The 115,343-nt window shown below is 58.9% G+C and carries 97 protein-coding genes, 2 pseudogenes and 1 CRISPR repeat array; of the genes and pseudogenes, 32 read left to right on the top strand and 67 right to left on the bottom strand.

The genetic code is table 11. The features are described from left to right. Positions 1–86 precede the first annotated feature (86 nt). Genes U9R61_RS13090 through U9R61_RS13075 form a run of 4 tightly spaced genes read right to left on the bottom strand, consistent with a single transcriptional unit; the run spans position 87 to position 3,042 of the window. Complete coding sequence (locus U9R61_RS13090) at positions 87–263, bottom strand: hypothetical protein (RefSeq protein ID WP_322489264.1); 177 nt, start codon at positions 261–263, stop codon at positions 87–89. Between the two features lie 41 nt (positions 264–304). Further along, positions 305–469, bottom strand: coding sequence for a hypothetical protein (locus U9R61_RS13085; RefSeq protein WP_322489263.1), 165 nt, complete (start codon positions 467–469; stop codon positions 305–307). Positions 470–503: 34 nt separating this feature from the next. After that, positions 504–1,328 carry an alpha/beta hydrolase gene (locus tag U9R61_RS13080; RefSeq protein ID WP_322489262.1) on the bottom strand — a complete coding sequence of 275 codons (825 nt, stop codon included), beginning with the start codon at positions 1,326–1,328 and terminating at the stop codon, positions 504–506. Next, entirely contained in the window at positions 1,282–3,042 is a 1,761-nt protein-coding gene (locus U9R61_RS13075) for a PQQ-binding-like beta-propeller repeat protein (protein ID WP_322489261.1), read from the bottom strand. Before U9R61_RS13075 ends, U9R61_RS13080 begins: the two co-directional genes overlap by 47 nt. A 342-nt stretch (positions 3,043–3,384) precedes the next feature. On the opposite strand from U9R61_RS13075, the gene U9R61_RS13070 reads away from it, so the two are divergent. Then, on the top strand, positions 3,385–4,425 hold the full coding sequence (locus U9R61_RS13070; RefSeq protein WP_322489260.1) for a hypothetical protein: 1,041 nt from the start codon (positions 3,385–3,387) through the stop codon (positions 4,423–4,425). A 46-nt stretch (positions 4,426–4,471) separates the two neighbouring features. Continuing rightward, positions 4,472–4,891 carry a hypothetical protein gene (locus U9R61_RS13065; RefSeq protein ID WP_322489259.1) on the top strand — a complete coding sequence of 140 codons (420 nt, stop codon included), beginning with the start codon at positions 4,472–4,474 and terminating at the stop codon, positions 4,889–4,891. A 7-nt stretch (positions 4,892–4,898) separates the two neighbouring features. Here the strand turns inward: U9R61_RS13065 and U9R61_RS13060 are convergent, their stop codons facing one another. The 16 genes from U9R61_RS13060 to gmhB form a co-directional block, all read right to left on the bottom strand. Continuing rightward, complete coding sequence (locus tag U9R61_RS13060; RefSeq protein ID WP_322489258.1) at positions 4,899–6,566, bottom strand: hypothetical protein; 1,668 nt, start codon at positions 6,564–6,566, stop codon at positions 4,899–4,901. Between the two features lie 21 nt (positions 6,567–6,587). Continuing rightward, positions 6,588–8,237 carry a sialidase family protein gene (locus U9R61_RS13055; RefSeq protein WP_322489257.1) on the bottom strand — a complete coding sequence of 550 codons (1,650 nt, stop codon included), beginning with the start codon at positions 8,235–8,237 and terminating at the stop codon, positions 6,588–6,590. 5 nt (positions 8,238–8,242) lie between these two features. Next, positions 8,243–9,646 carry an O-antigen ligase family protein gene (locus U9R61_RS13050; RefSeq protein ID WP_322489256.1) on the bottom strand — a complete coding sequence of 468 codons (1,404 nt, stop codon included), beginning with the start codon at positions 9,644–9,646 and terminating at the stop codon, positions 8,243–8,245. Positions 9,647–9,892: 246 nt separating this feature from the next. Beyond that, positions 9,893–10,834: a glycosyltransferase family 2 protein gene (locus tag U9R61_RS13045; protein WP_322489255.1), complete on the bottom strand. Its 942-nt coding sequence runs from the start codon at positions 10,832–10,834 to the stop codon at positions 9,893–9,895. Continuing rightward, complete coding sequence (locus tag U9R61_RS13040) at positions 10,815–12,032, bottom strand: glycosyltransferase family 4 protein (RefSeq protein WP_322489254.1); 1,218 nt, start codon at positions 12,030–12,032, stop codon at positions 10,815–10,817. Before U9R61_RS13040 ends, U9R61_RS13045 begins: the two co-directional genes overlap by 20 nt. A 16-nt stretch (positions 12,033–12,048) precedes the next feature. Next, a complete protein-coding gene (locus tag U9R61_RS13035; protein ID WP_322489253.1) occupies positions 12,049–13,236 on the bottom strand; it encodes a glycosyltransferase family 1 protein in 1,188 nt (395 codons plus the stop codon). A 52-nt stretch (positions 13,237–13,288) separates the two neighbouring features. Then, entirely contained in the window at positions 13,289–14,206 is a 918-nt protein-coding gene (locus tag U9R61_RS13030; protein ID WP_322489252.1) for a glycosyltransferase family 2 protein, read from the bottom strand. Further along, on the bottom strand, positions 14,206–15,528 hold the full coding sequence (locus U9R61_RS13025; protein WP_322489251.1) for a glycosyltransferase family 4 protein: 1,323 nt from the start codon (positions 15,526–15,528) through the stop codon (positions 14,206–14,208). Before U9R61_RS13025 ends, U9R61_RS13030 begins: the two co-directional genes overlap by 1 nt. A gap of 12 nt (positions 15,529–15,540) precedes the next feature. Beyond that, entirely contained in the window at positions 15,541–16,986 is a 1,446-nt protein-coding gene (locus U9R61_RS13020; protein WP_322489250.1) for a flippase, read from the bottom strand. Between the two features lie 6 nt (positions 16,987–16,992). Further along, positions 16,993–18,093, bottom strand: a complete 1,101-nt coding sequence (locus tag U9R61_RS13015; RefSeq protein ID WP_322489249.1) for a glycosyltransferase family 4 protein — start codon at positions 18,091–18,093, stop codon at positions 16,993–16,995. A gap of 225 nt (positions 18,094–18,318) precedes the next feature. Continuing rightward, a complete protein-coding gene (locus U9R61_RS13010; RefSeq protein WP_322489248.1) occupies positions 18,319–19,485 on the bottom strand; it encodes a DUF1624 domain-containing protein in 1,167 nt (388 codons plus the stop codon). 145 nt (positions 19,486–19,630) lie between these two features. Continuing rightward, on the bottom strand, positions 19,631–22,114 hold the full coding sequence (locus U9R61_RS13005) for a hypothetical protein (RefSeq protein WP_322489247.1): 2,484 nt from the start codon (positions 22,112–22,114) through the stop codon (positions 19,631–19,633). Positions 22,115–22,142: 28 nt separating this feature from the next. Then, positions 22,143–24,095 (bottom strand): hypothetical protein, encoded by a 1,953-nt coding sequence (locus tag U9R61_RS13000; protein WP_322489246.1) that lies wholly within the window; start codon positions 24,093–24,095, stop codon positions 22,143–22,145. Positions 24,096–24,101: 6 nt separating this feature from the next. Then, positions 24,102–26,078 carry a lipopolysaccharide biosynthesis protein gene (locus U9R61_RS12995; RefSeq protein WP_322489245.1) on the bottom strand — a complete coding sequence of 659 codons (1,977 nt, stop codon included), beginning with the start codon at positions 26,076–26,078 and terminating at the stop codon, positions 24,102–24,104. A 14-nt stretch (positions 26,079–26,092) separates the two neighbouring features. Then, positions 26,093–27,661, bottom strand: coding sequence for an efflux RND transporter periplasmic adaptor subunit (locus U9R61_RS12990; protein ID WP_322489244.1), 1,569 nt, complete (start codon positions 27,659–27,661; stop codon positions 26,093–26,095). Between the two features lie 13 nt (positions 27,662–27,674). Then, positions 27,675–28,277 carry a D-glycero-beta-D-manno-heptose 1,7-bisphosphate 7-phosphatase gene (gene gmhB, locus U9R61_RS12985; protein WP_322489243.1) on the bottom strand — a complete coding sequence of 201 codons (603 nt, stop codon included), beginning with the start codon at positions 28,275–28,277 and terminating at the stop codon, positions 27,675–27,677. Between the two features lie 359 nt (positions 28,278–28,636). On the opposite strand from gmhB, the gene U9R61_RS12980 reads away from it, so the two are divergent. The 4 genes from U9R61_RS12980 (at position 28,637) to U9R61_RS12965 (ending at position 32,199) form a co-directional block, all read left to right on the top strand. Beyond that, positions 28,637–29,059 carry a hypothetical protein gene (locus tag U9R61_RS12980; RefSeq protein ID WP_322489242.1) on the top strand — a complete coding sequence of 141 codons (423 nt, stop codon included), beginning with the start codon at positions 28,637–28,639 and terminating at the stop codon, positions 29,057–29,059. Beyond that, on the top strand, positions 29,060–29,680 hold the full coding sequence (locus U9R61_RS12975) for a hypothetical protein (RefSeq protein ID WP_322489241.1): 621 nt from the start codon (positions 29,060–29,062) through the stop codon (positions 29,678–29,680). Continuing rightward, entirely contained in the window at positions 29,677–30,675 is a 999-nt protein-coding gene (locus U9R61_RS12970) for a GHMP kinase (protein ID WP_322489240.1), read from the top strand. The genes U9R61_RS12975 and U9R61_RS12970 overlap by 4 nt, the downstream gene beginning before the upstream one ends. 90 nt (positions 30,676–30,765) lie before the next feature. After that, positions 30,766–32,199, top strand: coding sequence for a DNRLRE domain-containing protein (locus tag U9R61_RS12965; protein ID WP_322489239.1), 1,434 nt, complete (start codon positions 30,766–30,768; stop codon positions 32,197–32,199). Between the two features lie 8 nt (positions 32,200–32,207). On the opposite strand, the gene U9R61_RS12960 is transcribed toward U9R61_RS12965, so the two are convergent. From U9R61_RS12960 to U9R61_RS19945, 4 genes and pseudogenes are all read right to left on the bottom strand, one after another. Further along, entirely contained in the window at positions 32,208–32,351 is a 144-nt protein-coding gene (locus tag U9R61_RS12960) for a hypothetical protein (protein WP_322489238.1), read from the bottom strand. A 23-nt stretch (positions 32,352–32,374) separates the two neighbouring features. Further along, positions 32,375–33,520: pseudogene (locus U9R61_RS12955) on the bottom strand (penicillin acylase family protein). A gap of 38 nt (positions 33,521–33,558) precedes the next feature. Next, the gene (locus tag U9R61_RS12950; RefSeq protein WP_322489237.1) at positions 33,559–34,617 is read right to left on the bottom strand and encodes a penicillin acylase family protein; all 1,059 of its coding nucleotides are present in this window, start codon (positions 34,615–34,617) and stop codon (positions 33,559–33,561) included. A gap of 17 nt (positions 34,618–34,634) precedes the next feature. After that, positions 34,635–35,102, bottom strand: a complete 468-nt coding sequence (locus U9R61_RS19945; RefSeq protein WP_416208851.1) for an HNH endonuclease — start codon at positions 35,100–35,102, stop codon at positions 34,635–34,637. 98 nt (positions 35,103–35,200) lie between these two features. Here U9R61_RS19945 and U9R61_RS12945 point away from each other — a divergent pair, with 98 nt between their 5' ends. Next, complete coding sequence (locus U9R61_RS12945; protein WP_322489236.1) at positions 35,201–36,304, top strand: sensor domain-containing diguanylate cyclase; 1,104 nt, start codon at positions 35,201–35,203, stop codon at positions 36,302–36,304. A 54-nt stretch (positions 36,305–36,358) separates the two neighbouring features. Here the strand turns inward: U9R61_RS12945 and trhA are convergent, their stop codons facing one another. Both trhA and U9R61_RS12935 read right to left on the bottom strand, forming a co-directional pair. Further along, positions 36,359–37,006: a PAQR family membrane homeostasis protein TrhA gene (gene trhA, locus U9R61_RS12940; RefSeq protein WP_322489235.1), complete on the bottom strand. Its 648-nt coding sequence runs from the start codon at positions 37,004–37,006 to the stop codon at positions 36,359–36,361. A 417-nt stretch (positions 37,007–37,423) separates the two neighbouring features. Further along, positions 37,424–39,217, bottom strand: a complete 1,794-nt coding sequence (locus U9R61_RS12935) for a S8 family peptidase (protein ID WP_322489234.1) — start codon at positions 39,215–39,217, stop codon at positions 37,424–37,426. Between the two features lie 141 nt (positions 39,218–39,358). On the opposite strand from U9R61_RS12935, the gene U9R61_RS12930 reads away from it, so the two are divergent. From U9R61_RS12930 to U9R61_RS12910, 5 genes are all read left to right on the top strand, one after another. Then, positions 39,359–40,378 (top strand): lysylphosphatidylglycerol synthase transmembrane domain-containing protein, encoded by a 1,020-nt coding sequence (locus U9R61_RS12930; RefSeq protein WP_322489233.1) that lies wholly within the window; start codon positions 39,359–39,361, stop codon positions 40,376–40,378. Then, positions 40,375–40,782, top strand: a complete 408-nt coding sequence (locus tag U9R61_RS12925) for an HIT family protein (protein ID WP_322489232.1) — start codon at positions 40,375–40,377, stop codon at positions 40,780–40,782. The genes U9R61_RS12930 and U9R61_RS12925 overlap by 4 nt, the downstream gene beginning before the upstream one ends. Before the next feature lie 9 nt (positions 40,783–40,791). After that, the gene (locus U9R61_RS12920) at positions 40,792–41,655 is read left to right on the top strand and encodes a hypothetical protein (protein WP_322489231.1); all 864 of its coding nucleotides are present in this window, start codon (positions 40,792–40,794) and stop codon (positions 41,653–41,655) included. 111 nt (positions 41,656–41,766) lie between these two features. Beyond that, entirely contained in the window at positions 41,767–42,228 is a 462-nt protein-coding gene (locus U9R61_RS12915; RefSeq protein WP_322489230.1) for a hypothetical protein, read from the top strand. 29 nt (positions 42,229–42,257) lie between these two features. Next, on the top strand, positions 42,258–43,256 hold the full coding sequence (locus tag U9R61_RS12910; RefSeq protein WP_322489229.1) for a ribose-phosphate pyrophosphokinase: 999 nt from the start codon (positions 42,258–42,260) through the stop codon (positions 43,254–43,256). A gap of 102 nt (positions 43,257–43,358) precedes the next feature. Here the strand turns inward: U9R61_RS12910 and radC are convergent, their stop codons facing one another. The 3 genes from radC to U9R61_RS12895 form a co-directional block, all read right to left on the bottom strand. After that, positions 43,359–44,048 carry a RadC family protein gene (gene radC, locus U9R61_RS12905; RefSeq protein WP_322489228.1) on the bottom strand — a complete coding sequence of 230 codons (690 nt, stop codon included), beginning with the start codon at positions 44,046–44,048 and terminating at the stop codon, positions 43,359–43,361. A gap of 309 nt (positions 44,049–44,357) precedes the next feature. Then, a complete protein-coding gene (locus U9R61_RS12900) occupies positions 44,358–46,070 on the bottom strand; it encodes a universal stress protein (protein ID WP_322489227.1) in 1,713 nt (570 codons plus the stop codon). Positions 46,071–46,310: 240 nt separating this feature from the next. Further along, positions 46,311–47,912 (bottom strand): NADH-quinone oxidoreductase subunit M, encoded by a 1,602-nt coding sequence (locus U9R61_RS12895; protein ID WP_322489226.1) that lies wholly within the window; start codon positions 47,910–47,912, stop codon positions 46,311–46,313. Positions 47,913–48,576: 664 nt separating this feature from the next. Here U9R61_RS12895 and U9R61_RS12890 point away from each other — a divergent pair. Beyond that, positions 48,577–49,377, top strand: coding sequence for a TatD family hydrolase (locus U9R61_RS12890; protein ID WP_416208850.1), 801 nt, complete (start codon positions 48,577–48,579; stop codon positions 49,375–49,377). A gap of 317 nt (positions 49,378–49,694) precedes the next feature. After that, complete coding sequence (locus U9R61_RS12885) at positions 49,695–52,064, top strand: transglutaminase domain-containing protein (RefSeq protein WP_322489224.1); 2,370 nt, start codon at positions 49,695–49,697, stop codon at positions 52,062–52,064. Between the two features lie 319 nt (positions 52,065–52,383). Here the strand turns inward: U9R61_RS12885 and U9R61_RS12880 are convergent, their stop codons facing one another. The 3 genes from U9R61_RS12880 to U9R61_RS12870 all read right to left on the bottom strand — a co-directional run bounded on the left by U9R61_RS12880 (position 52,384) and on the right by U9R61_RS12870 (position 54,363). Continuing rightward, a complete protein-coding gene (locus U9R61_RS12880; protein ID WP_322489223.1) occupies positions 52,384–52,878 on the bottom strand; it encodes a cyclic nucleotide-binding domain-containing protein in 495 nt (164 codons plus the stop codon). A 32-nt stretch (positions 52,879–52,910) separates the two neighbouring features. After that, on the bottom strand, positions 52,911–53,957 hold the full coding sequence (locus U9R61_RS12875) for a lysylphosphatidylglycerol synthase transmembrane domain-containing protein (RefSeq protein WP_322489222.1): 1,047 nt from the start codon (positions 53,955–53,957) through the stop codon (positions 52,911–52,913). A gap of 127 nt (positions 53,958–54,084) precedes the next feature. Continuing rightward, positions 54,085–54,363 (bottom strand): acylphosphatase, encoded by a 279-nt coding sequence (locus tag U9R61_RS12870; RefSeq protein ID WP_322489221.1) that lies wholly within the window; start codon positions 54,361–54,363, stop codon positions 54,085–54,087. A 251-nt stretch (positions 54,364–54,614) separates the two neighbouring features. On the opposite strand from U9R61_RS12870, the gene U9R61_RS12865 reads away from it, so the two are divergent. Together U9R61_RS12865 and U9R61_RS12860 are read left to right on the top strand one after the other, a co-directional pair. Beyond that, positions 54,615–55,853 carry an MFS transporter gene (locus U9R61_RS12865; RefSeq protein ID WP_322489220.1) on the top strand — a complete coding sequence of 413 codons (1,239 nt, stop codon included), beginning with the start codon at positions 54,615–54,617 and terminating at the stop codon, positions 55,851–55,853. Between the two features lie 10 nt (positions 55,854–55,863). After that, positions 55,864–56,412, top strand: coding sequence for a shikimate kinase (locus U9R61_RS12860; RefSeq protein WP_322489219.1), 549 nt, complete (start codon positions 55,864–55,866; stop codon positions 56,410–56,412). Here the strand turns inward: U9R61_RS12860 and U9R61_RS12855 are convergent. From U9R61_RS12855 to clpB, 3 genes are all read right to left on the bottom strand, one after another. Beyond that, positions 56,409–56,666, bottom strand: coding sequence for a type II toxin-antitoxin system VapC family toxin (locus U9R61_RS12855; RefSeq protein WP_322489218.1), 258 nt, complete (start codon positions 56,664–56,666; stop codon positions 56,409–56,411). The genes U9R61_RS12860 and U9R61_RS12855 overlap by 4 nt on opposite strands. A 144-nt stretch (positions 56,667–56,810) precedes the next feature. Beyond that, positions 56,811–57,044, bottom strand: coding sequence for a hypothetical protein (locus U9R61_RS12850; protein WP_322489217.1), 234 nt, complete (start codon positions 57,042–57,044; stop codon positions 56,811–56,813). Between the two features lie 226 nt (positions 57,045–57,270). Then, complete coding sequence (gene clpB, locus U9R61_RS12845; protein ID WP_322489216.1) at positions 57,271–59,856, bottom strand: ATP-dependent chaperone ClpB; 2,586 nt, start codon at positions 59,854–59,856, stop codon at positions 57,271–57,273. A gap of 169 nt (positions 59,857–60,025) precedes the next feature. On the opposite strand from clpB, the gene U9R61_RS12840 reads away from it, so the two are divergent. From U9R61_RS12840 to solA, 10 genes are all read left to right on the top strand, one after another. Continuing rightward, positions 60,026–60,622, top strand: a complete 597-nt coding sequence (locus tag U9R61_RS12840) for a ComEA family DNA-binding protein (RefSeq protein ID WP_322489215.1) — start codon at positions 60,026–60,028, stop codon at positions 60,620–60,622. 370 nt (positions 60,623–60,992) lie between these two features. Further along, a complete protein-coding gene (gene pyk / locus U9R61_RS12835) occupies positions 60,993–62,417 on the top strand; it encodes a pyruvate kinase (RefSeq protein WP_322489214.1) in 1,425 nt (474 codons plus the stop codon). Positions 62,418–62,486: 69 nt separating this feature from the next. After that, positions 62,487–63,398 carry a cobalamin-binding protein gene (locus tag U9R61_RS12830; protein WP_322489213.1) on the top strand — a complete coding sequence of 304 codons (912 nt, stop codon included), beginning with the start codon at positions 62,487–62,489 and terminating at the stop codon, positions 63,396–63,398. 48 nt (positions 63,399–63,446) lie between these two features. After that, positions 63,447–65,231 carry a hypothetical protein gene (locus tag U9R61_RS12825; protein WP_322489212.1) on the top strand — a complete coding sequence of 595 codons (1,785 nt, stop codon included), beginning with the start codon at positions 63,447–63,449 and terminating at the stop codon, positions 65,229–65,231. A gap of 536 nt (positions 65,232–65,767) precedes the next feature. After that, complete coding sequence (locus U9R61_RS12820; RefSeq protein WP_322489211.1) at positions 65,768–67,525, top strand: M61 family metallopeptidase; 1,758 nt, start codon at positions 65,768–65,770, stop codon at positions 67,523–67,525. A 76-nt stretch (positions 67,526–67,601) separates the two neighbouring features. Next, positions 67,602–68,291, top strand: a complete 690-nt coding sequence (gene rpiA, locus U9R61_RS12815; protein ID WP_322489210.1) for a ribose-5-phosphate isomerase RpiA — start codon at positions 67,602–67,604, stop codon at positions 68,289–68,291. 256 nt (positions 68,292–68,547) lie between these two features. Next, the gene (gene rpe / locus U9R61_RS12810; protein WP_322489209.1) at positions 68,548–69,219 is read left to right on the top strand and encodes a ribulose-phosphate 3-epimerase; all 672 of its coding nucleotides are present in this window, start codon (positions 68,548–68,550) and stop codon (positions 69,217–69,219) included. A 59-nt stretch (positions 69,220–69,278) separates the two neighbouring features. Beyond that, positions 69,279–70,259, top strand: coding sequence for a glucokinase (gene glk, locus U9R61_RS12805; protein WP_322489208.1), 981 nt, complete (start codon positions 69,279–69,281; stop codon positions 70,257–70,259). Between the two features lie 60 nt (positions 70,260–70,319). After that, positions 70,320–71,039, top strand: coding sequence for an NUDIX hydrolase (locus tag U9R61_RS12800; protein WP_066782821.1), 720 nt, complete (start codon positions 70,320–70,322; stop codon positions 71,037–71,039). Positions 71,040–71,122: 83 nt separating this feature from the next. Continuing rightward, entirely contained in the window at positions 71,123–72,280 is a 1,158-nt protein-coding gene (solA, locus tag U9R61_RS12795) for an N-methyl-L-tryptophan oxidase (RefSeq protein ID WP_322489207.1), read from the top strand. Between the two features lie 386 nt (positions 72,281–72,666). Here the strand turns inward: solA and U9R61_RS12790 are convergent, their stop codons facing one another. From U9R61_RS12790 to U9R61_RS12765, 6 genes are all read right to left on the bottom strand, one after another. Beyond that, positions 72,667–73,047, bottom strand: coding sequence for a DUF393 domain-containing protein (locus tag U9R61_RS12790; RefSeq protein ID WP_322489206.1), 381 nt, complete (start codon positions 73,045–73,047; stop codon positions 72,667–72,669). Between the two features lie 224 nt (positions 73,048–73,271). Then, positions 73,272–74,318: a serine hydrolase domain-containing protein gene (locus U9R61_RS12785; RefSeq protein WP_322489205.1), complete on the bottom strand. Its 1,047-nt coding sequence runs from the start codon at positions 74,316–74,318 to the stop codon at positions 73,272–73,274. A 15-nt stretch (positions 74,319–74,333) separates the two neighbouring features. Beyond that, positions 74,334–76,862, bottom strand: coding sequence for a VWA domain-containing protein (locus U9R61_RS12780; RefSeq protein ID WP_322489204.1), 2,529 nt, complete (start codon positions 76,860–76,862; stop codon positions 74,334–74,336). Then, complete coding sequence (locus tag U9R61_RS12775; RefSeq protein WP_322489203.1) at positions 76,859–78,706, bottom strand: VWA domain-containing protein; 1,848 nt, start codon at positions 78,704–78,706, stop codon at positions 76,859–76,861. Before U9R61_RS12775 ends, U9R61_RS12780 begins: the two co-directional genes overlap by 4 nt. A 174-nt stretch (positions 78,707–78,880) precedes the next feature. Further along, a complete protein-coding gene (locus U9R61_RS12770; protein ID WP_322489202.1) occupies positions 78,881–79,801 on the bottom strand; it encodes a DUF58 domain-containing protein in 921 nt (306 codons plus the stop codon). Further along, on the bottom strand, positions 79,773–80,984 hold the full coding sequence (locus U9R61_RS12765) for a hypothetical protein (protein ID WP_322489201.1): 1,212 nt from the start codon (positions 80,982–80,984) through the stop codon (positions 79,773–79,775). The genes U9R61_RS12770 and U9R61_RS12765 overlap by 29 nt, the downstream gene beginning before the upstream one ends. A 150-nt stretch (positions 80,985–81,134) precedes the next feature. Here U9R61_RS12765 and U9R61_RS12760 point away from each other — a divergent pair, with 150 nt between their 5' ends. Beyond that, positions 81,135–82,490: an NAD(P)H-dependent oxidoreductase gene (locus tag U9R61_RS12760; RefSeq protein ID WP_322489200.1), complete on the top strand. Its 1,356-nt coding sequence runs from the start codon at positions 81,135–81,137 to the stop codon at positions 82,488–82,490. Continuing rightward, the gene (locus U9R61_RS12755) at positions 82,487–83,338 is read left to right on the top strand and encodes an NAD(P)-dependent oxidoreductase (protein WP_322489199.1); all 852 of its coding nucleotides are present in this window, start codon (positions 82,487–82,489) and stop codon (positions 83,336–83,338) included. Before U9R61_RS12760 ends, U9R61_RS12755 begins: the two co-directional genes overlap by 4 nt. A 138-nt stretch (positions 83,339–83,476) precedes the next feature. On the opposite strand, the gene U9R61_RS12750 is transcribed toward U9R61_RS12755, so the two are convergent. The 11 genes from U9R61_RS12750 to U9R61_RS12700 form a co-directional block, all read right to left on the bottom strand. After that, entirely contained in the window at positions 83,477–83,893 is a 417-nt protein-coding gene (locus tag U9R61_RS12750) for a hypothetical protein (protein WP_322489198.1), read from the bottom strand. A 140-nt stretch (positions 83,894–84,033) separates the two neighbouring features. Continuing rightward, a complete protein-coding gene (locus tag U9R61_RS12745) occupies positions 84,034–84,228 on the bottom strand; it encodes a hypothetical protein (protein ID WP_322489197.1) in 195 nt (64 codons plus the stop codon). A 383-nt stretch (positions 84,229–84,611) separates the two neighbouring features. After that, positions 84,612–85,310, bottom strand: a complete 699-nt coding sequence (locus U9R61_RS12740; RefSeq protein ID WP_322489196.1) for a response regulator transcription factor — start codon at positions 85,308–85,310, stop codon at positions 84,612–84,614. Beyond that, positions 85,307–85,504 (bottom strand): HAMP domain-containing sensor histidine kinase, encoded by a 198-nt coding sequence (locus U9R61_RS12735; protein WP_322489195.1) that lies wholly within the window; start codon positions 85,502–85,504, stop codon positions 85,307–85,309. The genes U9R61_RS12740 and U9R61_RS12735 overlap by 4 nt, the downstream gene beginning before the upstream one ends. Positions 85,505–86,222: 718 nt before the next feature. Then, on the bottom strand, positions 86,223–86,834 hold the full coding sequence (locus U9R61_RS12730; protein ID WP_322489194.1) for a biotin transporter BioY: 612 nt from the start codon (positions 86,832–86,834) through the stop codon (positions 86,223–86,225). Positions 86,835–86,962: 128 nt separating this feature from the next. After that, positions 86,963–88,144: an MBL fold metallo-hydrolase gene (locus U9R61_RS12725; RefSeq protein ID WP_322489193.1), complete on the bottom strand. Its 1,182-nt coding sequence runs from the start codon at positions 88,142–88,144 to the stop codon at positions 86,963–86,965. A gap of 172 nt (positions 88,145–88,316) precedes the next feature. Then, complete coding sequence (locus U9R61_RS12720) at positions 88,317–89,195, bottom strand: hypothetical protein (protein WP_322489192.1); 879 nt, start codon at positions 89,193–89,195, stop codon at positions 88,317–88,319. Positions 89,196–89,208: 13 nt separating this feature from the next. Next, complete coding sequence (locus U9R61_RS12715; RefSeq protein ID WP_322489191.1) at positions 89,209–90,150, bottom strand: FAD:protein FMN transferase; 942 nt, start codon at positions 90,148–90,150, stop codon at positions 89,209–89,211. Positions 90,151–90,164: 14 nt separating this feature from the next. Then, complete coding sequence (locus U9R61_RS12710) at positions 90,165–90,581, bottom strand: hypothetical protein (protein WP_322489190.1); 417 nt, start codon at positions 90,579–90,581, stop codon at positions 90,165–90,167. A 103-nt stretch (positions 90,582–90,684) separates the two neighbouring features. Further along, complete coding sequence (locus tag U9R61_RS12705) at positions 90,685–91,563, bottom strand: PepSY domain-containing protein (protein WP_322489189.1); 879 nt, start codon at positions 91,561–91,563, stop codon at positions 90,685–90,687. Positions 91,564–91,603: 40 nt separating this feature from the next. Continuing rightward, positions 91,604–92,074 (bottom strand): heme-binding domain-containing protein, encoded by a 471-nt coding sequence (locus U9R61_RS12700; protein WP_322489188.1) that lies wholly within the window; start codon positions 92,072–92,074, stop codon positions 91,604–91,606. A 250-nt stretch (positions 92,075–92,324) separates the two neighbouring features. Between U9R61_RS12700 and U9R61_RS12695 the strand changes: the two genes are divergently transcribed. Continuing rightward, positions 92,325–93,005: a response regulator transcription factor gene (locus U9R61_RS12695; RefSeq protein WP_322489187.1), complete on the top strand. Its 681-nt coding sequence runs from the start codon at positions 92,325–92,327 to the stop codon at positions 93,003–93,005. A gap of 67 nt (positions 93,006–93,072) precedes the next feature. Then, positions 93,073–94,581, top strand: coding sequence for an ATP-binding protein (locus U9R61_RS12690; protein WP_322489186.1), 1,509 nt, complete (start codon positions 93,073–93,075; stop codon positions 94,579–94,581). Positions 94,582–94,613: 32 nt separating this feature from the next. On the opposite strand, the gene U9R61_RS12685 is transcribed toward U9R61_RS12690, so the two are convergent. From U9R61_RS12685 to U9R61_RS12645, 9 genes and pseudogenes are all read right to left on the bottom strand, one after another. After that, positions 94,614–95,633 carry a 3-oxoacyl-ACP synthase III gene (locus U9R61_RS12685; protein ID WP_322489185.1) on the bottom strand — a complete coding sequence of 340 codons (1,020 nt, stop codon included), beginning with the start codon at positions 95,631–95,633 and terminating at the stop codon, positions 94,614–94,616. A gap of 103 nt (positions 95,634–95,736) precedes the next feature. Then, entirely contained in the window at positions 95,737–96,726 is a 990-nt protein-coding gene (locus tag U9R61_RS12680; RefSeq protein WP_322489184.1) for an NAD-dependent epimerase/dehydratase family protein, read from the bottom strand. A gap of 160 nt (positions 96,727–96,886) precedes the next feature. Continuing rightward, a complete protein-coding gene (locus U9R61_RS12675; RefSeq protein ID WP_322489183.1) occupies positions 96,887–98,581 on the bottom strand; it encodes a fatty acid CoA ligase family protein in 1,695 nt (564 codons plus the stop codon). Between the two features lie 144 nt (positions 98,582–98,725). Next, positions 98,726–100,762, bottom strand: a complete 2,037-nt coding sequence (locus U9R61_RS12670; RefSeq protein WP_322489182.1) for a S9 family peptidase — start codon at positions 100,760–100,762, stop codon at positions 98,726–98,728. Further along, positions 100,752–101,648: an alpha/beta fold hydrolase gene (locus U9R61_RS12665; protein ID WP_322489181.1), complete on the bottom strand. Its 897-nt coding sequence runs from the start codon at positions 101,646–101,648 to the stop codon at positions 100,752–100,754. The genes U9R61_RS12670 and U9R61_RS12665 overlap by 11 nt, the downstream gene beginning before the upstream one ends. A gap of 68 nt (positions 101,649–101,716) precedes the next feature. Then, positions 101,717–102,199 (bottom strand): annotated as a pseudogene (locus U9R61_RS12660) (EAL domain-containing protein). A gap of 115 nt (positions 102,200–102,314) precedes the next feature. Next, positions 102,315–102,416, bottom strand: coding sequence for a hypothetical protein (locus U9R61_RS12655; protein ID WP_322489180.1), 102 nt, complete (start codon positions 102,414–102,416; stop codon positions 102,315–102,317). Between the two features lie 90 nt (positions 102,417–102,506). Further along, positions 102,507–102,977, bottom strand: a complete 471-nt coding sequence (locus U9R61_RS12650; RefSeq protein WP_322489179.1) for a response regulator — start codon at positions 102,975–102,977, stop codon at positions 102,507–102,509. A gap of 21 nt (positions 102,978–102,998) precedes the next feature. Further along, positions 102,999–105,086, bottom strand: a complete 2,088-nt coding sequence (locus U9R61_RS12645; RefSeq protein ID WP_322489178.1) for an ATP-binding protein — start codon at positions 105,084–105,086, stop codon at positions 102,999–103,001. A gap of 282 nt (positions 105,087–105,368) precedes the next feature. Between U9R61_RS12645 and U9R61_RS12640 the strand changes: the two genes are divergently transcribed. Together U9R61_RS12640 and U9R61_RS12635 are read left to right on the top strand one after the other, a co-directional pair. Further along, positions 105,369–106,511, top strand: a complete 1,143-nt coding sequence (locus U9R61_RS12640; RefSeq protein WP_322489177.1) for a hypothetical protein — start codon at positions 105,369–105,371, stop codon at positions 106,509–106,511. Positions 106,512–106,548: 37 nt separating this feature from the next. Continuing rightward, the gene (locus U9R61_RS12635; protein WP_322489176.1) at positions 106,549–107,466 is read left to right on the top strand and encodes a M48 family metalloprotease; all 918 of its coding nucleotides are present in this window, start codon (positions 106,549–106,551) and stop codon (positions 107,464–107,466) included. Here U9R61_RS12635 and U9R61_RS12630 read toward each other — a convergent pair. The 6 genes from U9R61_RS12630 to U9R61_RS12605 form a co-directional block, all read right to left on the bottom strand. Next, complete coding sequence (locus U9R61_RS12630; protein WP_322489175.1) at positions 107,434–108,915, bottom strand: nuclease domain-containing protein; 1,482 nt, start codon at positions 108,913–108,915, stop codon at positions 107,434–107,436. The genes U9R61_RS12635 and U9R61_RS12630 overlap by 33 nt on opposite strands. Further along, positions 108,906–109,871, bottom strand: coding sequence for a magnesium/cobalt transporter CorA (gene corA / locus U9R61_RS12625; RefSeq protein ID WP_322489174.1), 966 nt, complete (start codon positions 109,869–109,871; stop codon positions 108,906–108,908). The genes U9R61_RS12630 and corA overlap by 10 nt, the downstream gene beginning before the upstream one ends. Positions 109,872–109,875: 4 nt before the next feature. Next, on the bottom strand, positions 109,876–110,481 hold the full coding sequence (locus U9R61_RS12620) for a GNAT family N-acetyltransferase (RefSeq protein ID WP_322489173.1): 606 nt from the start codon (positions 110,479–110,481) through the stop codon (positions 109,876–109,878). Between the two features lie 65 nt (positions 110,482–110,546). Beyond that, entirely contained in the window at positions 110,547–111,890 is a 1,344-nt protein-coding gene (locus U9R61_RS12615) for an aspartate aminotransferase family protein (protein WP_322489172.1), read from the bottom strand. A gap of 116 nt (positions 111,891–112,006) precedes the next feature. Then, positions 112,007–112,780 (bottom strand): inositol monophosphatase family protein, encoded by a 774-nt coding sequence (locus U9R61_RS12610; RefSeq protein ID WP_322489171.1) that lies wholly within the window; start codon positions 112,778–112,780, stop codon positions 112,007–112,009. Between the two features lie 123 nt (positions 112,781–112,903). Continuing rightward, positions 112,904–114,103 carry an MFS transporter gene (locus U9R61_RS12605; RefSeq protein WP_322489170.1) on the bottom strand — a complete coding sequence of 400 codons (1,200 nt, stop codon included), beginning with the start codon at positions 114,101–114,103 and terminating at the stop codon, positions 112,904–112,906. Between the two features lie 397 nt (positions 114,104–114,500). Continuing rightward, positions 114,501–115,273: a CRISPR direct-repeat array (repeat unit 37 nt; unit sequence GTTTCAGTGCTCTACCGTGAGCCGAAATTGTTGAAAG). Positions 115,274–115,343: the final 70 nt, after the last annotated feature.

The following is a 115,343-nucleotide window of genomic DNA, read 5'->3' as shown; positions in this document are numbered from 1 at the left end:
CCCGGTTCCAGCAGATAGGTGTCCTCTGGCGCTTGATGCGCTTCCGGGCAATAGCGCAGCACACTGTTACGAGTTGGGCAGCGCCCTTAGGCAAGGGTATTGGTCATTAACAGGTATTCAGTGGTGGGAATTGGATTGGCAAACGTAGCGCCGCCGATCGTGCGATACCATGGTGATCGCGCTTTGCTCATCGGGGGCAGCCGGATCATCCCTTCATCCTTGTGGTCTTGCACGTAGCAGATAATGCCGATTGTGAGATCCATACTCGCCGAAGGTCGTATTCCAGCCACTTGCGCGCGTAGGGCTACATAATGATCGGGATGTTGACGACGATAGGGGTCGGGGTTGAGGCAACGGTGATCGAAGGCGTTGGTGAAGAGGGAACCAACGCAGCCGGCGCGGTGACTCCGAGACCGCAAGCGCTGCTGAGCACGGCCAATGCGATCAGGATGCTCAAAATGCGCCCCATATGTACCCTCCTTGCTGGCATCTCATGGCTGAAATCAGCATGGAGTCCGATCCAGCCACTCCAACAAACTCGCCATTGCACCCCGATGATAGCGCTGCACCCAATTCGGATTGCTCCAGTCGATCGGGCCCTCACGAATATCAAACAGGGTATGCTCGGCGCCTGCAGCAATATAGAGTCTCGCGCTGTCAGGCCAGCGCGCGTTGTGCGCAGCGACGGCATCGGGGCCAATCCGTTGCAGATCAGGCTCGCTATCGGCGACAATGACGTCGACAGGAGCGGTAATTGCGACAATTTCATCCGGGCCGAGCAAATTTGAGAGCAGCGCCACCCCGCACGGCGGCGTCGCAGCAACATACTCAGCAAATGAGGCTGCGACATAGCGCGTGCCAATACTCTGTGCCACAATAAACACCCGCCGCTGATCGATGCCGGGTTGGGCCACAGCCGCGCGATAGGCAGCCAGCGCATCTGCCGCTTCACAACAGCCATACGCGCCGCCGCTTGCCCCTGTGCCGCGTTTATCGAACCGAAAGACGGCATAGCCGCGCGCGACCAGCAGCTCGGCCAGATAGCCGTAAGCGTCGCGATCAACCGGCCCGGAATGGTGGATGATCACTGCTAAGGGTGGTAGAGCGGGTTGGCGCGGCAGCGTCAACTCGCCGGCAAGGATTACGCCATCATCGGTGGTAAACGACATCGCGCGCCGCTCGGCGCTGATCGGGTCGAGGTTAGGGGTAGGCCGCGCCTCCGGGAGGTTGGTGGGGGCGCAGCCGGCAACGATCAGTAGTGCGATCAGCCACCACGCGACGCTACGGAATCGTTGCGCTCTGCGGGGCCAACGCGATAATCGCGCCATCAACGCTCTTCCAATAGACAATGCCATTCTCATCGATGGCCGGACCGAAGACGGGCGGAGTGAAAAAGCGATCGTAAACATTTTGACTGGTATAATAGATATAGAATCCCGGCCCAAGTTGATAACCGTCGTCATTAGCGAAGTGGCTGGTTGGGCAATAGTGTTGGGCGCTAGTACGTTGATCGCACGTTCCCGGACGGATGGTATTGGAGACAGCGACCAATTTACTGGTGAGAATCGGATTGCTTACACTGCTGCCGCGGCTAGGTGACCGATCGGTGATTTTTACCGCAGCCATCCCCATCCAGTGCGAGTAGAAGAGAGCATCGCTGGCCATGATCATCGAGCCAAGCTCATCGACTGGCATACGCCATTGCCAGCCGTTTTTATTGACGTCGATGAAGCGAATATCGCCATTACTCAGGTTCATCTCGCCGACCGCGCCTTCTTCGCGGTTATCGCAATTGCTTGGCGAGAGACAAGATTGGCTGTTGCGCCACGTGACATACGCAACCTCACTCCCGTCGCTCAAGCGCCGGATGACCGCTTGCGGCGGGGTTGAATAGTAGTCGCCGCCATTGCCGATGCCACCCCCTAAGACTGGCGCAACGTAACGTGGTTGGCCGTTGGCAAGATCGAGCACGAAGAACGACTGGTGGGTAGGGTTTTGGGTAAGGAACTGGCGAATTTCGGCCAGCGTATCGGTTTGGCTGATTGGCGGCGCCCATGTCAGATTCCACATAAAGTAGGAACGGATAATCGCAACGCCATTCACCTCTGATATGGCCGGATAGGTATCAGGGAAAGCAACGCACTTACGCCGTGGATCACGTCCTGCGTTAACCGTCCTGCTCCAGACGAGTGAACCGTTGCTCACGCGCAGCGCGCGCACCGTTTTATCTTCGGCTGTGATGATAACCATGCCGCCATTAGCGGCAGTGTACGCCGGCGAGGCAAGGATGCCGGCGCCGGGGTTGTATTGCCAGCGCAGCGTCAGATCGGCTGCATTGAGCGCAACGAACTGGCCGCTCGTTGCGCGATAGTTGGTGCAATCTTGGTTGGTATTGGTGATCGATCCGACATACACGACATCATCTACCAATAACGGTGACATCTCGATTGAGCCGCCAACGTCATACGAACCAATGATCGTTCCGTCAGTGGCATTCAGGCTATAGATGCGCCCGTTGGTTGAGCCAACAAACACGCGCCGCAGGCCGGGATGATACGCGACAGTACCGAGCACCTGCCCGCCAACCGAACGGCTCCACGCTAGCGTGCCGTTGCTAGTGCGTAGTGCATGCACAATCCCATCGCTATGGCCAACAAAGACTAGACCATTGCCAATCACTGGCTGTACACCTTTTGGTAACGGCAGATGGTCGCTTGGCGGGCCGGCATCACCACCGCCAGCCGGCCCGTTCCAGATCCAGCTAAACCGGTAAGGGCCTTGGACAACGACCGGGGTGTAACTGGTACGTTGGGGATTGCCGGCGAGTTGGTACCAGCCTATTGATGATGGCGGCGGTGGGCCAATGATGAGGGGGATAAAGACGCGTGGTATGGTTTGCGTAAGGGTACTGCCAGTGGTCGTAGGGGTCGGTAACGGTTCATGGTTAGTTGGCGAAATAACCGCAACGCTTGGCGTGTATGCGCATGCGGCTAATATGCTGATGAGGCATAGACCAGCAACAAGGCGAAGCAAGGCTTGCATTGGCGTCCCCTTGTATGAAGTGGCTGCTAGATCGTATGAAGTTTGTTGGGTGGAGATGCGGGCTGGAAATACCTTTATTGTAATTCAATGACAGGATAATTGATTTAGTACTATAGTACCTGTTTGATCTTGAAGTTATTATTTTCTTGTATAATCTCTAATATTCTTTTTGTTTATATAATGCTTGACATTTAATCTTTTTGCGCGATGATCATGAAGAGTGATTGATAGGTATAATTCAAAATATGTATAAAAATAGTTATTTTTGTTTGGAATAGTGTTTGATGAAATAGTTTTTTGATTGCAACATATACTAGAGTGCAGAGTTCAGCAAGGGGGGGTATGAACGACGTACCTAGTACTCGTAAGCGGTTCTCCATTCAGCTTCTCGTGCTGTTTATATTAGTGCTATTTCTTGCCTTCCACAATCTAGCCGGTTATCCAGCTTTTACGGCTCTTGATGAAGGAATTCGGCTCTATTTTATCAGAGACGTGGTTCAACACGGACGCTGGGCAATATTGACCCAAGAAGGTTTTCAGGCATACTGGCGTGATTCTACCGGCCCAGTGGTCTTATTGCCGATTATGGCGCTGTTTCGGGTATTTGGCCCTTCTCTGCTGCTGGCCCGTTCATTCATGGCGGCATTGTTGATCTTAAGCGCCGGAGCTGCCTATCTCTATACTACCTATTGGTATGGCCATCGCGTTGCTTTGTTAGCTACGCTGCTGTTTCTGATTGGTGGTCCAGAGTGGTTAAACAGTGTCACGATGGGACGGTGGGTGTATGGTGAAGTGCCTGCCCTTGGTCTCTTTCTTTTGGGATGTTGGCAATGGTCACAGGCATTGGCCGGAAGACGGGGAGCGTTAGTGCTTGCCAGCGGTGCATTTGCGTTAGCTGTGCTGGCAAAAGATTTGATTGCGCCAATGATCATCATTGCACTGCTTGTACTCTATGGTGCAAGCGCTGTTCGCGCTGTTGATCGGCTCTCATTTCGCGAAATATTGTGGCCATCGCTGGCGTGCCTCATTGCATTCATTGCTTGGAGTTTGTTTCAAGCGTATGCAAGCTCTGTTCATGCGGTTATCAGCGGGCAGCAGAGCGATCTAGCGCAACTGTCGCTGAGCCGGATTGTGGTGTTATCACTGCATAACTGTGTGCAGAATCTCAAATTGCTGCGGGATAACGATGTCTTGTTGTTGCTTCCAGTTGTCGTGTATGGAGCATTTCTTCGCCAACATGGCGATAAACCTGGGCGATTAATCGTGCCAGTGTTTGTGCTGGTGTGGTCGTTCTGGTATGTCTTTTTCTCGATTGGCTGGCCTCGGTATGCGTATCCCATTTGGGCCTTGAGCAGCATGCTGCTGGCTGTTGCTGTGGATTAAGCGTTTGATGGAGTCGCAACATTTCGTATATCAGGTTGCCAGTATCATGTTTATCGCGCTCCTCTTTGGGTTCATGATTATGTGGCCATTTCAGAACACCATCCATCGTTTGTTTGAGCCGGCTGATGACTCGGCCCGTATCATTGCTTTATACATTGATACTTATATTCCACCCAATGATCGGATTGTTTCCGGGCAATGGGAAGTGCATTTTTATGGACAGCACCTCTTTGTGCCGATCCCTGACGAGTATTACAATGCGAAAATTGCCGCTCAGACGCACCGTTCGTTTCAAGCATCACATTTTCGCACGATGCATGATTTAAATGCAATATATATCCTTGATGGATCCGAGAATAGAGTAACGGAGATGGTATCTCCAGCCGAATTAATGCGTGACTATGACGTAGTATTTGCTACTGGTGAATACTGTTTATACCGGTTACGTTCGCAACAGGGGCCATAATTCTTCATTACTCCTTGCGTACTTGATACACCGAGACCGTCGCATTTTCATACACGATCGCTAATTCAGCGGCTCCTTGCTGACTGAGCTCGGCTCGTCTCCCGTCGCGATCGCGCATGACCACATACGAAACGCTAAACTCATCCAACAGGCGCCGGCGTTGGCTGGCTGGCGTCATTGGATCCAGTACAATCTGCGTGTTCTCACGCTTGGTGAAGAAGTCAAGCGTCCCTGCCCAGTGGGCAATATATGCCCGCGCATCGCTCCATACCGGTACAAACTGGCCGAATTCGATGTCCGCCAGCACCACATCAGCGCTGGTCGTATGTTGTTGCAGCCACTGCAAGGCCGCAATTTCGTCGTGGGTCAGGTAATGCGGTTGTTCGTAGCGGGAGAGGTAGACGAAGCGCCAGCCTTGGATGTACACGCTGGTGACGATGCTTAAGCCAAAGACGGCGGCGATCCCAAGCGCCAGCGCATACCGGCCTCGCCGGCGCAACGCCGGAATGAGCTGTTCGTCGATGAACCGGGTGGCGAGCAAAACCATCGGCACTTGCAAGCCGAGCAGCATGTGGATTTGGAACTTGATCGGCAGGTACATCAAGAGAAAGTGAACCACGAACCACGCCACAATCAAGATGTCGCGATCGTCGGCGCTGCGGAACATACGCCAGCGGAGACCAGCAAGAGCGAGCAAGAGCGGTACGCCGAGCAATATCATCAGCAATGCAGGGTTGGGGGTAAACACACCAGCGTTGTCAAACTGTTCCAGCTTGCGCCCCCACGTCGGTTCATTAGCGACCATGGAGGCCAAATAGAGCGCCCCCGGCGCGGAAAAGATCGCCAGTATTACCCCTTGCCAGAAGAGCAAGCTGGGAAAACGCCGGTCGCGCCGCCAGATCAGCAGGCCAAATAGGCCCAAGGCACTATAGATGATGAGTAAGTCGTAGGCATGTTGCAACGCCAACAGTGCCCCCACAATCCCAGCAGCGACCGCGTAGCGCAACTGTTGCTTGCGCCACCCCAACCACATCAGGCTGAACATCGCGATGATCAGGGCCAGTGCCATCGTGAAGTGCGGGAAGGCTTGCAAGATCATCAGCGTGTTTGGTTCCACGGTGTAGATGCTGATGGGGAACGGCGCGTCTGGCAATTTGGCAATATATTTGACGACGACCCAGATCACGCCAAGGCCGCTGCTGGTGCAGATCAGCCAGAAGGCGATCTGGCGTTGGCGCGGTTGATCCACCATGAGCTGCAAAAAGATGAGCAAGCTGCCCAAGAGTGAGAGGATCGCCACTAGACGCAAGATGGTGTAAGCTGTGATGTATGATACGTCGGTGATGACGCTACACCGAGCCGTGACCCACCACAGCAAATTGAAAAACGCTGGTTCGTTTGCTTCCGGTGTCAGCCGGTTCGCAGCGAGATCGGCCTGCGTAAAGCTGCGCATCCACGCGAAATATTGATTATGGTCGGCGATGCCATCCACCACCCCCATAAATTGGCGATCGGGAGGCGCTGTCACAAAGGCAAACACAATCGGCGCCCAGATCACCATCATCAGGCCCAAAATCACGATCCCGTAGAAGCGCCATTCGGCAGTATCGATCAGCCACCGCTGTTTGGTTGGCTGGCCTGCGGCGGTTAACGGGTTTGGTTGGGTGATAGCCATGCTTGTTCTCCTGCGCGCTTCTTACTGGCGTGATCGCACAATCATAATCAGACCGCCGATGATGCCGATGCCGGTCATGGTCAGTGCCAATGCCATCCCGATGGACTGTAATGCGTTCAACTCCCAGTGCATCGGTTCTTGCAAGGCCGGCGCATTGCGTGCTTCGTCCGGCAACGCAATTGGTGTGGCGACGGGCGCAACCGCAACGCCGGCTGCGGCGGTTGGGGTGGCTGGGAGTGGGGTGGGGGTAAAGAGCGGTAAGCCGGGCTGGGCCGGCAGATTGAGTTGGGCCGTGCTGTACCAGATTTGGTGGATTGGTCGCTCGTTATCCTGGTTGCGTTCAAACAATTGCGACCGGGTAAACCAAACAGCATGGAGTTGGTTGCCGTTGTAGATGACCAATCGCGGCAATTCTGGATACAGTTCGTTTTGCATGATGATCCGCGGCGGTAGCCAACGCGTGCCGTCGAATGTCATGTGGATCAGCGCCGGTGGGAGGTTGATGTTGGCCGTTCCCGTAAACCCAACCATGAGCAAATGGATATTATTAGCGCTATCGGTGGCGAGACTGTAATAGTCAAGGTTGTTGTCGCTGATATTGCGGGCGCGCACGTAGGGAATCTCGGTTGCCGGCAGCCATGTATTGCCGCCATCAAGCGATCGTTGGAAATACACCCGATCATTGCGCACGCCGCGATAGACTACTGATGGATTCCCGGCTGAATCGACGGCAATGGCTGTTTGTTGCACTGCTTCAAGGGGCGGCCCATTCGATTCGCCATTGGTTCGCAGTTCGTTGCCTAGCTGCTGGCGGATACCCTGCACTGCGGCGGGAGGCAACCTGAATTTGACCGGATCAGTCCACGTGACGCCGCCGTCGTCTGATCGCCGGTAGACGCCATAGTGCGGTTGGCCCTGCCCGGCGTACCAGTCGGCTCCCTCATCCCAGACAATATGAATCCGGTTAAAGGCATCAACCCGCACCTGTGGCCGGTTTTCGCCATCGTCACTCTGCGAGAGATTCACTACCGGCAACCATGTGGCGCCATTATCGGTTGAGCGACGGTAAAAGAGTTCACCGCACCCATAGCAGCGCGGGTTTGTGTTGTCAGTAACAATATCGCTCCAGAAGGCGTGGATCCCGCCGGTCTGATCGGCTGCCAGCGCGAGGTAGTAGCCGGTGTCGTTGATTATTCGCCCCTCAGACCACGCTTGCGGTTTGAATGCGTCGTTCCAGTTGGCGTGAGTATAGAGAATGCTGGTGCCGGCCCGATAGAGCAGGTGGAGATTGCCATCACGTCCGAGGGCGATCGCGGTTCGTACCGTATAACCGCCGGTTCCCGGCGCAATCAGTTCACGGGCCGGTTCCCACGTACCATCGGCATTACGGCGCCAGTACATCAGCAAGTCAATCGTGCCGCCTTCACGTTGGTCAACAATCAAGCCGCCGTACCAGACCACATGAACGCTGCCATCGGGGCCGAGGGTCATATCAGGCAGCCACGACCATCCATAGCGGCGTTCGAGCTGTTCGAGCGGCACTTGGCCGTATTGCAGCGGCGAGATTTCAATCGGATTTGACCATAATCCTTGCCCGTAGGCAGAAGTTTGTGCGCCGGCTATGAACAGGATTGAGCACATCGCAACGAGCAAAACCAGCCGTGCCTTCATCGTGCCTAATCCCTCTGTGCTAATTGGTGAACGCTGATCAACAACCCTACAAATACCCAGCTATACATCGTATATTTATAGCCAGCTACCGTTTGGTTGTAGAGGAATGGGAGTATCCAATCTCCCAGCATCATTGAGGATTGGGCGGCAATCCAGCCTGAGGTGGCCACAATTGCGGTCGTGCGCAAGATGCCCGGCGGTGCGAGTTGAATCGTTCGCCAACCGTACCAGAGGCTGGTGATGGCGAACCAGATCCAGATGCCGAAGCCGACCACGCCAAATTGCGCCAAAATGTCGAAGTAATTGTTGTGGGTCGAGCGCGCATCTTCGCGGAAGTAGGTCATATTATAGGGCGCATAGCCAGCTACGCCGGTACCGAACAGCCAATGCTGCTGCGCAACCCATAGATTGCGTTGCCAGATTTCTAACCGTCCCAATCCTCCCTCTTCGATATTTTGGTTGATCACTTGATCGATATAGACGTGGCCCGGCCCAACCGCTAAGTTCAAAACCACAATTGCTACTAAGACGAAAAAGGCGCGACGCGAGGCGAAGAAGGCCATCACTAACAAGCCCACGATGGTCGGCAACCAACCTGAAACCCAGAGTGAATTGCGAATAGCCACCAGCCAGAGGTGCCAGACTAAGAAGGAGCTGCCGGCCAATCGCCATCCCCAATGCATGTTTGGCTGCAAATAGATCATCCCGGCGACCGATAAACTAAACCATAGTCCCCACAATCCAGCGTCGGTGAGGAAGACGTGATTGATATTGAATGTCTGGGCGATAGTCATCAAGCCGCCGCAGATAATAAACATGCCTAAATAGGCTTTGATCTGCCATTCATGTTGGATAAAGCGCCCAACCAAGAGCGGTATGCTCAAGAGACCAAGAAATGACAACAATGACGCAATCTGGGCAAAGCGAAAGTTGCCCATAACCCGCCAGTTGAGAATGGGGTCGGCCCACAAGATGCCCCAAGGGACTGAGAAGATGCAGATGAACATGAATGCCAGCAACGGTTTGTTGAGCGGCGATGGCGTAAGTTGCCATGTCTGCCGTGTGATCATAGCCAAGATCCAGATCCCGCTGAGGGCTAGCGTCAGCAACATGCTGATCGGCAGCTCGCTGCCGTTGCCTGCTGGTACCGAGATTGGCCGCATAGCGAGGGCGGTGAGCGGTAAGATCAACACAAACCACTCAAACCGGTAGAGGAGCAAGGTGAAGCCGATCAGTCCAAGCGGCAATGCCAGCAGCGCCAACCCGATCAGTTGCCGATCGGTGCCGAACATCGCGCCGATGACGAGGCTGTACATAGCCAATCCGCCCACCACGCCGCCGATAATCAGCGGACGCGGCAGGCGTTCGAGCCAGTGCGGGGTTTCGATGTGGCGCAGAAAAGAAAGCATAGCTGTTACCGCCTTCGTTTACCTATCGTTATTGCGTGCGATCGCTGTGCGATGCCTCAACGCTCGAATCTCCCCTCCCTTCTCCCGCGTCAGTGGGAGAGAGGAGGGGGTGATGGTCAGCAGCCTGCGCAGCGCGCTTCGTCATCGTAGCCGGCCCTTCAAAAGGCCGGATTCCAGATCAGATATTCTGTCCGCCCTTGAACCCAGCGGGGGGGCTGGGGTGGGGTTAATATGGCATTGCTATCCTTAAAACCGTTCCGGCGCTACCGGTTGCTGCACCCGCCGCCCAATCGTCGCCCACAGCAGGCCGCCATCGCGCACAAATTGCTCGCCGGTAGGATGGTGACCGCCGCCGGCAGCTACCAAGACGCTGCCAATCGTGACCTTGCCAAAAAAGATGATTTGCAATCCTATTCCTAACAGCAAGGCTGCGGCTTGGCCGTAGTGCTTGGCGAAGAAGCGCAGTTTGCTGAAGTAGAGCTCAGCCTTCATGCGCGTAACCGCTTGTTTGCTGCTCTGACCACCGAAATGGATGATCGAGGACGAAGGAAGGTAGCAGATCTGCCAGCCGGCCCGCTTGATCCGGTAGCACCAGTCTACCTCCTCAGTATACATAAAATAGGCTTCGTCCAGCAAGCCGACTTGTTTCACGACCTCGCGCCGCAAGAGCATAGCCGCGCCATCGAGCCAGTCGGTTGCGTATGCTGTTGCGCCGTCTTTGGTTGGGTACCGCCGCCGCCACCGGATCTTTTTGCCGGTCAGTTCGGTAAGCAGGTTCGGGAACATTGCCCATGATGGTTGCAATGAGCCATCAACGTTGAGCAATTGCGGCCCAACGACGCCAACTTCGGGGTGCGCGTCGAGAAAGCGCACCAGCCGGGTGATCGACTCAGGTTGGGCAATGGTGTCGCTGTTGAGCAGGAAGACGTATCGCCCGCTGCTGGCCCGGATAGCCTGATTGTTAGCGGTGGCAAAACCGCGGTTTTCTTGGTTGGCAATGATGAAGACGTCGGGAAAGGCCGCGGCCACCGCCGCGACGCTGCCGTCGCGTGAGCCGTTATCAACCACCCAAACTTCGGTTTCGATGCCGGCGGTAGCCGCCGGTAGCGCTGCTAGACAATCGAGCAGGAGTTGGCAGGTGTTCCAGTTGACAATAATAATACTTGCGTCAGGCGCGGGCCATGTCATAGCGGAACTTCCTTGGTTGGGCGACTTCTTCCAGTACGTCGTTTAAGCGCGGCACAATCACGCGCCAATCGTAACGCGCGGCCACTGCGTGCCGGCCGGCTTCGCCAAGCCGGCGGGCGAGCGGCGGGTCGGTGAGCAAACGGCTGGTAGCGCGGGCGAAATCCATCGGTGTATCGGCCAACAGTAGGTGTTTACCATCAATCAGTTCTAGCCCTTCCGCCCCTTTGCTGGTGCTGACCACTGGCACCCCTAACGCTAGTGCTTCGAGAATCTTCAGCCGCGTACCACCACCCTCTCGAATCGGCGTTACCTCCACCGCATGGCGGGCAATCACGTCACGGATGTCGTCCACGTAGCCGGTATACTCAACCCCCGGCATGTCCGGCAGCGCTGCGCGCTGTTCATCGCTGACTCTCCCGGTGATACGGAAACGCGCTTGCGGATGGCGGGCGCGGATCAATGACCAGATAGCGCGCAGGAAGTAATCGACGGCGTCGAAGTTGGCGCTGTACGAGAGCGCACCGGGGTAGATCAGCGTATCGGTTTCGGGCCGGTAGCTGTAAGCAGCGCAAGCGGCGCTATCGACCCCGTTGGGAATGACCGTGATCACCGGAGGGGGTGAACCAGCGATCTGGCGAGCGAGTGCCGCTTCCCGTTCGGAAACAGTGGTGACAGCCACAAACGCCGGCAAGATCGTTGATACGTAGCGGCGATGCTGGGTGGCCGTCAGCAGGCTTCGCAACCGGCGCAAGCCCGATTGGTGGCGATAATCTTCGAGGATGGATGTGAGCTCCAATTCTTCCAATACCAGTGGCGTATCGCGCACAAGGCAGGCATACGCGGCGACATCGATCTCTAAAGCAAGCACCACATCCGGTTTCCAGCGGGTGGCCGCCGCTACCACTGCTTCGGCGAAGGCGTTGCTCCAACGCACCCGCACCGATGCCGGCTTCGAGCTGGTGATGCTTCCTAACCGGTCGCTCAAGGTCAGTGGCCGATCGGGTCGCTCAAAAGCTTGCCACGTGCGGCAGAGCCGGCTGATCTTGCTGGCTTGCACCGCAGGAGCCGGCCCTTGGCTGAAGGCCAGCAGGTGTAGTTCGTGCCGGGCCGCTAAGCCGCGCAGAATTGCCATTGCTCGCAAGCGTGAGCCGTTGTCGTCGGGTTCAGGCCACCACGTTGAGAGGATGAGGATGCGCATGGCGTCGTCCTATTGGTTATGCTGTTCCAATCCATGCTGCTAATCGCTTCTGCCGCTCCACAGCAGCATAATAAGCCGTGAGCGTTTGCTGCGCGGCTCGCTGCCATGAAAACTGTTGGGCGCGCTGCCAACCTGCTTGCCGCAGCCGTTCGGTTGCAATGGGGTCGCTCAGCACTGTGGTGAGATGACGGGCCAAGGCTTGTTCATCTTCTGCGTCACCGATCAGACCGGCATCGCCTACGACTTCCGGGATGGCGCCGCGATCAGAGGCAATCACCGGCGCGCCACAGATCATCGCTTCAAGGATCGGGATTCCAAACCCCTCAAACCATGATGGAAAAACAAACGCTGCTGCCATACTAAATAGTGCAATGAGATCAGGCCGTGGCGGACGCAAGAGCAGATGAGCATACCCCGCCGCTACTGCCTCGCGCACGGCCGGCCACGGTTCACGGCGAGCGAAAAAGACGATTTCATACCGCTGCCGTAGCGATTCCGGCAACAGCGGCCATGCGCGCGCGAGTACTGCCGGGTTTTTTAACCCATCGGCCAGTACAAACGGGCGTGTCAGTCCATATCGTTCCCGCACTTCAGCGGAGACCTGCTCATTGGTAATCCGGCGGACATCGGGGGGGGGGCCGTGCGGAATGACGCTGATCGCATCGGTATCATACCGGCAATAGCGCAGAATATCGCGTTTCGCATGCTGCGACACGGTTAGTAGGCCGTGCGATCGGCGCACTGCGCGCCGTGTCATCACATGGAGATACGTCATCATCGTGATTGAACGCGGGTCTTTGTTGTGGCCGGCAATAATCTCATGCCACGGCATGACGTTAATCGCGTCGTGCAGGGTAATGATCGTAACGGCGTGGTGCGGCCCAAACCCATAGTTGGCCGGAAAGTGCGCAACATCGATCCGGTCGGCAGTCATTGCGCGACGCAGACCAACCACGTCATTCCTGATACTCGATAGGGTGTTGCGGTACGGCAAGGTACGGATCGTCACATTGGTCGGCAAATTGCTTAGCTCAAACGGTGCTTTGCGGTCGGTGTACAACACAAATTGCTCGTTGCTGCCGGCAACAAATAGTTCCGGCAACAGATGCTTGAGGTAGGTGTGAATGCCGCCGACTAACCCATGTGAGAGGTAGCGGGCATCGATGCCGATCCGTAATGGCCGTTTGTGCGCTAGTTGCTCCATACCCACCAACCCTCAACAGTTCCAATCCGTCGCACCCGTGTGCATCCGTGTCCTATCTCCCCACCACTACCACCGGCGCCGGCCCAAACCGTCCCCGCCAGAAATCAAACCACCCCAACCCCATCCCGATCCGGCCTTTGCGTGTCCGCCACTTGGGGCGCAGCCACAAACTGAGGTAGGTGCGCAGGTCTTGCAGAATAAGCGCATCCAGCCACGTGCGCCAGGTGGCCCGTGTGGCCCGCAAGAAGAGCAGCCGGTTGCGCGTCATGTAATAGGCGAGATATTCGCGGTCAAAGCGAGCGTTGAGCGGGATTTTATGCCAGACTTTAGCTGCCGGCGTGAAATAGCAAGAGTACCCGGCCCGTGTGATCCGCACACACCATTCGGTCTCTTCAAAGTACATAAAGAAGCGTTCGTCGAGCAGGCCAACCTTCCCCAGCGACGCCACCCGGATCAACATCGCGCAGCCGGTGATGAAATCAACCACACGGGCCGGATACTGGCCGTGATCCTCCGCTTCGCCAGCCATGCGGCAAATGCCGCGCCGCCAGTCGATGCTGCCACCCGCCGACCAGATCCGCTGGGGCGCATCGTAGTAGTAGATGATCGGTCCCACGGCGGCGATGGTAGGGTCAGCCTCGGCGGTTGCCACCAGCCGCTCGAGCATATCCGGTGCTACTTCGGTATCGTTGTTAAGCAACAACGCGTAGTCGTACCCCTGCGCTTGCGCGTAGCGTAAGCCAACATTGTTGCCGGCGGCAAAGCCGAGGTTTACCCCATTCTCGATCACGATCGCTTGGGGGAACGCATTGCGTACCTGCGCTGGGGTGCCATCGCGTGACCCGTTATCGACCACCACGACCTCGTACCGTGCAGATGGATACTCTAGCCGGTAGAGCGAAGCGAGGCAGGCCAAGGTGTCGGCGATGCCGTTGTAGGTCAGCACAATAATGGCGACGCGCGGCTTCATCAGACTCTTCCTCGCACTGCGCCGCGTCGCTCGAGCAGCGCGGTGTAATGGCCCAACAACGTCTGCATTTCGTCGTCAATCGATGGCAGTGGTTGGATACCATCCCGCAATCGCTCTAACAAGCCCTTTTCCGTCCGCAACCGCTGTAGTTGGCGAGCCAAATCGCGGCTATCGTTCGGCGTGAAGTGCAAACCATCAACGCCATCGCGCACCAGTTCGGCCATACCGCCTAATCGTGACGTAATCACCGGTCGTCCGGCGGCATGCGCTTCCATAATGCTGAGCGGACTGTTCTCGTACCAGATCGATGGCACGACCATCGCATCAACTCTACTTAAGACGGTTGGCAATTGGTCGTGACTAAACTTGCCCGCCAGATGGATGTGCGGGTTATCGCCGATCAGCCGGCGCAGATAGCGGGTATACGCTGGGTTTTGCTCGGTGTTGCCGAAGATGGTTAATTCAACGGTCACATCGCTGGAGGGCAGGCTTTTCAGCGCCGTAATCAGCACATGTACACCTTTATGCGGTGCGATCTGGCCGATGTAGCCGAGCCGTAGGATCGATCCGGAGCGGACAGGTGGGATGTTGCGCAATCGTTCGCGAGCGATGCCTAGGCGTATCACTTGAATTTGCGGCAGTTGTTCGCCGAACAAGCCGGCTAAAAAATGTGATGGCGATATGATGAGATCGGCTTGCCCCAATGCTGCTCGCAACGTCTCGCGCCGGGCCTGTTGTTCTTCCCGGCCTTCATTGCCGGCCAGCCTGATCCACGCCCTCCCGGCCCAGCCGCCGCTGATCTGTTCCGACAAGCGGTAACGGCGCCGGTCGAGTTGCAAACACCACGCGCACTCGGCGGGATCATCCGGCGGTTGCCGGCAGAGCGAACCATCGCCGCGCAGCAGGGTGATGCGCGGGCAAAGGAACCAGTAGTCGTGGAGCGTTACAATGGTAGGAATGCCCAGCGCACGCGCTGCCGCGATTGCGCTGGCGCCGATGAGATAGCCGCTGTGCAGGTGCATAACGTCCGGCTGCCAGACGCGCATTCGTTCGTGCAGCCACGCCTCGATCGCCGGGTTAGCATAGCTCCAGTTGGCCGGCGCGTCGTGCAGACCAAGATGTAAGCGCCACACCGGGATCCCTTCGTAGCGATCGGGTTCGGCCCGCACTCCGAAGGGTTGGGTGGCCGCGAGTGTCTCGACACAGACCACTTCGGTTTCGTGACCACGCCGCAACAGCTCGCGCGCCAGCTGCATCGTGTACAACTCAGCGCCGGCGCTGTATGTGGGAGGGCAGTGATGAACCGCGAGCAACACGCGCATGATGCCTTCCTCCTATCGGCGCGCCGCTAACAAATTGCGCACAAAGGAAGCCTCTTCCCCGCCAATCACCCGTAGCCCGATCAGTAACCCGCCATAGATCACGCCACCACCGACAATAACGAGCAAAACCGGCCATTCGCGGGCTACATAGACCGCCACAGCCATCAATCCCACCGCAATCGCCGCTCGTCCGATTGGTTGCCAGCGCATCAGGCGTAATTGGTCGCGCAACAGCCACACATATTGCACCGCCAATACCGCTTCGGTCAGCACGGTGATGATCGCTGCCGCTGGCGCGCCGTGCCGTGGCGTGAAAATAAGGTTCGCTGCGACATTGACGGCGCTGCTGACCATGATAGAACGCGCGACCAATGCCTCACGGTCGGCAATCACAACCACATAACCGAGAAATTCGGTCAAGAACATCAGCGGCAATGTCCAGATGAGCAAGGCGAGTAAGGGCGCGCTGGCTGCATAGGCTTCACCAAACAGCAGCTTCACGATCGGTTCGGCGAGAATAAAGCCGCCGGCGGTAATCGGTAAGGCCACGATCAGTAAATAGCTCAGAATACGTTCGTAAATGCGCGGGAGATTGCCCGGATCGAGCTTGGCCTGACGTGACAGGGAAGGGTATAACGCCGTATTCAGCACGTTCGAGAGCGTGACGAGCGCAAAAATAAGATTGTAGGCTGCGTTGTAGTAGCCGGTGGCGGTATCGCCAAAGCTGACATTGACCACCACCGTATCAAACCGGTACGACAGACCAAGCGTCAACCCGATCACGCCAAACGGGAAGGCAGCGCGTAATAAGCGTAGCCAACGATCACGTTGCCAACGTCCCGGATGGATGCCCAACCGCCAGAGCGCTCGCATGACTAAGGTGGTCATTGCGGCTACGCCAATCAGCGTGGCAATGATCAGACCATAGTAGCCAAAGCCGAGCCAAAGGGCCAATCCGCCGAGCGTCACGAAGATCAATTGGTTCACGACTTGCATGCCGGCAGTGAGATCGAGCCGTTCGTAGCCGGCTAATATTGCTTCGCTGCTGCCATGCATGGCGTAGATGAGCAGCGTGATTCCGTTGAGAGCAATTGCGCCGATCATCAAGAGGGACCGTTCGGTGATGATAGCGGCGCTTACCACCATGATCCCGGCAATGAACGCCAAAATGAGGCGCAGGCCAAGCACATCGGCATAGAGATTGCGAATCCGCTCGAGATGATCCGGTTCGCTCCGTAACCGGGCCACTTCACGCACCGTATAGGGCGCTAAACCGAGGTCGGCAATGAACAGAAAGACGCTGCCAAAGCCGATCACTGCGGCATATTGGCCGAAAGCTGTTGCCCCCAGTTGGCGGACGATCAAGATCGAAAAGCCAAACGAGAGGATTTTGATCGCCACCTGAGCGATCATACCGGCAACCGAATTGCGCAGTACGGTGCGGGCAAGTGTACTCATGACAATCTACCCTGACATTATCAAGGACAATGTTGGTTTAGGCTTGGTCACCATCCACTGCACCAATTCTTCCACCTTTGCCAACCATTGATCAATCGTAAACCGCTCTTCCATCAACTGGCGTCCAGCCTGCCCCATAGTTTCCGCGCGATCGGGGTTGTCCCAAAGGGTGGCAATCGCCGCTACCATCTGTTCGGCATTGCCCGGTTCAACCAACAGCGCCGTTTTGCATTCAATCACATATTCGCTCAAACCCGGCCGGCGGGTGGCGATCACTGGTCGTCCCATTGCTTGCGCCGCTTGCACCGAGGTGCAGCCGGCGCTCCATTGGGTGCTGGCCTTGATCGGCACCACGACGATCCGGCTCTCTAGATAACAATCGCGTAACCGATCCGGCGGCACAAATGGTTGCAGACTGATGTTGGCCGGTAGGGTCTCGTTTTCGTGTCCTGCTTTCCCGCTCATCCAGCTACTCCCGACCCGCAGGTGGCAAGGAATGTGCGGCAGTTGCCGCATTGCCTGAATCAAGGTTGGGTAGTCGCGGTGCGAAAGACCAAGGCTCTGCACAACGCTAGCCGGCGGCGTAACCGGTTGTGGCCGGTAGAAATGGGTGTCCACCGGGGTATGCAAGGCGACCACTCGTTCTGCCGGCATCTTCAGTGCTTGTCGCATCCCGTCCGCCTCAGCTTGGCTAATCGCTGCGGCTACATCCCAGCGCCGTTGCAAGCCCAACCCCTTGATCAAACGCAATTTATGCGCCGACATACCATGGTGGAAGATAACCAGATGGCGCACGTTGCGGGGCAGTACGAGCGCCAATGGGATCCCCACCCGCTCGGAAAGACTAATCACCGCTTGGTATCGTTCGCGCCGCGCCAGTTGCACAACCTGCCGTGCCAACCGTAAATCCATCCTTAGCCATTCTTCTAGCTGTTGTAGCATCGGGTTGGCGCGGACGATGCCGTAATCGATGTAACGGCTGCCAAAGCGGGTTGCTAGTTCGAGGTAATCAACCCGCTGGTGTTTACCATCGCGTACTGCTGCCGCTAGTTCCGGCGCCGGCGTATTGGTTGCGATGATCAGGGTGCGTGGCAATTGATTGTTCATCGTTTATACCCTATCACTATCGGCTGACAGCCTGCTAAACGAAAAGCAGTGGACAGATGACGCCATTGTCATATCGTTTCAGCCTGCACACCTCCTTCTCTTGAGCATAGATGTGGACTGCGGCAGCTCCATTGCCGCAATCCACATGATAGTACCGCAGTCATCGCTGCTTGGGATGGCCGCTTGCTCTTTGCTCGTTGGTAAGCAAGAGCGCAAAGCGCATCCTTACAGATAACTTAACACCCGCGGATACCGCTTGCGTTGCCGGAGGTACCAGTAGCCAAGTGGCACTAACACGGCCAGCCCGGCCAACCACGCGCTGTAGCCCCAGATGATGCGCGGCCCGATCAGCGGCAGTTGGTTCATGACGAGGGCAACGAGGTGGTAGATGATAATGTGGGTGACGTAGAAGAAGAGCGAGACTTGCCCGACCATGGACAGCCAGCGCAGCCAGCCGGTGGTGAAGAGGTGCGGGGTGGCGTAAGCCCATGCGAGGATCAGCGCCGCAATGCCGAGGTTGAAGGCAAAGTAGCTGAGGCTAGGCGGCGCTTTGCTCATGATCAACCAGTGGGCAGGTGTATTGCCAATCGCAGCCATCGCGCCGAGATCGCCAAACCCGCCGATGAGCCGCAGCACGAGCCAGAGGATGAGCAACCCAAACCCAATCTGCACCCAATTGCGCGGCTGGCGCAAAGCCGGGTGTTCTTGCCAATGTCCCAACGCATACCCCAACCAAAGCAGCGGCCCCCATCCCAATACGGCAAATCCGATCGCGGGGTTGGTGTCGTAGCTATATGTCAGCCAGAACGCTTGCCAGAAGGGTTGCGGTGCATTCGCTGCGAGCTCGTTCGCCATCCAGCCAATCCATGCTTGATGAATCAGCAAGGTGATGATGGCGACGATGCCAATTTGGCGTGGTGTTAAGAAGTGCCGTAAGCCGGCGAGGATGATCATCGCTGCGGCGATGCTGGTCAACACATGCACGTAAGGCGTGGCGCCGCTCCAGAACCAAGCACAGACCGTCAGATCGAGCACGAGAATGACTAGCGCCCGGATGAGCATAAATCTGGTGGTGTTTTGCGGCGGCCGGCCGCGCCGGGCCTGCGCCGCGGCGTAGAGCGCCAAACTATAGCCGCCCAGAAAGAAGAAGATCGGTGAGGCGAGATTAGTGAGCAACCCACTCAGCCAATAGGCGGGGCTTTGTAACACGACCGGCTGGCCTCCATACGATTCGGCCTGTAAGCTGGCCCCTACAAAGAAGGCGCTATGGTCAAGCGCCATCAAGGTCAGCGCCACGCCGCGCAGTGCGTCAATCGCGACAATGCGCGCACTGCTGGCGCTGCGCTCGGCAACGGTTGGATGCGCTTCGGCGACAAGACTGGCAGTGCGCATCGTCATCCTCCTTCGCATGGAGTGCGGTAGGTTCCCTGCCGCGCGCTCGTTCTCTTATGGAGTGCGGCAGTACCACTGCCGCACCTTAATCATCACCCAATCAAACCAGCATTGTGTATCGGGATTAGCCCCACCCCAACAGCTATCATCTTGCAACTGGAGTCACCGACGTATCAGCCGCAGCATTCGCTGGTACGCTGACGGTTGCCGGATCGCGCACCGCTACCTTCCAGAGCGCGCCGCCAACTATAGCCGCTAGCGCATAGCCGGCAGCGCCGCTCAGCATTGCGGTGGTGAAGTTGCTCGCCATGCTGACCACAATCACCAATACTGATCCGATCACCGAGAAGACGCCGTTCATCCCCCATGCCCACACCACGAGCCCCGGCACGCGCGCATTGAGTTGGCGCAACCCTGCCGGGAAGGGGAGGCCGAGCATGGTAGCCAGCGGCGTGATGATGAAGATGCTGGCGATGATCCGTGCCAAATCAGGCCAGTGCATCCACGCCGCGAAGATCGGCGGCAGGGCAACGATATAGATCGCTGTCAGCGCCGCAATGCCGATCAACGCTAGCCGTAGCCCATTGGCGGTTCTAATGCGTTTGCTGCCCAACAGGCTGCCCAATGCGGCAAAAGCCAGCATACTAGCAATGGTCGTGGTTGTCGCATGGATCGGGTAGCCGATGAAGAGCGTAAAGCGCTGGATCAGCACGATCTGAATGAACATATAGGCGGCGCCAAGCAAGCTGAAGTAGGCCAACGTGGAGATGGCGCCGGGCATGCGCAGGCCGTCGCGCTGGTAACGTGCCAACGGTAACACGATGAATGCTACTGCTGCGCCGAGCGCGAAGATAGCCATTGTCAACAAGATCAGATTACCGATCGGGAACCGGTTGAGCCGCCCTTCATAACTGCGATCGAAGTGCAGGTTCTCCCAACGGAAGTAGTTGTAGAAGAAGGGGTTGTCATCGGTCACTGGGAAGATTTGGAATGAGTAGGCTCGCTCAAAAGCCCGCGGATCGGCAGCGTGCAAGTAGTCGGCGAAGGGAGTGTTCAACCGCGCCAACGGGTCGTGCAGCATGGTGAAGTTGTTCGCTGCCCCCCATGCGCGCAGCCGTTCGATCTGTTCCGGCTGGAACGGCGACCGGCTGACCAGCAACGTGGCATTAACCCCGCTCTCGTTGGCAATAATCGCGATATGCGCCGACGGATCATTCACTCCCATCCGGCGCAGCGCTTCCGCCGCCAGCCCGGTTAAGCGCAGCATCTCGCGCGGCGGGTTGTTGACATCGCGCGTCCACGAGAAGATGCCGTTCGGGGTGAGCGCACGCAGCGCCTGTTCGAGCGAATCAACCGTGTAGAGGTATGACTCGGCGAGCACGTAGGCCCCGCCCGACAATGCGGCCAAGTTGTCGAGACCGATGCCTTGAATGATGTCGTATTGTTCGGTCGTGCGGCTCAGGAAACTGCGTCCTTCGGCGACGATCAGCTCGGTCGAGGGGTGGTCAGCGATCCGGCCAGTGTAGTCGGCGTAACGATCTTGTAAGAGGCTCACGATTGTCGGGTTGAGTTCGATCGCAGTGATCTGTTTGGCACGATAGAGCCGGGCCAGCAGAATGTCAAGCCCGCCCCCCACCCCAATCAGCAAGGTGTGTGGGTGCTCATTGCCGAGCTGGTAGGCGGCGCTGATCACCGCGTGGTCGAGGAAGCGGAACCGTTCCAGATCGGCGTCGCTGCCATCAAAACGGTACATCCCGGTCATTGACGTGCCGTCAATCGTCACCAGTTTCAGCGGCAGCTCTGGCCGGTTTTCTAACGGGTAGCTTGAACTGACGGCGCCGACGATCATCGGTTCGGTGACAGTGATCTCTGGCATCACGTCCACCCGCCCAACCGGATCCCAGCGGGTAAATTCGGGGCCGGTTCCTTGCGCCTGCATCGCCCAACCCAGCTCTTTCGAGCCGGGTACGGCGAGGGTGGGTGGCCGCATGATCAATGTTACAAACACCAGCGCTTCCGCGCCAATCATGGCCGGCAAGAGCCAACGCTGGCGTGGTTTGGCTTCGTAGCCGAGCAGCACCGCCGCCAACGCACCGATCAACCCGATCAGGGCAATCACTGCCGGGCCGCCAATTGTCTGGATCACGAACAAGACCGTCATTGTGGCGATGCCTGCCCCCAGCATATCGGCAAAATAGAGCCGGTGGGCAGCGCCAGCCCAGCGTCCAAAGATGGCGGCAATCACCAACCCGCCGGTAAAGAAGGTGCTGAAGAGACAAGTAAAGTAGATGCCGAGGCCGATGATTGCCCAGCCGAGCTGCGCTGTGCGCAGCGGATCAATGGCGATGGTGGTGATCGCGATCAGATTACTTAGACTGGCGAGGCTGAAGAGCAACGCCAACCCGCCGAGGCGCTGCTGGAGCTTGTCAGGCCCCCAACGGCGTACGGCAAGAAACGTTCCGGCTGCCCCGCCGCCGAGCAAGGCGATGCCGATCACCATATAGGTGAAGTGGTGCCAGATCATCAACGAAAAGATACGGGTGAAGGTGATTTGGAGGGCGAGAATACTGCCGCTTAGCAACGTGAGGCCAAGGTACTTGCCGATCGATTGCAGTGGTGGAAATGTCATGCCATCGCTCTCTTTACTGATGAACTTATCACGAGGCATAGTCGGCGATCAACTGCTGTTGTCCGCTGGTTAGCCTAATCACCCGATATGACCTGCCGGCAATTTCACGCCGTTGCGTGGCGGGTTCGCCATCCGCGAGCATAATTGTACGCAACCGCGTGTTGCGGCATTCCTCTGGGAGCAAGACCGTGAGCGGCAAGGACGTTGATGGTACGGTGATCGTCCCTTGTAGTCGTTGCCCGTTCCATTCGATATTGTTGAGATCGCTGGCATTGCGCCCTTCAATAAAGCACAGCCACCGTTCGGCGGCGATGATGGGTACTTTAGCGCCAGCGGCGTAGCTCAGCGTTGTGTCAAGCCAGCGCGCCACTTCGCCAGCAATCGGATCGCCGAGCAAGAACGGATCGACATGGCATTGGAGACCTAAAGCTGCCGGGTAGCGATCGATGCTGGCTGCAATTTGGCTAATCGTCTGATTGGCTGCGGTTGCTCCGTTAAGCCCCACATCGTACCCGGTTTGAAACACTGGCATCAGGTGTTCATCGACCAGATGGGTGGCTTGCTGATATACATCGATGATTGTGCCGTCTTCGGCGACAAATCGCAGCGGCAAGCCACTGCCATTCAGATATCCCATCGTCCACGTGCCGTCGGGTTTGCGCACTGCCGGGCCGCTGTGGTAGTGATCGAGATTCATGCGAATGTCGTACCGCGCTTGCACCACGGCATTGTCTACCCAGCCGTGCCACAGAATGCGGTGGGTGCGCACGGTTGGCGGCAGCGGCCCGTAGCCAAGCTTGAGAAATTCGCTCCAGTGCCGGTAATAGCCTTCTTCTAGTCCATCTTCGACATACGGGTGCATGCCGAATTCGTGGCCGCGGGCGCGCCAGGCAGCAACGTGATGCGGACCCGGCAGCGGATCGTCGCCGCCGAGCGTTGAGCCGATCAACGGTGTGCGGCTGAGCGTCCAGCGCAACTTGCGCGCTAAGCGTCCGCTGGCGTTCGCTGGCGGCGGGGTGTAGTAGATCGAAGCCGTGCCGCCGTGTCGTTCGACGATCGCCAACAACTGTTCGATATGGCTCACCCGGCTGCCGTGGGCGTCGCCGGTGGCGATGATCGCACTAGGTGCATTGTCGGGCAGATACCAGAGCCGGGGAAGCGGCAGCGGGCTGACCTCGTCAATGACCCGGCTCAGTAAGCGTTGATGCTCGTCGGCTTGCGGGATGGCGATGCGTTCAAGGTTGATCCATCCCGTAAAGAGGTCGCTGGCGCGCAGACCTTCCATCAGGTCACGTTCCTGATTGGCCCACGCCGGATTGCCTTGCCGGATGAGGGCAATAGTCTGCGCCAGATCGAACGTCCAGAGTGCGGCGGCGCCCTGCCCAAAGCGATGGATGGTTACGAGCGGATCACCATTGCTTGCAGTCGCAATCACCTCCGCCCCGCGTAGTTCAACCCGGTCATACAAGGTGTGAATCTGGAGCGGCCCAGCAATGCCGGTTGCCGGCGCCGGATAGCACGTATCATCAATCTGGCTGACGCCAAGATACCTGACCCCTAATACTTCTGCTAACGCCGGATCGGGGCGAATCGCGACTAAACCGCCGCCAGCACTGACAAATTGGCGCAGCCATCCTTGGCTGTCCAGACTGAGAGGTGTCGATCCCACCATAATAACGGCGGCGGTGATGGGGCGATCCAGTTGGCGCAGGCTGATCTGACGTAGACCCAAAAACCCTTCTGCGCGCAGGATCTCACCAAGGTACGCCGTGAAATCAGGCTGCGGCGCCGGATCGGCGACTAACGCTAATGGCGCAAAACCGTTGGCAGGTGCTAGTGAAACAGGTGGCGACGGCAATGTGGTTGGCGCAGGCAGTGGCCATTGTTCGGCGCCATAGGCTACGATGCCTCCGAGACCTGCAGCGGCGAGGGTGCTGGTCAGAAACGCTCGTCGGGTGACCGGTCGCTGCAAGTAGTTCATAGTGCGTTACGTGCGCCGGCGGCGACCAGCGGTTGGGCGTCGCCGGGCCGGCGGCGGTGTTGCGGCTGGCGGGTTGGTGGCGCGCTTCCCTTCCTGTTGCGGCGCTGCCGGCCACACCGTCTCGCCTAAGGCGCGTTCTTTCAGCCCATTGCTGTGATGTTCGCTGCTAGACTGGGCCACCACGACTGCTCGATGTTCAGGCACCGGTGGGGTCACAATCACGCGCGACGGTTCCGCGACCGGGGTTACAATCACGCGCGACGGTTCCGCGATCGGTTCGGTACGAACAAAGCCGTTATGATCTGCCGTCGAATCGGGTGTTGGCGTAGACATACCATTGGTAGGCTGTTCTTCCGATGGTGCCGTTTCTGGTTGACCCTTGCCGGGATTAAGCAGCCGCAACGGCATATCGCTCAACAACTGGCGGAGATTAGGCAATGGCAAGCGCGGTCGCTCGGTTTGTCCGGCCAACGTATGTTCATCGGTTAACATCACCGCGCCAAGCACACTATCGCTGCGTTTCAACGTCAGCCGCTTGAGGCTTTGTTGAATGTCGCGGCTGCTGTCTTCAGCGGGCTTAAGCGCTAACACCACGCCATCAACCATCGGTGCCAGCAGTGCAGCTTCAACGCCGCTGAGCGTTGATGGGCCATCGAAAATTAAGATATCAGCAGCGCGTTGCAGTCCCTCGACCAACGCCGGCCACGGTTGTGATGGCGGCAAGGGGCGGCCATCTTCGTCGGTGTTACGGGCTAATAGCAACACGTTCTTTATCGGGGTGACCCGCAAACTCGACCAAACTTGCGCTTCGCCATCGATCATAATCGGTTGCAGCACCGATTCGGGATTGCCAAACAGTTCGCTCAATGCAGCCTGCTCAGTTTCGGCATCAACCAGTAATACCCGATAGCCCGATAGCGTATAGCAATGTGCCAAATCAATGACCAGCGCGCTCCGTTCATACGAAGGGCGCGGCCCACTGATCATCAGAATGCGGGCATTGCGTGGCAAGCCGGCCAGCACAATCTGGGTATGGGCCTCTTTCACGGCGTCGGCGCGCATGTGTGCTTCATCTTCGCTCAAGCCTATCAATGGTCGCTTGCCGGGCACTGCGCCGAGGAAATTGAGGCCAAACCGGTTGCGCAAATCGTTATGATTGCGCCAGCGAGTGTCAATGGCTTCGAGCACAAATGATGCCATCAGTCCTAATAGCAACCCGGCCAATCCAGCCACGGCAACCGTCAGGTTACGTTTGTTCGGCAAGGGTGCTCCCGGCACTTTTGCAGCTTCAAAGACCGAGAGACTGTTGACCATACTGGTATTTTGCAGCCGCAACAACTGGGTGTACGCATTTTGCGCCGTATCGCGGGCCAGTTCCAATTCTTGCAACTGGTTGCGCGCCTCGCGGAGATCGGTGGCGCTGGTGGCCTGTGCGAGCAGTTCACGGGTCTGGTCGATCTGGCGATCGAGTGCCGTGATCTCGCGTTGCGCGCGATCAATCTGCTCATTCAGCAGGCTTCGCTGCGCCGCGACATTCTCTGGCGAATTCGGGCCGAATTGGATCAACTCGGTGGCAATCGCATTAGCGATGGCTGTCGCGCGCTGCGGATTTGTGTCTGTAATGGTAATCTCCAGCAAACTGGCTTGTCGGTTGACGCTCGTTGCCAGCATGTAATCTCTGATCACCGGCCACGGGAAGGGCAAGCCGAGCTTTTCAACCACGGGGCCTAAAATAATCTCGCGTTTAGCCATTTCGCCATAGAAGCTGGCTACGGTATTGGTCAGACCGATCATCTGCGGGTCAGGTACGGCAGTTGAGAGCGTATCACCGACGCGCAGGGTTGCCCGGCTGATGTAGTAATCAGGCTGGCGCATGGCAAAGATCAGCGCCGCACTGGCGGCGAGGAGAGCGGCGAGGAGGGCAACCCACCACCAGCGCAGCATGATGCGAATGTATGACCAGATGTCGCTCCACGTGAGCATGAACGTGCTCCTTCTTAACTGGATGCCGGCAAGATAACCAGATCGCCGGCTTCCAGCCCGCTCACAACCTCCACTTTGCCATCGACAATCAGTCCAAGTTGCACGTCAACTCGTTGGGAGCCGTTCTCAGTTGGTACCAAGACATGCGGGCCGCCATCGCGCCGGATGGCTTCGATCGGCAGCCAGCGCACTCCTTCACGTTGGCCGAAATCGATCGTTACCAGCGCTGGATCGCCAACCACGAGGGCGAGATCGCCGACGTTATACGTGATATGCAGTTCTGGCGCTTGCAGCGGGTTGTTCATCGTCGTTGCTTTGCGCACCATGCCGGTAAAGGTGCGGCCGGGATAGCGCACAAACGTGATACTCACCGTCGCACTATTTGGGATCCGTTCGATATCTTCGGCGCTCAATCCGCTGACCGTAATCCGCAAGCCAGAGTTATCCATGAGCCGTAACACCGGAATCTCAGCCTGCACCGGAAAGCCCACTAAGGCATCAACCGCCGTGATCGCGCCGTCGAAGGGAGCATAGATCCGGCGGGCCTCGATCTGGCGTTCGATCTCTTTGATAGCCAGTTCCGAAGCGGCTAGGCTCTTGATCAGCAACGGGTCGGGATTGAGCCGCTGGCGAGCGGCATCGAGTTGGATCTGCGCCTGTTGCACCGCTCGCTGCGCGGCAGTCACTTCAAACTGATCGGGCCCGTTAATCAAGCGATCAAGCCGGGCGCGTGCTAATTCGACATCGGCTTCGGCAGCTTGCACAGCGGCGATTTCGTTGCCGCGGGCAGTGTCGTATTCGATCTGGGCAAGTGCAACTGCGCTTTCCGCAGCCCGCACGGCGGCAGCCAACTGATCGACTAGCGCACGCACCTCTGGCGTATCTTCAACTTCGAGCCGGGCGCGGGCCTGCTGATAAGCGTCTTGCGCCCGTTGCAATTCGGCTTGCCGGTCGAGCAGCGCTCGCTCGGCGCGCGTCTTCACCGCCGAAGCGTCATTGCGGGTGCGGGCCAACGCAGCTTCGGCCCGTTGCAGAGCAGCGCGCGCTTCGGCGATCGCAGTCGCAGAGGGCGGAGTGGTCAGGGCGTTCAGCCGGTCACGGGCCGAGGCAAGCGCCACTTCGGCGGCGCGGACATCAATTTGCGCCCGCGCGATCGACTGATCGATCGCGCGTCGATCTTGTTCGGCATTGATCCGCCCTTGGCGGAGTTGATCTTCTAACGTGCCGAGATCGATCTCGGCCAGTAACTGGCCGGTGGTTACTTGCGCGCCAACTTCAACGTACAGATTGCGTAAAATGCCGCTCTGCCGGAAAGCGAGATCGCGTTCGAGCACCGGTGTAACTTGCCCGCTCAGTTCGCGCCGGTCATCGAAGGCGCCGATCGCTACGGCGACCGTGCGTTGCCCGGGCGGCGCCGGAGTGGCGGTTGGTGCTGCCACGACCGTGGTGGGCGTAGGGGCCGGCGGCGTCCATGGCTCCGGCGTCGGCGCGCCAACCAGTGAGCCAATGCTACAGCCGCTCAGGCCAATCACGAGGCCCATCGCCAATGCGCTGCGAACAGCAATCTGTACGTAACGCTCCATATCTTCCTCTTACTTATTGTGGCAAGACAAATGCGCCGGGCAGCGGTAGCGTTGCGAACGGAGCGCTCACTGCTTCTTCGGCCAGCATCCAGCGCGCCGCGCCTAATAGGTCGGGGGCGATGAATGACGGCTGGTAGCGCCGCAATTCCGGCTTCTGCAATTCGATAGCGCCACGCCCTGTTTTCACAAGGATGGTCTGGCATCCCATGCGCTGCCCTGCCGCAATATCACTGAGCGCATCGCCGACAAGGTACGCCTCGCGGCAATTGATCCGGTGCCGGGCAGCGAGATCCTCCAACATCCCCGGTTGAGGTTTCCGGCAGTGGCATTGCTCTTCGGGCCGGTGCGGGCAATAGCGAATGTCGTCAATCTGCGCGCCGTGGTAGCTGGCGATGTCGCGCAAACGGGCGTGAATCTGTTCGAGGGTTTCAACCGACATCAATCCGCGTCCAACCGCTGCTTGATTGGTGACGACAAAGATGCGAAATCCGGCATTAGTCAGTAGGCGGAGCGCAGTCAGAGCGCCCGGCAGAAATTGGAATTCCGACCAATCTTTGACGTGGTCTGGCCGGTTGTAATTAATGACTCCATCGCGGTCGAGAAAGACAGCGCGCATGAGCCCCCCTAGCGCTGCAACTAGATTATAGCATGTAGTAGGTCGCAGGCTACGATGACAATGCTACAGTACACCTTATGGTTGAAGATCAGCTAACAGTGGAGTAAAGAAATAGTGACAATGCTTTCATCTTGGTGTAAGTCATCTCTCGATAGGTGACGGATTGGGCGCTTTTCTCGCATGCCGCTCGTTTCCTCATTGCTTACTGCAAGCGTTCCACCTGCTGGGATGCGGTCAGCAACTGCGTTTGGTGTTTGAAGGTCTTTGTAGACTGTGCGATTTGGGCGTTTTTTTGTTCATAACACTCAGTCTCTTTCTTAAAAAGATGACAGTTGTCCCGTTAACGGCGGCTGAATGATATGTCCACCATTCCCGATCCCAATGGCAGTTATATTCAGCGTGACGGAGTAACTGCTGATCGGAATAATCCGGTTGGCGGCGAGACCATGTTTCGCAATGCTTGGCGGGCGGCTACCATCAACCCAGACGGGACTGAGTTGGCGATGTGGGCGGGCGCCTTCCGCAACGAAGAAGCCAACCATGTCTACGGCGGTGCTTTCACTCCAGAGGGGGATCTGATTGCGAACTATTTTCCGATGTATAACATGACGGAAGCTGCCGGCTTTGGCGGCTTGCGCAGCTACCGTCGCGGTGCCGGCGGTTATACGCTGCTGATGGGGATGACCACCTTCACCTTCGACTACGTCAATCCACGGAATCCAACCTCGTTCGGCATTTTCAAAGGGCAGTATGTGACCGATCCCGATGTGTCGAACAACTAGATGGTGGTGTCACTGGCGCGTGATATTGGTCAAGACTATGGGCTGTATCAAAACCAGATCGATGGATCGGTCCTGCGCCTGCTCTACGATAACCCCGGCACTGCCGAGGTGCGGGACCGTTTCCTCGCTCCGTGTCCGTTGCCGCCAATCATTCCCGATCGCATTACCCAAGTGCCGAGCCTCTTGCCGCCTACCGCAGCCGGGCTGTACGACAAAGATGGTACGTTTATCTTTGACGCGCTCAATGTGTATGCCAATGGGCCGGTCGATAGTTCTCATCGTGGGGATATGCGCTATCGAGCAAGGAAGCGTTCGGTCGCGCATACCGCTCTGCCATCAGATCGAGAAGTATTCCCGCTGATGGGTATGCGATGCCTTCCGCCGCTGGCGAGCGCGCGACGTAAACAAATTGCTATCTCAGGCGCGCTTGTTAGTGAAGTTTTTGTCATTCGCTTGCGGTACGCTCAGATTATACTGATGGCGGTGTGGATAGACAGATCACGCCGTGGTGTTCAGTTCATTCGTTTGCCATCCGCAAATCAAGCTCTGCGATGCGGTGTTCGTAGCTTCAATGCGATGCAGAGAATGGTTCGATCTAAACGACAAGGGGCAATGCCATGATCATCTCGCGCACGCCGTTGCGGATCAGTTTTGCTGGTGGCGGCAGCGATCTGCCGGCCTTCTACCGCTATGAACCGGGGGCGGTGGTGAGTACGGCGATCAACAAGTATATCTATATCACCGTCAACGAGAAGTTTGATCATCAGATTCGGGCTAGCTATTCAGTGACTGAGATTGTTGATCAGGTTGATGAGCTCAAACATCAACTGATCCGGGAAGCGTTGCGCTTGGTGGGGCGGCAGCATTCGATCGAGATTACCTCGATCTCCGATATTCCCTCGCAGGGCACTGGTCTTGGCTCATCAAGCACGTATACGGTGGGGTTGCTAAACGCACTCTATGCCTTTATTGGCCGGTTTGCCGGCGCTGAACGGTTGGCCCGTGAGGCGTGCATGGTTGAGATTGAGCGTTGTGGCGCGCCGATCGGGAAGCAAGATCAATATATCGCCGCCTATGGCGGATTGCAGTTTATTCAGTTTAACCCTGATGAGACGGTGTTTGTTGATCCGATTATCTGCCGCGCTGAAACGAAACAACGCTTGCAGCAGCGGTTGATGATGCTGTACACCGGCGCCATCCGCAAGACGAGCGATGTGCTGCGTGAGCAGCGCGAGAATACCGAGCGTGATGAATCGCGCCGCCGGCATTTGCGCCGCATGGTAGAGTTGGCGCGTGATTTGCGCCTTGCCCTGCACCAAGATGACCTCGATGCCTTCGGCGAGATTTTGCACGAAGGTTGGATGCGGAAGCGCGAGTTGGCGAGCGGCATTTCGACCCCGCAGATTGATGATTGGTACGAGCGGGCGCGGGCTGCCGGCGCGATCGGCGGTAAGATTCTCGGTGCTGGCGGGGGCGGGTTTTTGCTGGTCTACGCGCCTGAAGAGCGGCACGACGCCATCCGGGCTGCGTTGCCCGAATTGCGCCACGTGCCCATGCAATTTGAGCCGCAAGGTAGTAAAATAATCTACGTGGAAGAGCGGTCGTTGGCTTCGTGATTCGTCACGCGGCCAACCCTCGCTTCCAATGACATGGGGGGTGAGAAGCGCGTTGAGCTTCTCACTGGGCTTCTATTCAGGAGGTGCCCCTTGGTTTATCGCTCCTGGCGCTTCGGTCTGGCCTCCCTCATCGTTCTAGCCCTCACTCTTCCCCTCGCTATCACCACCGCTGACAATCCACCTTTCCGCCAATGGTTGCCCGCCGTTTTCGCGCCATCCGGCGAACCTCAGTATTGGGTCAATGCGCCCTACTTTCCGGTGGCAAACGTTACCAATGACTGGTTCGACGAGATGGCGATCTTTTGGTTTGGCCAAGTCAGTTACACCAGCAACTATACCGATGTGCGGATTGGCTATAACAACGAGGCGCTCTATCTCTATCTCGCGGTCTTTGACCGGCAACTTTGGTACGATACCACCCCCGCTGCCGCCGATCTGACCGCGTGGGATGCGGCGACCGTCTTTATCGACACTGGTGGCGGCTCACAACTTGGGGCAACGAGTTACCGGCTGGTTGCCCAGTTTCGCGGCCCGCCTGAGCCGGATGCGCGCTATCAGTTGAGCCAGCGCGTCAGCGGTGGCAGTTGGGCGTCGGCCAATGTCGCGTTCAGCACCATCCCCGGCTGGCGCGGCGACGCACCCAACAACGATAACGATGAGGATCGCGGTTGGGCAATGACTTTCCTCCTCCCCTTTACCAGCCTTGGCCTCGCTGGCCGGCCCGCCGACGGTACGCAGTGGCGGTTGGGGGTGATCGTGTATGACCGCGATAATGCCGCCGGTACGCCGATCGCCGATCAGGTCTGGCCGCCGAACCTCAACCCGAATCAACCCCATACGTGGGGCGGTCTCCGTTTTGGCTTGCCGGTCTATACTCCGCCGCCAGTCAGCGCCACGCAAGAGTTTATCATCCGTCACGGGCTGAATGGGGTGACGGTGGCCGATGCTGGCGTTGGCGGTCAGGATGATAATATGTGTAATGCTGACGGCAATTTCTGGGATCGCTGGGGCAATTGGTCGCAGCCGGTGGACAAAGCCGACATTAGTGTCCAAAATCAGGCTGATATCGCCGACTGGCCGTGTTTTGCCAAGTATTATCTCACCTTCCCGCTGAATAGTTTGTCCGCTGGGCGAACGGTGGTTTCGGCGAAGCTGATTCTGAGCCAGATGGGGAATGCGCAACCCCAAGACGCCAAGCCGTCGCTGATCCAAGCAATGGTGGTAGGTGAGGATTGGAACCCCAATGCCCTAACGTGGAATAATGCGCCGCTCGCGCGCGAGAACGTCGGTAGTGGTCGGGCCGAAGTGATGTTCGGGCCGCCTGATTGGAACAATCTCCCGAAGCGCGAAATTGACGTCACTCGTGGGGTGGTGCAGGCGTATGCCAATGGCCAGCCGCTGCGGTTGGCGCTCTACTCGGCGGATAGCGCCTACCACAGCGGCAAATATTTTGTTACCAGCCGCACCGGCGATTGGAACGCGCAGAATCGTCCAACGTTGGTGGTGGTGTTGTCGAGGCCGTGACCCAGCGGTTACGGCGCTGGACGCAAGACCAGCGTTTCGCCTTCAATCGCACCGCTAAAGCGCATCGAGATGTCTTCGACTCGCTGCCACCGCTCAAGGAAGTCGCTGTAGCGGCTGCTGAGCATGTTGCCTGATTGGCCAGTGGTGTGCATAAAGCGCGAGTTGATGAGGTTGCTCAGATCGATGATCTGGCGTTACGAGGGTGCGTTGTATTGCAGATACGGTTCAGTAATGCGCACCGACGCGAAGTTAACGGTGAAGGTATCGCCGCCGTTGGGATGCGCCGCTCAAACAGGCCGCGCAAGGCCCCCACTTGGCTGAACGGCTTGTGCGGGAAGACCGCTTGGTGGACGCGATCCCAGCGCCAGCGCGCTGGATCGCTCTCGCCTTGCGCCGCTGCCATTGCGGTCAGGCCGTTGCTGAGCGCCTTGGCTAACGTCGCAGGACAATCCTCCTTCACCCCAATCGTTGTCACATCGTCACACCATTCGCGCTGGCCATCGAGCAACACTGCCCGCAGCGCCAGCGCCGGGAAGTCGCGCCGGTTTTGGTAGGTAGTGGTAAAAACGTCGCGCAGCTCATCGGCGGCGAAGATCGCTTCGAGGGCGGCGTAGTAGTAGCCTTGATAGACGGCGGCAGCGGCGCTGTCACCGCGCATCGCGCCATCCCAACTGCGCAACAGCGCAAGCGCGGTGGCTTCGCGGTCGCCGGCAGAGGTCACGTTGCGGAAGACTGGCAACAGCTCGCGGGCCTGCACCGAAACGACATCCCCCAACATTGCCCGCATATTCTCCACCGTCAGCCGGTTGCCCTGCTCGATCAGCTCGATGATGCGTTGGGCGCGGAACGGGGCGGCCCACGATGTGCCGAGCAAGTAGGGATAGTCGTCTCCCACCACCCGGTTGTTGGCAGTAGCGACATAATCTTTCGGCGGATTGTAGATGTGCGGCAACTCCTCAAACGGAATATAGCCAATCCACTCGTACTCATCCGTCTACCCCGGCACCGGCACCCTGCCATCGCCGTTGCGCCGGATCGGCACCGCACTCGGCGCGTAATAGCCGATATTCCCATCCACGTCGGCATACACAAAATTCTGCATCGGCGTCTTGTAATCGTGCAACGCAGCGACAAACTCCTCCTAGTTCTGCGCGCGGTTCATGTTGAGGATCGCGCGCATGGTCAGATCATCATCGTCGAGTGCCGTTCATCGAAAGGCGAGCGTATCGGGCAGATCGCTCTGGACATCACTGATGATCGGACCGTGGCGCGTGATGCGCACCGTAAGCGTGATCGGGTCAGCGCCTTTGACCTGAATCACTTCGTTGATGAGCGTGACCGGTTCACGCTGCTGTTATACTAGACATAATTTTGGGTGTCGATCCGTTCGATGTACAAATCCTGCACATCAGGGCCGGTATTGGTCACACCCCACGCGATCCGTTCGTTATGGCCGATCACAATCGCCGGTAAGCCGGGGAAGGTCGCACCGATCGCGTTGATCCGGCCACCCTGCATGTGGGCTAGATACCAAATCGACGGGATACGGTTGCCGAGGTGGGGATCGTTGACTAGCAGCTGCTTGCCGCTGGCAGTGCGCGAACCGCCGATCACCCAATTGTTCGAGCCAGAGAGCAGATCGCCGAGACCAGTCGTCTGGTGGATCGTCTCCCACAGGTCGAGCATCGCTTGCGCGGTAGCGGGTTGGATCGACGGGCCGGCGTGGCCAATCGTTGTGAGCTCCGGCATCCCTTCGGGCAAGATCAGCGGCCCGTCGGTGGTATAGGACTGCATCAGAAAATTGGCATCTTCGGGGCCGACCTTAGCGATCAGCAAGGCGCGCATCACCTCATTGCTCCATTTGCTGCCGAGATCCCACGCCATCATTTTGGCCCACACCAACGAATCGATCGGTTGCCACGGTTCGGGTTGCACGCCAATGATGAGAAATTCGGGCGGCAGCACCGGATTGGTAGCGAGAAACGCATTGATGCCAGCGGCATCGGCTTCCAACATCGCCAGTGTCTCGCCGTCGAGCTTCGCCAGCGCGCTGCGGGCGGCGCGGGCCACGCCGAGCGTGCGCAAAAACTTATCGGTGCGCAGCGTTGTCTCGCCAAACACCTCAGACAGGCGGGCATGGCCGATCCGGCGCTGCACCTCCATCTGCCAGAGCCGTTCTTGGGCATGGACAAAACCCAAGCCAAAGGCGGCATCGGTTTCGGTAGCGCCGGTAATGTGGGCCACGTCGTCGCGATCGCGCACAATCGTCACCGGCCCGCTGATACCGCGCACCTGAACCTCGCCGGTGGTTTGATGCAACGACCGCCGCAGCCAGAGATAGCCGCCCCCGCCGCCAACCACCGCCACCAACAGTACCAAGACCAACACCCAGCCGGCAATGCGCATCAGCAACCACATTGTTGCCCCTCTTTCCTTCAACGCGCTTCAGTTGTGGCGGTGATGATAGCAATAGTTAGTGATGGCGAGGAGCGGCTACCCTCCGTGTCCTCGGTGGTAAACAGACCCTCACCTGCGACCCCTCTCCTGTGTTTCGCCCAAGCGATGCCTCGTTCGTAGACGACGCAGCTCTCTGATTTAGCTCCCTTCGCCGAATGACACGATTTACAGCACGGCACAAGATTGCCAATGATGTCTCCATAACCGCGAAAGTGCCCATGCTCAACTAGACTCTCAAGATGATCCCACGTTTCTGCCGGTTGGCTACAGTAAGCACAGGTTAGTTCACCATTTGGATCCTGCTCCAATAACCGGATGGATTCAGATATTGTTGCCTGATTGTACTGATCCACTGGTGCAATGGCCGACGCAAAGGCATGATTGATCGTTGTTTTTCGCTCTTGGTATATTGAATATTCGCGTAGGGGTTTTTTAATACTTTCCATCCTCATCACTTGTCCTCTTGCATCCTAACACCTTGTTGCAGCCATAATTGTATGTTATCATATACTATAATTATTAGTACGATCGGTACATCTGTCACATGTCTGCCGAACTGTCTGACAACCCAGACCTGCCCATCCCGCCCATCCCAGCCAACGAGGAGGAGCGGCTGCGCGAGTTGGCAAGTTACCATATCCTCGACACACTCCCAGAGCAGGTGTACGAGGATATTGTCCGACTGGCGGCCTATATTTGCCAAACCCCGATGGCGTTGGTCAATTTGATCGACCGCGACCGGCAGTGGTCGAAGGCGCGGTTGGGTTTTGCCGGTAACGAGGTGGATCGCAAGCTAGCCTTCTGTTCATACACGATCAATGACCCTGATGATGTGTTTGTAGTACAAGACGCGACCTGCGATCCCCGCTTTGCCAATAACCCATTTGTGCTCGGCGATCCCTATATTCGCTTTTATGCCGGGGCGCCGTTGGTGACAGCCAATGGCTGCGCGCTGGGCACCGTATGCGTGGTTGATCTGCAACCCCACCAATTGTCACCCGAACAGATCGAGATGCTGCGGGTGCTATCACGGCACGTTATGCACCATCTCGAATTGCGCCGTGATCTGTTGCAACTCGAACAGCGGTTGCTGGCCCAAGAACAAGAACGTCATTCGCTCCAAGCCTATTTGCACAGCCTCGAAACCCGACTGGCCGAGGTGCAGCAGCAGGTATTGATCGATCCGCTGACCAGTGTGCTGAACCGGCGTGGGTTTGATGTACGTTTGAACGAGGAGTTCGATCGCGCCCGCCGCTATCAAGCGCCGTTATCGTTGTTGTTGATCGATGTGGATCACTTCAAAGAGTTTAACGACACCTTCGGCCATGTTGCTGGCGATGAGACGTTGCGGATCGTGGCGCAGGCGTTGAGCGAAGGCGGCCGCAAGCACGACATCATTGCCCGCTATGGCGGCGAGGAGTTTGCCGTGATTTTGCCCGCCACTGGTAGCGACGGCGCGTATGTGCTGGCCGAGCGGCTGCGCCGGCTGGTGCAGCAAGCGGCATGGCCGCTCCGTCCGGTGACGATCAGTGTAGGGAGCGCAAGCCTCACTGATGATGTGCTGAGCGTCTGCGATCTGATCGAGCGGGCGGATCAGGCGTTGTATGCTGCTAAGCGGGGCGGGCGCAATCTGTGTGTGGTGTGGTAGATGCACTTATCGAGTGCGGCAGTGCGACTGCCGCACCTCTGTTTTACCTCTGTTTTACAATACCACCGAAACCACTGCGCCAAAGTGCAACACACTGCCCAGCAGCACAAAGCCGTGCCAGATGTTATGCATATAGCGGCGCTGCGAAAGCATGTAGAATGGAGTTCCGGCAGTATATGCCACGCCGCCGGCAACCAGCAAACCGATGGTCAATGGGTTGAGCGCAGTGAAAACCTGATCGGCGGCAATCACTACCAGCCAGCCAAGCGCAACGTAGATCAGGGTCGAGAGCAGGCGAAACCGTCCGGTCAAAAAGAGCTTCATCACCACCCCGGCCAACGCCAGCCCCCAAACGAGGCCAAAGAGCGTCCACCCCAACGTGCCGCGCAAGCTCACGAGCGTGAATGGGGTGTAAGTGCCGGCAATCAGCAAAAAGATTGCACTGTGGTCAAAGATTTCGAGGATTGCCCGCCGGCGCGGTTCACGGCTGGCGTGGTAGAGCGTAGAAGCAAGGTAGAGCAAGGTCAGCGTCACGCAAAAGATCGTCGCGCCAGCAATTTGCCAGCCGTCGCCGCGTTGCCAAACTGTACCGAGCAAGATCGCGCCGGCCAGCGCACTGAGCGCCGCTCCGGCGCCGTGCGTGATCACGTTGATCAGCTCTTCGTGCGGCGAGAAGTGTTCGGTTGGTTGAAGTATCGTCATAAAAGCACCTGTGATTACTAAAATAAGGGTCATTCACCCGCTCGCCTGTTGTCATTGCGAGCCGAGTGGGGTGTGGCGAAGCAATCTCTGACGCGCACCGTTTGCTCCTGCTCAGGCACGATTTCCGCTGAAGCGAGAGATTGCTTCGGTCGGGCGGCAGCCAGCGCCGCTAGTTGCCGCCGCTCCCTCGCGATGACACATTGGCCTGTCATTGTGAGCCGAGCGAAGGGGCAGAACGCCGCTCGGCCTCCGCGCGGCGAAGTCTTACCCGTTTGAGTATGCAATGACAAAATGTTCTCGGCTAGTGTCGCTTGTCCTGAAGAGGTTATGACTGTAGTCACAGATGAAGATATGGAGTGCGGCAGTCAAACTACCGCACTCCATCATGTTGCTTGTGCGGATCACTCGCTGCTTCCCCTACCTTCCCACCAACTCGTTACCGAGCAAGCCCAGCAACACTTGCCCATCCGGGTGCAGCTCGAAGCGCGCCCGTTCAAACCACTGCACAATCACCACCGTGCCGGGCTGGGTCTCTTCGATCTGCGGCTGCGAGAGCGGCAAGCCAAACAGGGCCAAACTCTCGGCGTAGCTCTTGCCGGGCCGGCCATCGAATTCGAGGCCATTGCGTTGCCAGTAGCTGAGGAATGGCTCGCACAGCGCCTGATCCGTCTCGGCAAAGTAGAGACAACCGGCGACCGGCCCGCTGCGCTCAAAGGTGTACCAATCGCGTCCTTGCCGGCGCAGCAGGTCATCGCCCATCCGCGAGAGCAAGACGTTGTAGGGCGGGGTATTTTCCGGGCGCCACTCGAATCGGTGGCGCTCGAAGTATTGTACGGTGACTGGACGGCCATCGCTGCCGATTTCGGTAAACTCTTCGCTGATCGGAAAGCCGAAGATCGGCAGGCCGCCGTTTTGTTCCCAGTACGCGCGAAAACCACCGCCGAGGGTATGACCAGTTTCGGGGAAGAAGAGCCGGCCATCGGATGGTGGTTCAACGCGGGTAAAAGGACTAAAGCCGGGGTTCGCGACCGGCACTGGCGTGCCTAATGGGCAGCCGCCATAGGTGGTGGCCGTTTGCACCGCATTCAAAACGTTCAACCGGCCATAGCCATACTCGCCGTCGCGACCCGGTGCGCCGCGATCTTCGGCGGAAATCGCTAGCACACAGCGCACGTCATTGTTGCTCAGATCGGGCCGTACCGTCATCACGAGCGCCGCCGCACCCGCCACAAAGGGGCTGGCGAACGAGGTGCCGGTGGCGGTCGCGTAGCTATTGCCCGGCAGCGTGGTCGCAATATCGATGCCCGGCGCGACGAGATCGAGATAATCGCCAGTATTAGAAAAACCGGTGACTTCATCGCTGTAGCCGGTTGCACCAACCGCAATCGTTTCCGGGTAGGCTGCCGGATAGTTGGGCGTATTGCCTTCGGCTCGCTCGTTGCCGCTGGCGGTGACAATCAACACCCCGCGTTCGGTCGCGTAACGTACGGCATCTTGCAACGCAGGTGAACTCATTGCCCCGCCCAAGCTTAGGTTAATGATGCGAGCGCCGTTGTCAGTGGCCCAACGAATCGCGCTAATCACGCTCGAATCGCGGCAGCGGCCATTGCTGAAACACGCCTTCACCGGCAAGATCTGGCATCCCCAGCAGATACCGGCAATACCTGCACTGTTGTCGCCGGCGGCGGCAATCAAACCTGCCACTGCGGTGCCGTGACCATTATCGTCGCTGGTGTTGGTGCTGCCGGTAATCGTATTGAGCCCGCTCAGCACCCTCCCGCTCAGATCAGGATGGTCAGCGTCAATTCCAGTGTCGATCACTGCGATGATGATTGGCCCGCCGGTCGTGATATTCCAAGCATCGTAAGCGCCGATCGTACCTAATGCCCATTGCTGCTGAATAAAGGGATCGTTGGGTGTGCGGGTAATAGCCCGTTCATAATCAGGCACGGCGTAGATGACCCCCGCGAGATCACGGAAGCGTTCGCCGGCTACAGTGGCCGGCATCTCGGCAGGTAGGCGAACGAGATAGGTGTGATCGCCGATCAGTTTCATGCTTTGGATGCGCAGCCGCCAGCTGAGCGTAATGGCTTGCTGGGCATCGGCCAGTTTGACGATCCAATCAGTGGTAGATGCGGCCTGTGCGGTGGGAGTCGGTATCAGACTGATCAGGAGAATCAGCAGGCCATAGAGGGCAAAACGGGCAGGCATGAAGTTTCCTCGTGTAGTAGATGCCATACCTGCCGGTATTGTACCTGATCGCGCTGCCTATTGCTATAGGAGTCCAGTCCCCTTTATAGGCAATCGACCATCAAAATGCCCTCAGCGCTGCTATGCTATAATTGAGCCGTTATGAAACAACACAAACCGACAACCTCCCTGCGCGCCGGGTTGCGCAAATCAATTCTCACCTCGCTCGTCATCGGTTTGGCGGTGGTGATCGTGATCAGCTTGTTTAGCGATCTCCGCGCCGTTGGCAACGATTTGCGCACCTTCGACTGGCTGCTGCTGCCGCTGATTCTGATTGGCACCGTCATTAATTACTGGCTGCGCTGGCTCAAGTGGGACTATTATCTGCGCTATTTGCGGCTTGACCGTAACATTGACCATGCAACGAGCGGGCTCATTTTTACCGCTGGATTAGTGATGTCGGTTACACCGGGCAAGATGGGTGAAGTGCTGAAGTCGTTTCTCTTACGCCAACGCAATGGTGCGCCGATCAGCCGTTCGGCGCCGATTGTGTTGGCCGAGCGGTTGACCGACGGCATTGCTATGTTGTTGCTGATGGGATTGGGGGTGACCCTTTACCCGCCGGCGCGCCCGTTGTTTGTGGCGCTGGTCGTGGCGACTATTGCCGGGATTGTGGTGGTGCAACGGCAAGAGTTGGCATTCGCCGTTATCCGGCTCGTGGCGCGCTTGCCGTTTGGCTCCCGCATTGCGCCGCGACTCGAAACGGTCTATACCACGACTGCGCAATTGTTGCACTGGCGCATTTTGCTCGTCTCGACGCTGATCAGCGTGATTTCGTGGGGTTTTGAGTGTCTGGCCTTCTTTGTGGTACTCATGGGGGTCGGTAGCGAGCCGTCGTGGTTGTTGATCTTGCAGGCGACGTTTATCTTCGCGGCAAGCACGCTCTTTGGCTTAGTCTCATTTTTGCCCGGCGGGTTAGGCGCTTCAGAAGTGAGTAGCGTCGGTTTGCTGATTGCGCTGGTTGGGGTGAGCGCCAGCGCAGCAACGACGGCGACGATCGTGATCCGTTTTTGCACGCTCTGGTTTGGGGTCTTGCTCGGGGTGATCGCGCTGGCGTGGCTTGGCCGGCGCGCAGGGCCAGAAGACGATCTGGCTGCGCTAGATACTTCGGAGGTCGTATGACGTCGGTGTTTACCCGAATTGTGCGTGGTGAGCTGCCCGCATTTAAGTTGTACGAAGATGATCTAACTCTTGCCTTTCTCGATATTAATCCGGCGGCGCGGGGTCATACGCTGGTCATTGCCAAGCCGGAATTGCCCGGTTTGCTCGATCTGCCGCCCGAACTGGTGGCAGCTACGGCGCTCACGACCCAGCGCGTGGCGCGGGCCATTGTCGCCGCGTTGCAACCCGATGGCTTTAATATTATTCAGAATAATGGCGCTGCTGCCGGGCAAGTGGTGTTTCACTTCCACATCCATATCATTCCGCGTTGGGATGGTGATCGGTCAGTGAAGCTGTGGCGTCCCGGCACCGCTACTACTGATGATCTGCAAGTGGTAGCAAGTGAGATTATCGCTCATATCTAGGAGCGGCCAATGAGCGGAACCGTCTCTTCCCCTTCTAGCCAGCCACCGCCAACTGCGCCATCAGGCCCGGATCAGGGTCGTCAACCGGTTCCGCCGGTCTCTGCTGAGACTCGTCCGATCCGCCAGCGACCGGCGCGCAATAACCGTCTGCGGGTGGGGATGGGTGTGCTGCTTGTAGTGTTGCTCTTGATCATACTGGCGCTCGTGATTGCCGGGATTGGCGGGATGCGTTGGCCGGTCTCATCGCAAAACCGCGTGACGCCACGTGAACTCATTTTGCAGTCCCCCACCGTAGCCGCAGTGACTGGCGGCCAGTCACCGGTTCTAGCCTTCAAAGTTGATATCGCGCCGCGTTTTGCCGCTGCGTATGAACAGCTCGGCGGTTTGCGCCGGCTTGGTTTGCCGATTAGCCCGGCTTTGTTGCACAATGGCCGTGAAGTGCAGTGGTTTGAACGCGCGCGGGTTGAATATTGGCCGGAACTGAGCGGCACGCCCTACGAATTCCAAATTGGGCTCGTTGGGGTGGAGTATGTCGCCGGGCGTACCTTTCTGCGCCCCGAACCATTCGCCTCTCGCTCCGATCTCCGCTACTTCCCGGAAACCGGCTTTGGCGTCGGCGGCCTGTTTTTACAATATTGGGAAGAAAACGGGGGCTTGACATCGTTCGGCTATCCGATTAGCGCCGAATTTGATGAGGTGCAGCCTGATGGCCGGGCCTTCCGCGTGCAATATTTCGAGCGTGCCCGGTTTGAGTTGCATCCCGAAGCAGCGGGGACGCCGTATGTAGTGCAGTTGGGTTTGTTAGGATCTGCGCTCTACTTCGGCGAGCCGCGCCCGCAAACCGTGCAACCCTGGCCAACGCCGGTGCCGTAGTTGGCATACAAGTCAGAGGAGCTGAGAAGTTTGCGATAGGAAGACCGGAAGCGCTTGCAGCACACGATCCGCAGCCAGAGGCGATGGGTGGATGCGCGAAACGGAGGGGGTATGGCGGCAACGCAAGTTGATCTCGCAATCTTGGCTACAGCCGTGCGGCAGGCCGGCGGTGAACCAGCACAGGTGGCGCAGGTGTTAGCATCGTTCCACCGGCGGCTCATTGCTGATGGCCAGCCGTACCCCCAGAGACTGTATGTCTACCGCACCACCAGCGCTGCGGCTAGCGCTGATACCCCAGCGCCGGCGCTGTCTGCCCGTCCTCGCCTGTTGCTTGCGTTTCTCAGCGCCGATGCTGCCGTGAGTTTCGCCCAACGCGCCGGTTTGGCTCGTGTACCGCGCTTGCTGACGCTCTCGCTGGCTCGCGTGCTGGCAATTATATTGCAACAATCGGCGATGCGGGCATTGCATATCGCGTATGATGACATCCCGGTTGCCAACGGCTTGCCGTCTGGTTGGAACCTGTCCCGCGCCGAAGTGCTGGCGCTGTTTGGAATTGATTCGGGCGTGGTTTGAGTGGCGCCTCACAGGGTAAGGAGGAAGGAATGGGAAGCCGCTTCGACGAGATGCGGATCTTTGCCGGCAATGGGAACCCGATGCTTGCGCGCGCGATTAGCGAGCGCTTGGGGGTTCCGCTCGGTGATGTGACGATTGTGAAGTTTAGCAATGAGAATATCTTTGTCAAGCTCAACGAAAGTGTGCGCGAAAAAGATGTGTTTGTGATCCAGTCGCTGGCGATGCCCGATCTCAGTGATCGGATTATGGAGCTGTTAATTATGCTCGATGCCTGCAAACGGGCATCGGCAGGCCGGATCACGGCGGTGATTCCCTATTATGCGTATGGCCGCACCGACAAGAAGGATCAACCGCGGGTGCCGATTACGGCCCGTCTGCTGGCCGATATGATCCAAGTGGCCGGCGCGCATCAGGTGATGACGATTGATCTGCACGCCGGGCAAATACAGGGCTTTTTCTCGATCCCGATGGATGAATTGACGGCAATGAATTTGCTGGTGCGCTACTTCGCCGATAAAGGCTGGGACGATATGATCGTGGTGTCGCCCGACGTCGGCTTTGCCAAGCGGGCGCGCAACTTTGCCGAAGCGTTGAACGCGCCATTGGCGATTGCCGAAAAGCGGCGCGTACAGTACTTTGATCGCAAAGATGGCTCGCTCACCGCGCCCGAAGTGCTCAACCTGATCGGTGATGTGCGTGGCAAGCGTTGTATTGTGGTTGATGATGAAATTGCCACCGGCAGTTCGATCCTCGAAGTGGTGCAGTTGCTCGAACAGCAAGGGGCGCGTGAGATTTACGCCTGCTGCGTGCATCCGGTCTTCGCCGGCAATGCGGTTGAACGGCTCCGCGCTAGCTCGATTCGCGAGTTGGTTGTGACCGATACTCTGCCGGTGGCTCCGGAATGGCGCTGGCCCGGTTTGACAATCCTTTCGGTCAGTACCTTGATCGCCGAAGTGATCCAACGCATCCATAGCGGGGTCAGTGTCGATACCATCTTCCAACACCGCCGCCATCCGGCTCTCAGCTAGGGGCAACGCATACGTTGCCCTCGCATGCGTTCTCCCCTTATGCGTTGCCCTCACTTGCCCTTCGCCCCGGCGCATACACCATCCCAGTGTATGCGCCGCTTGTTATTCAAACCCTAAACCCCGCTCGCGCAGGCTGACATAATGCCCGCGCCCAATAATGAGGTGGTCGAGCACCTCGATATCGAGCAAGCGGCCGGCAGCCACCAATTGGCGCGTAACCTGAATGTCTTCTGGCGAGGGGGTGGCTTCGCCCGATGGATGGTTGTGGACGACGATGATCGCGGCGCTATTGTGCCGTACAGCGTCTTTGAAGACTTCGCCGATGCGAATGGTAGCCGAATTCAGGCTACCGATGTAGATCGTGCTGATCTGCTGCACCCGGTTTTTGGTGTCGAGCAAAACGGTGCGCAGATGTTCCTGATCAAGGTGGCTCATCTCAACCATCAAGAGGGCCGCGACATCAGCCGGCGAGCGGATCGGAAATCGCTCGTCAACGCTAATCCGCGCTAGCCGACGGCCAATTTCCAGCGCCGCCTTGATACTGGCAGCTTTGCTCGCCCCAATGCCGGCCCGCCGGCAGAGATCATTGTATTCGGCGCGTTGCAAGCCGAGCCATCCGCCATAGTCACTGAGGAGTTGTTGAGCCAGTTGTAAGACGTTGGTGCCGCTGACGCCAACCCGCAGCAGGATGGCCAATAGCTCGGCATCGCTCAGCGCGCCGGCGCCGAGCCGGGCTAGCCGCTCACGGGGTTGGTCGTTGGTAGGCAGTTCGTTCATGCGCAGTGACAGCATACGTTCCTCGCGCTGCAATTTCGGTTCCTATATAGATACCGCGCGAGCGCGCGCAAAGATTCGCGGTTTGTGATTGAAAGGCGAGCAGTTGCGAAAGAAGCACTGCTGGCGTAGAAGGCAGCAGCACCCCTCGCCCGCGCCAGCGGGAGAGGGGCTAGGGATGAGGGCAACCACAACGCCTTTGCGCTCGTTGCGTCTTTGCGTTAGAGTACTCTGCACCTGTGCGCCTTTGCGTTTGAGTACTCTGCGCCTTTGCCCCCTTTGCGTCTTTGCGTTGACCGTATTTGCACCGTTCGCCGGTTCCTCACCCTACTGGCAAATCAGCGTGGGCAAGCGCCGGGTGCGCAACAACGCTTCGGTGGTTGAACCAATCACCAGATCACGGAGCGGGTCGCGGTGGCCGTAGCCGCCCATAATCAGCAAGTCAGAACGGGTCTGCACGGCGGCGTGGATGATGGCCGGCGCCGGTTCGCCGCGTTCAAGGATATAACCGGCGGCGATGTTGTAGCGTTCGAGGTAGCGGAAGGCGCGCATGCGCACCGTCTCGGCGCTGGCTTTGCCATCGAGCACGGTGACAACATTGAGCGCCAATTGCCAACGCGCAGCTAGATAGGCGGCGAGATAAAGCGACTCTTCGGCTTTGCGGCTGCCGTCATAGGCCAGCAAGAGCCGCTCAATCCGTTCAACCGCATGCGGCACGGTCAAGACAGGCCGTACCGAACAGCGCAAAATGGTGCGCAAACCGGAGGCGAGCCGAGCCAGCGGCGATGTTCCGGGAGGGTGATTGATCTGGATGGCGACCAGATCGACAAGCCGGGTTCGTTCGCGAATAGCGCGGTCGATCGCGCCTACCTCAATGGCGCACTCGCCGGTGACACCCGCTGCGGCGCAACGCTCGCCAAATTCGCGCACAACTGCCTGCGCCGCCGCCGAATCGCGCTGGCGGATGCTGCGCACGACATGCAGGCCAAGCGGACGCACCGCTTCCCGTTTGGCCCACGCCAGCACCTGATCAAGCACCTGCCAGCCATCAGCCTTGCCGTTCACCGGCACCAGCACCTCACGAAACAGCCAGTGCGCCGGATCAAGCGTGCGGTTACGGCGCCACACGCCAGCCGGCATAGCTGGTTCAAGATTATCGGGAATGACCCGTTCGATCAACTGCTCAGCCCGGCTTGGCGCTTCAGCGAGATCATCGATCGCTTGGGCAAGGCTGATGTCCCAACCGAGATGCTTGCTTAGCTCATCGCGGTGGTTGCACAGCCAAAGATAAAGATCGGTTTCGGTGCGGTCGGGAAAATCGCGCAGCAAGCCGCGCTCGCGGATCAAGTCAGCGATTGGGCGATAGATGTGGTCATACCATAGCGCAGCCGCTTCCGGCAACGATGGCGTCTGATCAGCGGTAGCCAGTCGTTGCTGCATGTGCTCGATCTGGTGGCGCAGTTGCTCATATTGGCCGGCCACCGTGACTCGCAGATTGCAGCCGGGCCGTAATTCGTCGAGGCGGGTGGCTTCGAGAAAGGCGGCGTATTCGCCGGCGATCACAATCTCTTCGAGTGTCATTGAGGGATCGATCGGCGCGCGCGAGACAAGTGGCGTGACATAGGCCTGAATGTGATCCATCCCCAATTGACGCGCAACCGATACCCGGTGGTTGCCATCAATGACAAAGTAGGCTTCGCCAATTTGGTATACCTCAATCGGCGGCCAGCCGTGCATACTATCAACCGCGGCCATGACCCGCGACCAGCGTTGCCAATCATCATCGCGCCGGGGCAAAAAGCTGCGGTTAAAGTCGTGGTAGCGACCAACGCTGCCCACAATCGCCGCCAGCGGGATTTCACGCAACTGACGTTCGCCGGCCATGCGCGCATTGACCCGTTGCCGCACCTCTTCAAATGGCAATAAATCATCAGACTGGCCGCGCAAACGGGCCAGCAGATGTTCCAGAGCGGCGCGCCAACGCAGCCGTTGAAAGTCGTGCAACGCCGCCACCATGCGGCCATCGGTTGGTTCATCCATCATGGGGATACTATATCACAATCGTTCAAGGGCGAGCAGAACATGTGAACCGGAACCCGGCCCCTCTCCCACTCGCGCGGGAGAGGGGAGCGCAGCACCTGGCTTTACGGCATCGCGCAGCGATCAGCGGTTGCACTCAACCAAATGTTCTGTCCGTCCCTCAAATCACAATCGTAGGGGCAACACTTGCTTCGCCCCTACGATGATCAGCAGTATCTTGGTTGGGAAGAAATGCCTACTTTACCGCCATCCGTTCAACTGGGCCGCCGCCTGCACCGCCGGCGTGAGCGCATCGACCAACCCTTGCACCGAGCCGGTGGTGCTGCTCAGCAGCAGATTGGGGAACAGACCCAGCACAATCATCACTGCCGCCAGCGCGCCGAGCGCCAATAGTTCGCGCCGCTTTAGATCGGGCAAATCGAGGTTCGCCGTATTCCGCACTTCACCCATAAAGCCCAAGTGGAACAGGCGCAACGCATACACCGCGGCCAGAATGATCCCGATGACTGCGCCCAAGGCGAATGGCCAGCCCAGTAACGGCGAGGTGAAGATGCCTTGCAACATCGTAAACTCGCCGATGAAACCGCTCAGGCCGGGCAACCCCGCCAGCGCCAGCAAGGTCAGCAGCGTCAACCCGGCGTACACCGGCGTCACGCTCCACAACCCGCCGAACGAGCCAAGCTCGCGGCTATCGCGGCGCTCTTCAATGACGGCCACGATGAGCAGCAACGCCGCCATAATTACGCCGTGGCCCACCATCTGCAACAACGCGCCATTGATGCCCATTGTATTGAGAGTCATCACCCCCAGCGCAATAAAGTTCATGTGGCTGATCGAAGCATACGCTATCATGCGCTGCATATCACGTTGGGTAAAGGCGATCAACGCGCCGTAGATGATGCCGATCACGGCCAGCATGGCAATGGCCGGCGCTGCCCACGAGGCTACTTCGGGGAAGAGGGTCAGGTTGAATCGGATCAGGCCGTACACGCCGAATTTGGCCATCAACCCGGCTAGCACAATCGCGACCGGCGTAGGGGCGACGCTATAGGCATCAGGCAACCACGTGTGGAACGGCCAGAGCGCCAATTTGATCGCGAAGGCGACGAAGAACGCGCCGAACAGCAACCGGGCCACCATCGGATCGAGTGTAAAGATACCGGCCCGCATATCGGCGACAATTTGATTGAGCGCGAAGGTGCCAGCAAAGCCCGGCTCGACGGCGGCGACGGCGTTGCGGTGCAGCATATGCAACCCGATCATCGCGAACATCATCAACAGCGAACCACCAAAGGTGTAGAGGAAGAGCTTTAATGCTGCTGATGCGCGCCCGTGGCTGCCCCACATCCCAACGAGGAAGACCATTGGCAGCAGCGCCAACTCGTAGAAGACATAGAAGAGCAGCATGTCTTGGGCTAGAAACACGCCGAGGAACGCCGTCTCGGCCAGCAGCAAGAGCGCCAACAAGAGCCGCGGACTGCGCGTCTGCCGCTGCCATGTCGCGGCAATGGCAAATGGGGCGAGGAATGCCGTCAAGCCCACCAGCCACAAATTGATGCCGTCCACGCCAATCAGGTAACTAGCGCCGACAGCGGGCAGCCACACGACCGAGTCGACAAATTGCAGCGGCGGGCCAATCACCAGTCCAGAGGTAGGGCCATAGGGGCCAGTGTAGAACAGACCGATGACGGTTCCAGCGATGATCAACGTCGCTATCGCCACGCCCATTGCCGTCCAGCGATACAGAGTGGGGCGACCAAGCGGCTGCAACAGAATGACGAGCGAGCCGAGCGCCGGCAGCCAGAGCAACAATGACAGGATGGGCAAGCCGAGCAGGTTCATGGCGCTAGACCTTCTTTCGTTTGCGGTAAAGACAACAACAGCTACCAATGTGACACATTACGTGTCACCGGTCTCAAGCGAGCTTGGCCTCGTTACCTCTTTGACGACTTTGTCAGGTATGGATACAGGTATGGCCGGTGGCAGAGTGATACGTTCTTCCGATCCGTGTTGCTTAGCCTGTCACGCGGACTTATTGCTGCCGGGCCATCACAGCGTTCGGTAAGCGCTCACCTTTGTGATAAAACTCACGTTTGCATCACCCTTAATGTTATAGCCCGATTCCGTTTTCTTGTCAACTGCTGAAACTTCGGTTTTTTACGGATGTCTATTGTGTAAAAAAGTTACAAAGTATTGTGGAGGGTTCTCAACAGTTCAATAATACGTAAGATCTGTCACAGAATTTGTCAGGCTGTAACGATGGTGGGCTAAGCGGGTGCGATACACTGCGGTTCGGTTGAGTACGCGCGTTGCGCAGGCATGCCGTGGGTGCCGTCGTTTACTCGGTCGGCGCGGCTGATCTGGATCGTGATGCTGGCGCAGCACTGAGCGACCACCGTACACGCCGCTCTGGTTTGGATTTGGGTGATTGTCATCCTATGATCGGGGTGGGTATAATACGCCTGACTCGCTGAGGGCATCTGTGCTACAATGGGGTGGAATGCCTATGAATACTCCTATGCGCCTAATTGATACTCATCTCCACCTCGCCTCGGTGCAATTCGATGGCGATCGCGGTGACGTCGTTGCGCGCGCGTTTGATGCGGGGGTCACAGCGCTGATTGAAATCGGCTACGATTTGGCTTCCAGCCACGCTGCGGTCGCGTTGGCGAATGCCCATCCGGCTATCTTTGCGGTGGTCGGCATTCAACCAAACCATTTGCACGATTTGCCTGCCGATTGGATCGAACAGGTTCGCGCCTTAGCCGCCCATCCGAAAGTGGTGGCGATCGGCGAGATTGGGCTTGATTACTACTGGATGAAGTCACCGCCGAGCGAACAAGAAGCGGCGTTTCGTGCCCAACTGGCGCTGGCCGGTGAGCTTGGCTTGCCGGTAGTCATTCATTCCCGCGATGCGATGGCCGAGACGATTGCTGTGCTGCGTGATGCAGTGCGCGGGCCGGGAGTGATGCACTCGTTTTCCGGCGATTGGGCGGCAGCGCAGGCATGCCTTGAATTAGGGTTTTACCTCTCGTTTTCGGGGCCGCTGACCTTTCCGAAGTCCACCGCTTTGCACGAAGTTGCCCGCCAAGCGCCGTCCGATCGGATCCTGATCGAGACCGACAGCCCATATCTTAGCCCGCATCCACACCGTGGCCAACGCAATGAACCGAGCCGTCTGATCTACATTGGGCAGAAACTGGCCGAGCTGCGCGAGCAGTCGTTGGCCGAGTTTGCCACCCAGCTTTGGCAGAATGCGCTTCATGTCTTTCCTCGGTTAGCCGCGGCGCTAGGGGAAGGGAGGTAAGCGTCTGACTGGGCAAAGCATCGCTCTGCCCGCCCTGTAGCTCTCCCGCTTGGGGTTGAGTGGTGGACAGAACATCTGATTGAGTACAACTGTTGAGCGCTGTGCAATGCCTTAACGCTCGTTTCTGAACTCCCCTCTCCCGCGCCAGTGGGAGAAGGGCAGAGGGTGAGAGTACACTAGCGCATTTCAAAGCCATAAATCATATCTGCGCTCATGCGCTCTGTCAGCCCTTGAACCTCTTAGGAAGCAGCTGGCGTGGTAAGCGTCTGACCGGGCAGAGCATCGCTCTGTTCATACATGGGATAAAGGCTTCTTTCATGGCCAAGTCTTCATTTACAGTGTCGTCAGCTCGTTTCCCGAATCTCTGGTGGATGCTGCCTGGGGTCATGCTGGTCTTCCTGATGACTGGTGCCGTGGTGCGCAGCTTGGCCGAGTCGGGTTGGGCAAGCGGATTGTCGATCTTGCCGGCAGTGTCTGGCATGGCTGTGGCGGTTGGCGTGGCGCTGGCCGCTTGGCCGCGGTTGCACCGTTGGGCGGCCCATGGGTTGTCGCTAACACTGGCGTGGGTGTGGATCGTGCAGCAGATTGGGCCATTGCTCGACAACCGGCTGCTGAGCTGGCGCGATTGGGCGGTCGAGTTGACGATCCGCGTGATCACGTGGGCGCGGGTGCTGGCGAGCGGCGGGCGCGGTGAAGATATTGTGTTGTTTGTGTTGGCGTTGGCGGCTCTGTGTTGGTGGCTTGCCTATGCGACGGTATGGGCAGTGGTTCGTCAGCAACAGCCATGGCTGATGATGATTGCCAATGGCGCTGTCTTGCTGGTCAATTATACCTACGTCTTTCCCAAGCCCGATCTCGAAGCGATGGCGTTTGTGGCTAGCGCCTTGCTGTTGTTGGTCTATCACCATGTGATGCAACGCCGGGCGGCGTGGGAGACGCAGCAGATCAGTTACCCTGATCTCTTGCCGTTGCGCGCCATGTGGGCCGCCACGGTGGTAGGGGCGGCGTTGATTGCAATCACGGCCTTCTTGCCGGCGCAGATTACCGCCGAACGCGCCTTGCAGACGTGGGAATCGCTGCGGGCGCCGTTTCGAGCGGCGCGGGCAGCGTGGGAAGATGCCTTTAGTACGATTAATGCCCCTCCCGGTGCCGGCAGTATCTCGTTTACGGCACGGGTGGCGCCGTTGGGCGGTTCACGTTTCCTCGGTTTTGATGAGGTGATGAAAGTTCGTTCGGCGCGGCTCGATTATTGGCGCGCAGTTGCTTTCGATCGCTACGATGGCTCAGGTTGGTCTAATACTACCGGTGAATTGGCGCGGGCGGCGTTGGGGGTGGCAACGGCTGAACAGGCGCGCACGCCGCTGGCCGCCGGGGAAACGATCCCGCTGACCGACCGGCGGGCGCGGCAAGTGATTACTCAGACGTTCACTTTAACCCAAGATCGAAATGATGATCTGCTGATCGTAGGGGGCACACCATTCCAGTTTAGTCTCCCGGCCAATCTCGAACATGTAATTACCCGCGCTGACGGTGGCGGTATCGTGCCGATCTACGATGATTTGGCCTTGGCGACATCCGATACCCCATTAGTGGCCGGTACAACGTATACGGTGACGGCGTTAGTCTCGTTGGCCGATGTGCAGACGTTGCGCAACGCCGGCACTGATTATCCGCAATGGGTGCGCGAACGCTACCTGCAATTGCCGGCTAATTTGCCGGCACGCGTGCGGGCGGAAGCGGCGCGGGTGATTGCGGCTGCAAATGCCGAAACTCCCTATGATCAAGCGATTGCCATCGAAGCGTATCTGCGCCGACTGACCTACAGCGAAGATATTCCGCCGCCGCCGAGCAATGCCGATCTAGTTGATTGGTTTTTGTTTGAACAACAAGCCGGCTATTGCGATTATTTCGCGTCAGCGATGGTGGTGATGCTGCGCTCGGTGGGAGTGCCGTCACGGTGGGTGCGCGGTTATGCCAGCGGCGATTTCGATCCCGAAGAGGGTGTTTACATCGTGCGCGAAAATGTCGCCCATAGCTGGCCGGAAGTCTATTTTCCCGGCGTCGGCTGGGAACGGTTCGAGCCAACGGCAGCGAGTTATACTTCGGCGCCGCAGCGACCATTACAATCGGTCTTTGGCGAAGAGCTTGAAGACGCTGCTAGCAGCGCCAGTGGCGGTGCCTTGAATCCCGGCCGGTTTGAAGAGCCAGAAGATGAGTTGTCGGCGAGCGGTGTCAGTAGCGGAGCAGCAAGCGCGCCGGCGGCAGCGGGACGCAATCCGGCGGGCAGCGGTGGATGGTTTGGCTGGTTGCTTGCCGTGCTTGCCGTCCCGGCCAGTGTCGGGTTAGCGTTGCTCGGTGGCCGTTGGTGGTTGGCGCGTGAACTGCGGGGGTTGCGATTGGCCGCGGCAGCGTATGCTGAAATGGGTTGGCTGGCGGCGCTCGCTGGTCTGGCCCAGCAGAGTTGGGAAACGCCGCTCGAATATGCCCACCGCTTAGCGGCGGCATTGCCGGAGCATGCCGTAACGATTCATGGCATCACTGCGGCCTATGTGAGTGAACGTTACCGGCGGGGGGCGGTTGTGCGGGTGCCGCCGGAAGCGGCGCGCCAGTTGTTGCGGCGAGCATTGCTGCGCTATGCGGTGCGCCACGCCGTGCAGCGTGTATGGTCGCCAGCGCGGGTGCGTTAGGATTTGTGCATGTATGAGAGGCTGCTCGCGAGCTGCCGGAGGTCGAAGCAAACTCCCGCTAGCACTAGAGAATTGCTGCTGGCGGGTAGACCGCAAATGCTGTTGTCTACTGTGCTCTCGTAATTACTGTGCTCTCGTAATTACCAAAAGGCAACACCCCACGTATCCACCTCAAGCGCGGCATACGACAGCTCTTCTTTCGATGCGTCTCGTAATCACTAAAAGGCAACACCCCACGTATCCACTGCGCGGGGTGTTGCTTTTGCCATAATCTTGGGCGCTGCTCTCGTGACTTGGATCTTACGTCTTCATCTTCCGATTACCGCTTCCCCAATTCCCCTTGTTGCCAGCGAATATTCCCGCGCAAGAGCAGATTTGACGACCGCAGTTTATAGGCGAGATCAGCGGCCATATTCCGCATCACTAAATAGCCAATGCGCGGATTGCGATCACACAAGGCCGCAAAATCGCGCTCGCGGATTACAAGGAGGACACACGGTTCAACGCAACTGACTGTGGCCGAGCGAGTGGCGCCGCCCAGCAGCACCATCTCGCCAAAGCTTTGCCCGCTGTAGAGCATATTGATAGTTGAAGGGGTAAAGGAACCATCGGAAGTGCGGGTATTGATGGCGATCCGGACGCATCCTTCGTGGATGATGAATAACTCGTCGCCTTCATCGCCTTCGTTAAAGACTGTTTGGCCGGCTCCCAGCCGGCGCACTTTACAGATAGTGGCTATCTGCAATAGTTCCTCGTCACTCAGACTGCTGAGCAGATCCACTCGCCGTAAATTCTCGACAATACTCTGGTTCATAAGACCCCCCCGATTGTGTCGCGATGATCGCGTTAATCGTGCGACGGCGCTTCGATCGGCCTAGTGCGGAGCTTGCTGCTGACGAGCGGGGTCACGTGTTCGTGCATAAGCCAATGGTAGCACACTGCTGCCACTGGCGCAGCCAACCAGTAATTAAAGAGCCGGAAGATGATCGCTGCCGGTACCGCTGCCGGCCCTGCCCCCATTTGGCTCAAGACGGCCACCAGCGCCGCTTCAACGGTGCCCCCGCCGCCGGGCAAGACGTTGAAGGTTGATGTTACGAGCGCTATGCCAAAGGCCGCCAACACCACCGCAAAGCTCACGTCAGTTCCCAGCGCGTGCAACACCAGCAACATTGCTAAGCTATGGCCGCTCAGCGCTGTCAACTGGATCAGGACCAACAACATGACATCGCGCTGGCGATGGATCAGCAAACTACGACCACGCGCTAAATCGGCGACGATGCGATCAGTCCAAGCGCCGCTTGATTGATGGTTGAGAAGACGATTAATGGTGCAATGAATAGAACCTAGCCAGCGTCGCAAGGTTGCTTCAGTGCGGGTGAGCACAAAGATAGCAAGGCCGATGACCGACAGGCCAACCAATCCGGCAATGTAGCTGGCGCTGGCTGCTCGCAAGCCATGCCAAGCAAAGTAGGCAAGACTAAACGAAAAGACCAGCAGCATAGCCACCACATAGCTCAGCGTCTCGAGTGAAGCGAGCAGGGCCGATTCACCGGCGCGAATGCCACGGCGGTTGAAATTACTCATCAGAAAGGCATAACTGCCGACGCCGCCTACTGGCACTGATTGGCTGATGATAATCGCGGTAAGCGCGGTAGCCCACAGGCGGAGGAGACTCATCCGGTATCCAAGCGAACGGAGCACCACGTTAAACACCTGCGCGCTCATCAAATAGCTGAGGGCAATGAGTGCGAGCGCAGCCAGTAACCAACCCGGTTTAGCATCATTCAGCAAGCTAAACGCTTCAGCGATCCAATGGCGGTTGAGGATCGCCAGCGTAATAATACCGATACTGATAATTGCACTCGTAATCAGTTTCCAGCGTTTAACGCCCATAACCGTCCTTTCGCGACGAGGCGACTTGGGATGATGGCCAGAAACATAGGGGTGGGCTTGCGGCGTATGCACAGGTTTACGTGACTTTTTTGCCACAGATACCCGTTTTATGATACGGTGGCGCTCTTTACCAGACAATGGCAAAGATCCCTTCCTTGCCGGTCGGTTCTTCCCAGTGGACCTCGACCCGCTCGACTTGAGCTTGGCTGGGGCCGCTGTAACACCAACTGATGATTTTTTGAACGGCTGGTCGGCTCCCTTCAAAGACTGCCTCCACACGACCATCGCTCAAATTGCGTACCCATCCTTTGATTTGCGCTTCACGGGCGCGGTCACGGGTGTAGGCGCGGAAGCTTACCCCTTGGACACGACCGGAAATAAAGACATGAGCACGAACGAGATCCACAAGCCACCTGTCTATTTCAACGCTATCTCTATTATACCAGCATGATGAAACCACTACTGAGTATAGCGCACCGTGAGGTACTCTGCAACAGCGCAACATAAAAGGTTTGTCAGAGAAGCGGGCAGATAGGGTGCAGCGGGCGGAAGGTGCGCCTTTGGTCATAGTAACGTTTGTAAACCCGTTTCCGGTGGCGCGCAAGTTGTGGTATGCTACACCCTCGGCGGCGTATGCCGAACCAGCGCGGAGCGGGTATGATTTCCGTGACATCGAATCTACGTCTTTCTTTGGCCCAAATCCCGGCAGCGGTCTGGCGCATTCTGGCACACAGTTTTCTGTACGGCTTTGCGTTGAGCATTGCTGACATCCTGTTCAATTTCTATCTGGTCAGTCAAGGCTATACCGTCAACGACGTCGGTTTGCTGTCGATGGTTAGCCGGGCAGCCGGGATGCTGATGGGGCTGCCGATCGGTTGGCTGATTGATCGGCTAGGGCCGCAGCGGGCGATGATTGCCGGCGTCTTTGGTTATGCGCTGGGTTGGGTGGCATTGTTGCAGGCACCGGCGCTGCCATGGCTAATTGCGGCTCAGTTTGTGGTCGGAGCTTGCTATCTGTTAGCATCAACTGCAGTGACACCCCTGCTGGCGCTGGTGACGAAGGAGGAGCAGCGCCCGTTGGTATTTGGCATGAATGCCTCAGCGACGCTGGTGGTTGGGTTGCTGGGCAGTGTGGTCGGCGGGGTCTTGCCGATGCTGGCCGCCAGCCTGATTTCAACCGATCCGCAATCGACTGCGGCGTACCGCTTGGCGTTAACCACCGTGATCGGGTTGAGCATTGTCGCTCTGTTGCCGGTGTTAGTGCGGCTACCGGCTGTTGTTGAGGCGAGCGATAGCAGTGGGAATAGTGCTGAAACGCCGTCCCGGCGCTCGTGGCTGATGCTGATTTGGTTGGCGACGCCGTCGTTTTTGCTCGGCGTTGGCGGTGGCGCAATTCTTCCGTTCCAAAACCTCTTCTTCCGTGATCAGTTTGGTCTCAATGATGCGAGCGTCGGGTTGGCGCTGGCGTTGGCTTCATTGGGGGCCGGCATCGGCGCACTGATCGGCGCACCGGTGGTACGCCGGATCGGTCTGCAACGCGGTGCGGCTTTGTTGCGGCTGGGGGCGACGCCAGCGATGTTGTTGATGCTATCGCCGTGGTTGCCGTTGGTGATTATCGGCTTCTTTGCCCGCGGTTTTTTTATCGCCGCGAGTTATCCGATGAACGATGCGTTAGTGATGGGAGCCACGCCGCCGGCGCAGCGCGGCTTGGCGATGAGCCTGATGAGTCTGCTCTGGGCCGGTGGTTGGGCGGTGTCGGCGGTGATTTGGGGGTGGGTGGTACTGGTGTTTGGCTATGGGCCGCAAATTGTGGCGGCTGCGATTGCGTATGCCTTCTCGGCGCTGGTGATTTGGAGTTTGCGCCTACAACGAAGTGTAGGGCAGACGGCTGCATAGGAGCAGGGATATGGTCTGGGATCCAAATTGGCTTGAGCGTCCGATTGCGTTAATCGGCTTAAGCGGTTGCGGCAAATCGACGTTGGCTCGTCTCTTGGCCCGCGCGCTCAGTTGGCCGTGGTACGATACCGATGTGGCGGTGGCGGCGGCGGCTGGAATGAGTATTGCCGATCTGTTTCAAACCTACGGTGAAGCGGAATTCCGGGCCCGTGAGTCGGCGGCGCTGGCCGAGGCGCTGCGCGAGGCGCAGGTGATTGCGACCGGCGGCGGGATTGTGTTGCAGCCGGAAAACCGGCAGATGCTGCATGATCGGGCAACGGTGATCTGGCTCGATGCGAGCGATGCGACGATTCTGGCGCGCCTTGCCGCCGATGCCGAAGAGCGCCCGTTGTTGCGCGGCGATGCGGTGGCCCGCTTGGCGGCGATGCGCGCGGCGCGTGCGCCGCTCTACGCCGAATTAGCCGACCTGACAGTGCAGACCGATGGCTTGTCGCCGATCGATCTGGTGCAGCAGATCATCGCAGCGTTGCGAAAAGGGAAAGAGGAACGAGCGGGTTAGCTGTGCTGCACATCACTTGGTTGGGCGAAGCGGCGCAGCCACGGCAGACGATCGAAATCGGCGTCGAAGCTGGCAATCGTCGGAATGTTCCGTTCGCGGCACGCGAGCGCGATCAGCGCGTCGTGGAAGTTCAGTTCGCCGCTAGAATGGCGCATAAGGTCAATGACGTTAGGGTAGAGGCGCGGTACGTCAGGTAAGATCCATGTATATAGTATGCCCGATTCGTTGTTCCAAGCGGTTAAACAATGCGACAATGCTGTCTACGCGCCCCTTTTCACGCAGGCGGCGTGTGGCCGTACTAAGCGCCTCGCCTATCACACAGTCAAAGTAGATTAACTCCACGCTGTTGTCGATCAAGGCGCGATAGAGTTGCTCGGCTTTTTAGTACCAGACATCAGTCAGTTGGATTGATTAATCCAACGAGCACCGTTGAGCCAGTTTTCTAAGCTAATGGCTGGCGCTGCAACCGTCGGATACCGCCACGGCATAGCCGGTTGGGTGAATGCTGCCATCTGTTGCGCTTGGACAAAACGGACGAACGCCTCGACGATTGGCAGGCTCTCGGCGGGCAAGCTCTGCACGAGCGCGCTGATCCGCTCGCGGGTTTCGTGACGGGTGATGGTCGCTTCCATACCTCTGGCGCCTTTCTGGCAGATGCCAACGCGCTGGCGCTTGATGCGACGCAGCGCGTAAACGCTGTTTCATAATACCCCACCGCAAACAGAAAAACCGGCGCACAAGGGAGGTGATCCCTTCGTCGCGTGCTGGGCTTGAGTTGTTTGAGCGGATGAATGAAACAGAAAAACCGGCGCACAAGGGAGGTGATCCCTTCCGCGCCGGTTGCCGGCGGCGTGAGGCTTAGCCGCGCCGGAAGACGAAGTTGCTGTTTTCAACATCGACTACGATCGTGCTGCCCTCTGGGAAGGCGCCTTGCAGCAATTGCAGCGCCAGCGGGTTTTGGATCCGTTGCTGGATCACCCGCTTGAGTGGGCGCGCGCCATAGACCGGGTCGTACCCCTCGGCAGCCAACTGCGCTCGCGCGGCAGCGGTCAGTTCGAGGTTGAGCTTGCGGTCGGCCAACAGCTTGCGCAGCCGGTTGAGCTGGATCTCGACGATCCGGTCGATGTGCTCGCGGGTGAGCGGCGCGAAGACGATCACTTCATCGATCCGGTTCAAGAATTCTGGCCGCAACACGCTGCGCAGCTCTTCCATCACCGCGGCCCGGATCTCGCTTTGCGCCGCGCCTTCACGGGCCAGCTCCTGAATCGTCGCGCTGGCGATGTTGCTGGTCATAATGATGACCGTGTTCTTGAAGTTGACCACCCGGCCTTGACCATCGGTCAACCGCCCGTCGTCAAGCACTTGCAGCAAGACGTTGAAGACGTCGGGATGCGCCTTCTCGATCTCGTCGAACAGCACGACGCTGTAGGGTTTGCGCCGCACCGCTTCGGTCAACTGGCCGCCCTCATCGTAACCGACGTAGCCGGGAGGCGCGCCGATCAGGCGAGCCACCGAGTGCTTCTCCATGTACTCCGACATGTCGATCCGCACCATGGCCTGCTCGTCGTCGAAGAGGAACTCGGCCAGCGCGCGGGCCAGCTCGGTCTTACCGACGCCGGTCGGGCCAAGGAACAGGAAGCTGCCCAAGGGCCGGTTGGGGTCTTGCAAGCCAGCGCGCGCGCGGCGCACCGCGTTCGATACCGCCGTGACCGCCTCGTCTTGGCCGACGACGCGCTGGTGCAGGCGCTCTTCCATATGCACCAGCTTCTCAAGCTCGCCTTCGAGCAGCTTCGTCACCGGGATGCCAGTCCACTTCGAGATAATCTCGGCAATGTCGGTCTCGGTGACCTCTTGGCGTAACAAGCGATTTTGGCCGCCAAGTTTGGCCTCGGTCTCTTGCAGCTCGCGTTCGAGGCTGACCAGCGTGCCGTATTGCAACTCCGCCGCCTTGTTGTAGTCGTATTGGCGTTGAGCCTGCTCGATCGCGGCGCGGGTCTGCTCGATCTTCTCTTTCAGTTGCTGGATGCGCTCCAGCTCTTGCCGTTCGCGTTGGATTTGCGCTTCCAGTGCCGCCCGCTGCTCGCGCAGGTTGGCCAACTCTTGCTCAAGCTTCTCAAGCCGCTCTTTGCTGGCCTGATCCTTCTCTTTGCGCAACGCCTCGCGCTCGATCTCCAACTGCATCATCCGCCGCTTCAGATCGTCGAGCTCTTGCGGGTCGGAGGTAATCTCCATGCGCAAGCGCGCCGCCGCTTCGTCGATCAGGTCGATCGCCTTGTCAGGCAGGAAGCGGTCAGAGATGTAGCGATCCGAGAGCATCGCCGCCGCGATAATCGCGCCGTCGGTGATGCGCACGCCGTGGTGGGTCTCGTAGCGCTCTTTGAGACCGCGCAAAATCGAGATGGTATCTTCGACCGACGGCGGATCGACCATCACCGGTTGGAAGCGCCGCTCAAGCGCAGCGTCCTTCTCGATATGCTTGCGATACTCGTCGAGCGTGGTCGCGCCGACCATGTGCAGCTCGCCGCGGGCCAGCATCGGCTTCAACATATTGCCGGCATCCATCGCGCCTTCAGCCGCGCCAGCGCCGACGACGGTGTGTAGCTCGTCAACGAACAAGATCACGTCGTCGCGCTCTTGGATCTCTTTGAGCACCGCTTTCAGGCGCTCTTCAAACTCGCCGCGATACTTGGCGCCAGCGATCAGCGCGCCAAGGTCAAGCGCAATCACCCGCTTGTTCTTCAGCGCTTCGGGCACGTCGCCGCGCACAATGCGCTGGGCCAAGCCCTCGACAATCGCCGTCTTACCGACACCCGGCTCGCCGATCAGTACCGGGTTATTCTTGGTGCGGCGCGACAAAATCTGGATCACGCGCCGGATCTCTTCATCACGCCCGATCACCGGGTCGAGCTTGTTGCGCGCGGCCAGCTCGGTCAGATCACGACCATACTGCTCAAGCGCGGCGTAGGTGCCTTCGGGGTTCGGGCTCGTCACCCGCTGCGCGCCACGCACTTCGCGCAACGCCATCAGCAGCTTATCGCGGGTCAAGCCGGCTTGTTTGAGCACGCGCTCGACCCCGCCGCCGGCATGATCGAGGATCGCCAGCAGCAAGTGCTCGGTGCTGACGTACTCATCGCCAAACTGGGCCAATTCATCATGGGCCTTGACCAGCACCGTGCGCAAGCGCGAACCGAGCTGCACCTGCGCACCGCCGCCGCTCATGCGCGGGAAGCGGGCAATTTCGTTATTGATCTGCTGCTTAATCGCACCGACCGGCAGATTCAGCTTAGCTAGTACCTGCGGCACCACGCCGTCGCTCTGGTCGAGCAAAGCGTAGAGCAGGTGTTCCGGCTGCACCTCGGCGTTGCCCAGCCGTTCAGCCGCCGCCTGCGCCGCCGCGATCGCCTCGTAGGATTTCTGCGTAAACCGATTAGTATTGAAGGACATACGTCCACCTCCTTACATCTTATGCTGCTTTTACTGTAGCAGAGCGGTATCTGTGACGCGATAGCGCAGTGTTAACGTTGCGTTGGAAAATGCGCGTTACTTTTGGCCGGTTGCTGCGGTTTCTTATATAGAGAGCAAAAAATGGGGCGCAGCAGCACGGAGGCAAGCGATGGCTATGGAAGGGCAGCCGTGGTATCGGCGACCGCAGCGGGTAGCGGCGCTGATCTGTGCGCTGATCGGCGGATTGCTGATCGCGTTTGGGCCGGAGGCGAAGGCGATGTGGTGGCCGGATGGGGCAGCGACGGCGGAAGCGTTTGAAGTAGAGGCATTGCCCACACCCACGATCGAGCCGTTGGTGGTGTATGTGTCGGGGGCGGTCGTAGCGCCGGATGTCTATCGGTTAACACCGGGAGCGCGGGTGGTTGATGCGCTGCAAGCGGCGGGCGGCTTGATTGAGCTGGCCGACGTGAGTGGGATCAATTTGGCGGCGCAGGTGCGGGATGGCGAGCACATCCGCGTGCCATACGTGGGGGAGGCAGTGGCGCAAGCGGCAGCGAGCGAGCAATCCGGGTTAATCAACCTCAACCGCGCGAGTGCGGCTGAACTAGAAGAGTTGCCGGGAATTGGAGCAACGCTGGCGGCTCGGATCATTGACCGGCGCACGGCGCAGGGCCCGTACCGCAGCGTGGAAGAACTCCGCGAGGTGCCCGGCATTGGCGAAAAGCTGTTCGGCCAGATTGCGCCGCTGATGACAGTTGGACCATAAGCAACAATTGCATCTACAACCTTGCACGAATCGTTGGTCTAGCATATACTCGCGGTGACACACGAGTGATAGGTGGCGAGCGCAATTGTCAGTGTGAGAGGGCGTGTTCGATTGTCAGTGCGAGGGCGCGCAGCGCCCAAAACAATCTCCTGATTCAGCGTGAAGTATGCCTGAGCAGGTGCTTCCCGTGCTCGTGGGGGATTGCTTCGCCGCGCAGAGCGTGGCTCGCAATGACACCGGGAGCGCGGTGGTGGCGCCTCCCTCCCTCAGCGGGGAGGGCTAGGGTGGGGGTATCTAAAGCGCCGTTCTGCCCCTCCGCTCGGCTGACAATGACAATCGGGAAGCGAGATATAGTGCAAGAGTGGAGCTTATGCGACGCACAAAAATTGTGGCAACCCTTGGGCCGGCAACGAGTACACCTGAACGGATCGCCGGATTGATTCGGGCCGGTATGAACGTGGCCCGGCTCAACTTTTCGCACGGGACTCACGCCGATCATGCAGCGCGGATTGCGATGGTACGGCGGGCAGCGGCGGAGGTAGGCCGTCATGTTGCGATCTTGCAAGACTTGCAGGGGCCGAAGATTCGTACTGGGCCGCTAGCTAACGGCCAGCCGGTTGAGTTGGTTGCCGGGCAGCGATTTATTATCACTACTGAGCCCGTGATCGGTGACGGTAATCGGGTCAGCACAACCTACCGCGCTTTGCCGCTCGATGTGCGGCCACGCGATCGTATTTTGCTGTCAGATGGCCTTATCGAGCTCGTGGTAACTAGCCATACCGACACCGAAGTCGAAACCGAAGTCGTGCATGGCGGTCGTTTGCGTGAACACCAAGGCATCAACCTGCCGGGAGTGCGGGTGAGCGCGCCGGCGGCGACTGAGAAGGATTTCGTTGATCTCGCTTTTGGGCTTGAACAGGGCGTCGATTACGTTGCGCTCTCGTTTGTGCGCCGGGCGAGTGATGTGCGCGAAGTGAAGGAGTTTATCCGGCAAGCGGGCAAGCAGACGCCGGTGATCGCCAAGATCGAACGGCCAGAAGCGCTCGATGTCTTACCGGAAATTCTGGCGGAGGCGGACGGGATCATGGTGGCGCGCGGCGATCTTGGGGTCGAGATGCCGCCGGAGCGGGTGCCGATTGTGCAGAAGCAGATCATCGCAGCGGCCAATCAGGCGCTATTGCCGGTGATTACGGCTACGCAGATGCTTGAGTCGATGATCCACAACCCGCGGCCCACCCGCGCCGAAGCGAGCGATGTCGCCAATGCTATCATTGACGGCACCGATGCCGTGATGCTCAGCGGCGAGACAGCCGCCGGCGCTTACCCGATCGAAGCAGTACAGATGATGGCGTTGATCGCCGATGCGGTTGAGGCGTCGTTGAGCAGCAGTCAATATCAGGGCAAGCCCCGCTGGACGATTTCGCCGGCGCAATCGACGCCGCGCGCGATTGCAGCGGCAGCTTGCACCATTGCCAATACGCTGCCGGTGCGGTTTATCGCCGTCTTGACCCAGAGCGGTTCGAGCGCGCGGCTCGTTTCCCATTACCGGCCTGAGGTGCCAGTGCTCGCCTTCTGCCCAAGCGACGAGACAGCTCGTCGCACCAGTCTGTATTGGGGTGTGACGCCGATCGTCATCGAAGCCCGCGACCGGCTTGATGAACTTGAGCAGCAGATCGTCCGCATGATGCGCGATGCTGGCTATGTCCGGCGCAGTGATCTGATTGTGTTAAGCGGCGGCCACCCGGTCTACCGCTATGGGCCGACGAACTTTTTGAAAGTTATCACAATCGAATAGGATTCTTGACACTAGCCTCATCGGATGCTACGCTGTAGCTAATGGTAGACCGTGTTGGGCAGGAAGACCATGCGTATTGTCTCGCTGCTGCCGGGGACAACCGAAATCGTCTGTGCGCTGGGGCTTGGCGACCATCTGGTTGCAGTGACTCATGAGTGCGACTATCCGCCGGAAGTGCGCGGGTTGCCGGTAGTGACGCGCAGTATGCTGGAGCAGGACGAGAGTTCGTCAGCCGAGATCGATGCGGCAATTCGTGAGCGCGCGCGCAACGATCTCTCGATCTACCAACTCGACATGGCATTGATCGAGGCGCTCCAACCCGATGTGATCTTGACGCAGGCGCTGTGCGATGTGTGCGCCGTGCCGTTACGGCAGGTGGAAGCGGCGGTCGCCAGTGGGACGGCGCAAGTGTTGTCGTTTGAACCGACGAGCTTGGCCGGTATCTTCGGCTCAATCAAAGCGATCGGGCGAGCGCTGGGGGCACCGGAACGGGCTGAGGCGTTAGTTGACGATCTGGCAGCGCGGGTCGAGCGGGTGCGCGCGCGGGCCGCGCAAGCTAGCCATCGCCCCCGCGTTGCCTGCCTCGAATGGCTCGATCCGGTATTTGGGCCGGGCCACTGGACGCCGGAATTGGTGGCGATTGCTGGTGGCCAGCCGGTGCTAGGGGTTGCCGGTGAGCGATCGCAACGGGTATCGTGGACGGATGTGATCGCCTGTGCGCCAGAGGTGATCATTGCGATGCCTTGCGGGTTTACACTCGAACGGGCGGTGGCTGAAGCCACCGCTATCTTGCCGCAGCGGGCCGGTTGGTATGCCTTGCCGGCGGTACGGGCGGGCAATATCTTTGCGGTTGATGGCAATGCCTATTTCAGCCGTCCCGGTCCGCGTGTGGTTGATAGCCTAGAGTTATTGGCCGAACTGATCCATCCCGATTTGTTTGCCGGATGGGGGCCGCAGCATGCGGCTATTGCGCTGCGTTGATCGCGGACGCTGTTGTTGTTCAGCTCCAATTCGAGGGAGAAGGTGCAGATGTCAAAGCCAGAGCTGACGATCCCCAAAGTGTTGCAGGCCCTAGCTGCTGAACTTGATCAGCCGGTAAGCGTTGCCCAACTGTGTGATCTGATGAAAACGCGCTGGTCGGTAAACTATGCAGTATCTTCAGTGCGCAGCAGCCTGCGCTGGGAAAGCATCACGCTCGGTTGGGTGAGAATCAATCGCTTGCAATATCTCCCTCTGCGGTTGGTGCTCGATGGATTGCGGTTCCGGTGTTGGCCCCGCCCGCAAGACATCGCCGAGGGCCGGTTGCCGATTGCCCATCTGCGCCCCTTTGCCGGTCTGCGCCGGCAGCCCTTGCCAATCATCTATGATGAACAGGGCGCAATATTGGCCGTGAAAGAACCAAAGAAGAAAGCAACCGGCTTTGCTTCTCATGCTGCGGTTGATATGCGAAGGTGGTTTCAACGCCATCACTTCGCTGCTGGTGACAGTATTTTGGTCGAAATTCGCTATCAGAAGCGGCCAGAATTGTATTTCACCTATGAGTCAGCCAGCGCATTTCAGGCGAGCCGCGTCGATGAACAAGATCGCGCCCTGCTACAGGCGATTGTCAAGCAGGTCGATGCCGGTACAAAGCCGTGTGAAGAGGTTATTCTGCCGATTTTTGCCAGTGCGCCATGGCGGACAGGGTACCCCGGACGGCCGTGGCAGTATCTTGTGTTGAGTGATCCACGCTTGCATCTGATTGAAGACTCGTTGCTACAGGCATCTGATCCGTATTTTGATATAGGGCGACTGTTGTTGCAAGGAACATCGAGCGATGATGTGGTGTTCCATCCAGCATTGATGGAGCAAGCGCAGCGGGTGCAGCTTCCGGCCAAGCAGTCGGTCATTGATGAGATTACGGCCTTGCAGCAAGAGATCCAACGTTCACGTACTCAAGATCAGCAGGCTGGTCTCTGGAACGGCGATTTGTCGCGTGAGTCACGAGTCGCTGATGAAGAAGAGGGTCATTTCTGGGATACGATGGATGAAATGATGGGTGTGACCATCCATATGTCTGATGAGATGACGCGGGCCGTGTTGCGCATGCAAGAAGTTCTGCCGCCGGAAGTTCTGCAGCAATTGTCCGAAGCAACTCCAGAAGAAGCTGAGGTTATTCTGAGCCGCCATCTGAACTATCTGTTAGCCAAAGCGCCCGATTTATTCCCGCGGATTGATGTGTCGCCTACGTCACCGTCGAACAATTCTTGGATCACGAAACGCAGCGTTGATAGCGATAGTGAGCCGCTCGATGAGCTTGATGCGAGCGCATGGAGCGATGACGACGATTGGGATTATGATGATGAATTTGGTGATGAAGAGTGGGATGACGATGATGATGAAGATGCCGCATTTACCCAGAGTGTCAATCTGATTAATCAGTATAGTGATTATTTGCTCGAGATGGGGAAGAAGCATTCGACTGCGCTCGCGCAGACCCGCCTTTTGAAGCCATACGCCCAGTTTTTGGCTTCGTTTTACCAACGATCGCTGCATGAAGGCGACTATGCGACGCTTGACGAGTTTCTGTTTTATTACTACCCCAATCACCACGATGGTTCAGAGCGACATATCCGTGATATGTGTGGCGCGCTCAAGCAGTTTTATGCCTTTTTGCGCGAGCGAGGCGTGATCAAAGACGATCGATTTGCGCAGGCGATCTGGAAACGGCGCGATCAGGCCGCGCGTTTAATGGCGCTGCGCCAGAAGTTGGAGCGCGATTATCCCGATCAACCTGACTTGCTCGCAATGCTGTTTAAGCCATACATGTCATAGCACCCATCATGTTTTGAGCTACCGTATGCGCCTTTTTAGGGCGCATTTTTCTTTACGTTGCATGTATGAATCATTCCTATCCTCACCAACATCATCGCCGATGTATTTGTTTGCGCGGATGTGACGATACGCAGGAGAGTGGGTATTGTATAAAAATCCTGCCCCAATGTGGCAAGTATTTGGGTGTGGTGCAGTTACGTGAAATGAGAGCAATTGCTCATCAGTGTTGGCTAGATATTCCAAAGCATGTTCCCCATGTTGTGTTAGATGAATTTGTGGTGATGTCTAGTGGCCCCCAACCCTATTCCACCGGCGCTATCGTTGGTGCGTTCAAATCGGCGGTGACCCGCCAGATCAATAGCGTTGAATGGCGCCTCTAGCATCACGGTTTGGCAACGGAATTGTTACGAACGTATTATCCGCTCGGAACAGGCGCTCAACCGCATCTGTAACTGCATTGTGGCCAATCCGCGCCGTTGGCAACGCGATCGCTATCCATAACGACGCGGTAATAGCACTGTTTTTGAGGAACGATCATGATCACCTACACTATCTCAATGCCGGCCCCTCATTCGCATCTGTTTCATGTGCGGATCAAGATTGCGCGCACCGAAACCGGCGATGTGCTGTTGTCATTGCCGGCGTGGACGCCCGGTTCGTATATGATCCGCGAATTTGTCCGTCACGTGCAAGAATTTCAGGCCGCTGACGGCGAGGGGCGACCGTTGCCGTGGCGTAAAGTTCGTAAAGATGGTTGGTTGGTGACGGCAGGCCCAGCGACGCGCGTGGTGGTCTCGTATAAGGTCTATGCGTTTGATCTGACGGTACGTACCAGCCATCTTGATGGCACGCACGGCTATTTCAACGGCGCGAACGTCTTGATGTACGTTCACGGTCATACCCGCGAATCGCTGACATTGCACGTCGATCCGCCGTCCGGTTGGCTGGTGACGACCGGTTTGGCACCGCTGCCATCTGATCCGGCATACCCGCACCGCGCTTCGTTTCAGGCTGCCGATTACGATGAGCTGGTGGATTGCCCGGTTGAGTGCGGCACCCACCGGATATTGTCATTCACAGTTGATGGGGTGCCGCACCGGATTGCGATCTGGGGACGCGGGAACGAAGATGAGGCGCGCTTGCTTGCCGATACGCAGCGAATCGTCGAGGTGCAGCGGGCGATGTTTGGCGGGTTGCCGTACCGCGATTATACCTTCATTCTCCATCTGACCGATGGGCGTGGCGGCGGGCTTGAACATCGCAACAGCGCAACCAATATGGTCGATCGCTGGACGTTCGCCGATCAGTATGAACGCTATCTGAGCCTGACCTCACACGAGCTGTTTCATGCGTGGAATGTGAAGCGGTTGCGTCCAGCGCCGCTCGGCCCGTTCGATTATCAAAACGAGAACTATACCCGCTTGCTCTGGTTGATGGAGGGAGCGACCAGCTATTACGATGATCTGCTGCTGGTGCGAGCTGGTCTGATGAGCGAGGAGCGGTATCTGCAAAAATTGGCCGATGAGATCGTGCAATTACAGAGCCAACCCGGTCGCCGTCTGCAAAGTCTGGAGCAGAGCAGTTTTGATGCGTGGATCAAATTCTACCGGCCTGACGAAAACAGCATCAATACTAGCATTTCGTACTATCTGAAGGGGGCGCTGGTCTGCTGGATGTTTGATATGGCGATCCGCGCGCGCACCAATGGCGAGCGGAGCTTCGACGATGTGATGCGCTATCTCTACCAACGTTACCCGATTGAGGGGCCGGGCATTCCCGAAGAGGGAGCGGTACTGGCCGCCATCGAGGCGATCGGCGGCGCTGATGGCAGTCTGCGCGAGTTGTACGAGCGATATGTGACCGGGGTTGAAGAACTCGACTATGCGGCGGCGCTGGCCGTGGTGGGCCTCGAACCGCGCTGGCAGCACCGGCGTCCACGGCCTGACGGGCAGCCACCGGCGTGGTTGGGGGTCAATTGGCGGAAGCAAGGCGAACGCACGCTGGTGGCTGCGGTGCGGAGTGACGGCCCGGCATACGAGGCGGGGGTGTACGCCAATGACGAACTGATCGCGATTGACGGCTGGCGGGTGAATGAAGAGCGGCTCAACCAGCGCCTGCTGGAAAGGCGACCCGGCGATACAGTGCGGTTGACGCTCTTCCGCGGCGATGCGTTGATTGAGGCGTCGGTGACATTGGCCGTCGCGCCGTATGATATGCTATCGTTGGCGCCGGTGGTGGCGCCAACGGCGCAGCAAGTGCAAATGCGGGCCGCGTGGTTGGGGCGGATCGTGTAGGTACAAGTGTAATGTATGGCGTGCGGCAGTCTCACTGTCGCTTTAAGAAAGAACCGTTTAACAGCAAGGTGCGACAATGACTTCCGTCGAAACCCTAAAGGCAATGGCGGCGGCGGCGGCGGTTGCGCTCGTGCAGCCGGGGATGGTGGTAGGGTTGGGGTTCGGCAGCACGGCGGCGCATGCCACGCGCCTGATCGGCGAGCGATTGGCCAGCGGCGTTTTGCGCGATATTGTAGGAGTGCCGTGCGCTGAAGGGACGGCGACGCTGGCCCGCGAGATGGGCATCCCGCTCATCACGCTCAATGAGGTAAATGCGGTCGATTTGACGATTGACGGCGCTGATGAGGTTGATCCGCAGATGGCGCTGATCAAGGGCGGCGGCGGCGCTTTGTTACGCGAGAAGATGGTGGCGCAGGCCAGCCGCCGGGTGGCGATTATCGTTGATGAAAGCAAGATCTCGCCGGCGCTGGGTACGCGCTTTTACCTCCCGATTGAGGTGGTTGATTTTGGTTATCGGGCAACGGCGCGCTGGCTTGAAGCGCAAGGCGGCAGTGTGCGTCTCCGTGTGCGCACCGATGACCAACCCTTTCGCACCGATCAAGGCAACCTGATCCTCGATTGGGCCTGCGGCCCGATTGCCGACCCGGCGGCGTTGGCGACGCGGTTGGCGGCGCGGGCCGGTATCGTTGAGCACGGTCTGTTTGTGGGGCTGGCGACCGATCTTTTTGTCGCCGGCGCTTCAGGCGTGCGCCATCTCACACGCTAAGATGCGGTACAATAGCGCGGTATTGTGGCGACATACGATGGCGTTCTCGCGTTCTTGCGCTAAATGGCAGCTTGGTTCCCTGCAGGAGGGTTATCGCGTTCACAGCGAGAATTGTCGCGCCGCTTTGCGGCGGTTTACCGTGACATAAGCTAGAAAGAGCGCGAGAACTGCGTTGGTAGCGTTGCCATTGCTCGATTGGGAAGGTAACGTACTGCTGACAAAGCCGTTGGTTTTGTGAATACGTTGGATGCATCGTATGCGGCTGGCGCCTTCAATTCTCACCGCTGACTTTACCCGCTTGGGTGAACAAATTGCTGCGGCCTGCGACGCAGGCATTGATTGGATCCACCTCGATGTGATGGATGGTCGGTTCGTGCCGAATATTAGCTTCGGCCCGCTAGTGGTGCGCTCCTTACGCCCGTTGGCCGATCGCTACGGTGCAATGCTCGATGCGCATCTAATGATCGTTGAGCCAGAGCGGTATGTGGCCGATTTCGCCGCTGCCGGAGCCGATCTAATCACGGTTCATGCCGAAGCTACGCCGCATGTGCATCGAGCCGTGCAGATGATCCACGATCTGGGCAAGAAGGCGGGTGTGGCTATTAATCCGGCGACGCCGCTCAGCATGGTCGAAGAGATGATTGATCAGGTTGAGTTGATCTTGCTCATGACGGTGAATCCCGGTTTTGGCGGCCAAGCTCTGATTCCCTCGGTATTAGATAAAGTGCAACGGTTAGCCGCGCTGGTAGACGATCGGCCAGTCGAAATCATGGTTGACGGCGGGGTGCATCCATCGACGATCGCCGCCTGCGCCGCTGCGGGTGCGACCGTGGCCGTGGTTGGTTCGGCAGTGTTTGGCCCGCAGCCGATCCCTGACGCCATTGCCGCCTTGCGCGCCGCGCTGGCCGAAGCGCCGCCGGTTCGCTAAAAATCGCTAGTCTGTGGTTGTGATAGTTAAGCTCTCCTCAATTCGTTGATAGGTGACGTATGTATCTAGCCGGCGACATTGGCGGCACCAAAACTATTCTTGCCTTGTTCGATCAATCTGCCGGGCCACACCATCCGCTGGTCGAGCAAACCTTTCCCAGCGCTCGCTATCCGAGTCTGCAAGCGATTATTGCCGATTTTCTGACCCAACACTCGGCGGCGATCGCCGGCGCCGCCTTCGGCGTAGCCGGCCCCGTGGTGGCCGGACGCGCCAGCATTACCAATCTCACGTGGACGATCGATGCCGCTGAGGTGAGTAGCCTACTGGGAGGCGCGCCGGTGCGCTTGCTCAACGACCTTGAGGCTATCGCGCAGGCGGTGCCGATCCTTGAGGCTGACGATCTCGCGACCCTCACTCTCGGGGCACCGGTCGCCGGCGGCGCGATTGGGGTGATCGCGCCGGGCACCGGCTTGGGTGAAGCGTTCCTGACGTGGGATGGCGCGCGCTACCGTCCGCATCCCTCTGAAGGCGGGCACACAACCTTTGCGCCCCGCAATCAGGTGGAAAAAGACCTGCTCGATTATCTCCACCAACGCTTCAACCACGTCAGCTACGAGCGCGTCTGTTCGGGGATCGGCATCCCGAATCTGTACGCCTTCGTGCGCGATCGGCTGCTCCAGCGCGAGACGCCAGCGGTTGCCGAACAACTAGCCGCGGCGGCTGATCCGACGCCGATCATTGTGCAGGCGGGAATGGCAACCGAAGGGATGTGTCTAGTGGCGCGCACGGCGCTAGAGTTATTTGTGGATATTCTCGCCGCCGAAGCCGGTAATCTGGCGCTGAAGGTGTTGGCGACCGGCGGGGTATATATCGGCGGCGGCTTGCCGCCACGGGTGCTCTCGTTGATCAAACGCGAACGCTTCTTGCAGATCTTCCGCGATAAAGGCCGCTTTAGCGACCTGCTGGCTCACGTGCCGGTGTATGTCATCCTTGAGCCAAAAGCCGGCTTGCTCGGCGCAGCAGCCGCAGCGATGACTTGACATAGCGGTTATTTTAGTGTATAAATAACACTAAATCGTAACCGGAAAAGAGGCTCGATCATGCAGGATGAACGCCCAGCTCTCTACGATGTCAGCAAATACCAGTTACCGGCGGTAACGGTTGATGTCGTCATCTTCAGCTTGATTAATCGCACCTTGCATGTGTTGTTGGTGCAACGCAAGCGCTGGCCATTCGAGGGGCGTTGGGCGATTCCGGGGGGGTTCATCCGGCTTGATGAGTCGTTGGAAGAGGCAGCGCGGCGCGAGCTTGAAGAAGAGACCGGGGTGCGCGATGTGTACCTCGAACAACTATACACCTTTGGCGATGTGCAACGCGATCCGCGCCACCGCGTGATCAGCGTGGCCTACATTGCGCTGGTGCGCGCCGATGCTCAGACGATCCGCGCCAGCGATGAAAACAGTGATGTGCGCTGGTTTCCTGTCGATCATGTGCCGGCGCCGCTGGCTTTCGATCATGACCAGATTCTGGCTTATGCCCTCTCACGCTTGCGCTCGAAGCTCGAATATACGACGCTGGCATTCCAATTGTTGCCCGAACTCTTCTCGATCCTTGAATTAAAGCACATTTACGAACAAATTCTGGGTGAGAAGCTCGATAAAGGCAACTTCTACCGCAAAATCAAAGAGGCCGGTATCCTCGAAGAGACCCCCTATATGCGCGAGGGGCGCGGTCGCCCGACCCGCCTGTGGCGTTTCCGCCGCGATCGGCCCGGCGATAAGCAGTTTGTCTTTCGCTGGCGCGAAGACCGCCGCGAGTGAGCTAGCTCGCTCTTGTTCCCCCTGTAACGCAAGGTGGTATGATTCAAATAGACAACTAGCAGCTCCGCGAAGCGAGGCGCGTTATGCGTATGCTCGAAGTGTTGATTGTAGGCGGCGGGGTGATGGGCGCGGCGACAGCGTATGCGCTCGCCCGACGCGGAAGGCGGGTGCTGCTGCTCGAACAGTTTGCCATCGGGCATGCGCGCGGGAGTTCGCACGGGTTGTCGCGTTTGATCAGCTATGCCTATCCCCAACTGCACTATACGCAACTGGCCATCGCCGCCCGGCAGGCATGGTCTGATCTCGAAGCCGATGCTGACCAACGCCTGCTCATCAAGACTGGGGCGCTCGATCTTGGCCTAGCCGACCTGCCACATCTGCGAGCATGCGCCGCCAATTTGGCGGCTGCCGGGGTGCCGTTCGAGCAGGTGTCGGCGCCTGAACTGCGCGCGCGCTTTCCCCAGCTCTCGATCTCTGATCTGACTATGAGTCTTTACCAGCCAGATGGCGGGGTGTTGCCGGCTTCGCGCTGTGTGGCGACATTCATAGAACTGGCGCGTCGTTATGGCGCTGCCATTGCGGTGGGGGTGCGGGTCGATCGGATTGTGCCAGATGGGGCAGGCGTGCGTGTTGATGCTGCCGGCGCGACCTACCGTGCGCAGCGGGTGGTGATTGCAGCCGGTTCGTATACGCCGGTGCTGCTGCGCAGTCTCGGCGTATCATTCCCATTGCTTGTCACCCGCGAGCAAACCGCCTGTTTTCTGCCTCGTGATCGGGTGTTGAGCAAAGTAGGCTATCTGCCGGTGGTGATCGATCACGACAATGGCAGTGAACCACCGCTTGTCTGTTTCCCCGATCTCGGTGAAGGAGTGAAGGCCGCGCGCCACGGTGTTGGCTCGCTGGTGCATAACCCCTACGAACCGCCGCCACTCCCCGATCCGGCTGAGAATGAACGGATCGCGCGCCGGCTCGAACAGACGCTTCCCGGCTTCGCGACCCGGCTGGTACGCGCCGAGACGTGTCGCTATACCCATACGCCTGATGGCGACTTCCTGATTGATCGCCATCCCGAATATAGCCAAATCATTATTGCCGTTCCCTGCGCCGGCCACGGCTTTAAGTTCGCCCCGTTAATCGGCGAGATCGTCGCCGATCTGGCCTTGCAAGGCGTAACGCAGTATGATATTGCTCCGTTTCGGTTCGACCGGCTCCGCAAGCGGCATCCGGTGGAATTGGCGTAAGCGGCTATATATCATTGCGAGGGCGCGGAACGCCCGAAGCAATCTCCTACTTCAGCGCAAAGCATGCCTGAGTGAGTTCCCCAAGGCAACCCGTCGCCTCCAACCCCGCCTACCCCCGCTGGGGGAGGGAGTTGGGCAAGACATCTGATGGCGACCCCGGTCCTTCAGGGCCGGACTGGGGGTACGAAGCCCCCTGCGCGGGCTAGAGTGAGCAGCAAGAGTTCAAAAAGCCGCAAAAGGCGTACAAAGGTGCGTGTTGTGTGGCTATTCCCCCAAAATCCCTTTGCGCTCTCTGCGATCTTTGCGCCTTTGCCTTACGATTCTTTGCGTCATTGCTGGCTTTGCGGCGCCGTTGGGCGGGCGGCAACGACCTTGCTCTGGTGGAACTATGCCCGCTGGCACGATCCGTCGTCGCAGGCGGGGTTGCCGCCAAAGAGGTAGCGGTTGCGGGCGACAAAGTCGTAGATTGGCCCGGCCACCATCAGCGCGCCGGGCAATCGCATCAATTCCCCCAACCCGCGCAAAGCCGGCAGCCGCAACAAGAGTTCGCGCACTGCTTCAGCCCCACGGTAAATTGTTCCGTCCGGCCCAACGACGTGCAGTTGCCCCATCGCTTCCTCGTGGCTGATCTGCGGAAACCGCTCGCGGGCAGCCGTGCTGTTGGAGTCCAGCAGTTCGATTTGGCGCTGCTCGTCATACGCCGCGACCCACTCAGCTTGTTGGCGGCACATCCGGCAGTTGCCATCGTAGAGCATAGTATAGGGCATGGGGAAAGTCCTTTCCGCTTAATATGGCACAATGGCCGTCACCACCAGCGCCAGCACGAGGATTCCGATAATCACTGCGCTCAAGATGCGAAACCATTGTTGGTAGCGTTTGCGGCTCATCTCAATGCCTCCGTATGCGATATTGCAAGGCTCTATTTGTATTATATCAATTCTGCGATCTATAGGTATGTGCGGCAGGTTGACTGCCGCACTCCACACGAGGGCTAGCTGGCGATCGCTTGCAAGACCGCTTGCGTGACTGCTGCCACGACTGCATGGTTCCGGTATGGCGGCGGAGTTCGGCGTGGGTAGGTGCGGTTGCACAACACGATAATGGCGAGTTGTTTGTCCGGAATTCCAACCATGATCGGGCCGGTAAACCCGCTATGACCAAATCCGGTCGTGATGGCTGGCCCTAGATATGGTCGCCGGAGCATCCAACCCAAACCGCTGACCGGTTGCCCGGCGCGTTCGGTTTGTGGCGCTAGCGCGGCACGCGCCGTTTCTGCGCGCAAAAGCTGCTGGCCCTCCCATGCCCCTTCGCGCAAGAAGAGTTGCACAAGGCGTAGCGTTTCGCCGGCGACGCCGAACATGCCGGCGTGCCCGACGCCGCCGCCGAGCGCGTAGGCGCTCTCGTCGTGGGTGACGCCGTGGACGAGACCGCCGCGCCATGCTTCATCCCACTCGGTGGGGGCAATGCGTGGCTGCCATTCCGCTGGTGGGCGGAAACGGGTCTCTTCCATGCCCAGCGGCGCGCAGATCAGCTCGCTGATCGCTTGGTCGAGCGGGCCGCCGTAGATCGTCGCCACCAGCTCGCCGAGCAGGAAGGTGTTGAGGTTGGCATAATCGGTCACGCTGCCGGGTGGGTGTTTGGGTGTTGCTGTATACACCGCTTGCCGGATCGCATGGACGCCGGCGCGGGCCAGCGGCGCCATCTGCACGGCCAACCCGCTCTGATGGCTGAGCAGGTGGCGCACAGTAATGCCGCCAGCTTGTAGCTCCGGTAGCCAGCGCTGCACGGGCCGGTCAAGCGGCAGCATTCCGGCATCGTGCAAGCGCAGCACCGCGGTTGCGGTGAATACTTTGGTCAGCGAGGCGAGATCGTAGATGGTGCCGAGCGTTACCGGCCTCGTGCCGGGATCGTCGTACATGGTCGTGCCGTAGGCGGCGGCGTGGATGAGGCGATCGTCCTGTGTGACCAAAACGACCGCGCCGGGGAAGATGCGTTCGTGAATAGCAGTCGTGATGATGGTGTCGATAGCTGGGATCATAGCAAAGCTTACGTTTCATAATGCGAACCGATTCCGCCGCAGCGCAATTTCTAATAACCAGAGCGCCAAGGCCAGCCCCGCCAGCAGTGACCAGAGTGAGATGACGGTGGATGGCATAGGCAGCGCAGTTGTCTCTGCCAGCGCCGGTTCCAGACTGCCGCCGGTGATGGCGGCGATCTGTTGCAAGAGGGCTTCCCCCTGCGCTGGATCGGTAAGCGCATATTCAGCCGGCGGCGGCAGCACATAGCCGATACTACGCTGCAGCGTCTGCCCGCCAGCGAATAAGGCAACTGTGATCTGGTACGGCCCGGTTGTGGGCAGAGCTAGCTCACGCGCATACGTGCCCGGCGCTATCTGCGCCAAACTGACGCTCTGTTCGCTGCCGTCGGGCAGGGTGAAGCGCGCGCTGGCCTGCGCCAAATCGATCGGCGTCCCTCCCGCGGTCTGCGCTGCAACCATCAGCCGCGCGCCGGCTGCTGTTGGTTCCACCCGCACTTGCAACGGCCCACTATCGGGCGTGGGCAGGGTATAGCGCACGATCTGGCTCCAGAATCGATCGTATTCAGGCCATCCCGGCCAATTCGCGGCCCACGGCGCAGCGGCGCTCGCCGTCCATGCCACGCTGCGGCCTAAGCCGTACTGCCAGACCGCCAGCAATGGATCGTCTGCCGGGCTTTCGAGTACGATGGTAGCTTCAGGACGCGGTTGCAGTGCGATATAGCCGTCAAGGTTCGGCAGCGCGCGCGGATCAAGGTTGCGCACTAACGGATGCGGTTGCTTGAGCAAGGCTGGTACCGGTTGTTCCACCGTGAGTTCAGCGCCGGCAATTTCGCTCTCTTGCAGCGTGATGCGTGGCAAGTCGTTTGCATCGGACACAAAATAGTAGCGTCCATTGCCCCACTGTGCCAATTGTTCGAGCAGCTCGGTATCAGAGTCAAGCCCAATCGCGATGGTGGAAAGCGTGATCTGCGCGGCGCGGGCCGTCTCGATCAATTGCTGATAGCGCGGATAATTATTGAAGTAACTGCGCCCGTCGGTTAACAAGACGGCGTGGCGCGCGCTGTACGGCTCGGCAGCCAGTGCCGGCAGCCCAACTGACAGTGACCGTTCGATATTGGTGCCGCCACCGAGCGGCATGGTCGCGATTTGCGTTTGCAAAGCCGCAACGTTCGCGCCTTCACCTACCGCTTGGAATGGTACTGTCCACAAGGTATCGGTGTCGAAAGCCAGCACCCCGATCCGGTCGTCTGGTTGCAGAGCGGTGAGGGCGAGGATAGCCGCTTCTTTGGCCATGTCAAATTTACTCACGCCAAACGCGGCGCTCATGCTGGCCGAGCGGTCAATGATCAGTAAGAGCGATACCGGCGCGCGTTGCGGGCGCGGCGGCGGCGTCATCGCCAGCGGCAGCGCCTCGGCCAGCGGTGTCTCGGCGTAGCCGCCGAGGGTGAACGACTGGTTGCCGCCGAGCACTGTCAACCCCTTGCCTTCGCTGCGCACGATTTCGCGCAAGGCAACCATCTGCTCGAAAGACAACTGGCTGGCGGGCACATCCACCAGCACAATGCCGTCATAGGCGGCGAGCTGGTCGAGGTTGGCCGGCAATGCGGCTGCCGGCACTCGTTCCACGAGTATGCCAGACTGGCGCAGGGTTGCGGCGAGCACGGCCCCGCCATCGCGATAGCCTTCAACCAGTAGGATGGTTGGCGGCGGCATCACCAGCGCCGTTGCCGCGGCAGTGTTGTTGGCGGTGAAGGTGTCGTTGCCTGCCGGGATCACTTCAGCGCGGAGACGCACGATTCCCGGTTCGCCAGCGGTATGGGTGATGGTGAACTGGTACTGATCGGGTGGGATAACGATCGGTTCTTCGCCGAGCAGTTGCTCGTCGGCCCATACCCGTAGCCGGGCCGCCAGCGGCTCGGCGCTGTTTAGAGAGCGATAGGCGGTCGTGATGGTAAGATCAAACACCTCACCGCTGCGGAGTAAGGCCGGCAGGTCGAGCCGGGTGATGGCAACTTCCGCAATGGCTGGCGGGGCCACATAACGCACATCAATTTGGATGCCGGACTGCGCAGCGTGGTGCGCTTCGGCCAAGACATTGCCGCCAGTATGCTGGCCGTCGCTGATCACAATCGCCCTGCCGCCGGCGGGCAACAGTTGGCGCGCCATCCGTAACGCGGCGGCGAGATCGCTGCCGGCGCTATCGGGTGAACGGTCACCGCCAGCCACCACATTCGCGCCAAACGCTAGCAAGCGCGTGGCCGGGCCGGCAGCATCGGCAATGGCTTGTGCCTCGGCGCGGATGGCCGCCTGCCCCTCCGCAGTGAGGCTCGCCGATTGGTCGTAGAGCACAAGGAGCGGGCCGGCTGCTAGCGCACCAGCCTGCCGCCAGATCGGATCGGTCAGTGCGGTGATCAGCAACGCAATAATCAGTATTCTGATCCCGACCACCGGCCATGGCAAACGCCGGCCTGCCCGCCGCCAGATCAACACTAATGCCGGCAACGCCAACAAGAGCCAGAACAGGTGAGGAGATTGCCACATCATCGCGCCTCCGCTTGGGGCCGGCGTTGGATGTATAGCCATTCGCCAATTAAAACGATGATCGCGGCAATGATGAGCCACGACCACAGCGGTTGCGGTATTGCAGCGCGGGTGACCGGCGTCTGGGCCGGCGCGGCGCCGATGGCGGCGCTGGCAAAGCGCGGCGTTGGATCGGATTCGCCGATGGCGCCGGCATTCACCGGGAGCTGCGTTTCGCGCAAGAGTTGGTTGCCGGCCAATTCTTGCACGCGGTAGACTCCGGGTTGGCTTGGTTCGATAGTGGCCGGAATGGCCGGCTGCAAGGCGATCGTCGTTTTGTTGCCAGTGGGGTCAATCACAGCCAGTTGCGTTGCCCGAATATCGGCTTGGTAAACCAACGGCGCGCCGAGTGTCACTGCCACCGGCGCGGGAGGCGGGGTCAGGTCGCGCACGGTGCGGGCAACCAGCAGCGGAAAGGCTAATCGGGTGGTGAGTGGTTCGTTCGCTAGATCGAAATTCCAGACCGCTACCTCACTGCGCTCGAATCTTCCGCGCAGAATGAGAGGGATACCGTCACTAAGCGCGAGCGGTGTTAACCACGCGCGCGGCTCGATCACGGCAATTCGTCCCCATGCGATCCCACCTAGATTGACATCGCGTAACAATGCTTCACCGGCAGGGGTGAGGGTGAGTGTTGTTCCGGCGGGAGTGGAGCCGTTGCTTGGGAGCAGCTCGCCAGCCGGCGGATTGATGATCAGCATACCGCCGGCAAGCCAGCGCCGGGGTTGGGTGTTCACAAAGATTGTGAGATCGACGGCGGGATCAGGCACAAACGCCGCCGGATCAACGGTAGTCAGCCGCACTTCCGGCATCGCCTGCAAGGCCCGCACCAACGTCGGCGCGTCGTCAGCAACCAGCACAACGTTGATCGGACGCTGGCCGCTGACATTCACCACCGCCGCATCGTCGAGCGGCAAACCGTCGTTGCCGTTCAATTCCAACCGGATCTGTTGCACCGGGCCGGGTAATGTCCATGCCAATTCTAACGCTGCGTCGGGGCGGATGTTTATCGGTTCAGTGCGGCTGAGCCGATCGTCAACCAGCAACCGCACATTGTCGCGGAACGGTTGATTGCCGTGGTTTGCCAGCCGGGCGTAGACATGCACCGCGCCGGCGTTTCCCGTTCGCGCGGCGAGAGTGACGACGGCGCGGTTCGATTGGGCCGTGCCAAGGATTTCAATCTGAAGCGGCAGCCGTAAAGCGGTGAGATCGGGTTGAGGTAAAGCGCCGTCGGTCAGCCAGATTACCCGCGCGCCGGGTTGGTTGAGCAGAAACGTTTCGGCGATGGTCAGCGCTCCGGTGACATCACTGCCGGCGCCTTCGACTGTTATCTGGTCTATCGCTGCGAACAGACGGGCCGCATCGGCGCTGCCGCCGCGGTCAATCAGGCGTGCTTGCGGCCCGGCGCTGATCAGCACGATCTCATCGGCGCCGCGCATCTGCCGAATGAAAGTTGTGGCGCGCTGGAGCGCACGTTCGAGCCGGGTATTGCCGCCTTCGCGCAGTGCCATACTGGTAGAGGTGTCGATCAGAATCGCGGTCGTGTGCGCTGAACCCAGCCATGGCAAGGGGAGTTGGGGTTGGGCCAAAGCCAACCCGATCAGCAATGCTGCCAACAAGTGCAGCGCCAGCAACAACGTCCACCGCAGCCGCTGGCGACGGCGGGCCGCCGGACGAGGCGGGATCTGTTGCCAGATCAAGAGCGAAGGCACGACTCTGCGCCGCCGGCGCGCTTGCCACAGGTGCAGCATGACGATCACCGGCAGCGCCAGTAGGGTGAGTAATCCTAGCGGAGCGAGTAATGTCATAGGGTTCCTGATGTCAATATGTTAGCCCCCATCTCCCGCTGAGGGAGGGGCAAGCGCCTCCACGCTCCATTTGTCATTGCGAGGGGCGCAGCCCCGCAGTAATGACAACCGCACACACCGCTCCCCGCTGAAGGGTATCCCTCCCTCCCCCGGAGGGAGAAAGCCAGAGCCTCCCTACCCCAAAAACCGGCGCATCCGCAAAAACGGGATGATTTGCCGTTCGAGCGGCCAATCCACCATCATCGGCGCGTAGGCGATTCCGCTGGCGGCGCAACGCTGGGCCAGCGCGGCCCGCCATGCTTGCACTGCTGCCCGGTAGGACGCCAGCGTCTCGTCGTCGAGATCGAGCGCCAGCCGTTCACCAGTCTCGCTATCGACCAGATCGAGCGGGCCGTGCAGGTTGGGCGCGACTTCGGCTGGGCTAAGCAGGTGCAGCGCCATGACTTGCCAGCGTGGAGCCGGCAGATGCCGGGCAATTGTTTCGATAGGCATCGAGGTTAGGAGATCGGAGATCACCAGTGCCAACCCGCCTTGTGGCCGCCGCTGCGCGACTTGCTGCGCCGCCTGCGCTAAATCGGTCTGGTGGCCCGGCGCTAGCGCGCGCAGGCTGCGAAACAATTCCACCGCCAACGCTTTACCGCGGGCCGGCCCAAAGACCAACGTCGCTGGCGCGCCGGCTACGACCGTGACTTGATCGCCGTGCGCCAGCGCCAGATACCCAATCGCGCCGGCTAGTTGGATCGCCAACCGCAGCCGCGCCGGTTCGCCTGTCACCATGCTGCGCGACGTGTCAACTAGCACGCTCACCGCCACCTCTTGCTCAATCTCGCCCAACCGCACCAGCAGGTGTTCTTGGCGGGCGTAGGCATGCCAATCGAGATAACGCGGGTCGTCGCCATGCACGTAGGGGCGATGGTCGTTGAAAATGGTGGCCGGCATCTGCTGGCGGCTGGGGTGTTGGCCCACGATCGGCGTGCCGCGCAGCGTGCGCTGCGCTTGCAGACTCAGCCGTTCGAGCCGGTGCAAGAAGGCTTCGTCAAACAGCGGCGGCTCGGTTGTGGCCGGTTTACGGCGAAAAATAGTTGCGAACCACATCGCGTACATCCGTGGGAATGCGTAGCGGATCGTCGGCGGTTTGCACAGGGCCGCTGGCGCTGCCACCGCTGTTCGACCGGATCGACAATCCACCCGGTTGGTTGATGCTGGCTTGACCAGTGCTCGTACCCTCAGCCGGCACTTGGCCGTCGCCGCTACTTTCGATCTCGAACGGCCTACCATCGGTACCGAGTGGGCTAAACGTTTGCTCGCGGCGCTGGCTGCCGGGAGCATTACCGGCCCCGTCGCCGCCATCAGCCACCGGCGCGGATGGTTGGCGCTCAAGCGCATCGGCTAGCGCCTCAACTCCGGCGGCGCCGGCCAGCGCATCGCCAAATTGCAGCGCGTCAGCCGTAGCCCGCATCTGATCGGCCAGATCGGGCCGCGCTTGGGCGATGTCGCGCGCCGCTTCGCGCAACGCTTCGGCGATGGCTTCCCGCGCTGCCGGCGAAATTTCGCCCATCTGATCGGCCAGTTCGCGCAACGCATCAGCCGCGCCAGCGATGTCACCTCGATCCAACGCCTCAGCCGCCGGGCGGGTGATGCTCTGATCGCGCAACGCATCGGCCAGCGCCGACAGCACCCCCGGATCGGTTCCGCTGGCAGCGGTTGGCTCCCCTGTGGGTGGTGGCGGCTCTGGCGAGGACGCTTCGACCACCGGATCGGGCTGGTTCAAGGCCGGCAACGGCTCGGCGCTGCCGACCGGCGGGATCGGTGGACTGACTAGCGTCTGCAATCCGGCCAATACCAGCAGTAACGCGCCCAACATGAACGCATCCGGCCAGAGCGGTCGTCGGGGTTGGTTGACATAATGTTGAATGCGATTGGCACTCTCTAGGGCTTGCTGCGCTAGTTGGGCCGCGACCCCGCTTGGCGCGCCGTTCAATTCCAGCGCGGTACTCAATTGCTCCTGCAACCGAAACCGGCGATCGAGCCGCCGGGCCGCAATTTGGGGCGTTAAGCGGAAACGCAGCGCCTGCGTACCGCCAATCACGGCGCTTCCGGCAATGATCCAGCCGAGGAGCGCCGGTGGCAGTGATGAGAGCCCCAACACAGGTAAGATGGCGCCAATACAGGCGATGATGAAGCCGGCGCTGATGGCGCGCACCAGCGTTTCGATCGCGTGCTGACGCCAGCGTTGGGCGCTGAGTTGGCGGAGCTGTTGCGCGAGTTGGTGTTGCATACTGGCAGTGTACCACAATCTGATCGGGTACAATATGACACGCCGATGAGTTTTTGGGGAGTGGGGAATAGGGAGTAGGGATGGGGGGAGATGGTTCATTTCCACCGGTCTCTGTTTCCTGCGGTGCTGTCATGAATGAGGAGAAGCGATATGAATGATCTGCTCGCGCTGCTGGACCGCCGGGTGGCCGAGGGTCGCCCGTTGCGGGTGGGCTTGATCGGGGCCGGGAAGTTTGGCACGATGTTTTTGGCGCAGGCCCGCCGGGTGGCCGGGTTGCACGTGCTGGGTGTGGCCGATCTGGCACCCGATCGGGCGCGGGCGGCGTTGGCGCGCGCTGGCTGGCCCGTCGAACAGTACGCAGCCGCGTCGCTGGCCGATGCGCTGAAGACAGGTGCGACATATGTGGGTGATGACGCGGCGGCCTTGATCGCTGCCGATGGCCTCGATGTGATTGTAGAGGCGACCGGCGCGCCGGCGGCGGGAGCGGCGCATTGTTTGCTTGCAATTGAGCATCGCCGCCACATTGTGATGGTGAATGTCGAGGCCGATGCGCTGGTGGGCCCCTTGCTCGCCCGGCGCGCCGCCGAGGCTGGGGTGGTCTATTCGCTGGCCTACGGCGATCAGCCGGCCCTGATCGCCGAACAGGTGGAGTGGGCGCGGGTTTGTGGCTTCGAGGTGGTTTGCGCCGGTAAAGGCACCCGCTACCTGCCCCATTATCATCACAGCACGCCAGAGACGATCTGGCAGTATTACGGGTTGAGCGCCGAGCAAGCGGCGGCTGGCGGGATGAACCCGCAAATGTTCAATTCCTTCCTCGACGGCACCAAATCGGCGATCGAGATGGCGGCGGTGGCGAATGCCTGCCATCTGCCCCCGCAGCCGCACGGCCTTACCTTCCCGCCGTGCGGGGTCGATGATTTGCCCCACGTCTTGCGCCCGCGTGAGGCGGGCGGCCAACTCACCCACGCCGGCACCGTCGAGGTGGTCTCGTCGCTCGAACGCGATGGCCGCCCGGTCTTCCGCGATCTGCGCTGGGGCGTCTATGTGGTCTTTGCCGCGCCCGACGACTACGTGCGGCGTTGTTTTGCCGAATATGGTCTCGTCACCGATTCAAGCGGCGTCTATAGTGCGCTCTACCGCCCCTACCACTTGATCGGCCTTGAGTTGCCGATCTCGGTGTTGCGGGTGGGCTTGCGCCAAGAAGCGACCGGTTGCCCGCAGGCGTTTTTGGGTGATGTGGTGGCGGTGGCCAAGCGTGACCTCGCCGAGGGTGAGGCGCTCGATGGCGAGGGGGGCTATACGGTCTACGGCAAGCTGATGCCGGCGGCGGATTCGGTGGCTGCCGGCGCGTTGCCGATCGGTCTCGCCCACGGTATCCGTACCCTGCGCCCGATTCCGGCTGGGGCCGTCGTGCGCTGGAATGATGTCGCTTACGAAACGAATCATCCGACCGTGCGCTTGCGCCGGTTGATGGAGCGCACAATGGCGCCGGGGGTGACCCAATGACAGTGGCGTTGCTTGGTCTTGGCTTGATGGGCCGGCCAATGGCCCGCACCTTGTTGGCCGCTGGCTGGCCGGTGATCGGCTGGAATCGCTCGCCGCTCGATCCCGCACTCACCGCCGGGATTCCGCTGGCGGCGACGCTGGCCGAGACCGCGCAAGCTGAGACGCTCATCCTCATGCTGAGCGATTCGGCGGCGGTTGACGAGCTGCTTACGCGGCTCGATCCGCTATTGCGGGCCGGCCAGTTGGTGATCGATATGGGCAGCTCCGATCCGCTCCGTTCGCAAGCGCATGCGGCGGCGTTGGTGGCGCGCGGGATTGGCTGGGTGGATGCGCCGGTGTCGGGCGGCCCGGAAGGGGCGGCGGCGGGAACGCTGGCGATTATGGTTGGTGGCGCCGAGGCGGATGTGGCGCGAGCATGGCCTATCTTGAGCGCGTTGGGCCGCCCGACCCACGTTGGTCTGGCTGGGGCCGGCCATACCGCCAAAGTGATTAACCAGTTGATCGTTGGGCTAACGATCCAAGCGGTCGCCGAAGCGACGGCGCTGGCCGAGGCGTATGGTCTCGATCCGGCGCTGCTTCGCGCCGCGCTCGCCGGCGGCTTTGCCGACTCGAAGGTGTTGCAGATCCACGGCGCGCGTATGGCTGCCCGGCGCTACATCCCCGGCGGCAAAGTGACGACGCAGCTCAAGGATCTGCGCATGGCGGCGGCGATGGCAGCGGCGGCGGGGATCGATCTGCCCCACCTGCGCGATACCATCACCCGTTACGAAACGTTGGTCGCCAGCGGGAACGGTGACCTTGACCATTCGGCCTTGCACATGTTGCTAGCGCAAAAGACGACCTCGTAGGGACATTGCAGCGCAATGTCCCTACGGCGTCACGGCGGCGACGTTCATAACCGTGCGCACCGGTAGGCGCGGGATGGCAAGCAACCGGGCCGGGAGCGTGCTCCTCCCGGCCCGTGCATTCGCCATTACGACCGGTGCTTACCGCTGCACGAGTGGTACGTAAATCCGCGCAGGGATAAGGCAGCTCTCGCCCGCCGTGAAGGGAAAGTTATTGACGCTCAACCCGGTCAAGTCAGATATCGTAGCGCTAGCCGGCATATCGAGGCGCAGCGTACCGGCGCCGGCGCCGATGGCGACGGTGATAGTGTACGTCGCTCCGCTGCCGCTAACGCTCGTAACGCTCGCGCCGCTCAGAGTGCCGGTGGCGGTTAGCGCGAAGTCATCCGCCGTCACTCCGACGACTGGCTCATCAAAACTGACTTGGAACTGCACGCTGGCAGCGCTGGTAGGGTTGGGGTTGCTGCGAGTGATGGCTTGTACCGATGGTGGTACGAGGTAAGCGGCCACGTAATCGGCTTGCGGGATGCCGGCAGCGTTGGTGAAGTCGCCACCCACTACACATTACTGCCGCGCACCGCGAGGGCATTGACCGAGCCTTTCAGTGCGCTTTCCCATGAGCCGAGGTTTGTCCATTGCGCAGCGTCGCCAGCAAGGGTTTGGAAGATGGGAACCCGCTGCGGGTCGAGGGTGACCTGCTAGCCGCTCACGTCAATCGTGCCGCTGAGGGCGCCGTCAAGTCGCAGAGTGCCGTCGGGGTTGAGCAGGTGTTCCACCGGGATAGCAGGCGCGGCTTCAGCAGCGGGGAGCGACGGATGGAGGGTGACGCGCATGCCGCTGAGGAGGAGAGCGAGCGTAGCGATCAAGGTGATGATTGCGGTTCGGAGGCGCATGGGACGTATTCCTTTCACGAAACGATGACAGTCGCCGAGTGGGACTGAATGGTCGTTAGGTTGCTGAATAAGGTCTTGCTAGGCTGTATGCGCCGCCGAGACTGAGTTCACTGGGGTTGGAACAGAGAGGCATCGGTGGCTATGAACGTGTTTTTTTCGAGTCATACTCCTGCAAAGAATTGATGTCAATCACGTGATCGGGTGATGTCGCACGCCGAGAGCGCGTCTTGCGTTGGTGCGGTGGGCAGCGTCGATGAAGGCTCATGCTAGTGTTCGCAACGAGTATGGCGGGCGTTAAACCGTGGGGAGTGTTCGGGTTGCGGTTCCGTGAGGGAGGGGCATTGCGCCGCAATAGGACATCGCGGCGCAATGCCCCCACGGCGTCACGGCAGCGACGATACCGCGCCGGAGGCGTCGTTGAACCGGTAGCCGACGTGCGGTTCGGTGATGATGTAGCGCGGGTGGGCGGGATCGGGTTCGAGCTTGACCCGCAGCCGCCGGATGACGCCTTTGACGTAATCAGTTGCGTCGGCGTATTGTGGCCCCCACACCCGCTGCACAATTTGGCGCGCCGTGACTACGCCGTTGCGGTGCGCTACCAGTTCGGCCAGCACGGCGTATTCGATTGGGGTTAAGCTCACCGGTTGGCCTTGCCGTAAGACGATCCGCCGGGTGGTGTCGATCACCAAATCGGCGCATTCGATCAGCGGCTGCGGGGCGCGGCCTCGCCGCAATACGGCCCGAATCCGGGCCAGCAATTCGCTTAGCCGGAAGGGTTTGACCAGATAATCATCGGCCCCATTGTCGAGCGCGGTGACAATATCGGCTTCCGCGCCTTTGACGCTGACGACGATGATCGGCGTTGCGCTCTGCTGGCGAATCTGCTGGCAGACGCCAATCCCACCCAGTCTCGGCATCACCAGATCGAGCAGCACCAGATGCGGCTCCACCTGCCGGAACGCCGCCAACGCCGTCTCGCCGTCGTGAGCGGTGGCCACCTCGTAGCCTTGCGCCCGCAGCGCCGGCGTAATTGCGGCGACAATCCCCGGATCGTCATCGACAATTAGAATGCGCTGTTTCATGCTGACCTGTCCTCACCCGGCCACGCTGGCGGTTCGTTGCTCACCAGCGGTAACACGATCCGGAACACGCTCCCGCCCCCCGGCCGGTCGTCAACCCAGATTTTGCCGCCGTGGGCAGTGACGATACCGTGACAGATTGCCAACCCGAGTCCGCTGCCGCTGCGGTGGCTGCGCCGGTCGCGTTCGAGATACACCCATCAAATGCTCCTTCCTGTGAAGTTATATCATCTCTGACTATACCCGATACGATCGGGAGATGTCAAAAGGAATCCATCCCTGATACACCCGATCCCTGCCGGGATCTGTCAGTCACACCCGGGAACGGTGATACGTATGGGGAGCATGCATTGTCCTCCTCAGCACACAGAGGACGTCTGGTATGTCTATCCCGATCGTAGCAATCCGCCCATTGGGCGGATATGTGGGCGGTATGGGCGATGACGAAGGCTATCCTCCGGTGTGGGAGCACGCGATAGGGTACGGAGAGCGGCGATACGGTAGGGGGTGATCCGTCGCCGATGACCGCACCGGACCTGGCGATACGCACAGAAGGAATGGTGGTTCATTCCACTTCAGGAACGACATAGACAGCTTCCCCCATCCGTGTGCATCCATCGCATCCGTGGGCACTGGGGAAAGGGACACGAATTAAAACGGATGGGGCGGATGTCCACGGGTATAGACATCCCCTCCCATCCATGCACATCCGTCAGTATCCGTAGGCCCTGGTGAAGAGGACACGGATTAAAACGGATGGGGCGGATGTCCACGGGTATAGACATCCCCTCCCATCCATGCACATCCGTCAGTATCCGTAGGCCCTGGAGAAGAGGACACGAATTAAAACGGATGGGGCGGATGTCCACGGGTCAGATAGATAGACATCCTCTCCCATCCGTGCGCATCCGTATCTTACCGACGCTCCCACAGCCACTTGAGGAATTGCCAACCGCCCGGCAGGGCCACCGCAGCCAGCGCGATCTTGATCGCATCACCGAGCAAGAAGGGCAAGACACCTTTGACGATTGCATTCACCGGGCCGATATAGAACGCCAGCCACGTCGCGCCGATCAGATAAATTACCAACGTCGCCAGCGCCATCGAAGCAACGGTCGTCAGGAAGCGACGATCCCAACCCCGCGCGGCCAGCCAGCCGGTCAAAGCCGCCGCGATCGGGAACGAAATCAGATAGCCGCCGGTTGCGCCGAACAGGTGGGTATAGCCGGCTGCACCGCCAGCGAAGAAGGGCAACCCAATCGCGCCTTCGAGCAAGTAGAGCAGCAATGCCGCCAAGCCCAAGCGCGGGCCGAGGAGGCTGCCAACTAACAACACCCCCAACGTCTGCCCGGTAATCGGCACCGGCGAGAAGGGCATCAGCGAAATGCGGATTTGCGCGCTAAGCGCCACAAACAGACTGCCCAACACCACTAACAACGTGTCGGCCACCAACGGATAGGCCAGCCATCCCCGGCGCGGCAAGATCGCCTGCGCCAGCGTCTCGGTCGTGGTCAATGTCCGATTCATGACACCTCCGCCACATCAAAGCCAGTCCACTCAGTGACATAGAGTATAGCCGATCTGGGGCAATTGTGAAACAGGCATTGGCACAACTACCCCGGCATGATGGTGGATGAATGGTAACAAACCTCCGTTCACCGCGCCAACACGCAATGCAACGGATCGGTTTCCAATTCATGAATCTCTTCGTCGTTGAGCTGCCGCAAACCGAGATTCGCATACAACATGGCGTCAATTGCGGCGGGCAAATCGGTTGATGCACCTTGAACCAGCGGCAGCAACTCGGCAGGACTGCTGGCCTTCACCCCCAGATGCGTCGCACGGAGGCTCGCAAACGGCGCAGCGACGATGCCATCAGCGCGTGCTTCGGCCAAACCCATACTCGAAGAGGGCATGATCAGGGTCTCATCGGTGACCAGTTCTGGCAACGTGGTATGCAGACTACGGAAGAGGAGATCTGTCCACGCTGCCGGATGACCACCCAGATCGGTGCGTCCGCAACCGGCCAACAACAGGGCATCGCCGGTCAACAGGAACCGATCGCCAGTCGGCGAGATCACGCGGTACACGAGATGGCCGGGGGTATGGCCGGGGAACCAGTGCGCTTCGATCAGCAAATGGCCGACCGGCAGCCGCTCACTGCCAAGCAACGGCATGTAGTCAAGATGGGCCGGCAGCAGGGTGCGCGGATGCAACGCATCATACGGATGCAGGTAGAGCAAGGTATGGCGCGTATTGGCGAGTAGCGCTCCGCCGGACAACCTTCCAGCCGAGAGGTGGGTAAGCAGCACGCAGGTCACGTCGGCTTGCGCTGCTGCTGCCGCCTCTTGGTAGAGATGGATTTGGAGTCCGGGATCGATGACTGCCGCTTCGCCGGCGCTGATGATCACGTAGCTTAGATCACCGCGCGCTGGGCGCGCGATCTGCACGATCTGCCCCCAACTGGCGTTCACCACTTCGTGAATGGCATGAAAATCGAGCCATGCGCGGAAGCCGCCGATCAGGTACCGCGCATTGATGCCGCGTTCGGCCAGCAGCTCGGCAACGTATTGCGAGGAACCTTCTTTAGCGCAGATGACCGTAATCAGCCGATCGGACGGCACGCGGGCAATTGCGCTCTCATCGTCTTCGATAAACTCAAAGTAGGGAATGTTGAGGGTCGGAATAGGTCGGCGACCGCGCACCTGATTGCGCGCAAACTCGACCTCATTGCGCACATCGAGAATGAACAGTGGCTGTTCGGCCAACAGCTCAGCATACAGCTCAGCCGGACTCAGAACGCCAACGCCGGTTTGCAATCGTTCGAGCGTCGTCATCGCGCACTCCTTTGCGTTGATTGTGCCTCTTCGCGCAACCGTGAAAACAGTTTACCCGCCGCAACTTGGTGAAACAAGCACAAGTTAGACGAAGTTGAGTTGTGATTTGTTTCTCAGAGGGGATAGGGCACAGCGGCGCTGCGCCCGGGCTGAGCGCAAGCGCCGCTGATCGCTAGGGGGCCAGATTGTGCGCTGGATCGTTTGGGGCCGGATTGCGGGCCGGGCGCGGTTTGGACGGCTGGAACGAGACCAACACTCGATAGATGGTCAACAACAGCACACTACCGCCACTCAGCCAGTACAAGCCGGTGAGAATATCGAGGTCGCTACCGCTGTAAATGGCATGCAAGAGGCTCAGAATCCAGATCACGAAGCTGAGGAAGTGAATCAGCCGCCACATTGTTCGACCAATCCACTGCTTGATGTAGAAACTCAGTCCAACCACCGCCATGCCGTACAGTGCAAGCTGGCCTAAACCCACCCACAACGGTTCATAACCGACATAGCCGAAGGGTGTTAGAACTTCTGTCAACGTCGCACTGATGTAGCGGTCGCCAAGCAAGATGAGAGCGTGGAAAATGGCGAAAGCGAGACCCAACAGGCTCGCATGCTGGTGGAGATCGAATGCGCCCGGTCCTCCCGGCCACAACCGTGCCATACGGTTGGTCATGAGTAAGCCAAAGACCATCGATAACCAGAGCAAGGAATACGCAACAACGGCACTACTGCGCGAGAGATACCAATAGGCTTTCGGCTCATCACCGCTCAACGACCAACCCAATCCCGGCGACCATACCGGCACGACGATCACGGCGGCGAAGGCACCGAGGATCGAACCGAGCAAAACGATCAGCAACATCGGCAACGACATGGCTGGTGGGAGATCAACAAGATCGGGATTGGCCGTCATCGTGCGTTGTGATCGCGCTGCCGGCTGTGCCGACTGAGCTGCTGCCCGCGCCGGGCGAGACGGGCGAGACGGCGCCACCGGTTCCGCCTGAACGACTTCGGCTGAGGTTGATTGGTCGTTAGTGAGTGGTTCAGTGTTCATAAGCGATGTCTCCTCATGAAGTTGGGATTGTCGTTGGTTGCCAGCAATAGCGGGCCAGATTTGGTGTGCGAATGATCGTACCGTCAAGCCGCATTAGTAGAGCAGCTAGTTGAGGACGATCCGCTAGCCAGAGTAAACCTGCCTCAGAGCCGAGGATGACGACAGTTTTGGCCGCCATTTCGGCGATGGTAAGGCTGGGCGCGACAACAGTTGCGGCCAAGATATCGGTAGCAGCAGGAGAACCGGTGCGTGGATCGATCAGATGGTGCTGCCATCGATCACCTTGTTGCCAGCGCCGATAATCGATGCCGGAGGTAGCTACTCCACCACGCCGGAGCAACAGAAGTTCGAGATCGGCATCAGGATCGCGTGGATCGGCCACTGCAATCGGCCATGGCGCACCGTTGCGCTGTAGCCCACTGATGGCAACATCACCACCGGCATCGACAAGTGTAGGAAAGCGGCGACCCAAGCGGCGGGCAACGAGGACCGCCGTCCAACCCTTGGCACTCCCTCCTAGATCGAGCTGTACCCCAGCGGGGAGTGCGATAGTACGCCGACGCGGATCAAGCCGAATCTCTTGCCAATCGGGAGTAGGATGGGCAGGGGCTGACCGACGCGCGACCCCATCGGTGAGGGTAGCAAAATCGCGATCGTAGCCGGCAGCGACCAGTGCAGCACCGACTGTCGGCGTAACAATACCATCGCTAGCAGACGCAGACCGTAAGGCATACTGCACGGCACGCCACAGCGTGTGTCCAACCCGAACCGGCCCACAACCGGCGCGTCGGTTGAGCGCCGACAGTTCACTGTGCAAACGGAAGCGGCTCAGAATCTGCTCGTAGCGCAGAAAGGTTCGTCGAGCGACATTGAGAGCCGAGCGTGCTATCGGATCATCACTGTCGATTACGATAGTGATCGTTGAACCCATCGCGCGAAACTGTAGCCGCTGCATGATGCTTCCTCCACTTACCGTGACGAACGGGTACGAGCCGCCGGAGCGGGACGGGGTGCCGGTGCCGGTACTGAGACTTCGCGCAGGGCCGGAGCCGGAGCAGGTGCCGCTGCCGGAGCAGGTGCCGCTGCCGGAGCAGGTGCTGCTGCCGGAGCAGGTGCTGCCGCCGGTCGTTCAGGGATGTTCAACGGCGCCACCGTTGGCAACACCGGGATACCAGGTGCCTGCACCAGCCAATTCGGAAGAGGCTGACGTTCTACCAACGGCTCCTCAACCACGATATTCGGTGTTGTTGCAGCTACATCCATCAGGGGTGGGTTTTGTGTCGTCAGCCAACCCCAGCCACCGATAGTAGCGGCCAGTGCCGCTGAGCTGATAAACCACTTGAGACCGGTGACATCGGCGCGAGCAGATTTACGCTGTTGTTGCATGGTATATCCTCCTCTTGTGGATTGCAATGAACGTTGGGGTCACTACACGGGCAGTGGGTGGACTAGCATTGGGTAGTCCACCACCCGGATTGTCAAACAGCGACTAGTCGTCATCGTCCTTATCCTTATCCTTATCCTTGTCCTTGTCCTTATCCTTATCCTTGTCTTCGTCCTTGTCGCCATCGCCATCATGTTTGACTTTAGCATAGACGACCTGACCGTTATAGGCATCAACATAGACTTCGCTACCATCGGTGAATTTGACTTCATAGACATCGACGCCATGCTCATATTCACGCTTCACCTTTGCTACGGTACCGCCGCCAAGGTAGGCAGTTGCCGCTGCAATAGCTTGGTCTTCACCGATCGGATTAGCAGCTTGTGCAACTTCAACGATAGTGTTGGCTAAAATCGCACCGGTTTGCGCATCGATGTAGATGGCGCCACGATCAAAGACGACCTCATAGGCCGGCGTACCTTGTAAGCTGACTAACTCAGGGGCGCGCATCAAGGTGGCACCACCGGCATTGGCGACGGCAATGGCTTGGGCTTGCTCAAGCGAGACTGCGTAGGTCGGAGCCGGAGGTGCTGCTGCCGGGGCGGGAGCCGCTGCTACTGGAGCCGGAGGTACTGCCGGAGCCGGAGGTGCTGCTGCCGGGGCGGGAGCCGCTGCTACTGGATCTGAAGCTGCGGCAGCCTGTGACGAAAGTTCCTGCTGAGCAGCCTCAAGACGTCGGTTTGCTTCCGCTAAGCGTTGATTGGCTTCGGCGAGAGCAGATTGATATGCTGCTTCGCGCTCACGGATCAACGCTTCGGCAGTTGGATCCAAGGCCGGTACGGTTATGGGAGTTGACTCAATCACGATCTCGGTCGGTAACGATTCAGTTGGTGTGGTGACACTCAGTTGATTAACGACACCACCGATTACCACTAATACGAACGCAGTTAGGGCCACCGAAATGAGAAATAGGGTCCGATTCATACGTTAATTCCTCCTTTAACAACGTGTGACAGAACTCGGTTTAATCGTCGTCATGCTCGCCGGTAGTAAGTAAGTTGCCTGCATAGCCGGGTGTACCGGCAATCAGTGCCTGCACCTCTTGTGGGTTCAGTTTTGCCTCAGGATGGGCTAGTAGATACTGACGGGGCGGCATTTCACCCTCAAGTACGACCTCGGCAATCTCTTGGGCTAATTCAGCCGGTTCGCGCAGCGGCAGCGAGAAGTTCAGCTCGTTACGTCCTTTGATCACGTCATACGTCACCAGCCACGACACCGGCGCGACCTTGCTGTACCACGGCCAGACCGTTTCGTTGCTATGACAGTCGTAGCACGCGCGGCGGGCGATGCTTGCTGCTTCGGGTGTCGTCCACGCCACATCTGTCACTACCGGTGGATTGGTTTGCCATGCCCACACTGGTACGGCTTGGATAGCGACAAAGAAGATCACGATGGCAATTGCTACATTGCGAGGCCGGAATAGTCGCTTCAACATAGGTCATCTCCGTTGCATTGTTCAGGTTCCGCCTATAACCATAGTGGTGCTTGCTCAAAAGAGTCTTAAAATGAAATGCGGATATTCCAATCTTTTTCCAAGGTTGGGAGAGTATAAGTACAAGAAAGCGGCTGACCACACGTGTACGGGTATCACTCACTAGAATATGAGTGCACAAATCCCAAGCTTGGCTGAAAATGTTGCGAGTGCTGCAACGTTGTCAGTTTCTTATCATCCTCAGGAGTGAACAGTGCGCATTTTGATAGTGGAAGACGACAAACGGCTGGCACGACTGATCGAGCGCGTCTTACGCGAAGAACGCTATACCGTCGATGTCGTCCACGACGGTGAGAGCGGACTTGATATGCTATTGCAGGGCGTGTATGACGTCGCCGTGATCGACTGGATGCTACCGGGGCGCGATGGACCATCGCTATGCCGAGCAGCACGAGCAGCACGGCTACCAACGGCGCTCCTCTTACTTACCGCACGCGGACAGCTCGAGGATAAAGTATTGGGGTTTGAAAGTGGAGCCGACGATTATTTAGTTAAACCATTTGCATTTGAAGAGCTGCTGGCGCGTGTGCGCGCATTAGGACGGCGCTTTAACCCGAGTCTTGGCAATAACGAGCTACGGATCGGCGCTATCGTTCTCGATTTGCGTAACTACACGGCCCGTCGTGGCGAACGCCGACTCGAGCTGACACCAACCGAATGGCGGCTGCTCGAATATCTGATGCGAAACGCCGGGCAAACTCTCACTCGTCAGCAAATCCTTGATTATGTCTGGTCGTTTGAACATGATGTACAACCGCAAATGGTTGATGTGTATATTTCATACTTACGGCGCAAATTGAATGCGCCGGGTGAAACCGATCCAATTCTAACAATACGCGGAATTGGGTATCGATTGGAGGCAGAACGTGCTTAAACTACTGATGAAGAGCGTGATCCAATCGGCCTCAAGCGTGAAGCCAGGTGCCGATTGGAGGCAGAATGTGCTCAAACCACTGCGTTGGCAATTTACTTTTCTCTATACACTTGCCGCTGTTGTAATTATTGTTTTAGTCGGTGGTGGTGCCTATACAATTGTGAACCGCTACTTCGAGCAGATTACCGATCTTGCTTTACAGCACAAAATGGTGCATGAGTTTCATTCGCTCAATGCGCCACTGCCACCAGAATTGGCAACAGCCGACATGGATTGGTCAGTCTTACGAGCGGAAGGAGGGACGAATCGAACCCGGCGGCTAACCCCAGAAGAGGCCGGGCGGATCGCACTTGCCGTGCGCGGTGGCAAGATCAAGAGTGTAAAGTTGAAGGATGCAGCCAACGAGTACGAAGTCAAGCTGACCGATAACAGCGAAATCATCATCGATGCGTATAGCGGCAAAATTCTTGAGATTGAGATCAAAGGCGAGCACCTAAATCCGCCGACAACCACGTTACTGTCGGCAGCTTATGACGCCGAACTAGCCGCGATCTTCGTGCTGCCACTCGACGCCCAAGGCCGCATTCTGTTTAATCCCAACCCAGCAGCATTACCAATGACTGCGCATCAAGAAGCGCTAGCGGCTGCTCTACGGAACGGTTCAGACTTACGCACAATTACGACGATCAACGGGGAGCAGGTACGGTTATTAACCTACCGGCTTACTCGGCCTGACGGACCGGCAGCGCTGCAATTAGGTCGGGTGATCAGTGATCAAAATCAGGTGCTCTATCAGTTGATGACGGGATTAGTTAGTTTTGGTATCTTCGGCGCGATACTGATCGGGATTGCAAGCTGGTTGCTCGCCGGACGAGCACTACGTCCGGCGGAGGAGGCATGGGTGCGCCAATTGCGCTTCATCTCGAGCGCCAGCCATGAATTGCGGGCGCCGTTGACGCTCATCCGGGCCAGCACCGAAGTGGCATTGCGGAATGCTGAAGATGAGGATCAGCGTGAACTTTTGACCGACGTGCTGACCGAAAGCGATCACATGCGCCGGCTGGTCGATGATCTGCTGACACTCTCGCGGCTCGACAGCGGGGCGTTGACTTTACAACGCCAACCGATAGCACTTAACGATTTTCTGGCCGATCTCCATCGTCACGTTAGTCGGCTCGGTGAAGAGCAGGGCATCAACGTTACGTTAGCGCGAGCCGAAGGTACGGTGTTAGGCGATCCCAATCGGTTGCGTCAGATTCTGCTGATCCTAATCGACAACGCGCTGCGCTATACTCCGACCGGCGGAACGATTACGATCACCGCCGAACCGGTTGGTAAACAAGTAAGGATCGGTGTGCGAGATACCGGCTGCGGCATCCCGACTCAGCATCTCCCGTATCTCTTCGAGCGGTTTTATCGCGTTGATCAGGCACGCAATCGATCGAATAACACCAATAATGCCGGTCTTGGGCTCTCGATTGCCAAAGGCTTAGTTGAGGCCCATGGCGGCACGATAGGGATCGAGAGTGAGGTTAACCAAGGAACACTGGTGTGGTTCACCATCCCAGCCGCGTAGCGAGGCGCAACCGTGCTCGCTCCATCGCCGGGTTACCACGTCACACTCATCATCGCACAGTTGAGACCCGACCCAATTCCCAGCAGGCCGATATGATCACCGGCACGCACACGCCCGGCTTCGACGGCTTGAGCCAACGAGATCGGCAAGGCAGCCGGCCCGATGTTGCCAAGGGTCGGAAAGTTAAGAAAGAGCTTGGCCGGCGTAATCCCTAACGCTTTGGTTACCGCGGCCATATGGCGCGCACCGACCTGATGGGGTGCATAGAGCGCGATCTGGCGATCACTCCAGTTGGGTAACGTCTCTTGAGCTAATTGCCACGTCGCCACGGCCAACTCAACACCGGCATGCATTAATGTAGTGGCATCGGTCTTCATATAATCGGGCTGACCGAGGCAGAGGTGATTGTATTGGGTCGCCGCCAGTGTAACCACACCGTTCAAGCGATGGCCGCTGCGCGAGAGGCACTCGTGGGTGAGCAACATCGCGGCGCCGCCCGACCCCAAGGTGAGGGTCGCGAAATTGTCGCGCAAATCTTGCTTGGTGGTTTCTGGCCGACGCAAGCGGCGGATGGTCGCCATCACCGCATCTTGCGAACCCTCACCATCGACAATCAGCGCATAATCAATCGTACCGGCATCGATCATCATCCCGGCAATTGCCATCCCGTTCAAGAAACCAAGGCATGCATTCCGCACATCGAAATTGATTGCGCGCGGTGAAAGACCGAGGTTGCGGTGAACAAAGCAAGCCGTTGAAGGTTCGAGATAGTCTTGACACACCGAGGTGTTGATCAACAGACCAATCCGCTCGCGATCAATGTTGACCCGGCTCAAGAGCTGCTCGGCGGCCATTGTCGCCACGGTGCTGGGCAGGGTTTCCTCATCCCAAAACCGGCGCTCGCGAATACCCGATAGCGCCTCAAGCTTGCCGCGCGGGAAGCGGAGCCGTTCCATCGTTTCGGCGATCTGATCTTCGATCCAATCGGACGTAATGCGGTGGGGGGCCAGTACGTAGCTGACCGCTTCGATCATGACATGGCGAAAGAGCACCCAAGCCTCCGTATTGTATCTGCTATCCCTTGCAGCAGTGAAACTGCCGCACGCCATAGAGGACACCCTTGCGACGGTGAAACTGCCGCACGCCACAATGCTGCTATGCTGTCTGCTGAGCAAACGTGCGCCGCAACCCCTCTTCGATGCTAATCCGTGGCGTATAGCCGAAATCGTGTTCCGCCGCGGTATGGCTAAACCAGTGCGAATGGCTCAGCTCGTGTACCATCAACCGGGTCAGCGGCGGTTCGCCGGGCAGGCGCAGCGTAGAGTAGAGAAACTCAAGCACGGTTGCCAGTCGGTAGGCGGTGCGGGCCGGGATGCGACCACGTACCGGTGGGCAGCCGGCATGGGTAAGAATCTCGCCAATAAACTGCCAGAGATTGACCGGGCGCTCTTGGCCGATAAAGTAGGCCTTGCCGCGCACCGGCGATCGCTCGCCGAGGGCCGAAGCTGCAAGCAGATGTGCTTCGGCGACATTTTCGACATAACTGACATCGACCAGATTCGCGCCGTCGCCAATTTGAAACAGAGCGCGGCGGCGCGCGCGGCGCAGCAGACGGGGCAAGATATGCGGGTCGCGCGGCCCCCAGATCAGATGCGGGCGCAGCGCCACGGGAGCAATCTCGGTCTGCGCCAGCACATAACGCTCGGCAATCGCCTTGGTCTGCGGGTAAGGCGCAAGGTAACGCGAGGGGTATGGCGTCTGCTCATCAGCGCCGTGGATGTCCTCCATGCCAATCGCGACTGACGGCGTCGAGGTATAGACCAGTTTGGGCACACCGGCCCGGATCGCCGCCTTCACCACGCGCTGGGTCGCGCTGACATTGGCTTGGTAGAAGTCGTCGTAACGGCCCCACAAACCGGCTTTAGCCGCGACGTGAAAGACGGTTGTCACACCACGCATTGCGCGGGCCAACACCGGCGCCGATTCGGGTGTAGCCAGATCGGCGCGAAATGTCTCAACACCGAGCGCTCGCAATTCAGGATATTCGCCTCGCCCAACCACACGCACGTGGTCGCCGCGGGCTAAGAGTTGTTCAACCAGATAGCGGCCAACAAAGCCGTTGCCGCCGGTGACAAGAGCGATCATTGCGCCACACCAAAGAGATTGTCGCTTGTCCGTAATAGGTTATGTGCCGTCTCACTATTTCTTGGCAGTCGTTCTCAAACCGACATTCCTTTCGCTTACGCCGGAGATTGCTTCGGAGGCTACGCCCCCTCGCAATGACAACAGACCTAAGCGTCATACTTCACCCCGGCGCGTGCAACTGCTTGGCCGCCCAAACCGCCAGTTGCTCGCGAAAGATTTTGGCATTGTGGCGAATATCAACTGGAAACGAGGGGTAGATCAGGAAATCTTGAATCACCGCTGTCATCTCGGTAGTGGCGGCCAGTTGGCGCAATTCGGCTACCAGTTGCGCCGGCGCAATCCGGGTATCGCGGCGCAGTTCGACAATTACGACCGGCAGTTGCGCGCCGTCTGGACCCACCCCAACCAGCGCCGAACGGAAGACGGCGGGGTGCTGGTTAAAGAGTAGCTCAACCGGCTCGGTAAAGAGCGGGCCGCGGGCCGTGATCACGCGCTGGCTCTTGCGGCCATAAAACCAAAGCCGCCCGTGCTCATCAAGATAGCCGAGATCACCCATACGGTGCCAGACGCGATCGCCATCGGCAATCTTAGCTAGAGCCGTTGCTTGGGGCCGGCCCACATATTCGCGGGTCACTGCCAGCCCGCTCACGCAAATCTCGCCGATCACGCCTGCCGGGAGAGACTGGGTTTCTTGCCACGACCGGATCGGCTGATCGCTGATCGGAATAATCGCCACTTCTACGCCGGGGGCCGGCCAGCCGACACAGGTGCCGGCCAGTGGCGACGGCTGCTCGGCGCGGGCCGCCAGCACCTCGCGCCCGCTGATCGACGTGACTGGCAAGGCTTCGGTGGCGCCATACGGGGTAAAGCTATCGGCAGGCGGGGTCAGAATGCGCTGCAACCGTTCGTGGAGATGGGCCGGCACCGGCGCGCCGGCCATCAAGACGCGCCGCAGCGATGGCAAACGCATATCATGCTCAAGGCAATACGCAGTCACTTTTTCCCAAATCGCCGGCGAACCGAAGGTCGAAGTCACCCCCACATCCTGAATATATTCAACCACTGCCGCCGGATCGCATTGGGCAGGGCAAGTGGGATCGATCGGCGGGATAGCCGAGGTGATGCCGAGGGCGACATTAAAGAGAGCAAAGAGCGGGAAGGCCGGCATCTCGATTTCACCCGGTTCGAGGCCAAATAGCTCGCGCAAGGTGTTGATCTGTGCCTCGAACATGCCATGGGTGTAGAGCACTCCTTTCGGCGTGCCGGTGCTGCCGCTAGTAAAGACGATCGCTGCTGGATCAGTGGCGGCAACCTCAGCCAGCGCAAACGGCGTCTTGATTGCGACTTCGAGTTCGCGTAACGCCGCCGCGCCGGGCAGGGCCGGGCCAACCGACACAGTCCGCGTGATCGTCGCGCAGGCGCGGGGGAAGATGAGCCGGAGCAGATGCGCACGCGGCGCGCCGATAAGGGCTTCTGGAGCCGCTTCGGCAATGCACTGGGCCAAATTGCGCCGACCCATCGCCGGATCGATCAAGATTGGCACACACCCCGCCTTGAGCAAGGCAAAGGTCAGGCTGATCAACGGCCCACCCGCCGGTACCATCAGTAAGACCCGCATCCCCCGACGGATGCCATAGGCAGTCAATCCCCACGCCAAGCGATCGCTAGCCGCGTGCAAGCCAGCAAAGCTCTGCCGGCGATAGATGACCTTGCCGGCCCGATCGTGCCCAACACCGGTAATCACCGCCGTCTGATCGGGAACCTGCTGCGCCATCCACGGCAGATAGCGGGCGATATTCGCGCCGTCTGGGGTGGTGCGCGCCCGCTTCAGATCAAGCGCGCGAGAGTAAGCCATGGGTGCTCCTTGCTAACAAACTGCTCGATGGATGCGAGCATGCCAGCCAACCTAGCGTCGCTTTCGCGCTGAATGCAGGCCACGGAACAATGCTAAGAATCACTGTGCAGGCAGGGCAACACACCGCTGCCTGCCCACCGAATGCTACTCCGCGATCCCCAACGCGGTCAAGATAAACGCATATTCCCATGCAAACTCCTCCAGCCGAGCAAAGCGGCCCGAATGGCCGCCGTGTCCGGCTTGCAAGTTGGTGCGCAAGAGCAACATTGTATCATTCGTTTTGACGGTGCGCAGCTTGGCCACCCACTTGGCCGGATCCCAATAGGGCACCTGTAGGTCGTACAAGCCGGCGGTCGCCAGAATGTGCGGGTACGGCCCCGGCTTGAGATTGAGATACGGGTCGTAGGAGCGCATCAGCCGGTATTCGGCCTCGATCGCCGGGTTGCCCCACTGCTCCCATTCGGTGACGGTCAGCGGCAGATCAGACTTGAGCATTGCGATCACAACATTGGTAAACGGCACACCGGCCACCACGGCCTGAAACAGGTCGGGCCGGGCATTGACCACCACACTCATCAACAAGCCGCCGGCGCTGCGGCCACTGATCGCCAGTTGGCGCGGCGCGGTGTAACCCTCGGTGATCAAATACTCGGCGCACGCGATAAAGTCGCTGAACGTATTGGGCTTGTGGAACATCCGGCCCTGCTCGTACCACTGCCGGCCCAGCTCTTGACCGCCGCGAATATGGGCAATCGCCACCGCAAACCCGCGGTCGAGTAGGCTCAGTCGTTTGCTGTCGAACGAGGGATCGTAGCTGTAGCCATACGCGCCATAGCCGACCAACAAGCACGGGCCGCTGTTACGGGGCCGATCGCGCCGGTAGACGATCGAAATCGGCACCTGCGCCCCATCAGGGGCCGTTGCCGCCAATCGCTCGCTCACGTACAGCGATGGATCGTAGCCGGACGGAATCTCTTCCTGTTTGAGCACACACCAAGCGCCGTTCGCCATATCGTATTCCACTACCGAAGCCGGCGTTACCAGCGAGCTGTAGTTCAGTCGCAAACGGCTGGTGGCAAATTCATCGTTCACGTGCGGCCAGCAGGTATAGACCGGCTCAGGGAAAGCGATATACCGCGGATCGCTACCATCAGTCGCGCTGATCCGGATGTGGCGCAAGCCGGCCCGTCGCTCGTAGACCACCAGATAGTCAGCGAAACAGTCGAGATGATCGATCAGCGTGTCGTCACGGCCCGGCAACAGCTCGACGGCTACGCTTGGATCAGACACCGGCGCTTGCAGTAAACGGAAGTTTTCGGCGCCGTCGTTGGTGCGGATGTAGAAATAATCGCCATGGTGATCGACAAAATAGTCAACCTTGGGCCGGCGCGGATAGATCACGCGCCACTCAGCGAAGGGGGTGGCAGTGGGCAAGTAGCGCACCTCGGTACCGCCATGGCTAAAGCAGGTCAACAACAGGTACGCGCCAGAGCGGGTGCGGCGGAGACTGAGGCTAAACCGCTCGTCGGTCTCTTCATAGATCAGTGCGTCTTCACTGGGAGACGTACCTAACACGTGGCGGTACAGCCGGTAGGCGCGATGGGCATGATCGAACACAGTATAAAAGAGGGTCTGATCATCGGCCCATGCCACATCATCAACCTGCTCGATCGGCGCATCGAGCAGCGCGCCGGTAGCGAGATCTTTAACGAATAGGGTGAAGATGATCGAACCGGTGGTATCAAGACCATAGGCAAGCAGTTGCTGATTCGGCGACGGCTCGTAGGGACCGAGCCGGCAAAAAGCATGCCCGATTGCGAACACATTCAGATCGAGCAACACCTCTTCCGGCCCGTCATCGCCTTCCGTCCGGCACATCAGCGGGTACTCCGCACCAGTTTCAGTGCGCGAATAGTAGCGGTAGCGGCCACGCGGCGCCGGCACCGAACGGTCATCCTCTTTGATCCGTCCCCGCATCTCGGCGTAAAGCCGCGCGCGCAACGCTGCCGCCGGAGCCATCACCGCTTCGGCGTAGGCATTCTCGGCTTCGAGGTAGGCGATCACCGACGGGTCGTCGCGATTCTCGAGCCACGCAAACTCATCGACGATTTCATCGCCATGGAGCTGGATCACCACCGGTTTCCGCTCGGCAACCGGCGGGTTGATCGGTTCAACGCTCATGAGGTTCCTCCAATAACCACGTTGCCAACCGTCCAATCATCTCGGCGGAGGCATCTTCCAACACATAATGGCCGGCGTCATCGAGCCGGGTGAGTTCAGCGTGCGGGAAGCGGGCCAACCAGCCGGCCAAAAACCGGTCATCAAAACACCAATCGCGCCCGCCCCACACGATGCGCACCGGCTTGGCGCGCAACCCAACCAGTTCGCGATCAATCGCATCAACCACCGGCCATGTGGGGTGAACCGGATGCAGCGGAATATCCTGTACAAAGCGGGCAATCGCAATCCGGTCAGTCGGGGTCTGATACGGCCAGAGATAGCCCGCGCGCACTTCCGGCGGCAATGGCCGCACCACCGTCATGAACGTAGCGGCAAGGGCAAAGGCATTGAGCTGGCGAATCGCCCACTCGCCAATCTTCGGCGTCTTACCGGCGGCAATCCGCAGCGGAATATGCGGCGAGAGGAACGCAGCCGTATTGAGCAGCACGATCCGCCGCACCAGCTCGGGATGGCGCACGGCCCACCCCATCCCGATTGCGCCACCCCAATCGTGAACGACCAGATCGACCGGCCCCAGCTTGAGATGAGCCAACAATTGTTCGAGATTGGCAATATGGTTGGCGAGGCAATAGTCGTACTGTTGCGGCTTATCCGACAACCCGCAACCGAGGTGGTCAAGCGCGATGACCCGGCGTTGCCCACGTAAGGCCGCGATCAACCGCCGGTAAAAGAACGACCATGTGGGATTACCGTGAAGCATCACGACCGGCGGGCCAGCGCCTTCGTCAACGAAGCGCAACACCCCGGCGGGCAATGCATATTCGCCAAGAGCAAACGGGAAAAGGGTACGGATAGGCGACTGGGCAATGGCGCCATTGATCTGCATACAACGCCGGCTCCTCGGCTGGACGCACAACAACTCTCTGAGAGTATACACCGAATAGCGGTTGTGTGTTAGGCCGGGGGATGAAACGTTGTACGATTGATCAATACCTGCATGGCATCATCAGCCGGCAATGGATAGCCGATCAAATAGCCTTGGTCATACTGGCATCCGACCGCGCGCATACGCTCAATTTGGCCGGTGGTTTCTAAGCCCGCGGCGACCACTTCGAGATTAAGACTGCGGGCTAAATTCACGATCGCGCCGACGATAGACTACGACTGCTGCGCCTGTTCGAGTTGGACGATAAAGTTGCGATCAATCTTGATCTGGTCAATCGGCAATTGCACCAGATAACTCAACGACGAATAGCCCACGCCAAAATCATCAATCGCAATCTGAATGCTATACTCGCGCAAGCGCATCAACACCGCCGCCGCATCGCGGCTGTACTCCATCAAGGCGCTTTCGGTCAATTCGAGCTTGAGCGCAGATGGCGGCAGCCGGTATTGTTCCAGCAATTGGACAATGCGTACATACAGAGCGGGCAACATAAACTGGCGCGCCGATAAGTTGACGATGACTGATAAAGTCATCGCTTGGGGCAACGTCCTGCGTCATTCGGCCAATTGCCGGCACACGTGTTCGAGCACCTGCCAGCCAATGGCATCATTTAGCCCAGCTTCCTCGGCCACATTCCAGAAATGCCGCCAGAGGCAATATGCCGCGAGTGGGATGTTCCCACCGCACCAATGCTTCAAATCCAACCAAGACACCTGAACTAATGTCAATAATTGGCTGGTAATAGACCCCCGATATGGGGTTGAACCGGATAGATAGTATGCTGATGATGGTTAACGACTAGGGTGTAGAGACATTATACCGATCACCGAGCGTCTGATTCCAGTCTAACCAGTAATCGCCGAGATCGTGCAACATCCGCGTGAACTGTTGAAAATCCACCGGCTTGACTAAATAGCTATTCGCGTAGCGCTGATAGGCAGCCTGCAGATCACGATCGGCGCTCGAGGTGGTCACGACCACAACGGGAATATGGCGCGTCTCGGCGCTGATCTTAATCTCTTGCAACACCTCTAAGCCACTCAGCCGCGGCAGTTGCAGATCGAGCAGCACAATATGCGGTTGGGGACTGGTAGCCGGATCGGCGAATTGGGCGCGCCGCCAGAGATAATCGAGCGCCGATTCGCCATCGTTGACATGGATGATCCGGTTCGGAATCCGATGATCGTTCAATGTCCGGATAATCAACTCAGTATGGTCAGGGTTATCTTCGACGAGCAGAATGATAGCCGGTTCAATGCTTGTTTTCATATCTATCCTCTCTGCAGGCGCTTAGGTTGGCAACGCCGTTGGCAACGTCAGATAAAACGTCGAACCTCTCCCCAATCCCTCTGACTCTACCCATATCTTACCACCGTGCGCTTCCACAATCCGGCGCACGAGCGTCAACCCGATGCCGGTGCCTTCCACCCGCTGGTCAAGCCGCTCAAAGAGGCCAAAAATCCGTTGGGTGTGGCGAGGATCGATGCCAACCCCATTATCGCGCACACTGACCAGCACAAACTGAGGGTCATCAGCAGCGCGCGCTTCGATCCAGATCTGCGGCGATGGTTGATCACCCATGAATTTGGCCGCGTTATCGATCAAGTTCTGAAACACTTCGCGCAGACGGGTGCGATCGCCGTAGATTTCCGGCAAATTCGGCGGCAGATGCAAGTAAACATTGCGTTCCGCCAACCGCCCGCTCACCCCGGCTGCCGCTTCGCTAATCAGCAACCCAAGCCCGATCCGTTCCGGCGGATTGATTTGCCGGCCAGCGCGCGAGAGATGCAAGAGATCTTCGAGCAATTGGTACATCCGATCCGCCGCTGCAATAATGCGTTGTAAATCAGATGGGATGCGTTCGATCTTGCCAGTCGCGAGATCGCGCTCGATATAACTGGCAAAGCCTTTAATCGTGATCAGCGGGCTTTTCAAATCGTGCGAAACCGTATACGTAAACTGCTCTAACTCGGCATTGCGTGCTTCAAGTTCGGCAATGAGCCGCTCACGCTCAAGTTCGGCCCGCTTGCGCGCCGTAATATCCATTCCCAACGCCTGATACTCAACCGGTTGCCCCTGATCATCGAGCAGCAAACGATTGACCCAGTGTTGCCAGCCGATCGAGCCATCAGGATGCAATACTTCGTGTTCTTGCTCCATCACCGGCTGGGTTGGGCTGAGCTTGGCAATTCCTTCCGCCACCAACGCGCGTTGGGGAGGGGGAATGAGTTCATAGAAGTTGAAACCAATCAGTTCATCACGGGTGCGCTGAAAGGTCTGGCAGTAGAGATCATTGACAAAAGTGAGCGTGCCATCGGGTTGAAAGCGGCAGACCATCGCTGGCAGATCATTGACGAGACTGCGATAATACAGTTCGCTCCGCCGCAGTTCGGCTTCAATCGTCTTGCGAGCAGTGATATCAATTTGCAACCCATACATCCCGTGCAGCGCACCCTCAGCATCGATCACCGGTTGGCCAATGCCGCGCAACCAGCGTAGCGAGCCATCAGGTAATACAACCCGGAATTCAACATCGAAGTCAGCATGTTCTTTGATTGAATGATCAATCGCCGCTTGTAAGGCAGCGCGATCGTCAGCATATACTTGCTCACGCCAGCGGCGAAGCGTCAGCTTATCACGATCGGGATGTAGCCCCAGCAACGGGTAATTTTCCGGCGACCAGCGCATGGTGCGCGTAGCGGCTTCCCATTCCCACGCGCCGGCGCGCGCCGCCAACAACGCGAGCCGCAAGCGTTGTTCGGCCCGTGTGCGTTCGGTAATCTCCATTTGGGCCGCCGAAAATGCCGCCGAAAGCTGAATATCGACGATGACGAGTATCACACCCGTCAGCGCCAAGATGGCCAATACCATTAATGCATAGGTCAACGGTGTAGTGAGCAAGGATCCCGGCGGCAGCCATCCGGCTGCTTCCCAAACCCAAAGCGCGCTGATCGTCAGACTGTTGGCGGCAACTGCCGCAATGGCACCCTTCCGGCCAAAGCTCAGCCCGGCTAAGAGCACGACAATCACATAATGTAAAATCGCCGAGCTACGCACACCGCCAGTAAACAATACCGCCACCGTGATCACCAACCAAAGCACGCCACAGACCATCCCACCCGCGAGGTGAATGGCGCCACGCTGCACAAGCCAAGCCCCGCCGCCAAACACTGCGGTCATAATGATCGCAGCAGCCAACGGGATCTGTGGCGTTGGGTACAGCCAAGGAGCGATGAGCGCGAAACCGCCCGCTATCACAGCCAGAAAGCTAAAAACAGGCAATAGAAAGATCGCCAATCGCTGTCGATCATCGGCAAAGAGTTGATTGAGCTGCTGGCCAGCCGGCCAAAAGGTTGAAAGAAGCTGGCGGAGGTTCATATCCCTTGCTTGACGTCAAAACCGCTACGAACGAATTCCGTCCTATATCCGGCCATTAGTGCAGACAGATCTCATCGCGCATGCGAAAGATAGCGTATACTATGCTTGAGTGTGAACTATCCGGCTGACGCACGATCACGGTAAATGCTGTATCACATGAGCATCAAATAGTATAGACGAAATGGCTGCTTCCACTATACACAATGGTTATTACCAAATCTAGTCCGCGCATCATTCGTGAGACGATCCTTGCCTCAGGCATCCTTTAACCGTAGGATCACTATGCAACATGTACTTTGGAGCGTGTTATTCAGCATCGTGCTTGCCTCGTGTAGCACAGCGCCCGCGTTACCCACACCATCACCAGTTCCTGAAACTGTCCAGCCCACCCCCGGCGCACGGCTCTTGCCGGCGCAGCTCTACGTTCTTGATCGCGGCCAGATTGCCCGGATCGAGACCGATGGCGCAACCCGCCGCCAGCTTACCCGCGAGCGCATTGAGATGGAGGGCATTCCTCCGATCAGTGATATGGATCTGCATCCGATGGCCGGCTTGGTCTATGTGGTTGGCGCTGCGAAAGGCGACCGCTTAGTGCGCACCGCGCTTGACGGCAACAATCCACAGGTGATTTACTTTGCGGAAGGGCATCAACTCAGCGCCGTGCGCTGGTCGCCCGATGCGCAATTTATCTATCTCCGCTTCCAAAACAACCGCGAGGTGCGCGATCTCCCCGACGGTCTGTACCGGCTGCCGGCCACTGGCGGCGACCTTGAACTGGTGCGCGCCGATGATCCGGTTGATGATCCGCTGAATCCCAGCCGTGCTATTCGTAGTTATGCCCCGTTCCTCTGGGATCCGGCAGGCGATACGTTGTTAGTTGCGTCGTCTGCCAAGTTCTACGATGATTGCGAACTTGTGTTTTGGCAACCACAGACTGAGGAGTTACGCCGGCCAACTGTCCCTGATGGGATGTATGGCTGGTGTGGCGAGGCATTGTGGCTTGGCGACAACCGGACGGCCCTCATGTTAGTTGGTCCGCCGGAAGGCCCCGGCGTGTGGCAAGTTAATGTGCAGACGATGCAGGCGAACCGTCTCAGCGCCGGTGGTATTCTTGCCCGCGCACCATTTCGCAGTGGGCCAGACCTGCTCTTTGTCGCGGTTGAGCGGGTGAGCGACGGATTTACCTTTACGCTCACCCGCCAGTCGCCTGACGGTACGCTCACCAAGCTGCGCCCACCGTTTCGCGAAACGCCGCTGATCATCCGCTGGGCGCCTGATGCAAGCGGTATTGTGGCCTTGGTGCGTACCGAGACCGGAACGGCATTACGTTGGTATCCGATTGGCGATCGTCCGGCGGTTGACCTACCGCAAACCGAGCGTGGGGTGAGTTGGTTGATGTGGGGGCCAATGCTGCCGCAGGGGTAGCCACCATCATCTCGTGACCAATCGATAGGGCGGCGTTATGGGGGGGATCATACGCTATAACCTGACGTTCACCCTTGAGATGGCCGGCGTCGGGTTGCGCTATTGGGCTATTGTTTGGGCTGGTTCGCCATTCTTAAGCGACAGCGCTGTTCACACCTTGGCGATCATTGGCGCCGTGGGGCCGCCGTGCTATTCGTTGCTGGCGTGGGTTGGCCCGCCGGGAGGCAACTGGATTATGCGCTGGAAAGTGCGCGGGCGCGCGCCAACCATCACCGAGCAAGCGATCCTTGCAAAGGCATTCCGCACGCTTACCAACCGCGGCATCACCCCGCCTCGCTTCGTCTACACGGTCGATCAACCTGACCTCAATGCCAGTGTGATTGGCCATACCCTCTACTTGCACCGCGATCTGTACGCTAGTCCGCATCTTATCGCCGTGCTTGCCCACGAAATGGGCCACTACCATAGCAATGACGGTCGACTCGCGCTGGCGCTGCACCGGCTGACGATTCCCGGCGGTTGGTTAGTTGTGGCATTCACTATGCGCCTGATTGGCTTGATCGGGAGCTTGCTCAACCCTATCGAACGCCTGCTTAGTGCGATTAGCTATATCGTGCTGCGGATAGAAATCACCATTCCTACCCGGCTCAACCAGTTTATCCAGCGCATTGTTGTGTGGATGGTTATCGCGCTCGTTGGTGGGATCGGTATTGTAGCTACCGTACCGTTGTGGCGCTCCTACATTCGCCGGCGCGAATTGGCCGCCGATCGGTACGCCGCGCAGCACGGGTTTGCCTGTGCCTTAACCCTCTTCCTGCGCCAATCCCAGCTCGACGAGATGAATCTGCCATGGAATCAAGCTTCTTTCCATCCGCCGGTAGAAGAGCGGTTAGCCGCCTTGCAGCCGTATCTGCCACATCTTTCAGATGATGGCGTCGAGTATGCGATCTCGTAGCCAAGCAGTTAATTCATCCACCTGCTCGCCCGGCAATAACGGCAACGCCGTTAAACCGCTCGCATATGACACCGGTGTGCTGGCGCCGGGGAACAACAACGCCAGCGCACCGACCGCGCGGCTGCCGTCATGACGGCCTATTCCGGCCAGATAACTGTACCCCTCATCAATGGCGCTGGCCGGCAGCGCACCTTCCTCGCTGCGGTATTTGGCGTCGAGCACAATCAACCCCGGCGCGCGCCGCGGATGGGTGATCTCAATTGACACATCCGGCACACGCACCCGATCGTCGAGTGAGCGGAACGGTTGGCTATTCGGCGTGTAGCGCGGCTGATAGCGTAATGCCACCGTCGCACCCGCAGGATGCGCTAGCACGAGCAAAGGCTGCTGCGCCGTCAATTGCGCTGTCTGCCCGGCAAGGAGAGCCTGCTCACGCACCTGCCAGTCGTCGAGTGACAGCAGGTCAACCGAAACGCGCGCCGCGCACCACGTCTCGTAGAGGCGGGCCGCCTCGCGCACCGGTATCGCGAGCAGTTCCGGCTCCCACCCCACCCCCAACCGGCGCCGCATTAGCCGCCGGTACGCCGCGACAATCCGCTCATCGCGGCTGCGTGGCCGCCACGCCGGAAGTCCAACTAACGACTGAATAGTTACGTCAAGTCTCGCACGCACTGCACGCAGCCTCCCGATCACCATCGCCAATCGCGTCCGTGCCTCGGCGGGCAACGGCGTCACCAGCAGCGCTTGCCCGCTCGCGATCAGACGGTCAAGCAACTGCGCAGCCACGTACCGGCTACGCTCAAGCGGATCAGGCCGGCTCGCCTGCACCCAGACCCGATCGGGCCAACCAGTGGGTGGCAGCGGCGCAGCATCGGACGCAAGCCGCCAGCGGGCTGGATCGGGCCGTTCGCGGAGCGCCCCCAATTCGCGCGGCCCTTCCCATTGCCGCCGGCGCTGGGGAGGTTTGTGTGCTAACCGTTCTACGGCGGCGAGTAGGCGTTGGGTCAACGGGCCGGTCAAGAGCGCCAGCAGCGCCGCCCGATCAGGCTGGCCGGCGTCACCGCTGCCGGCAGGGTGGCGGCCACCGCTCAGGGCATGGGCCAGCGCCGGCGCCAATTCGGCCAGATCGGCCAGCAAAGCGGCGTAGCGGCGCGCATCGAGCAGGGAAGGAGCGACTTGCACGATGCCGTGCCATTCCGTAACCTGCGTCACTGCGGTGATGGTCAAACAGACCGGATACGTTCCAGCGGCTGCCGGCGCTTGCCAGCGCCAGCGCCACAGCGAGTCGCCGGGTCGGAGAAACGGTTCGAGCGATTCGTCGCCAATCACCAACTGCGCCGTCGCTCCTGCCGGCACCGCACACGACCACTCAGCGACGCTCCGCTCGATCACCGTTGGCGTGACCGCAGGTGCGCCATCGAGCAACAAGACCGGCCCGGCTACCACCATTTCCTCCGCTTGAAATAGATCGCCAGACTGAGCGCAATTGTCGCCATCAACCCCAAGGCAAAGGGATAGCCCCACGGTTGCTCAAGCTCAGGCATAAGTGCGAAATTCATGCCGTATATTCCTGCTACCAGTGAGCAGGCCATCAGAATAATTGACCAGAGGGTCAACACCTTCACCAACTGGTTGAGCTGATTGCCTTGGAGCGACAGATAGCTATCGAGCGCACTCGATAGCAAATCGCGGTAGAGGTCAATCGATTCGGTCACACGCACCAGATGATCGTAGACATCGCGCACGTAGGCCAATTCGCGGGGTTGGAAGATACGCACTTCTTGGCGCAGCAAGACATTAAGCACATCGCGTTCGGGGGCAACAATCCGACGGAAGAAGAGCAAATCTTTCTTGAGCGTGAAAATCTCGCTGGCGACCTCTTGGCGGCCCCGTTGAAAGATCGCTTCCTCGACTTCCTCGATCTGCTCGCCGATCTGGTCAAGCACGACAAAGTAGTCATCAACAATGGCATCGATTAGCGCATAGAGCACGCTACTCACCTGATAGCCGGGCACGTGGCTATTCGTCTGCCAGCGGGCCAGCGTCTGCTGGACGTGGCGCACCAGGCCGGGCCGGATGCTGACCAGATAGTTTGCGCCGACGAACAGCGTGACCGGCAACAAGCGCAATTCACGCGCGTCAGCAGCGTATTCTACGCTGTAGAAAATGATCAGATAATAACCGGGATAGGTCTCGATCTTGGGCCGTTCGTGCTCTTGCAAAGCGTCTTCAATCGCGAGCGGATGAAAACCGAACTCCTCGCGCAACAAGGCTATGTCAGCCGGAGACGGTTGCTCAAGATCAAGCCAGATTAAGGTGCGCGGCTGCAAGAGCAAGTCGCTGATCTGATCGAGATCGGTGACTGGTTGCACGCTCTGGCGGTGAAAGACATTGAGCGAAACCATACCGCTATGCTTCCCACACAATCAACGCCGCATGGGGCACCAGCGCGTCGCAGATATGATCGTAGAGAATACCCTGCACGGTAAAGCCGCTGCGCAATTGCGGCGTCAGCGTCGGATCGCTCAACCGGCCCGCCACCACAGCGGCCACATACTCTTCAACCGGCATCTGGTCGCGATACGCCGCGTAACCGGGCAACATCCCGCCGGCAACCATGCCCCGCATTCCCAGCCGGCGGATCAACGCCTTGCGCGCATCGTAGAGCATCCGGCTCATGCCGCGCCCGCGGTAATCGGGGTGAACGCTCATATCAGCGCCGTACAACCACTCGCCATTGGGATCGTGATGGCCGAAATTGCCGTGATCGACAATCTCTTCAAAGGTATGCTGGCAAAACACCTTTTCGCCGCTGATGCGGAAGGTGCTGCTTTGACCAACCACGCGATCGCCATCAAGTGCCACATGCTGGCCTTCGGGAAAGAGGTGCAAATGAGCGGCAAAATTCTCGGCGCTAAAGTGATCTTCCGGGTCGAGGGTCGGAAAACAGATTCGCTGGTGAATCACCAACTGCGGGATGTGTTCGGGTTGGGTTTGGACAACGGTAATAGGCATAGCAATCCTTGTGCAGAAACATTAGTATGTGAGAGCGCATCGTGATGCGCCCTCACGTATACGTGCTACCCGCGCATCGCGCCGATCAACACCTCAAGCCCTTCATCGAGCTGGTCATCGGTAATCACCAGCGGCACCAGCAAGCGAATGCAGTTCACATACAAACCGGCCCGCATCGCCAGCACCCCGCGTTCGAGCGCGCGGCCCAAGATTGCCAGCACCTCTTCGGCAGTAGCCGGCGTGCGCTTGCGCCGATCCTTCACCAGCTCGATCCCGATCATCGCCCCCATACCACGCACATCACCGACCAGCGGATCGAGCGAGTCATCAGCCAGCAATGGCTCAAAACGAGCGCGGATCTGCTGGCCGATCGCCTTGACCCGATCCAGCAGCCGCTCGCGCTCGATGATATCAATCGTCGCCAACGCCGCCACACAGGCCAGCGGATTACCGCCGTACGTGCCGCCTACCCCGCCATAATGGGCCTTATCCATCACCCGTGCTCGCCCAATGGTCGCCGCCAGCGGCATCCCGGCAGCAATACTCTTCGCGGCGACGATGATATCCGGCTCAACGCCAAACTGCTCAATCGCAAACAGGGTACCGGTGCGGCCAAAGCCACTCTGCACCTCATCGACGATCAGCAACGAACCGTTGCGATCACAGAATTGGCGCAGGCGACGCATAAACTCCACCGGCACCGGGATAAAGCCACCCTCACCCTGCACCGGCTCGATCAAGACCGCCGCCACCGTTTCGGGGTCAACCCCCGCGATCTGCATGCACTCGAACGCCGCCCAACACTGCTCGACCGCCTCTTCCTCGCTCACACCCATACGGTAGGCATACGGGAAAGGGGCACGGTAGATTTCGGGAGCAAAGGGGCCAAACTTCTTCTTAAAATAGGTGCGCGAGGTCAGCGAGAGGGTCAACAGCGTGCGCCCGTGATAGGCGCCATCGAAGACAATAATCGCCGGACGGCCAGTTGCGGCGCGGGCAAACTTAATCGCATTCTCAACCCCTTCCGCGCCCGAATTGGCCAGCAACGTCTTGCACGGCTCGCTAATCGGGGCTAACGCATTCAGCCGCTCGCACAAGGCGACATACGGTTCGTAGGTGCCAACTAGCGCCGACAAGTGGATCAACTGCTCGGCCTGCGACTGAATTGCGCTCACCACCTCCGGCGGGCAATGGCCGACCGCCAAGGTACCGATCCCGCTGACAAAATCGATCAGAGTATTGCCGTCAACATCCGTCACCAGCGCGCCGTGACCAGAAGCAATCGCAATCGGCGTCGCCCGGCCCAAACCAGCTACCACGGCAGCATCGCGCCGGGCCAGCAACTCACGCGAACGCGGGCCGGGAATTTCGGTGACAAGACGAATATGGCGCACGGCAGGCACAGTCATAGAACACTCCTTTGTGCATTGGCATCAACAAGCGCTTCGATGCCCACCATTATAACAAAAAGCGCGGCTTGCGCCGCGCTGCCAACTCACCCGCTCCTCACAGCCCATCTACTGGCTCACGGCTTCATCCGCCTCACCCACATGCAGACCTGCGCCACCTGCTGCGGATGGCCAATCACCACTGGAGTCGGCAACCGCACGGTGTGCAGCAAGGTCTGCCAATCGGGCAATTCGCCCTCTAACGGGCAAACCACCCCACCAGCAGCTTGTACAATCACCCAGCCGGCGGCCACATCCCACACCTTCGCGCGCCCAATAATCGCCGCTTGGGCCTGCCCGCGGGCCACATAACAACAATCCGCCGCCACCGATCCCAACACCCGCACCTTCCCGGGATAATAGATGGCATAGGCGCGATGGAAGGTCGAAGGGATCGCAATCCAGTCATTGGGGCTCGACGGCTGCGGCGGCGCCACTTGGATCGGAGTCTCATTCCAAAACGCGCTCCCGCCGGCCAGCGCCCAATAACAATCGCCCAACACCGGCAAATAGATCACACCGGCCACCGGCTGCCCGCTCCGGATCACCCCAATCGACACGGCCCACATCGGCAGGCCCGAAACGAACGAACTCGTGCCATCAATCGGATCAATCACCCACACATACTCACGGTCGAGACCCACCGGCTCACGCTCTTCACCCATCACGCCGTGATCAGGATAGCGGGCATGAATCTGCTCGCGCAACCAATCTTCAATCGCGCGATCAGCCGCCGTCACCAGACTCTTATCGAGCTTACGCTCCGGCGACACCTGATTAAAATACGAGCGCAAGAGCAGCTCGCCGGCGCGCTGCGCCCACGCGCGCGCAAGCGCAATATCAATCTCCACACGAGCCTCCGCCGGTACGGTGCCGCAATCTCCGCCTGCTGCGGTGCGTTATCTCATTGTACTACCAATATGGCACGTTTGAAACTATCCGGTACGCAACAAGCCCAACCAAATGAGGGCGCATCATTTATCCGAAGTGGCAAGGCGCATCGCAAGCAGATAACATCCAAACAACACCGCATACACCACCAACAGACCGAGCGGAATCAGCTCAAGCGACAGCCGGTCAGCCAACACCCCAATCCCAGCCGGGATGAGCGCCATCCCAACCCCGGTCGCCGCCATCTGCATACCGATCGTATGCGCCGCAAACGGTTCGCCAACGCGCGCCGCCGTACCCGACATCAAGGCCGGAAAGATCGGCGCGATCGCCAACCCAATCAACCCAATCGCTAGCACGTTCACGATCGGAGCGAGATTCCACAATAACAGAGCACTCCCAAGCAACGCGCCAAGCAAGCCACCGCGCACAAGCCGGTCAGGGTCGGCACGCACCACCACCACCCCGGCAGCAACCCGGCCAATTGTAAACATCAGCCAATAACTGCCGGTCACAACACCGGCCAACGCCGGTTCAACCCCACGCGCCTCGGTCAGAAGCGTATAAGCCCACACCCCCAACGCTGTTTCAGCGCCGACATACAGCACAAAAAGCGCAACGCTCACCCACACCGCCGGTTGGCGCAAAGCCGGCCCTAACGGCGTCTGATAATCGCTCAACCGCTTCTGCCCACCCGGCACAGGCACCGGCTGCTCCCACAGCGACAGCGTGAGGAAAAACCCCACCGCCAACACCAACTGAAAGACGCCTACTGTCCAATACCCCACCCGCCACGACTGCCAGAGCGCCAAACCCGCCGTCATCAGCAACGGCCCTGACGTAATGCCGACTCCCCAACTCGCGTGCAGCCACTGCATCAAGCGCGCGCCAAAATGGGCCGCAACATAGGTATTCAAGCCAGCATCAATCGCGCCAGCGCCAAGGCCGGCCACCACCCCCAGCGCCACCACCATCCACCACAGCGGCACGAGGGTATACCCCAGCAACGCCACCCCGGTCAGCAAACAACTCAACACCAACATCCGCCCCACCCCAAACCGCGCCAGCAGCGTCCCGCTGAAAAAACTCGACGTCGTATAGCCCGCCACACCAGCCACCAACAAACTGCCGAGCGCATCAAGCGGCAAAGCAAAATCGGCCCGCAGCGACGGCCACCCCACGCCGATCAACCCATCCGGCATCCCCAAGCCAACAAACGCAACAAACGCCAGCGCAACCAGCGCCAAACGCGGATGGCGCGCTGAACTCAGCCAAGCAACCATACCAACAACACCTTTCGCCAAAAAAATTCGGTGGCACGGGCAGCTTGCAACCGACCCGTACCACCGGCATCATAACAAAGCACGACCAAGAACACATCGGCGCAACGGCTGAAGCATCCGGCAAACACCGTTCACTGCGCACCATACCAACAGTAAAACCCGAAGCCTATGGGTTAACAGCACACCTAAACTCAACCCAACAATTTCATGCAGCCATATTGTGATGTCCGATGGCATGCATTGCTTGCCTCATGTCATAGCGCGGGAGCGCAGCCCCATACTCATCGCCAGTACTCGCCCCTGTGGCATTGTTCAAGGGCGGCCAGAACGTATGAGCGTAGATATGGTTGATGGCGTTGCGATGCACCATTGCACTCTCGATGGTGGGGAATATCGCGTTTCAGTGCTCTACCGTGAGCCGAAATTGTTGAAAGTGAGAAAAAGTCGATCCATTTCAAGCTTGCCCGAAGTTTCAGTGCTCTACCGTGAGCCGAAATTGTTGAAAGGATGATTGTGCTTCAGCACACCGGCACCGATAACCCAGTTTCAGTGCTCTACCGTGAGCCGAAATTGTTGAAAGCGACGTATTATGTTTCTCACCCCAACAAAGACACCAGTTTCAGTGCTCTACCGTGAGCCGAAATTGTTGAAAGCAGCACTGAATGTGCTAAAAGATGCCAATACTTCGTGTTTCAGTGCTCTACCGTGAGCCGAAATTGTTGAAAGGCAAGACATTGCACTCTACGAACGTCTCCGAGCCAAGTTTCAGTGCTCTACCGTGAGCCGAAATTGTTGAAAGAGGTTCTCGTTGCAAGACCGCTCCTGATGACCGAGAAGTTTCAGTGCTCTACCGTGAGCCGAAATTGTTGAAAGCGACAATACATTGTTCCGCTACTTGCATCCCTTGGGAGTTTCAGTGCTCTACCGTGAGCCGAAATTGTTGAAAGAAGTAAACCCACTGGCCACACCCTGACAACATTCCGTTTCAGTGCTCTACCGTGAGCCGAAATTGTTGAAAGACCAAACAGGCGACGTAAAAATGTTCACGGTAGGCGCATAGTTTCAGTGCTCTACCGTGAGCCGAAATTGTTGAAAGCTGCGCTATGCCGAAGGTTCATCCTCAATCACTACGGGTTTCAGTGCTCTACCGTGAGCCGAAATTGTTGAAAGTAATTGGTACGACGTGGAACTTTCAACACCATCAAGTTTCAGTGCTCTACCGTGAGCCGAAATTGTTGAA

The organism is Chloroflexus sp., assembly GCF_034431535.1.
GTDB lineage: Bacteria > Chloroflexota > Chloroflexia > Chloroflexales > Chloroflexaceae > Chloroflexus.
Note: the sequence above shows the minus strand (reverse complement) of the source record. Positions and strands in the feature narration are given on the sequence as shown.

What these genes read in the sequence shown, in the direction of transcription:
- U9R61_RS13070 (WP_322489260.1), top strand. Translation starts at nt 3,385, where the DNA reads ATGAACGACGTACCTAGTACTCGTAAGCGGTTCTCCATTCAGCTTCTC.
- U9R61_RS12975 (WP_322489241.1), top strand. Translation starts at nt 29,060, where the DNA reads ATGGTGGTGTCACTGGCGCGTGATATTGGTCAAGACTATGGGCTGTAT.
- glk (WP_322489208.1), top strand. Translation starts at nt 69,279, where the DNA reads ATGTATCTAGCCGGCGACATTGGCGGCACCAAAACTATTCTTGCCTTG.
- solA (WP_322489207.1), top strand. Translation starts at nt 71,123, where the DNA reads ATGCGTATGCTCGAAGTGTTGATTGTAGGCGGCGGGGTGATGGGCGCG.
- U9R61_RS12615 (WP_322489172.1), bottom strand. Translation starts at nt 111,890, where the DNA reads ATGACTGTGCCTGCCGTGCGCCATATTCGTCTTGTCACCGAAATTCCC.
- U9R61_RS12760 (WP_322489200.1), top strand. Translation starts at nt 81,135, where the DNA reads ATGAATGATCTGCTCGCGCTGCTGGACCGCCGGGTGGCCGAGGGTCGC.
- pyk (WP_322489214.1), top strand. Translation starts at nt 60,993, where the DNA reads ATGCGACGCACAAAAATTGTGGCAACCCTTGGGCCGGCAACGAGTACA.
- U9R61_RS13025 (WP_322489251.1), bottom strand. Translation starts at nt 15,528, where the DNA reads ATGCGCGTGTTGCTCGCGGTTCATCACTGCCCTCCCACATACAGCGCC.
- U9R61_RS13075 (WP_322489261.1), bottom strand. Translation starts at nt 3,042, where the DNA reads ATGCAAGCCTTGCTTCGCCTTGTTGCTGGTCTATGCCTCATCAGCATA.
- U9R61_RS12755 (WP_322489199.1), top strand. Translation starts at nt 82,487, where the DNA reads ATGACAGTGGCGTTGCTTGGTCTTGGCTTGATGGGCCGGCCAATGGCC.
- U9R61_RS12925 (WP_322489232.1), top strand. Translation starts at nt 40,375, where the DNA reads ATGACGTCGGTGTTTACCCGAATTGTGCGTGGTGAGCTGCCCGCATTT.
- U9R61_RS12650 (WP_322489179.1), bottom strand. Translation starts at nt 102,977, where the DNA reads ATGAAAACAAGCATTGAACCGGCTATCATTCTGCTCGTCGAAGATAAC.
- U9R61_RS12645 (WP_322489178.1), bottom strand. Translation starts at nt 105,086, where the DNA reads ATGAACCTCCGCCAGCTTCTTTCAACCTTTTGGCCGGCTGGCCAGCAG.
- U9R61_RS12860 (WP_322489219.1), top strand. Translation starts at nt 55,864, where the DNA reads ATGGTCTGGGATCCAAATTGGCTTGAGCGTCCGATTGCGTTAATCGGC.
- U9R61_RS12620 (WP_322489173.1), bottom strand. Translation starts at nt 110,481, where the DNA reads ATGCCTATTACCGTTGTCCAAACCCAACCCGAACACATCCCGCAGTTG.
- U9R61_RS12770 (WP_322489202.1), bottom strand. Translation starts at nt 79,801, where the DNA reads ATGTGGTTCGCAACTATTTTTCGCCGTAAACCGGCCACAACCGAGCCG.
- U9R61_RS12875 (WP_322489222.1), bottom strand. Translation starts at nt 53,957, where the DNA reads ATGGGCGTTAAACGCTGGAAACTGATTACGAGTGCAATTATCAGTATC.
- U9R61_RS12725 (WP_322489193.1), bottom strand. Translation starts at nt 88,144, where the DNA reads ATGACGACGCTCGAACGATTGCAAACCGGCGTTGGCGTTCTGAGTCCG.
- U9R61_RS13090 (WP_322489264.1), bottom strand. Translation starts at nt 263, where the DNA reads ATGGATCTCACAATCGGCATTATCTGCTACGTGCAAGACCACAAGGAT.
- U9R61_RS13000 (WP_322489246.1), bottom strand. Translation starts at nt 24,095, where the DNA reads ATGAACTACTTGCAGCGACCGGTCACCCGACGAGCGTTTCTGACCAGC.
- U9R61_RS12880 (WP_322489223.1), bottom strand. Translation starts at nt 52,878, where the DNA reads ATGAACCAGAGTATTGTCGAGAATTTACGGCGAGTGGATCTGCTCAGC.
- U9R61_RS12990 (WP_322489244.1), bottom strand. Translation starts at nt 27,661, where the DNA reads ATGGAGCGTTACGTACAGATTGCTGTTCGCAGCGCATTGGCGATGGGC.
- trhA (WP_322489235.1), bottom strand. Translation starts at nt 37,006, where the DNA reads ATGACGATACTTCAACCAACCGAACACTTCTCGCCGCACGAAGAGCTG.
- U9R61_RS12950 (WP_322489237.1), bottom strand. Translation starts at nt 34,617, where the DNA reads ATGTGGTTGCTGATGCGCATTGCCGGCTGGGTGTTGGTCTTGGTACTG.
- U9R61_RS12775 (WP_322489203.1), bottom strand. Translation starts at nt 78,706, where the DNA reads ATGACATTACTCGCTCCGCTAGGATTACTCACCCTACTGGCGCTGCCG.
- U9R61_RS12850 (WP_322489217.1), bottom strand. Translation starts at nt 57,044, where the DNA reads ATGGAAGCGACCATCACCCGTCACGAAACCCGCGAGCGGATCAGCGCG.
- U9R61_RS12895 (WP_322489226.1), bottom strand. Translation starts at nt 47,912, where the DNA reads ATGAACCTGCTCGGCTTGCCCATCCTGTCATTGTTGCTCTGGCTGCCG.
- U9R61_RS12700 (WP_322489188.1), bottom strand. Translation starts at nt 92,074, where the DNA reads ATGTTGAAGCGACTATTCCGGCCTCGCAATGTAGCAATTGCCATCGTG.
- rpiA (WP_322489210.1), top strand. Translation starts at nt 67,602, where the DNA reads ATGACTTCCGTCGAAACCCTAAAGGCAATGGCGGCGGCGGCGGCGGTT.
- U9R61_RS12995 (WP_322489245.1), bottom strand. Translation starts at nt 26,078, where the DNA reads ATGCTCACGTGGAGCGACATCTGGTCATACATTCGCATCATGCTGCGC.
- U9R61_RS13065 (WP_322489259.1), top strand. Translation starts at nt 4,472, where the DNA reads ATGTTTATCGCGCTCCTCTTTGGGTTCATGATTATGTGGCCATTTCAG.
- U9R61_RS12930 (WP_322489233.1), top strand. Translation starts at nt 39,359, where the DNA reads ATGAAACAACACAAACCGACAACCTCCCTGCGCGCCGGGTTGCGCAAA.
- U9R61_RS12730 (WP_322489194.1), bottom strand. Translation starts at nt 86,834, where the DNA reads ATGAATCGGACATTGACCACGACCGAGACGCTGGCGCAGGCGATCTTG.
- U9R61_RS12935 (WP_322489234.1), bottom strand. Translation starts at nt 39,217, where the DNA reads ATGCCTGCCCGTTTTGCCCTCTATGGCCTGCTGATTCTCCTGATCAGT.
- U9R61_RS12765 (WP_322489201.1), bottom strand. Translation starts at nt 80,984, where the DNA reads ATGCAACACCAACTCGCGCAACAGCTCCGCCAACTCAGCGCCCAACGC.
- U9R61_RS12745 (WP_322489197.1), bottom strand. Translation starts at nt 84,228, where the DNA reads ATGCGCCTCCGAACCGCAATCATCACCTTGATCGCTACGCTCGCTCTC.
- U9R61_RS12675 (WP_322489183.1), bottom strand. Translation starts at nt 98,581, where the DNA reads ATGGCTTACTCTCGCGCGCTTGATCTGAAGCGGGCGCGCACCACCCCA.
- U9R61_RS13035 (WP_322489253.1), bottom strand. Translation starts at nt 13,236, where the DNA reads ATGGAGCAACTAGCGCACAAACGGCCATTACGGATCGGCATCGATGCC.
- U9R61_RS12680 (WP_322489184.1), bottom strand. Translation starts at nt 96,726, where the DNA reads ATGATCGCTCTTGTCACCGGCGGCAACGGCTTTGTTGGCCGCTATCTG.
- U9R61_RS13050 (WP_322489256.1), bottom strand. Translation starts at nt 9,646, where the DNA reads ATGCTTTCTTTTCTGCGCCACATCGAAACCCCGCACTGGCTCGAACGC.
- U9R61_RS13015 (WP_322489249.1), bottom strand. Translation starts at nt 18,093, where the DNA reads ATGAACAATCAATTGCCACGCACCCTGATCATCGCAACCAATACGCCG.
- U9R61_RS12630 (WP_322489175.1), bottom strand. Translation starts at nt 108,915, where the DNA reads ATGGTGGTAGCCGGGCCGGTCTTGTTGCTCGATGGCGCACCTGCGGTC.
- U9R61_RS12885 (WP_322489224.1), top strand. Translation starts at nt 49,695, where the DNA reads ATGGCCAAGTCTTCATTTACAGTGTCGTCAGCTCGTTTCCCGAATCTC.
- U9R61_RS12920 (WP_322489231.1), top strand. Translation starts at nt 40,792, where the DNA reads ATGAGCGGAACCGTCTCTTCCCCTTCTAGCCAGCCACCGCCAACTGCG.
- U9R61_RS13080 (WP_322489262.1), bottom strand. Translation starts at nt 1,328, where the DNA reads ATGGCGCGATTATCGCGTTGGCCCCGCAGAGCGCAACGATTCCGTAGC.
- radC (WP_322489228.1), bottom strand. Translation starts at nt 44,048, where the DNA reads ATGCTGTCACTGCGCATGAACGAACTGCCTACCAACGACCAACCCCGT.
- U9R61_RS12840 (WP_322489215.1), top strand. Translation starts at nt 60,026, where the DNA reads ATGGCTATGGAAGGGCAGCCGTGGTATCGGCGACCGCAGCGGGTAGCG.
- corA (WP_322489174.1), bottom strand. Translation starts at nt 109,871, where the DNA reads ATGGTTTCGCTCAATGTCTTTCACCGCCAGAGCGTGCAACCAGTCACC.
- U9R61_RS12830 (WP_322489213.1), top strand. Translation starts at nt 62,487, where the DNA reads ATGCGTATTGTCTCGCTGCTGCCGGGGACAACCGAAATCGTCTGTGCG.
- U9R61_RS13055 (WP_322489257.1), bottom strand. Translation starts at nt 8,237, where the DNA reads ATGAAGGCACGGCTGGTTTTGCTCGTTGCGATGTGCTCAATCCTGTTC.
- U9R61_RS12605 (WP_322489170.1), bottom strand. Translation starts at nt 114,103, where the DNA reads ATGGTTGCTTGGCTGAGTTCAGCGCGCCATCCGCGTTTGGCGCTGGTT.
- U9R61_RS12780 (WP_322489204.1), bottom strand. Translation starts at nt 76,862, where the DNA reads ATGATGTGGCAATCTCCTCACCTGTTCTGGCTCTTGTTGGCGTTGCCG.
- U9R61_RS12825 (WP_322489212.1), top strand. Translation starts at nt 63,447, where the DNA reads ATGTCAAAGCCAGAGCTGACGATCCCCAAAGTGTTGCAGGCCCTAGCT.
- U9R61_RS13045 (WP_322489255.1), bottom strand. Translation starts at nt 10,834, where the DNA reads ATGACATGGCCCGCGCCTGACGCAAGTATTATTATTGTCAACTGGAAC.
- gmhB (WP_322489243.1), bottom strand. Translation starts at nt 28,277, where the DNA reads ATGCGCGCTGTCTTTCTCGACCGCGATGGAGTCATTAATTACAACCGG.
- U9R61_RS12715 (WP_322489191.1), bottom strand. Translation starts at nt 90,150, where the DNA reads ATGCAGCGGCTACAGTTTCGCGCGATGGGTTCAACGATCACTATCGTA.
- U9R61_RS13005 (WP_322489247.1), bottom strand. Translation starts at nt 22,114, where the DNA reads ATGACATTTCCACCACTGCAATCGATCGGCAAGTACCTTGGCCTCACG.
- U9R61_RS12800 (WP_066782821.1), top strand. Translation starts at nt 70,320, where the DNA reads ATGCAGGATGAACGCCCAGCTCTCTACGATGTCAGCAAATACCAGTTA.
- U9R61_RS12900 (WP_322489227.1), bottom strand. Translation starts at nt 46,070, where the DNA reads ATGGATGAACCAACCGATGGCCGCATGGTGGCGGCGTTGCACGACTTT.
- U9R61_RS12960 (WP_322489238.1), bottom strand. Translation starts at nt 32,351, where the DNA reads ATGCACACCACTGGCCAATCAGGCAACATGCTCAGCAGCCGCTACAGC.
- U9R61_RS12740 (WP_322489196.1), bottom strand. Translation starts at nt 85,310, where the DNA reads ATGAAACAGCGCATTCTAATTGTCGATGACGATCCGGGGATTGTCGCC.
- U9R61_RS13040 (WP_322489254.1), bottom strand. Translation starts at nt 12,032, where the DNA reads ATGCGCATCCTCATCCTCTCAACGTGGTGGCCTGAACCCGACGACAAC.
- U9R61_RS12945 (WP_322489236.1), top strand. Translation starts at nt 35,201, where the DNA reads ATGTCTGCCGAACTGTCTGACAACCCAGACCTGCCCATCCCGCCCATC.
- U9R61_RS12670 (WP_322489182.1), bottom strand. Translation starts at nt 100,762, where the DNA reads ATGAGCGTTGAACCGATCAACCCGCCGGTTGCCGAGCGGAAACCGGTG.
- U9R61_RS12640 (WP_322489177.1), top strand. Translation starts at nt 105,369, where the DNA reads ATGCAACATGTACTTTGGAGCGTGTTATTCAGCATCGTGCTTGCCTCG.
- U9R61_RS12720 (WP_322489192.1), bottom strand. Translation starts at nt 89,195, where the DNA reads ATGAACACTGAACCACTCACTAACGACCAATCAACCTCAGCCGAAGTC.
- U9R61_RS12785 (WP_322489205.1), bottom strand. Translation starts at nt 74,318, where the DNA reads ATGATCCCAGCTATCGACACCATCATCACGACTGCTATTCACGAACGC.
- rpe (WP_322489209.1), top strand. Translation starts at nt 68,548, where the DNA reads ATGCGGCTGGCGCCTTCAATTCTCACCGCTGACTTTACCCGCTTGGGT.
- U9R61_RS12705 (WP_322489189.1), bottom strand. Translation starts at nt 91,563, where the DNA reads ATGAATCGGACCCTATTTCTCATTTCGGTGGCCCTAACTGCGTTCGTA.
- U9R61_RS12820 (WP_322489211.1), top strand. Translation starts at nt 65,768, where the DNA reads ATGATCACCTACACTATCTCAATGCCGGCCCCTCATTCGCATCTGTTT.
- U9R61_RS12790 (WP_322489206.1), bottom strand. Translation starts at nt 73,047, where the DNA reads ATGCCCTATACTATGCTCTACGATGGCAACTGCCGGATGTGCCGCCAA.
- U9R61_RS13020 (WP_322489250.1), bottom strand. Translation starts at nt 16,986, where the DNA reads ATGAGTACACTTGCCCGCACCGTACTGCGCAATTCGGTTGCCGGTATG.
- U9R61_RS13030 (WP_322489252.1), bottom strand. Translation starts at nt 14,206, where the DNA reads ATGAAGCCGCGCGTCGCCATTATTGTGCTGACCTACAACGGCATCGCC.
- U9R61_RS12910 (WP_322489229.1), top strand. Translation starts at nt 42,258, where the DNA reads ATGGGAAGCCGCTTCGACGAGATGCGGATCTTTGCCGGCAATGGGAAC.
- U9R61_RS12890 (WP_416208850.1), top strand. Translation starts at nt 48,577, where the DNA reads ATGAATACTCCTATGCGCCTAATTGATACTCATCTCCACCTCGCCTCG.
- U9R61_RS12635 (WP_322489176.1), top strand. Translation starts at nt 106,549, where the DNA reads ATGGGGGGGATCATACGCTATAACCTGACGTTCACCCTTGAGATGGCC.
- U9R61_RS12710 (WP_322489190.1), bottom strand. Translation starts at nt 90,581, where the DNA reads ATGCAACAACAGCGTAAATCTGCTCGCGCCGATGTCACCGGTCTCAAG.
- U9R61_RS12980 (WP_322489242.1), top strand. Translation starts at nt 28,637, where the DNA reads ATGTCCACCATTCCCGATCCCAATGGCAGTTATATTCAGCGTGACGGA.
- U9R61_RS12970 (WP_322489240.1), top strand. Translation starts at nt 29,677, where the DNA reads ATGATCATCTCGCGCACGCCGTTGCGGATCAGTTTTGCTGGTGGCGGC.
- U9R61_RS12915 (WP_322489230.1), top strand. Translation starts at nt 41,767, where the DNA reads ATGGCGGCAACGCAAGTTGATCTCGCAATCTTGGCTACAGCCGTGCGG.
- U9R61_RS13010 (WP_322489248.1), bottom strand. Translation starts at nt 19,485, where the DNA reads ATGCGCACTGCCAGTCTTGTCGCCGAAGCGCATCCAACCGTTGCCGAG.
- U9R61_RS12665 (WP_322489181.1), bottom strand. Translation starts at nt 101,648, where the DNA reads ATGCAGATCAATGGCGCCATTGCCCAGTCGCCTATCCGTACCCTTTTC.
- U9R61_RS13060 (WP_322489258.1), bottom strand. Translation starts at nt 6,566, where the DNA reads ATGGCTATCACCCAACCAAACCCGTTAACCGCCGCAGGCCAGCCAACC.
- clpB (WP_322489216.1), bottom strand. Translation starts at nt 59,856, where the DNA reads ATGTCCTTCAATACTAATCGGTTTACGCAGAAATCCTACGAGGCGATC.
- U9R61_RS19945 (WP_416208851.1), bottom strand. Translation starts at nt 35,102, where the DNA reads ATGGAAAGTATTAAAAAACCCCTACGCGAATATTCAATATACCAAGAG.
- U9R61_RS12865 (WP_322489220.1), top strand. Translation starts at nt 54,615, where the DNA reads ATGATTTCCGTGACATCGAATCTACGTCTTTCTTTGGCCCAAATCCCG.
- U9R61_RS13085 (WP_322489263.1), bottom strand. Translation starts at nt 469, where the DNA reads ATGGGGCGCATTTTGAGCATCCTGATCGCATTGGCCGTGCTCAGCAGC.